This window comes from Phenylobacterium conjunctum, from assembly GCF_042679085.1.
GTDB lineage: Bacteria > Pseudomonadota > Alphaproteobacteria > Caulobacterales > Caulobacteraceae > Phenylobacterium > Phenylobacterium conjunctum.
The window spans coordinates 1-108,714 of record NZ_JBHTLQ010000008.1; the positions used below are offsets into that span (position 1 = coordinate 1).

Below are 108,714 nucleotides of genomic sequence, written 5' to 3' on the forward strand. Positions count from 1 at the left end.
GGCCCAGCAGAGCCAGAAGGGCGCCCAGGGCGAAGCCGCCCAGGGTCTGGCCCATGTCGAGCATCACCGCCCCACGCACCTCGCCGGCGGCGCGGCGGCGCTCCTGGGCCAGCTTGACGAAGGATCGGGGCGCGACGGCCAACAGGCCCTCCAGCACCGCGTGGCGCAGGTCGGCCGACATCGGCCAAAGCCAGGCCACGGCGGCCGCGTGCGGCAGGGCCAGCAGCAACAGGCCCCAGGCGCGATAGATGGCGGCGCTGTGGTCGCCCTGGTCGCCACGCTCGGCGGCGCCGGCCCAGAAGCGGGCCATGGCCGCCTCGTTCCAGACGAAGACGGCGGTGTGCACGAGGCTCATCACCGAGAAGCCGATGGCGTAGGCCCCGAACTGGGCCGGCGTCAGCAGCCGGGTGAAGGTGACGATGGTGAGCAGGCCCACCACCCCTTGCACCAGGTTGGCGGGGAGGTAGCCGACGACGCCGCGCCAGAACATCGGGCGGCCTCTAGCGCACGTTCTCGCTGTCCCCGAGGAGACAGGGGATGGTCATGATGATGATGTAGAGGTCGAGCCAGAAGGACTGGCGCTCGATGTACTCCACGTCCAGAGCTACGCGGCGGCGCACGAGCTCTGGCGTGTCCACCGGCCCGCGCGAGCCATGGATGGCGGCCCAGCCGGTCATGCCGGGCTTCATGCGATGGCGATGGGCGTATTCGTGCACCAGGCGGGCGCTCTCCACCTCGCCGGTCATCAGGCCGACCGGGTGCGGGCGCGGACCGACCAGGGACATCTCGCCGCGCAGGACGTTGAAGATCTGCGGCAGCTCGTCCAGCGAGGTCTTGCGGATGAAGCGGCCGATCCGGGTGACGCGGTCATCATCGGCCGCCACCTGGCGCACGCCGCCGGTCTGGGGCGGGGCGGCGCGCATGGAGCGGAACTTCCAGACGACGATCTCTTCGTTGTTGAAGCCGTGGCGGCGCTGGCGGAACAGGGCCGGGCCGGGGCTGTCCAGGCGGATCAGCACGGCGATGATGGCCATGACCGGGGCGGCGACCAGCAGGGCGATGGAGCCGATCGCCAGGTCCTGCAGGCGCTTGACCAGGGCGCGGCCGGCGTCGGTGGGCGGGCCAGAGACCCGGGCCAGGGGCACGTTGGCGATGCGGCTGATGGCGGCGGCTTCCTGGTCCGGCGCTTCGCCGTCCAGGAGCAGGGTGATCTCGTTGGGCAGGACGCGCAGGCGCTCGACCAGCTGGCTGACCCGGCGCTGGGCCTTGGCCGGGACGGTGATCACCACCCGGTCCACATAGGGCATGACTTTATGGTTCATCAGGGCTTCGGTGCCGCCCAGGACGGGGACGCCGCACAGGGCCTTGGGCGCACGGCCCGCCCGGTCGTCGAAGACGCCCAGGATATTGACGTCGCGGCTGCGCAGGCTGGCGGCGATCAGCCGTTCGGCCGCGCCGGTCGCGCCCACCACCACGACGTTGGGGGTCAGGCGGCCATTGGCCCGCCAGCGGCGGACGCTAAGCGACCAGACCGCGTGCAGGACATATAGGCCGACAAAGGCGGCGAGGCCGCCGGTGGCCAGGATGTTCAGGATCGGTGCGGTGGGCGCGACCAGGGCCAGGAGGAGGCCAGCGCCGGCCAGGCCGACGCCCGCGGCGAGCGTCAGGCGGGCCAGCTGGAAGGCCAGGCCCTGGCGCGGGCCGAACTGGTAGGCCTTGGACTGGGACAGGGCCAGCAGCACTGGCAGGGTCAGGATCAGGGCCTCGGTCAGGCTGGCGCCGCCGAGCGCCATGGCCACGGCGCCGGCGCAGGCCAGTATCACCGCGTCGCCGGCCTGGAACATCCAGGCGATCAGATGGCCGGGCAGGCGGGCGCGGGTGGGCACCAGGTTGGCCGGGCGCAACGGCCCGCGGCGATCCTGCTGGGCGGGCTGTTCGGCGGGCGGCAGAGACTCAAGTGGAACCTCGGACGGGCGCGCGACGGCCTCGAGCGTCGGCGGATCGACGTCATTGGCGGGCTTCTGCTGGGCGAGTGCGGGCATGAAACGTCTTACGGTCCAAGGGTTTGGAGCCGTCATTTTGCCGCAGGGGTCTGATCGTCAGGTTAACGGTCGCAGAGCCGATTGCCACAGGCCTCCGAAACGGCTATCCGTCCCCGCCCTGAGGTGACGTGGCCGAGTGGCTGAAGGCAACGGTTTGCTAAATCGTCATACGTGAAAGCGTATCGAGGGTTCGAATCCCTCCGTCACCGCCAGGGTTCTCCTGACATTCCAATGAAACGCCGGCCGCCGCCTAGGCGAGGCCAAGCGTGTCGATCTCCCCCATTTCCTCGGCCGAGTAGGGGCCGTCGGCCTCGGCCTTGAGGCCCATGGCCAGTTCGGCGCGGTTCTTCACGCCCAGCACCAGGGTGTCGTAGTTGGGCAGGGACAGGGCGTAGCGGTGGGCGACATAGGCCGGGTCCGCACCCCAGCGCTGGCACAGGGCGCGGAACGGTGCGGCGCGCTCATAGTCCAGCCGGTCGGGATTGTTCGCGGAAAGCTCGCGGTCGACGGCGGCCGTCAGGGCGCCGGCCTGCACAGCGCGGATGCCCATGACGCCGAGGCCCGCGGCCTTGGCGGCGGCGGCCACCTCGCGCGGGCGGGCAGGCTCGGCGTAGCGCTTCAGGGCGCCGGGGCTGTCCATCAGGTTGGCGATCACCTGCACCACCGCCGGCTTGGTCTCATGGGCGATGGCGTCCAGCACCGCGCTCGGCACCCCGATGCCGGTGATCCCCCAGTGGGCGATCTTGCCCTTGGCCTGCAGGGCCTGCATGGCCGGGATCACCTCGGCGGCATAGGTCGTCCAGTCGGTGGAGAACTGCGCTTTGGCGCTGTCGCCAAAGGCGTAGGTGAAGCCGTCACGGTGGATATTGGAGTGCAGGAAGAACAGGTCGATGCGCTCCAGCCGCATGGCCGCAAGGCTCGCGTCCACCGAGGCCTCCAGCGCCGCCGCTGCGGCGCCGGGCGCGGGCGTGCCCAGCTGGTGCTTGGTGGTGAACTTCACGCCCTGGGGCGGGCGGCCGGCGAAGGCCTCGCCGACGAAGCGCTCGGCGTTGCGGTACATGGGGGCGCAGTCGATCACTGTGATCCCGGCGTCCACTGCGGCATGGACGGTGGCGCGGGCTTCCTCCGCCGTGGTCTCACCCCAGATCTGGCCGATCCCGCCGCCCAGGCACAGGCGGCTGACGTCGCCGAGCTTCCCAAGTGTGGCCGTGCGCATGCGTGTGTCTCCCCGTTGGAACGAGGCTAGCATGGTTCCGGTGTCTGCCGAGGGGGGAGGTCCGGCTCGCGGGGCGGCTTTCTGCCCCCGCGAGCCTGAGGCGGTGAACCTCTGCGCCGGCTGGGCGCGAGACCGGTGTCATAGGCGCTGAGATCGTGGCGTTGGAATGGCCGTTTCACCCGGATCGGGCGCGGGCGGCGGCCCGGCGGCTCAATCCGGGTGGGGCAGGGTTAGCGATGGGTCTATCCGGCGGGGTGAGGCGGGCTGTTGAACAGTTTCGCCAGCAGGGCCTGCAACTCGCCCAGTTCATCCGGCGAGAGCGCCTGGAACATGCCGCCCACGGCCGCGTAGTCGTCCGGATCCCGGCTGGCCCAGAAGGCCGCGCAGGTGGGGCTCTGTGCCAGGCGCTGGATGCGTCGGTCGGCCGGATCACGGCGGGTTTCCAGGAGACCTTTGCGCTCGAGGGCCGCGGCGAGCTGCTTGATGTTCTGGTAGCTTGTCTGCAGGGCGGCGGCGGCCTCGCTGAGGGACGGGGCCCCGCCCGGCCCGATGGTGGTCAGAAGGGCGGCCTGCTGGGTGGTGACGCCCGCGTCCTCCAGGGCGCGGTCCATCGCGGCCCGCTGCCGCCGCGCCAGGGCCTGGATCAGCCGAAAACATACGGCGGCGCTCAGGTGCGGGCCGGCCCGCCCCTCCATCCCGGCGTCGAACCCGAGCCTTGCATTGACGTCCTCTGACATAAAGAGAATATATTATGTAACTCGCGCGCGCTCAAGGACCCCGCATGATCTGCCTTCTGCCCCACGCGGCCTATCTGTCCGAGACCTCGCGGATGATCGCCATCTACAAGGCGCTGGCGGCGCGGGGCGCCTCCGTGGTGATGGCCACGCACGGCGGGCTGTTCGAAGGCCTTATCGCCAGCGAGGGCATTCCCTATGAGCGCCTGTCGCCGACCATGGACGAGGCGCGCTGCCGGCGGTTCATCGCCGAGAACGTCGGGGTGGGGGCCAACCTGGACGGTCCTTATAGCGAAGCCGAGCTGGAGGCGCTTTCGGCTTCACAGGCCGATTTCTTCCGCAGACGGGGCGTGCGCGCGGTGGTCACGGGGTTCGAGATCTCGGCCCTCCTGTCGGCGCGCCTTGCGGGCGTCCCGCTGATCACCGAGCACGCTGGAGCCTTTGTCGCGCCGGTCTTCGAGCGGCGTCTGGCGCCGGCGCCCTCGATCCCGCCGCCGCCTTTGCGGCGGTTGCCCGCGCCGCTGATCCGGCTGTTGATGAACACCGGTGCGCATCGCCGGGACCTGTGGGCGCGGGCCCTGGACCGCACGGCCCGGCGGCTGGGGGTGGAGGGCGTGCCGTCCCTGCCGGCCCTGTTGATGGGAGACCTGACCCTGGTCACCGAGACACCGGAGGTGCTGGGCATCCCGCAGGGCGAGCTGCACGCCTGGCGGCCCCGCCACCCGCGCGCCTACCGCCAGACTCCAACCCTTCGCTATGTCGGGCCGATGTTCGCCGAGCTTGACCTGCCGGTTCCGGCGCGGGTGGAGGCCTTCCTGGCGGCCCCGGGCCCCGTGGCCTATGTGGCCCTGACCTCAACACCGGCGGAGACGGTGCGGCGGGCGGCCCTGCGGGTGGCGGAGGCGGGCGTCCGGGTGCTGGTCGCGGGCTCTGGAACTGCGCTGCCGGGGCTGGAGCGGGACGGGGTGATGGTGGAAGGCGTGCTGCCCAGTCACAAGATCATGCCGCGGGTCGCCTTCGCCGTGACCGCGGGCGGGCAGGGGAGCGTCCAGTGCGCGATGGCGGCCGGGACGCCGCTGATCGCCGCGCCCTTGCATTGGGAGCAGGACTTCAATGTCGACCGGGTCGCCCGGCTGGGGGCCGCCCTGATGGTCCCCATGCGCGAGGCCGGCGGACCCGTGATGACCCGCGCGGCCCGCAAAGTGCTGCGGCGTCCGACCTACCGGCGCGCGGCCGGCCGCATCGCCGCCCTCTACCGCGACGGGAACGGCCCGGCCAACGCCGCCCAGGCCATCCTCGACTACCTTGCCTAGCCCGCAGGCCTCAGCCTCGGGTAGGGCATCTTCTCGCCCATGAGGTTGGTGCTCTTACAGGACGGATCGGCGTCCAGGCTCCCCTCGGCGATGTCGGGATCGAGGTTCCGGTCCATGGTCTGGTGGTTCTGCCAGTCGCAGTAGGTCGGGTACTTGATGGCGTTCATCGGGTAGACCAGACCATAGTGGGCGTCCTGGTCCTTCTTGATCGCGCCGCCGACCGTCTCCCAATCGATTTCGGCGATGAGGCCGACGCGCAGGGTCTGGATGATGAGCTCGCCGCGCTGGCTCTTGTAGTAGTCCAGAGCCCCTCGGATCGCGTCCTCGCGGGTGGCCGCGCCAGAATAGTAGTAGGCGTGGGAGCGCAGCTGGCTCTTCGTCGGCTGGGTGCCGACGGCGACCGCGAACCAGCCGAAGCCCAACTCAAGCGGCGGGCTGCCGCAGCCGGCGTTCTCTTCCGTCATGCACTGAAGCCAGACGCCGTACCAGGGATAGACGTCCCGGCCGATGCTGATGGCTTCGGCCTTGGACTGGGCGATGACCCAGCGCTCGTCGCCGATGAAGGCTTCGGGGCTGAAGGTGTAGAGCTGGGCCGGCTTGAGATCCTCGTAGCCCTTGGGCGGCGCGAGCCTCGCGCTTGAGCTATTCCTGGCTGCCGAGGGCGCTGCGGGCGGTGTCGGACGCAAGGGGGTGGGCGCAGCAGGCGTTGCGGCCGCCGTCACTGCGGGGCGGGCAGGCGGCGGCGCCAGGAGGTGGCCATAGTCGGCCATGAGCTTGTCCGCGCGCCCCCGCGCGGCCACCGCGATGGGGTGGTCCGGCGCATAGACCTGGGCCGCGAGCTCCGCCATGTGCTTGGCCCGTCTCAGATAGGCCGCATCGATATCGGCGGCCGCCGCGCCCGCGTCCTGGGCGATCAGGGTGGAGAGCTCCAGGTTGAGCCGCTCCTGATCAGGCTCGGCGCCCGGCTTCTGGCGGGACACCTCCAGGGCCCGTCCCCGCGCATCGCGCGCCAGCTCCGGCTTGTTCAGGGCGCTCAGATAGTCGCCCTTGTACTTCCAAAGCCAGCCCAGGAGGACATCATCCGCCGGGACCTGACCCTGAAGCTTCGGGATCCAGGTGTTGACGAGGGCGAGCCCGCGTTCGGCGGCGTCGGGAGGCTGAGGAGCTGCAGAGTAGATCCCGGCCAGCGCCTTGAGGGCGCGCCTGGTCAGGGAGAAGGCTGCGCCCTTGTCCTTGTCGTAGCACGCCAGGGCGGCGTCATCCCACGCGACCGCGCGGCGCCAAGCCTGGCGTTTTTCCGCGAGATTCCCGAGCGCGGCCAAGGACGCGCAGGTGGTGTCCCAGCTTTTCTGTCCGTTCAGCTCGTAGATCATCAGAGCGCGGGCGAAGTTGAGCTCCGCGGCGTCCAGGTCGCCCATGGCGGCATAGGTGCTGGCGGCTATGCGGTACTGGTCGCCGGCCAGACCCGCGACGGGCCCAAGCGTGTCCACAACGGCTTTGAGCCCGCGCTGATGTTCGGCGAGGGCTTCCGGGCGTTTGCCTGAGTCCCGCAGGCGACGGATTTCGGCCACCGAAGCGACATTCGCGGCGATCTGCGCGGCCGTGGGCGTGGTCAACGGTGCGGTGGCGGCGGGTGCGACAGGCAGGTCGGGATGGGCGAGCCTCACCTTCGCAAGGCGCTCTTGCGCCGCCTTGACCTCGTCGGAACTCTCGCCCTCGACGCCCAGGACGAACAGCAGGTGAAGCGTCGCAAAGGTCATGTAGTCGGCGTCGATGGGCTCGCCGGCCTCGGGAGCGAGGTAGTCTTCCAAGATCTCAATGGCCACCGTGAGCTGCTCGGGGCGGGCTTCCTTGCTCGCCAGGATCAAAGCCTCGCGCCGGACGGTCCACGCGCTGTCCTGGTCGTTCTGGGCGTTCAGGACCAGGACCTTTGACCGCATCAGAGAGAGGATTTCCCAGCCGTCGGCCGGGAAGAGCTTCTGAAACCTCGGCATCCAGTAGTTTATGATCTCGCCGGCCTCGAGGCGGTCCGTCGGGTCGCCTGAGGCCAGATGCACCTTGATGGCGGCGCGCAGGAGCCGGGGTAATTCGAGGTTCGCCTGGTCCGGCGCCCCATCGACGCAGGTCAGCGCCGCCCTGTAGACGGCCGGGCCTGTGGTCTTGTTGTCCGCCGCCTCATAGAGGTCCAGCCGGTCGAGGCAGGCCTGGGCGGCGGACTCGCCTTCGCCGGACCCGGCTCCCTCCTGGGCGAGGGCTACAGGCGCGGCGGCGCAGAGCGCCAGAGCCGCCAGCAGCGCCGGCAGAAGTTTCATACGCGTCCCCCCGAAGCACCCTGCCTCCGGCCGAGCATGAGCACGACCTGCGCGAGGGGCAAGGGCTCGCAAGCCCGGGCGGCGCCTAATCCTCCAGGGTGACCAGGTCTCGATAGGCGCGCCAGCTGGCCAGGCCCAGCCAGGGGAAGACCAGGATGAAGGCTGTGAAGCCGGTGGTGGCGCTGATCAGCAGCAGGGCGACCAGCAGGATGGCCCACAGGAGCAGGGGCGCGGTGTTGCGGTCCAGGGCGCGGAAGCTGGCGGCGGCGGCGCTGAAGACGTTGACGCGGGTGTCGAGCAGCATCGGCGCCGAGACCACCACCAGGGCGTAGGTGAGCAGGGCGAAGACCCCGCCGATGATCGTGCCGACCAGCAACATGGTGTGGCCGCCCTTGGTGTTCAGGGCGAAGGCGATGAAGTCGGCGGTGGTGTGCTGCAGGGAGAAGGTGTTGAGGCCGTAGACGATCTGCGCGACCCGGCCCCACAGGAGGTAGATCAGCAACAGGGCGAGGCCGAGATAGAAGGTGTCCTGGCGCACGGCCTGGCGCACCAGGACCATGTCCCGTAGACGCGGCCGCTCGCCGGCCTCGATCCGGCGGCCCGCCTCGTAGAGCCCCATGGCCAGCATCGGGGCCACGAAGACGAAGCCCAGGGTCAGGGTCAGCACCCAGAAGGCGGCGTTGAAGATGTAGAGGGCGTAGCAGATCCACGTGCTGAAGGCCGCCAGGGCCAGGCCATAGACCAGGCAGGGACCCGGCGCGCGCCAGAGATCAACCCATCCCTGGCCCAGCCAGCGGAAGGGGGCGGACAGGCCGACGCCGTTGATGTGGATGCGGCCGGCGCCGCCGGCGGCGCTCTGCGGCTGGTCCATTGGTCTTCCCCCTGGGCGTGGCGTCTTGTGCGTGCGCCTGAGCCCCGAGGTTCGGGGGCGGGGCGGCGCGCCTGCATTGACCTAGATCAAGGGTGCGCTTGCGCAAGGGGGCGAACCCCTGTTCATCCTTGGCCAAACACGCCGGGAGGAAACATGGACCTGCTGTATTCGGGCGCGACGCGGACCTGGGTCCATCCGGAGACGGTGTCCATCGGCCGGCTGCCGGCGCGCGCGACCCTGTTCCCGTTTCCGGATGCGCAGGCCGCAATGGCGGTGCGACGCGAGGCCTCGCCCTTCTACCTGTCCCTGAACGGCGACTGGCGGTTCCGGATGGTCGACCGGCCCGAAGCGATCCCGGCCGATTTCGCCGAGCCCGGCCTGGACGAAGGCGCGTGGGGATCGATCCCCGTGCCCGCCAACTGGACCCTGCACGGCCATGACCGGCCGCACTACACCAACATCCAGATGCCGTTCCCGGACGCGCCGCCCAATGTGCCGGACGAGAACCCGACCGGGCTCTATCGCACCCGCGTGACGATCCCCACCGACTGGGACGGGCGGCGGATCGTGCTGCAGGTGGGCGGGGCCGAGAGCGTGCTCTACGCCTGGGTCAATGGCCAGCCGGTGGGGATGGGCAAGGACAGCCGCCTGCCGCAGGACTTCGACATCACCCCTTATGTGTCCGCTGGCCAGGAGGCGGTGATCGCCCTGGCGGTGGTGAAGTGGTCGGACGCCACCTTCGTCGAGGATCAGGACCAGTGGTGGATGGGCGGCCTGCACCGGGAGGTCTGCCTCTATTCCACGGCGCCCACCCACATCGCCGACGTCTTCGCCCTGGCCTCCCTGAAGGACGACTTCGCGACCGGGACCCTGAAGACCACCGTCAGCCTGGGCTTCCCGGGCGAGCCGCAGAACGGCTGGGAGGCCGAGGTCCAGCTGTTCGACGCCGCCGGCCAGCCGGTGCTGGCCCAGCCCCTGGCCGCGCCGGTGAAGGCCTCGCCGGTCGGCTACAATCCCTATCGCGGGCCGCTGGGCGTTGTGGCGCTGGAGGCGGAGATCCCCGGCGTCGCGCCCTGGTCGTCGGAGACGCCGGACCTCTACACCCTGGTCGTCACCCTGAAGTCGCCGGAGGGCGCGGTGGTGGAGGCGACCGGCTGCCGCGTGGGCTTCCGGCGGGTGGAGCTGGGCGACCGCGAACTGCTGATCAACGGCAAGCCGGTGATGATCAAGGGCATGAACCGGCATGAGCACCACCCGGTGCGCGGCAAGGTCGTCACCCGCGAAGACATGCTGGCCGACATCGCCTTGATGAAGCAATTCAACGTCAATGCGGTGAGAACCTCACACTATCCCAACGCGCCGGACTGGTACGACCTGTGCGACGAGCACGGCCTCTACCTGGTTGATGAGACCAATCTTGAGACCCACGCCTTCCTGCACACCATCTGCCGGGACCCGCGCTATGCGGCCCAGTTCGTGGAACGCGGCCTGCGCATGGTCGAGCGGGACAAGAACCACCCCAGCGTCATCATCTGGTCTCTGGGCAATGAGAGCGGCTATGGGCCCAATCATGACGCCATGGCCGGCTGGATCCGGCACTTCGACCCGTCGCGGCCGCTGCACTATGAGGGCGCGATCTGGGGCTGGGACTTCGAGGGCGACCAGACCCGGCTGATCCGGGGCACGGTCTCGGCGCCTGAGAACCGGATGCGGGGCATGCGGGCCAGCGACCTGATCTGTCCCATGTATCCGGAGATCGACGCCCTGGTGCGCTGGGCGCAGGCCAACGACCCCACGGATCGGCGGCCGATGATCCTGTGCGAGTACTCGCACGCCATGGGCAATTCCAACGGCAGCCTGGGGGACTATTGGGACGCCTTCGAGGGCCATCACGGCCTGCAGGGCGGCTTCATCTGGGAATGGTGCGACCACGGCCTGGCCCAGGTGGATGACCAAGGCCGCACCTGGTTCGCCTATGGCGGCGACTTCGGCGATACGCCCAACGACCTGAACTTCTGTTGCGACGGCATTGTCAGCGCCGACCGCATCCCGCATCCGGGCCTTTGGGAGTTCAAGAAGCTGGCGCAGCCGGTGGCGGTGCGTTGGGCGGGCGAGGGCAGGGTGGAGATCCGCAACAAGCGTGACTTCACGAGCCTGGCGGACCTGGCCGGCGCCTGGGTGCTGGAGGTGGACGGACAGCCCGTGGCCAGCGGGACGCTGCCCGCCCTGGATATCGCGCCTGGCGGGGTGGCGGTGTTCGACCTGGATCTGGGGGCAAGGACCCTGGAGCCCGGCCAGGCGGCCTTTGTCCGCGTCCAGTTCTCCCGGATCACGGCGTCGGCGACCTGTCCGGCCGGGCACGAGGTCGCCTGGGAGCAACTGCCGCTGGACCTGCCGGTGCAGGCGACGGCGGCGCCAGCGGTGCGGTCGGGGGCGGCCCTCACCGTGTCGGATCAGGCCGGCCGGGTCACGGTCACGGGCCAGGGCTTTGAGGTCGAGTTCGATCGGGCGGCGGGGCGACTGTCGCGGCTGAGCGTGGGCAATCACACCATCCTCACCGCTGGGCCGCGCCTGCAGGTCTGGCGCGGGGCCACCGACAATGACGGCATCAAGGGCTGGAGCGGCCAGGAGGCCAAGCCCCTGGGGCGCTGGCTGGCGGCGGGGCTCAACGACCTGGCCTTCGGCGACCCCGGCCTGGAGGTGGCCGAGGAGGACGGCGGGGTGGTGGTCCGCCTGCGCCAGGCCGCGGCCTGCGCGGCGGTGTCCGAGGCTGTGATCCACACCCACGACTATCACATCCACCCCGATGGCCGGATCGTGGTGTCGAACGCCTTCCATGTGCATGAGGCGCTGGACGACCTGCCGCGCCTGGGCGTGACCATGACCCTGCCTGATGGGTTCGAGGCTCTGGAGTGGTTCGGCAAGGGGCCGCTGGAAAACTATGTCGACCGCGATCGCGCCGCCTGGATCGGCCGGTTCAGCGGCACGGTGAGCGGCCAGTATGTCGACTACGTCCTGCCGCAGGAGCACGGCAACAAGACCGGCCTGCGCTGGATGGAGCTGGCCTCGCGGGAGGCGACGGTGCGCTTCACCATCGATGGCGCCTGCGAGGGCTCCGCCAGCCGGTTCGCGGCCGAGGACCTGTTCGCCGCCCGCCACACCACCGACCTCGTTCCCCGTCGCGAGGTGCTGGTCAATCTGGACGTCCGCCAGCGTGGCCTGGGCACGGCTAGCTGCGGGCCGGACACGCTGCCGCGCTACCGGATCGGCGGGGGCGACCACGCGCTAGGCTTCACCATCAGCGTGGAGCCGCGCTGAGACTTACTTCCTGACGCACATCCAGCGGGCGCGGTGGAAGTTCTCCACATTGTCCACGAAGCCGGTGATGCGCGGGGAGACCAGGTTGCGGCTGACCAGGTAGTAGAGCGGGATCATGGCTTCGTCGTTCAGCATCAGCTGTTCGGCCTCGGCCAGGATCTCGCCGCGCCGGACCGGATCGGGCTCGCGGTCGGCGGCGTCGAGCAGGGCGTCGTAGCTCGGGTTGCGATAGTCGCCATAGTTCTGAGCGCCCGTGTCCGAGCGCATCAGGCCCAGGAAGGTCGTCGGATCGTTGAAGTCGGCGTACCAGCTCATCACCCCCAACTCGAAGTCGCGGTTGCGATAGGCCGCAAAGGCGATCTGGCCCTCGTTCTGAACCAGCTTGGCCTTGACCCCGATGCTCGCCCAGTCGGCCTGGATCGCCTGGGAGATCAGCACGGTGTCGGGGGAGTTGGAGATCTTGAGCTCGATCTCCAGCGGGTTCTCAGGGCCGTAGCCGGCCTGGGCCAGCAGGCGCTTGGCCTCGGCCTGGCGCTGGGCCAGGGGCTCCTTGGCCCAGTAGAGCTGGGCGCCGCCCTGGGGATAGTTGGCGACGCCGGGGGGCACGAAGGCGTAGGCCGGGGCCTGGCCGGCGCGCAGGAGCTTGCTGGTCAGGAACTCGCGGTCCACGCCCATGGACAGGGCGCGGCGCACCCGGACATCGCGGAAGGCGGCGACGTCGCGGGTGTTGAAGGAGAAATAGGCCGTGGCCAGGATCGTATGGGTGCGCGGCACGCCCGGCATGGTGGCCCGCAGCCGGGCGATGCGGTTGGACTGGAATGAGGTGTTGAGGTCGAGCTCGCCGCGCTTGACCCGCCGTTCGGCCATCACCGCATCCGGCGTCGGATAGTAGTTGATCCGGTCGATGCAGACGTTCTTGGCGTCGAAGAAGCGCGGGTTCTTCTGGACCTGGATGTAGTCGCCCAGCCGCCAGGTGACGAGGGAGTAGGGGCCGTTGCCGACGAAGCGCCCCGGCTGGACCCAGTCGTCACCCCACTTTTCCACCACGTGCCGGGGCACGGGGAAGAAGCTCTGGTGCTTGGCGATCTCGGGCAGGTAGGGCGCCGGGTGCTCGAGCTTGAGCACCAGGGTCTGAGGATCGGGCGCGCTGACGCCCAGGCTCTCAGGCGGGGCCTTGCCCTCGTTCACCGCCTGGCCGTTCTGAAGGATGTAGAGCAGGTAGGCGTAGATCGAGGCGGTCTTGGGATCGAGGATCCGGCGATAGGCGTAGACGAAGTCGTCGGAGGTGACCGGAACCCCGTCGGACCAGTCCGCCTTGCGCAGGTGAAAGGTCCAGGTCAGGCCATCGGGGCTCGTCTCCCAATGCGTGGCCATGGCGGGGGCCGGACTGGCGTCCGGCGCGTCGGTGGTCAGGCCGACGATCAGGTCGGCGATGATTGTCGCCTCGTCGATCAGGTTGGACTTCTGGGGATCTAGGGTCGCGGCCTCGGTGTTGTTGCCGTACTCGACGCAGACCTGGCCGTTGGGGCAGGGCGCGCGGGTGACCTTGGGCTGGCAGGCGCCCAACAGGCCCGCCAGCGCGAGCAGGGCCAGGACACGGGCGGAACGGGATACGCGAACCAAGAGCGGCCTCCGACGGAGCAGGTCCAAGACCTCGCATTCCTTCGCCGGGATGGCCAGGGGGCGTCGCGCTTCAGCCGTACAGACGCTTCAAAGCGCCCCCCGGCCGGGCCGGGAGGCGCCTGCGAGCCAGCAGCCGAGACGGGTCTAGCGCTCGCGCGTCGGGGCGGTGGGGTTGCGGCCGCCGCCGCGGGACGACTCACCGCCCTTGCGGCCGGCGGTGGCGGCGAGGTCGCGGTCCTTGGCGAAGCTGCGCTTTTCACCGGGCACGCTGGCGCCGCCCTTGCGCGCGATCTCGCGGCGGCGCTCGGGGTTCATCGCCGCAAACCCACGTCGAGACTTTGGTTTGGCGTTGGGGTCGAGATCCATCGGCTACTCCTGAAGTCGGTTGCTCAGGTCCAAACCCCTCAGACGCCGGAGGGTTGCCGAAAAATCGTACAAGCCTCGCCGTGCTCGTCAGAAGCGAGCCCTCGGGGCTGGAAAAGCCAGTGGTGAGGCTTGTTTCGGGAAACGATGTTCGCTCAGAGCGGCAGGCGGACCCGCGCCAGGAGGCCGCCCTCGGAGCGGGTGGTCAGCTGCACGTCGCCGCCATGGCTGCGCGCCACCGACCGCACCACGGCCAGGCCCAGGCCAATGCCTCCGGTCTGGCGGCTGCGGGAGGGTTCGCGGCGATAGAAGGGTTCGAACACCCGCTCACGCTCGTCCTCGGGGATGCCGGGACCGTGGTCGACGATCTCCACCACCGCGAAGCCGTCCGCCTCATAGACCCGGGCGCGGGCCTGGTCGCCGAACTTCACCGCGTTTTCCAGCAGGTTGGCGAACAGCCGGCGCAGGGACACAGGGTCGCCATGCAGCACCACCTTGGCGCCCAGCTCGGCCTGGGCGTCCGCCCCGGTCTCGGCCAGCTCGTCGCAGAGGCTCTCGATCAGCGAGGACAGCTCCAGCCGGGTGCGCTCGCCGACCTGGGTGGCGTCACGGACGAAGGTCAGGGCCGCGGAGATCATCTCCTCCATCTGGTCCAGGTCGCTGGCCATCTTGGCGCGCAGGTCGTCAGGGGCGTTCTCGATGCGGAATCGCAGGCGGGTCAGGGGCGTACGCAGGTCGTGGGCGATGGCCCCGACCATGGCCGTACGGTCCTCGACATAGCGGCGCAGGCGCTCCTGCATCTCGTTGAAGGCGCGGGCGGCCACGTCGATCTCGGTGGTGCCCTTCAGGTCCAGGGGCAGGGGGGCGGCGCGGGGATCGCGGCCCAGGCGGTCGGCGGCCTCGGCGAACTGCTGCAGGGGCCGGGAGATGCGCCGGGCGTAGACATAGGCGGCCGGCGCCATGGCCAGGGTGGACAAGACGAACCACAGCACCATGCGCTGCTGCCAGGGCTCCAGGCCGAAGCCTTCGGGCCGCACGATCTTCCAGCCGCCGTCGGCCTGGCGCACGCCGAGCGAGAAGGGCGCGACCAGGAAGTGCTCCTCGCCGCCCTCGCGGGCCATGCGGTCGCGCAGGATGCGGAACACCCGGCGGTCGGAGAACGGGCTGCGGTCGCCGCCGATCACGATGGCGTCCGGCGAGACGCCCAGGTCCTTGGCGAGTTCGGCGCGGATCACGCCGCTCATGCGGCCGTCCGGGGCGGCGGGCGGCGGCTCCCGCGACATCCGGACCACCAGGGGCCGGCGTTCAGTAAAGGTCGGCGGGGCGCCGCGCAGGGCCTGGACCAGTTCGCCCAGGCGGTAGAAGTCCGGGATCGGCGGGGGCAGGGCGAAGATCAGGATGACGCTGATCAGCTGGGCCGCGGCCAGGCTGGCGCCGACCAGCATCAGCAGGCGGCCGAACAGCGAATTGGTCGCCTTGAAGCGGCGCGCCAGTCTCACGCGCGCCGGACCTTGGCGGTGAACATATAGCCCTCGTTGCGGACGGTGCGGATCAGGTCCTGGCCCACCGCGCCGTCGTCGAGCTTGCGGCGCAGGCGCGAGATCTGGACGTCGATCGCCCGGTCGAAGGCGTCGGAGGCCGGACCGCGGGCGTAGTCCAGCAGCTGGTCGCGGGTCAGCACCCGTTGCGGCCGCTCCACGAAGGCGCGCAACAGGGAGAACTCGCCGGAGGACAGGTTCACCACCACGCCGTCAGGAGAGCGCAATTCGCGCCGCATCAGGTCCAGCCGCCAGCCGGCGAACTCGCAGCCGGCCCCGCCGCCACTGGTCACGCCACGCAGTTCGGCCCGGCGCAGAACGGCCCGAACGCGGGCCAGCAGTTCGCGCGGATTGCAGGGCTTTGGCAGGTAGTCGTCGGCGCCCAGCTCCAGCCCGACAATGCGATCGGTGTCCTCGCCCATGGCCGACAGCATGATGATCGGCGGGCCCTCAGGACCGGCCAGGCGGCGGCAGATGGCCAGGCCGTCCTCGCCCGGCAGCATGACGTCCAGCACCACCAGGTCCACAGGCCCGCGCGACAGGGCGACGTCCATCTCGCGGGAATCGCCGGCGGTCTCGACCTGGTAGCCGTGCTTGCCCAGGAAGTCGGAGACGACGTCGCGGATGCCCGGATCGTCGTCGACCATCAGGATGCGCGGGGCGGGAGCGTTGGGATCGGCCACAGTTTCCATCCCCGGCATCTTAGGGGCGCGCGTGTCACGCGGATTTCACGCCTGAAAAGCTTCGTCGCCGGACGATCAGGCGTCCGACAGGGCGTCGTCCGACACGAAGGGATTGGTCTGCCGCTCGCGCCCGAAGGTCGACATCGGGCCGTGGCCGGGGACGAAAGCGACGTCATCGCCGAGCGGCCAGAGCTTGTCAGTGATCGAAGAGATCAGGTCGCGATAGTTGCCCTTCGGGAAGTCGGTGCGGCCGATGGAGCCCTGGAACAGCACGTCGCCCACCTGAGCGAAGCGGGCCTCGGGATGGTAGAAGATCACATGGCCGGGCGTGTGGCCGGGGCAATGGATGACCTGGAACCGGGTCTCGCCCAGGGTGACCTCGTCGCCGTCCTCGAGCCAGCGGTCGGGGGTGAAATGCTTGGCTTCGGGCATGCCCCAGCGGGCGCCGGAGGTCTCCATCTCGTCGATCCAGAAGGCGTCGTCCTTGTGCGGGCCTTCGACCACCGCGCCGGTGGCGGCCTTCAGCGCCGCCGTGCCGCCGGCATGGTCCAGGTGGCCGTGGGTGATCCAGATCTTCTCCAGGGTCAGGCCGTGCTGGGCCAGGGCCGCCATCAGGCGATCGACCTCGCCGCCGGGATCGATGATGGCGGCCTTCTTGGTCTTGTCGCACCAGACGATGGTGCAGTTCTGGGCCAGCGGGGTCACCGGCGCGATCAGGGCTTTGATGGGCGGGCTCTCAGACATGGCCCTAACATCGGGCCTCTTGGCCCATAAGAAAAGGCCCGGGATGAACCCGGGCCTTTCCAGTTTCGTCAGTGCGAGCCCGGAGGCGGCGCGCCCGGCATGGGCGGAACCGATTCCGGCGGCGCGTCAGGCGACAGCTCCGGCACTTCCACGACACCCTTGGCGATGTGGCTGTGGCGGAAGCCGTAGAGGAAATAGACCACCAGGCCGATCGCGGCCCAGACCACGAACATGATCTGGGTTTCCTTGGGCAGGCTGAAGAACAGATAGATGCAGCCGATGGCCGCCAGCGGGGCGACGATCGCCACGGCCGGGGTCTTGAACGGACGGCGGCGGTTCGGGTCGGTCCGGCGCAGCACCAGCACGGTGATCGCCACCATGGCGAAGGCGAACAAGGTGCCCGAGTTCGAGATGTCGGCCAGCAGACCCACCGGGAAGAAGGCGGCGAACAGGGCCACGAACACGCCGGTGATCAGGGTCACCACGTGCGGGGTCTTGAACTTGGGGTGGACCTTGGACAGCACGGGCGGCAGCAGGCCGTCACGGCTCATCACAAAGAAGATGCGGGTCTGGCCGTACATCATCATCAGGATGACCGAGGGCAGGGCCAGACCGGCGGCGAGGCCGATCAGGTTGCCGACCTGCGGCCAGCCGATGGAGCGCAGGGTCCAGGCCAGGGCCTCCTTGGAGCAGACCACCTTGGCGTCGCCGAGTTGGGCGCAGGCGGCCGACAGCTCCGGGCTGCCGGGGCGCAGGGCGGCGCCATCAGCGCCGAGCACCGGCTGGGCGCCCACGGTGCCGATCACGCCGGAGGCCACCAGGATGTAGAAGATGGTGCAGATGCCCAGCGAGCCGATCAGGCCGATGGGCATGTTGCGCTGGGGATTGCGGGTCTCTTCCGCTGCGGTGGAGACCGCATCGAAGCCCACATAGGCGAAGAAGATCGACGCCGCCGCCGCCGAGATCCCGCCGAAGCCGAGCGGGGCGAAGGGGGTGAAGTTCTCCATCTTCATCACCGGCACGGCCAGGAAGATGAAAACCGACAGGGCCGTGACCTTGATGGCCACCAGGATCGCGTTGACGGTCGCCGATTCCGTGGTGCCGAGCACCAGCAGCAGGGTGACCAGGGTGGCGATGAGGGCCGCCGGCAGGTTGACCAGGCCGCCGTCCATCGGCCCGCGCACAAGGGCGTTGGGGATGTCGATGTGCAGGGCGTTTTCGATCAGGCCGACAACATAGCCGGACCAGCCTACGGACACCGCGCCCGCGGCGACGGCGTATTCGAGGATCAGGGCCCAGCCGACCATCCAGGCCAGCATCTCGCCCATGACGGCGTAGCTGTAGGTGTAGGCCGAGCCGGACACCGGCACCATGGCCGCCATCTCGGCGTAGCAGAGGGCCGCCACGGCGCAGACAAAGCCGGCGATGATGAAGGCCGCGATCATGCCGGGGCCGGCCTTTTGGGCGGCTTCGGCGGTGAGGACGAAGATGCCGGTCCCGATGATGGCCCCGATGCCCAGCATGGTCAGCTGGAACGGGCCTAGGGATCGGTGCAGAGATTTCTTTTCGGCCGTCGCGATGATCGCGTCCAGCGGCTTAACGCGCCACATAGTCCCTCCTGGCGGGCGGTGTTCAGACACCACCTGAATTGAATTGGCAGGACCCTGGCGCGGTTAACCGCCGCCGGTCAAGCCGCAACCCTTGGCGGGGGTGCTGCGCGAGGCTAGACCCCGCAAATGCTTCCGGTCGAGGAAATCGTGCCCGCCTTGCAGGCGCAGTTGGCGGAATCCACCGCCGCGGTGCTGGTGGCGCCGCCCGGCGCCGGCAAGACGACCGTGGTTCCCTTGCGCCTGCTGGACCAGCCCTGGCTGGCCGGCGGCAAGATCATCATGCTCGAACCGCGGCGGCTGGCCGCCCGCGCCGCCGCCGAGCGCATGGCCCGCACCCTGGGCGAGAAGGTGGGCCAGACGGTCGGATACCGGGTGCGGATGCAGTCCAAGGTCTCAGGCGCCACGCGAATCGAGGTGGTCACCGAGGGCGTCTTCGCCCGGATGATCTTGGCCGATCCGACCCTGGACGGCGTCGGCTGCGTGATCTTCGACGAGTTCCACGAGCGCAGCCTGGACGCCGACCTTGGGCTGGCGCTGGCCCGCGACGCCCAAGGTGTGCTGCGCGACGACCTGCGCCTGCTGGTCATGTCGGCGACCCTGGACGGGGCGGCGGTGGCCCGGCTGCTGGACGCCGAGGTGTTGGAGAGCCAGGGCCGCACCTTCCCGGTCGAGACCCGCCATCTGGGCCGCGACGAGCGCCTGCGCCTGGAGGACCGGGTGGTGCGCGCTGTGGAGAAGGCCTTGGCCGAGGAGACCGGCAGCCTGCTGGTCTTCCTGCCGGGGCAGGGTGAGATCCGCCGCACCGCCGATCTGCTGGCCGAGCGCATCCGTCGGCCGGGCGTCGAGATCGCCCCGCTCTATGGCGCGCTTGATCCTGCCGAGCAGGACCGGGCGATCTCCCCGGCGCCCCAGGGTGTCCGCAAGGTGGTGCTCGCCACCTCCATCGCCGAGACCAGCCTGACCATCGAGGGCGTGCGGGTGGTGATCGATTGCGGTCTGGCGCGCGTGCCCCGCTTTGATCCGGCCAGCGGCCTGACAAGGCTCGCCACCGTCCGCGTCAGCCGCGCCGCCGCCGACCAGCGCCGGGGGCGGGCGGGCCGCACCGAGCCCGGCGTCTGCTACCGCCTGTGGGACGAGCCGGAGACCCGCGCCCTGCCGGCCTTCGCAGATCCGGAGATTCTCGACGCCGAACTGTCAGGGCTGGCCCTGGACCTGGCGCGATGGGGGGCGAAGGACGCGGGCGACCTGGCCTTCCTCGATCCGCCGCCCGCGGCGGCCTATGCTGAGGCCCGCGCCCTGCTGCGCCGGCTGGAGGCCGTGGATGACGCAGGCGTGTTGACCGAGCACGGCCGGGCCCTGTCAGAGTTCCCGCTCGCGCCCCGCCTGGCCCACATGGTGATCAAGGCCGCCGAGACCGGTCAGGCTGCGCGCGCCGCGCGGATCGCGGCCCTGGTCACCGAACGCAATCTGGGCGGCCGCGACGCCGACCTGCGCCATCGGCTTGAGGGCCTGGAGCGGGACCGCTCGCCCCGCGCCCGTGACGCCAAGGCGCTGGCCGACCGCTGGGCGGGGCTGGCGGGCAAAGCGGGGAAGGGTGAGCCCCTCGATGACGGCCTACTGCTGGCCTTCGCCTATCCGGAGCGTATCGCCAAGGCGCGCGGCGGGCAGGGGGAGTTCCAGCTGGCCAGCGGTCGAGGCGCCTTCGTCGAGGCGACCGATGCGCTCGCCCGCGAACCCTGGCTGGCCGTAGCCGAACTGGGGGGGGGCGACCGCCGGGACCGGATCTTGCTGGCCGCGCCGGTGGATGTGGAGGATGTCGCCTGCGCCTTCGCCGACCAGCTGGAGACCGAGGACCGGCTGGAGGAGAGCGGCGGCGGTCGGCTGCGGGCCAAGCGGCTGGTGCGCCTGGGTCGACTGACCCTGCGCGAGGTGATCGACGAGAACCCCGACCCGGCCCTGGTGGCCGCAGCCTTGGCCGACCGGGTTCGGCGCGATGGCCTGTCCGCGCTCAAGCTGGGAGAGGCCGTGGAGAGCCTGCGCGCCCGCGTCGCCTTCCTGCGGGCTCAGGGCGAGGACTGGCCGGACCTGTCGGACGCCGGCCTGATCGCGCGCCTGGACGACTGGCTGACGCCGCTGCTGACCGGCGTGCGGTCGCTTGGCGCCCTCAAGCCGGACCAGCTGGACGGCGCGATCCGCACCCTGATCCCGTGGGACCGCCAGCGCGCCCTGGACTCCGCCGCACCCGCACGCTGGACCGCGCCCACCGGCAACAGCTTTTCCATCGACTACGCCGCCGAGGCAGGACCCCGCGTGGACGTGCGGGTGCAGGAGGTGTTCGGCCTGAAGGTCCATCCCACCGTGGGCGGTGTGCCCCTGACCCTGTCCCTGCTGTCGCCGGGCCATCGGCCGGTGCAGACGACGAAGGATCTGCCGGGCTTCTGGGCGGGCTCCTGGAAGGACGTCCGCTCCGACATGCGGGGGCGGTATCCGAAGCATGTGTGGCCGGAAGACCCGGCCAATGCGGCCGCGACGGCGCGGGCGAAGCCGCGGGGGACGTGAGCGGACAGCGGCGCAGCAGGGCCGCGCCAACCGTGTCATCTCGCATGGAGCGGCGAAGCCAAGGAAGTGCGGGACCCATAGACACCGATCAATCCGGAGCACCCCGCGCGTATGGGTCCCGGACAAGCCGCTTCCGCGGCTTTCCGGGATGACGCGCCATGGGGTTGCGGACAGGTCTAAGCCGTCGCCGCGTAGATCATGATCCCCGTGGCCACCGACAGGTTCAGGCTGTCCGCCCGCCCGCGCATGGGGATCTTCACGTTGACGTCGCACAGGGCGGCGAGGTCGGGGGTGAGGCCCTGTTGTTCGTTGCCCATCAGCACCAGGTTCGGCTTGCGGTAGGGCGCGCTGAGGTGGTCGCTGGTGGCGGTGAGCAGGGTGCCGACCACAGAGCCCGGCCAGGATTTGCGCCAGGCGGCGAACTCGGCCTCGTCGGCCTTGATGATCGGCACGGCGAAGATCGAGCCCATGGTCGCCCGCACGGCCTCGACCGAATAGGGATCGCAGCATTCGCCCACCAGGATCACCCCGCCGCAGCCGGCGGCGTCGGCGGTGCGCACGATGGTGCCCAGGTTGCCGGGGTCGCGCACCCGATGCAGCCCGACCCAGCAGGTGGCCGACTTCGGATCGACCTTGGCCAGGGGCTGGAACACCTGGCGGAACACGCCGACCACGGCCTGCGGGTTATCGCGGCGGGAAACCTTGGCCAGGATGTCCTGGGTGACCTCGATCACCTCGCCCTTGGCCTTGAGGGTGGCGGCGATGGCCTGGCGCAGCAGGGGATGGCCGTCGGCCTCCTTGCCGTACATCAGGATCGTGGGCGCCTGGCCCAGCTCCACCGCTTCGGTGACGATCTTCAGGCCCTCGGCCACGAACAGGCCGGTCTCCTCGCGCTCCTTGCGCTGGTGCAGGGCGCGGACCGCCTTGACCGTCGGATTGGTCAGGGAGGTGACGACCCGGCCGCTCATCGCGCCCACCGGGCGTAGAAGCTCATGCCGATCTCGCGGTCGCCGCCGTCCTGCACCAGGGCCAGTTCGCCCCACTCGATGCGGCCGCCGCGCTTGGCCAACTTCTCGGACAGGAGACCCGCCAGGGCCGCGCCGGAGATCCGTTCCGCATAGGCGTTGAGCAGCAGGAAGGAGGCGTCGTCGGACAACAGCTCGGCGCACAGGCCGGCGAGCTCCGGCAGGTTTTCGAACAGCTTCCAGACTTCGCCGTCCGGCCCACGCCCATACTTCGGCGGATCGAGAATGATGCCGTCATAGCGCGAGCCCCGGCGGACCTCACGCTGGACGTAGCGCCGGGCGTCCTCGCAGATCCAGCGGATCGGGCGGTCCTCCAGGCCGGACAGGGCGGCGTTCTCGCGGGCCCAGCCGATGGCCTTCTTGGAGGCGTCCACATGGGTGACGGCCGCGCCGGCGGCGGCGCAGACCAGGCTGGCGACGCCGGTGTAGCCGAACAGGTTCAGCACCTTGGGCTGGCCGCCGATCCCGCGGACGCGCTCGTCCAGCCAGGCCCAGTTGGCGGCCTGTTCCGGAAAGAAGGCCAGGTGGCGGAAGGCGGTGAAGCGGGCGTTGAACTTCACCTGGCCCCAGGCCATGGGCCAGGTCTCGCGGGGCTTGCCCTTGAACCGCCAGCGGCCGGCGTCTTCCTCGTCGGTGGGATCGAACACCGCGTCGGCCTTGTCCCAGCGCGCGGCGTCGAGCCTTGGGCTCCACAGGCATTGGGGTTCGGGCCGGACGACGGAATAGGGGCCGTAGCGTTCCAGCTTGCGACCGCCGCCGCTGTCGATCAGGGCGTAGTCCTTCCAGCCGGTGGTGCGCATGACACCGGGCGTATCGGCGACGGCGGGAGGCTTGGCGGTCATGGCCCCGCCTTAGCCGGTTCGGGCGTCGGACGTCCAGGGGCAGGGGATTCGTGTGCGGGGTCTCGCCGCGCCGTGCGACGCCTTGCAGAACTCGCGCGACCGGCGAGTTTCACCCTGCCGCACCCGGTTCGTTGAGCGGCGTTCGCCACCGAATTGTCGCAATTTGGGTTCGCGGGCTTGCCAGCTTGCCTGTTTTGGTCTCCGCTCGAAGAACAAAAACAAGATGTTCGCATTGGGAAGGATCCCCGTGACCACGGCAGTGACCACGCGGCGCTCGGCAAGGAAGCCCAAGGGCGACGGCCACCTGCGCCGCGCCGAGATTCTGGAAGCCGCAGAGCGCATCTTCGTGGCCGAGGGCTATGAGGGCGCGACGATCCGCAAGATCGCCGACGAGGTGGGGGTGTCCTCCACCGCGCTCTACATGCACTTCCCCGACAAGGCGTGCATCCTGCTCGAGATCTGCGAGCGCACCATCACCCAGCTTCTGGAACGCAACACCGAGCTCGCCTCGCGTCCGGTGGACGCTGTGACGCGGGTGAAGCAGATGCTGGAAAGCTACATGCACTGGGGGCTGGAACACCCCAACGCCTATCAGCTGGTGTTTTCCGGCGCCAACCCGATCTCCGACGTCTGGGCCGAGAGCACGGCCGAGCTCAGCATGCGCTGCTATGAGATCTTCTCCGGCGTGGTCCGCGAGATCGCCGCCGAGGGCCGCCTGCGCACCGGCACCGCCGATTCCGCCGCCCAGGCCCTTTGGGGCGCCTGCCATGGCGTGGTCGCCCTGCTGATCCTGCGCCCGACCTTCGAATGGGCGCCGCAGGAGGAGCTGATCCGCGTCACCCTCGACGGCTTGCTGCACGGCCTAGTGGCGGATTGACGCCGAGCCGCGTTGCGGCTCCACCTGGGATATGAATCTGGGCCAAGTCGACCTTGCTCTGCGCGCGGTGGCCGCGAGTACGATCCTGCTGTTGGGCTGGCTCCTGCTGCAGCGACGGCGAGACCTCGGCCTGCCCGGCGTGCTCTTTCCGCCTTTGGCCTTGTGTGTCGCGAGTTTCGTCGTCGGCAACACGCCCCTTACCGAACTGCGCCCGACAGGTCTTGCCGGGAGCATAGCTCACGCCCTCAGCGGGCTTACGGTCGTCTTCCTGTGGTGGTTCTGCCTCTCGTGCTTCGACCGCCGTTTCCGATTGCGGGGTCCCGTGCTGGCCGTGGGCCTCTTGTGGGCCATGGTCGCCGCGCTTGACCGCGGACTGCTGGGCGCGGGCTTTGCGGAGCTCGGACTATCACGGGGGCTGGTGGTCTTGGGCTTCGGCATCGTGGCCCACCTCGTCTGGCGTCTCCTGAGTGAGCGGGCCGACGACCTGATCCAGCGCCGCCACGACGCCCGGATCATGGTGGCGATCCTGCTGGGCGGGATGCTGTTCGTCGACTTGTCCGCCGACGCCCTGTTCGGGTTCGCGTGGCGTCCCATGGCCTTCGCCATGGCGCAGAACGCGATGATGCTTGGCTTCGGGCTCTGGCTTGCCGGGACCCTGCTGGACGTCAGGTCCGACCTGCTCACCTTTGGCGCGGGGGAGCGCGCGCGGTCGTCCGTCCCTGCGCCGACGCAGGGCGTCCCGCGCGATGACGCGCCGTATCGCCGCCTGCTGGCCCTGATGGAAATGGATCGGGTGTTCCTGGACCCCGATCTGACCTTCGCCGCCTTCGTGGCGCGCATGGGGGCGCCGGAGCGCGCCGTCCGAACCCTGATCAACCACGACCTTGGCCATGATCACTTCCGCACCTTCCTGAACCACTATCGCGTGGCGGAGGCTCGGCGGCGTCTGGCCGATCCGAACTGCGACGACAAGCTCGTCGCGGTGGCGATGGACAGCGGCTTCGCCTCGCTCGCCAGCTTCAACCGCGCCTTCCGGCAGATCGAGGGCTGTGCGCCCAGCGCCTACCGGGCGGCGGCCCGTCAGAACGGGGCGGCTGGGCGATAGCCGGGTTTTGAGGAGCGAAGTCCCGCGTTTTGACGAGACCTTGAGTCCCTCCAGGCGGTAGCGGGCCTCAATCCCCTGGGCGGAGGCGTAGAGATGAACGGGTTGCTGAGTTTGGGAGGCGTTCTGGCGCTCCTCCTGGTCGCGGGGGTGATCCTCGGGCTGCTGGACCGCAAGGGGTTCTCCCTGCGCTGGTTGTTGATTGCGGCGCTGCTGGTCGCGATCAATGATCTGCTGCTTACCCGAGCCTACGGCCTGGCCCCGGACCTCATCGGCGGCGACTGGAACTGGCAGGGCAAGCTGTTCGCCCTTGCGGCGACCCTCGCTGTGGCCGCGAGCCCTGCCTTCGGTTGGTCCGCAACGGGCCTCACGCTTGCGCAGCGGCCAGGGAGCCTGAAGGCCGCTCTTCCTGTCGTCCTGATCTATTGCGCCTTCTTCGCCGCCCTTGCTCTGGCTTTCCCGTCGCAGGCCGCGACGCCGGAGGAGGTCGCCTTCCAGCTCACATTGCCGGGTCTCGAAGAGGAGCCCTTCTATCGCGGACTTCTGCTGCTGGCGCTGGATCGGGCCTTCGCCGGCCGCCGACGGTTCCTGGGCGTGGAGTGGGGCTGGGGCGCGGTCCTGTCATGTCTGCTGTTCGGGCTCGCCCACGCCTTCGGCTTCCACAAGGGCGGCTTCTCGTTCGATCCGCTCACCATGGCCCTGACCGCTGGCCCGGCCTTCATCGCCGTCTGGCTGAGGCTGCGGACCGGCAGCCTGCTGCTGCCGGTCCTGCTGCACAACTTCGGCAACGCAATCTCGTTGGTCGCCTAGGGGCCTAGGGGTTCGGGATCGGCGCCATGCCGCCCGCCACCGGCGCGGCCGAGGCTGTGCTGGTCGGCGCCGCATAGGCGTAGCCGCCGCGCTTCAGGTCGCTGGACAGGGTGATCTGGGCCGTCCCGCTGTTCAGCCGGGCCCGATAGACCTGCATGCCTTCCAGCACCCGCATGACGTAGTTGCGGGTCTCGCTGAACGGGATGCACTCGATGAAGTCGAGGGGATCGGTGGTTCCGCCGCGCGGGTCGCCGCAGAAGCTGGTCCACTGGGCCGGGCGGCCCGGACCGGCGTTGTAGCCGGCGACGGCCATGACGTAGGAGCCCGAGAAGGTCCCGACCAGGTCGCCCAGATAGGTCGAGCCCAGGCGCATGTTGTACTCCGGGTCGTCCAGCAGGTTGGCTGAGTAGCTGACGCCCACCTTGCGGGCCACGTGGGCCGCCGTCGCCGGCATCAGCTGCATCATGCCGCGTGCGCCGACGCCGGAGCGCACCAGCGGATCGAAGCCGCTTTCCTGGCGGGTGATGCCCAGCACCAGGGCCGGCTCAGGCGCGTTGAAGGCCTCGGGCGGGTTGCGCACCGGATAGCCGCGCTGGGGCAGGACAAAGCCGCGTTGGGCGGCGGCGCGGACCACCTTCATCGAGGTGTCGGTGTCGCCATAACCGCGGACCATGTCCACCAGTAGGGCCTCTTCCTCTGCGGTCGGCAGGACGTCGTCGAGCGCCAGGACGAAGACCCGGAACAGGTCGCGATTACCGGCCTGCATCAGGGTGCGGGCGGCCTGGACCGTGTCGCGGGCCTCGAATCGCGCCCGGTCGGCCTGGGTAATCTGGGGGTCGGCGCCCATAACCAGGCGCGCCCCCACCTTCTCGCCGGCCAGCTGGCCATAGAAGGTCGTGTAGTACTTTGCCGCCGCGCCATAGAAGGCCTGGGATCGGGCCTGGTCGCCCTGGGCCTCCGCCGCACGGCCGCGCCAGTAGAGCGCTCGCCCTCGGGTGATGGGCGAGGAGCCGATGCGGTCCAGGTTGGCGAAGTGGACATCGGCCTTCGCCGGGTCCTTCAGGCGGGTCAGCGCGATCCAGCCGGCGTAGAACTCCGCCTCGGCGGCGTCGCCGCCGCTGGTCAGGCCGGTATTGGCCGCGGCCTGATAGGCGCCGGCGGAATCGCCGTTGCGCAGGGCGCCGAGGGTGAGCTTGTAGCGCTCGTCCCAGATGCGGTCGGCCATCTCCTGGAACGGGATGTCGGTGGGGAACTGGGGCGTCAGGGCGAGCGCCAGGCTGTCCATGCCACGCTTGCGGTAGAAGATCGCCTTCTCGAAGGCCAGGCCCGGGCTCTGGGCGACGCTGGCCGGCAGGTTGTTGGCCAGGCCCATCGCATTGCCGGCGTTGGAGCGCAGGGCCATGCGGGCCTGGGCCAGCTGCTGCTGGTCCGCGGGCAGCAGGGGAATCATGTCGCGGGCGGCCGGGCCCTGGCCGCCGAACAGGATCACGTCGGCGCGGCGGACATGATCGTCCTGGGTCAGCACATCGCCGAACCGGGCCAGCATGGAGCGCTGAGGATCGGCTTCGAAGACTCGATTGCGCCAGAAGTGGCGGATCAGCTTGGCGGCGGCCTCGGTCTGGCCGGTGGCGCGATAGGCCGAGGCCAGGGCCATGGCCCCTTCGGCGGTCAGGGGTTCGGCCCCGGCGAACCAGGCGATGATCTGCTGCGGCGTCTGGCCGGAGGTCTCCAGCAGCTTCTCAGCCGCGGTCTGCCGGCGCACGGCGCGGGGCCAGCCGTTCAGGTCTCTGCGGGCCTGGTCCAGTTCGAAGAAGCTCAGCTGGTCGGAATTGGCGTCGACCATGGCCCAGGTGACCAGCTTGCGGGCGATGGGGTCGCCCAGGCTGGCGATGGCCGAGCGGGCGTTGGCGACATCGCCGCGGCGGGCGGCCTCCAGGCCGCTCTTCATCAGGCCCACGTCCAGGTCGGACAGGCTGGCGGCGTTGGCCGTGGCCGTGGCCGGGGTCTGGACCAGGTCCGCGGGGCGATAGGTCACGTCCTGGCGTTGGTCCTGCGCCTCGGCGACGCCGCAAGCCAGGGCCGCGACGGAGGCGGCCAGGATCGCCTTGCTGAACTTTGACGCCAACGGAACTCTCCGCACTGAATCGAAAACCGGAACCAGATCGGTTGCGGCGAGGGGCCGCGCCGCCATATTGTCCGCCCAAATCTCGAAGCCGCAACACCGCGGCGCGCTTTCACGGCTTTTTGCGACCATGTCCGATCCTTTGTTCCGGGGCGTCATGCCGGCTCTCGTCACTCCGTTTCGCGACGGAGCCGTGGACGAGAAAGCCTTTGTGGCCCTGACCGAGCGCCAGATCGCCGGGGGGGTTCACGGGCTGGTGCCGGTGGGTACGACCGGCGAAACCGCCACCCTCAGCCACGACGAGCACCGTCGGGTGGTGGAGCTGTGCGTGCAGACCGCCGCCGGCCGCGTGCCGGTGATCGCCGGCGCCGGCTCCAATTCCACCGAGGAAGCCATTGAGCTGGTGCGCCACGCCAAGGCCATCGGCGCTGACGCCGCCCTGGTGGTGACGCCCTATTACAATCGTCCCAGCCAGGAGGGCCTGTACGCCCACTATGCGGCGATCAACGAGGCGGTCGAGTTGCCGGTGCTGGTCTACAACGTGCCGGGCCGGACCAGCGTGGACATCTCGGATGCGACCCTGGCCCGCCTGTCGGTGCTGCCGAACATCGTCGGGATCAAGGACGCCACCGGCGACCTGACCCGCGCCACCATCCAGCGCCTGACCTGCGGCAGCGACTGGGTGATGCTGTCGGGGGATGACCCCACGGCCCTGGGCTACATGGCTCATGGCGGCCATGGCTGCATTTCGGTGAGCTCCAACGTCGCGCCGGACCTGGTCTCGGCCTTCTACAACGCCGCCCTCGGCGGCGACTGGAAGACGGCTCTGTACTGGCAGGACCGCCTGGTGCGTCTGCACAAGGGCCTGTTCGCCGACGCCTCGCCGTCGCCGACCAAGTTCGCCCTGGCTCATCTGGGCCTGTGCCTGGAGGACGCCCGGCTGCCGATCACCCCGTGCTCGGAAGAGGCTCGCGCCATCGTGCTGGACGCCATGCGGGAGGCCGGCGTCATCAACTGACGCCAGAATCCATGAGCAAGCTGATCGCCGAGAACCGTCGGGCGCGGTACGACTATTTCCTCGAGGAGACCTTCGAGGCCGGCCTGGTGCTGACCGGCACCGAGGTGAAGTCGCTGCGCAACGGCCGGGCCAATATCGCGGAGTCCTACGCCTCGGTGGAGGGCCGCGACGTGGTCCTGATCAACGCGGATATCCCGCCCTACACCCAGGCCAACCGCTTCAACCACGAGCCCCGGCGGCACCGGAAGCTGCTGCTGCACCGCAAGCAGCTGGACAAGCTGATCGGCGCCGTCCAACGCGAGGGCCGCACCCTCGTGCCCACCAAGCTCTATTGGAACGACAAGGGCCTGGCCAAGCTGGAGATCGCGCTCGCCAAGGGTAAGAAGGCCCACGACAAGCGCGAAGCCACCGCTGAGCGCGACTGGCAGAGGGACAAGGCCCGCCTGATGCGGGAGCGGGGATGACAAGGATCGAGGCGATCGAGCGCGCGACGCTCGCCGCCGTCGCCCCGCGCGAAGTCCTGGAGATCGAGGGCTGGCTGGTGGGGCTGGATCCGGGGACCATCCGTCGGGCGGCCAGCGCCGTGCCGCTGGCCCACGACCTGCCCCGCGATCCGGCGGTCATTGACGCCATCGAGGCGGCCTATGCCGAGCGGGGCCTGAAGCCGGCCTTCCGCATCGCCGACGCAGACGGGCTGGCCGGGGTTCGCGCCGAGCTGGAACGCCGCGGCTATGGCTTTGAGCAGCCCACCCTGGTCAAGACCGCCGCCGTGGCTGATGTGCGGCGTGTCACCGACCGGCCGCTCGCCGAGGTGACGGCTGAGCCTGACGAGGCCTGGGCGGCGGTGTTTCTGGGCCAGGGGTTCGACCCCGTCGACGGCGCCTATCGGGTCCAGGCGCTGAGCCGCTCGCCCGGCGCGGCCTTTGGGCGGGTGCGGGAGGATGGCGTGACCTTTGCGGTAGGCGCCGGGGCCTATGGCCACGGCTGGGCCAGCTTCCACGGCATGCGCACCGACGCCGCTCGGCGAGGGCAGGGGGGGGCGGGTCGCGTCCTGGCCGCCCTGGCCGGCGAGGCGACAAGGCGGGGAATCGATCGCGCCTTTCTGCAGGTCGAGGAGAAGAACACGACCGCGCGGTCGCTCTATCGCCGGGCGGGGTTCTCGACGGCGTGGCGGTATTTTTATTGGAGCAAGTGATCCCGGGCGGGGTCAGCCCTCGATCACCGCCCGGGCGCGGCGGAAGATGTCCTCGAACATCGCCGCGGTCAGCCGGCCGGTGTTCGTGTTCAGCCGGGAGCAGTGGTAGCTGTTGATGATCCGGTAGGGGCCGGCGTCGAACTCGGCGCCGTGGCCGGAGATCCCGGCCGAGGCCTTCAACCCGATCGCCTTCAGCACATTGCGGCGGGCCACGTCGCCCAGGGTCACGATGACCTTCAGGTTCGGCAGGGCCTCAAGCCGCGCGGTCAGGAACGGCCGGCAGGCGTTCTCTTCGCTGGTCTCCGGCTTGTTGCCGGGCGGGGCGCAGCGGACGGCGTTGGAGATCATGCAGTCGACCAGGGTCAGGCCGTCATCGGGGCGCGCCTCGTACGTGCCGCGGGCGAAGCCGGTCTTCAGCAGGGTCTCATAGAGCATCCAGCCAGCGTGATCGCCCGTGAACGGCCGGCCCGTGCGGTTCGCGCCGGTGCGGCCAGGGGCCAGGCCCGCCACCAGCAGGCGCGCGCCCTCATCCCCGAACGAGGGGGCCGGGCCGTTGAACCAGTCGGGATTGGCGGCGCGGTTCTCCGCCCGGTAGGCGACCAGGCGCGGGCAGAGCGGGCAGTCGCGGGGCGGCTCAGCCTGAGCGGTCACGCGTCCAGATCCGCCTCGCGGTCGAGCCCGGTGCGGCTTTCCTGGATGAACCGCGGCAGGCGCGAGGGCCGGCCGATGATGTCGGCCAGGTCGGCCAGGTCGATGAAGTTGTCGGCCTGGCGGCGCAGGTCGTCCGAGGCCATGGGCGGCTGAGACTTCACGGTGGAGACCACGGTCACGCGGGCGCCCTTGCGCTGCACCGCCTCGACCAGGACGCGGAAGTCGCCGTCGCCGGAGAACAGCAGCAGGTGGTCGGCGTGCTGGGCCATTTCCAGCATGTCGACGGCGATCTCGACATCCATGTCGCCGCGCCAGCGCTTGCGCCCTTGCGCGTCGGTGTATTCCCGCGCCGGCTTGGTCACCAGACGGAAGCCGTTGTAGTCGAGCCAGTCGACCAGCGGGCGGATCGGCGAATATTCCTGATCCTCGACCAGGGCGGTGTAGTAGTAGGCCCGCACGAGCACGCCGCGCTTGCGGAACTCCTCCAGGAGCTTGCGGTAGTCGATGTCGAAGCCCAGGCCCTTGGCTGCGGAGTAGAGGTTCGCCCCGTCAATGAAGAGCGCCAGCCGGTCGGTCGGATAAAAAGTCATTGGAAACGGAAATCCATAAAGGGGGCGGAAGGCGGTCCGCGGCGGACGGTCTGGTCGTCATCGCGCTGGGCGGAAATCTTCCCGGCGATTTCGGTTCGTCCGAAGCTTTGCTCGAAGCTGCGCTCGCTCGTTTCGCCCAGGCGGGATTGCCTGTCGTGTCCCGGTCGTCCTGGTGGCGGTCCGCCGCCTGGCCGGAGCCGGACGAAAACGAATATCGCAACGGGGTTGCGCTTGTCGAGGCTCGCCTGCCGCCCTCCGACACGCTGCGAACGCTTTTGGCGCTTGAGGCGGAGTTCGGTCGGGCGCGCGCTCAAAAGAACGCCGCCCGGACCCTGGACCTCGACCTGATCGCCTATGGGCGGATCCTGATGGAGACCCCGAATCTGGTCTTGCCCCATCCGCGCGCCCATGAGCGGCTGTTCGTCATGGGGCCATTGGCGGAGATCGCGCCGGAGTGGCGGCATCCAAGACTGGGGACAACCGCCGCCGTGCTGGCGGGCGCCGCTACGGTTGGCCTGGACGCCCGGCCCATTTCCTGATCGAAGGACTCGATCCGGCGCGGCACTTGGGGCAGCCTGGAGGACCGGTTGACGGCGCGGGCGCAGCGCTATAGCCGGGCCGACTGTTCCTTACACGGGGCTTTGTCCTTGGCCTATCGGCTGGTCATCTTCGATTTCGACGGCACCCTGGCCGACAGCGGCGATTGGTTCATCAGCATGACCAATGGCGTCGCCGACCGCTTCAAGTTCCGCAGAATCACCGACGAAGAAGTCGACATGCTGCGCGGCCGCTCGAGCCGCGAGGTCGTCGAATATATGGGCGTGGCCAAGTGGAAGATGCCGCTGATCGCCATCCACGCCCGCAAGCTGGTGGCCCAGCACGCGTCGAACATTCCGTTGTTCCCCGGCGTGCCGGAGCTGTTGCATGGCCTGCGCCAGTCCGGGGTGACCATCGCCCTGGTCAGCTCGAACTCCGAGGCGAACATCCGCAAGATCCTGGGGCCTGAGTTGTCGGCCCTGGTGACCTATTTCAACTGCGGGGCCTCGATGTTCGGCAAGACGCCGAAGTTCCGCGCGGTGCTGCGCAAGGCCCGCGTGGCGCCCAAAGACGTCATCTCCATTGGCGACGAGACCCGCGACATCGAGGCCGCGGCCAAGGCCGGCGTCTCTTCAGGGGCCGTGACCTGGGGCTATGCCCGGCCAGAGATCCTGGCGGCGCACAATCCGACCGTGCTGTTCATGGGCATGGACGAGATCCTGCCCACCGTCGTCGGCTAGGTTCCGGACTGAATGAAGTCCGGCTAGTTGGGTTCCCTTCTCCCCTTGCGGGAGAAGGTGTCGGGCGACAGCCCGACGGATGAGGGGTCGCGCTCCCCTGTCCGCAATTGTCGATAAGGGCTTTCTCGGAGAGGTCTGAGAGACCCCTCATCCGACCCTGCTCCGCAGGGCCACCTTCTCCCACAAGTGGAGAAGGGCGCGTCACCCGGATCTCGGAACGATCGATCGACTCCAGACCCTAGCCCAGCAGGTCGACCCGGGCGATCGGGGTGACCCGTCCCTCCGAAAAGTCCAGCAGGTCCAGCCGGTTCAGCCAGCCGGCGACGCCGACGCGCCCCAGGCTGCGGACCAGGTCTTCGGCCTCATCGTGGTGGTCAAAGGCGGCGACGGTGACGTGCGGGATGAAGGGAATGTCCAGGCGCAGGGCGGCGGACAAGGGGCCGTCGTACAGCTGGTCGTGCAAGGCCTCGATCTCGGCCCGGCCGGTGTCGGGAACCATGAAGACATGGCTGGTCCGGTCCTCGGCGTCGCGGATGGCCAGATAGGCGGCGAGCCGACAGCGGATGCGCACCTGGGTGGCCGCCACAGCCTCGAAATGCGCTCGAACCGCCTCCGGATCCTGCGGCGTGAAGGGAAAGACCAGGGTGACGTGGGCCGGGATGATCGCCTGGTTCGGATCATGCCGCTTTCGCAGGGTTTCGATCCGCGCCAGGTCCATGGGGGCGGCCTCGAAGGGGGCGACGATCAGCCAGCTCATGCGGGGTTTCCTTGCCAAAGCGGCGGGGGAGGGCTTCCTGCGACGCCTGGGCGCGAGGGCGCAAGCCTTTGCGGCGTTGCACAAATGGTCCGGACCCTCTATTTTGCCGGGTTCTACCGCCCTTCCGAGGATTTCATGGCTCGCGTCACCGTCGAAGACTGCATCGAAAAGGTCCCCAACCGCTTCAGCCTCGTGCTGCTGGCGGCGCATCGCGCGCGCGCGATCTCGGCGGGCTCCCAGATCATGGTCGACCGCGACAATGACAAGAACCCCGTCGTCTCCCTGCGCGAAATCGCTGACGACGTGGTGGACGCCGAGGAACTGCGCGAGAGCCTGATCGGCACCCTGCAACGCGTCGACGAGCGTTCGGAAGCCGAGGAAGAGGCCGAAACCCTCGCCCTGCTGGCCGATCCGGGCCACATGCAGATGAGCGAACTGGAACTGGTGCGCGCGCTGCAAAGCGACCGCGACGGTGGGCAGGAGGAGCGGTACTGAGCCCCGAAGGCGCAGACCCTCTGACCCTGGCGGCGGCGCCTGAACCGCCCGCCGCCCCACTCGACGCGCCCCCAGCCGAATCGCTTTCGGCGACCGGCGCTGCGGCCAAGCGGCCGCGCATGCTTCGGCAGTACGAGCTGATCGACAAGGTCAGCTCCTACGACCCCACCGCCGACGAGGCGATCCTCAACCGGGCCTATGTCTACGCCATGCGCATGCATGGATCGCAGAAGCGCGCGTCCGGCGACCCCTATTTCGCCCACCCCATCGAAGTGGCGGGCATCCTTACCGACTACCGGCTCGACACCTCCACCATCGTCACGGCCCTGCTGCACGACGTGATCGAGGATTGCCCGGTCACGCCGGAGGATATCACCGAGCTGTTCGGTCCCGAGATCGCCGAGATGGTCGAGGGCGTCACCAAGCTGACCAAGCTTGAGCTGAACAGCGAGTACACCAAGCAGGCCGAGAACCTGCGCAAGTTCATCCTGGCCATCTCCAAGGACGTGCGCGTCCTGATGGTCAAGCTGGCCGACCGTCTGCACAACATGCGGACGCTGCAGTACATCAAGAACCCCGCCAAGCGGGAGCGGATCGCCCGTGAGACCCTGGACATCTATGCGCCTCTGGCGCGGTCCATCGGCTGTCACCGGATCTGTTCCGAGCTTGAGGAACTGGCCTTCGAGCACCTGAACCCCGTCGCCCGCGACGCCATCGGCCGCCGGTTGGAGGCGCTGCGCAACGAGCAGGGCGGGGCGGTCGCGGTGGTCTCCGGGGAAATCGCCGCCAAGCTGGAAGCTCAAGGCATCTCGGCCCGCGTGTTCGGCCGCGAGAAGAACCCCTATTCGATCTGGCGAAAGCTGCAGCGCAAGTCGATCGGCTTCTCCCAGCTGTCCGACATCTACGCCTTCCGGGTGATCGTGGAGTCCGAGGACGAGTGCTATCGCGCGCTCGGCGTTATCCACCGCGCCTGGTCCAGCGTGCCGGAGCGGTTCAAGGACTACATCTCGACGCCCAAGCGGAACAATTACCGCTCGCTGCACACCACGGTGGTCGGCCCCCGCGGCATGCGCATCGAGATGCAGATCCGCACCGAGGCCATGGACCGCGTGGCCGAGGAGGGCGTGGCCGCCCACTGGCGCTACAAGGACAAGTCCTACGGCTTTGACGCCGAGGCCCAGGCGGCCGAAGGCGGGCGCGATCCGCTGGTCAATCTGCGCCACCTGGTCCAGGTGCTGGAGCATGGCGGTGACGTTGAGGAGCTGGTCGAGCACGCCAAGCTCGAGATGTATCTCGACCAGGTGTTCGTCTTCACGCCCAAGGGCAAGCTGGTCAGCCTGCCGCGCGGCGCCATGCCCCTGGATTTCGCCTATGCGGTCCACACCGACGTGGGCGACACCTGTATTGGCGTGAAGATCAACGGCGAGTTGAAGCCCCTGCGGACGCAGATGCACAACGGCGACGTGGTCGAGGTGATCCGTGGGCCCAAGCCTGTGGCGCCGCAGGACTGGCGCACCCTGACCGTCACCGGCCGGGCGCGGGCGGCCATCCGCCGCCACATCCGCATCGCCGAGAAGGAAGAGTTCACCCGGCTGGGGCGCGCCACGGTCGAGCAGACCTTCGAGCGCGCCGGCAAGTCACGGGCGGACGTGTCGCTGAAGCCGGCGCTGGAGCGGTTCGCTGTCGCCAGCGAGGAAGAGCTGCACCACCTGGTCGGCCGCGGCAAGATCACGCCAGGTCAGATCCTGGACATCATCTTCCCCGGCCTGAACGCCAGCGAGCGCGCGGCCGCCATGGCCACACGCCGGATCGAGGGGGGCAAGTCCGCCCGCCTGTTCGTCAAGGGCGGCGGGCTGACGCCTGGGGTGTCGCTGCACTTCGGCGCCTGCTGCACCCCGGTGCCGGGGGACCGTATCGTCGGCATCGTTGACCCCGAGGGGACCGGGCTGACCGTCCACGCCATCGACTGCGCCAAGCTGGCCGAGTTCGAGGACCGCGAGGAGCTGTGGCGTGACCTGCAATGGACGCCGGAGGCCGAGCGCAACACGGTCACCCAGTCGCGCCTGACCGCCACCATCCGCAATGCGCCCGGGGTTCTGGGCCAGGCCTGCACGGTGATCGGTGACGCGGGCGGCAACATCGTCAACCTGCGCATGCACCGCCGTCAGGCCGACTTCTTCGACGTCGACTTCGACATCGAGGTCAAGGACGCTCGTCACCTGACCAACATCGCCGCCGCCCTGCGCGCCAACCCGTCCATCGAGACGGTGGAGCGTGCGAAGGGCTAGGGTCCGGCCTAGACCAGGATCACCGGCGCGAAGCCGCCGCCGGGGGTTCGGAAGTTGGTCGTCTGGCCCTGATAGACCCGCGCGGCGGTCAGCAGGATTTCGCCCGCATAGGCGTAGAGCCGCACATCGACCTTGCGAGGGGTGGGTGCGCCGTCCACCTGGACCTGTCGCTCGCTGGGCGGGGCTAGGGCCTGGGCGATGTAGCCGCCCTGGAGGATCTCGGCGAAGACGCCGCGGGTCAGCTTGTCGCCGCGATAGACCGCCTTGCCGCCGTAGCCGCCGGTGGGCTTGAAGAACAGGGCCTTGCGCCGCGCCCACAGATCATCGGCCGTCTCAGGCGTCACCGCCAGGGTTGAGGGCACGTGGGACAGGGCGGCGCGGCGACCTGCATCCATGCCCCAGGCCGCCATCCGCTCAGGGTCGGACAGCTCGATCAGGTTGCGCTTGTCGGCATAGAGGGCGTGGTGGTGCGGGCTGGGCGTCACGACCGCAGCGCCAGCTGAGTAGGCCGCCGCCAGGGCCGCATGCCGCGGCTCGATGAGGGCGAAGTCCGTGAGGCGGTTATAGACGAGGTCGATAGCCTGGCCGCGCCAGGACAGGCGGCCGTCGGCGAAGGCCAAGTCGGCGGCGTCGACAATGATCGCCGTCGCGCCCTGGCGCTCGAACAGCCGCTGGGCGATCAGGAACTCCGGGTAGAGGAACTGCCCCTGCGGCGCGTCATCGACAATGGCGATGACGCCGGGGGCGCCGTGGCGGCCCTGCAGGCGCCACTCGGCCAGGATCATCCGCCAGACGGCTGCCTCGAAGGCGGCGAACGGGGCCTGGTCGATGGCCTCGGCCACCTCCGGGCAACAGGCCAGTTGGGCCGGTCCCAGCAGGGCGTTCAGGAAGGCGCCGCCGGCATTGGTGTTCACCTCGATCAGCCGCGGCCCGTCGGGGGACAGGTGGAAGTCATAGCCCATGAAGGCGCCGCGCGGGCCATGATCCAGTCGGGCGATCTGCGGCGCCCGGCCCAGGGCGGCGTCGCGCCAGGCGGGGAGGCCGGCGGCGGCCTCGATGGCGTGAACCGTCTCGACCATGGCCTGATGGTCCGCGCGGGCGACGAAGACCGGGCCGCTGGAGAACAGGTGCTCACGGCCGATCCGCAGGTCGGCGCCGCCCTCGCAGATCTGACCCCACAGCGCGGCTTCGTCGACCTCGATGCAGAAGCAGCTCTCGTTGAGCTGCTGATCGATGCGCTGGAAGCTCATGGGTTCCGCACCACTTCGCCGTCTTCCTTGAGGAACTCGGCCGGGACCCGGTCCAGCAGGGCGAAGACCTGTTCGGAGGGACGACACAGGGCGGCGCCCTTGGGCGTGACGACGATGGGGCGGTTCACCAGGATCGGATGCTCGACCATGGCGGCCAGGATGGCGTCGTCAGTGGCGTCCGGCGCGGTCAGGCCAAGCTCGGCGGCGGGGGTTCCCTTGTCGCGCATCGCCGTACGGGGCGTCAGGCCGGCCCGGGCGAACAGGTCGCGCAGCTGGGGCTCGGTCCAGCCGGCGGAGAGGTACTCCACAACCTGCGGCGCGTAGCCGGCGGCCTCGATCATCGCCAGGGTGTTGCGCGAGGTGCCACAGGCCGGGTTGTGGAAGATGGTGACGGGGAAGTCGGTCATCTGCTGCTCCTAGGAGGACGCGCGCCGGGCCACCGCGGGGGCGGCCTCGTACCAGGGGCGGGACCGGTTCACGATGGCGACCACCGACAGCATGACCGGCACCTCGATCAGCACCCCGACCACAGTGGCCAGGGCCGCGCCGGAGGTCAGGCCGAACAGGCTGATGGCGGCCGCAACGGCAAGTTCGAAGAAGTTGCTGGCCCCGATCAGGGCCGAGGGACCGGCCACGCAGTGGGCCTCGCCCGTCGCCCGGTTCAGCAGGTAGGCGAGGCCGGCGTTCAGGTAGACCTGGATCAGGATTGGCACGGCCAGCAGGGCGATAATCAGGGGCTGGGCGAGGATCTGGCGGCCCTGGAACCCGAACAGCAGGACCAGGGTCGCCAGCAGGGCGGCCATGGAGACCGGACCGATCCGGGCCAGGGCGGATTGAAGCGCGGCCTCGCCGCCGCGGGCCAGGATCAGGCCACGGGCGATCTGGGCGATGGCGACCGGCGCGAGGATGTAGAGCGCCACCGACAGGGTCAGGGTCTCCCAGGGCACGGTGATCGCTGACAGGCCCAGGAGGAGGGCGACGATCGGGGCGAAGGCCACCAGCATGATCGCGTCATTGACCGCCACCTGGCTGAGCGTGAAGTGCGGCTCGCCGCGCACCAGGTTGCTCCAGACGAAGACCATGGCGGTGCAGGGGGCGGCGGCCAGCAGGATCAGGCCGGCGATATAGCTGTCGACCTGACCGCCCGGCAGCCAGGGCCGGAACAGTCCGCCAATGAACAGAGCGCCCAAGAGGGCCATGGAGAAGGGCTTGATCGCCCAGTTGACGAACAGGGTGACGCCGATGCCGCGCCAGTGCCGGCCGACCTGGCCGAGGGCGCGGAAGTCGATCTTCATCAGCATCGGAATGATCATCAGCCAGACCAGGCCGGCGACCGGCAGGTTCACCTTGGCGATCTCCAGGGCCCCGATCGTGGCGAAGGCGGGCGCAAAGACCTGGCCGAGCGCGATGCCGGCGATGATGCACAGGGTGACCCAGAGGGTCAGGTAGCGTTCGAAGATGTTCATGACGGCCTCAGCAGGCGCAGGCGCGGGCGGCGACCGCCTCGGCCAAGGGCGCGCAGATTTCCGGCGCGCCGCCGCAGCAGTCCTCCATCAGGAAGCCCAGCAGGTCGCGCATGGCCTCGTAGTTGGCGGTGTAGATGATCGAGCGGCCATCGCGCCGCGAGGCCACAAGGCCGGCGTTGCTCAGGACGTTGAGATTGGCCGACAGGGTGTTGGGCAGGCTTTCCAGCCGCCGGGCGATTTCGCCGGCCGGCAGGCCCTCGGGGCCAGCCTGGACCAGCAGGCGAAAGATCGACAGCCGTCCTTCAAGGGCGAGGGCGGCGAGGCTTGCGACGGCGGTCTTGATTTCCATATTTCCAGGATCGCGGAAATATGGAGTCGTTGCAAGCGGTTCGTCAGGCCGGGACGGTCACCGGGGCCGGGTCGATGGTCACCCGGCGCATGTGGCGGCGCTGGCCCGGATAGTCGTTGAGGGCGAAGTGCCAGACCGATCGGTTGTCCCACATGGCCACCGACCCCGGCTGCCAGGCGAAGCGGGTGGTGAAGGCCTCATACCTCGAGTGCTCGAACAGGTAGTCGAGCAAGGGCTTTGAATCCTTTCGGCTCCAGCCCTCAAACTTCATCGTGAAGGCGGGGTTCACATAGAGCGCCTTGCGGCCGGTCTCCGGGTGAACCAGCACCACCGGGTGGACGTATTCGCCCACCGCGCCTTCGGCCTCGCTCACCGCCATCGACGAGCGCTTCTGGGCCGAGTGGCCGCTTGCAGAGTATTCGCGGCTTGCGGTGTGCACCGCCCGCAGGCCGTCCAAGGTGGCCTTCAGGCCCGGAGACAGGGCGTCGTAGGCGGCGGCCTGGCTGGCGAACAGGGTGTCGCCGCCCCACTCGGGCAGCTCGACCGCATAGAGGATCGAGGCGATGGCGGGCCGTTCCAGGAAGCTCATGTCCGAGTGCCAGCCGCCGCCGAAGTTCACCTTGTCGTGCGGCTCCTTGATGATCTCCATCACCTCAGGATGCTCGGCCATCCCCTTGACATAAGGATGGATATTCAGCGGCCCGAACCGGCGGCCGAAGGCCAGCTGCTGCTCCGGCGTCAGGGCCTGGTCGCGGAAGAAGATCACCTGATGCTCGACGAAGGCGCGTCGGATCTCGGCCAGGGTCTCGTCGCTCAGGGGTTCGGCCAGGTTGACGCCGGTGATCTCGGCGCCCAGGGCGCCGGCGGTGCGGCGGATGCGCAGGGATTTCGGGGCCATGGACGGTTCTCCTATTTGTCGGGCGCAGAGTTCGCCCGATCTCGCGGGGGTTCAAGCCAGATTCCTTGGGCGCATCTGATAGGCCGGCTCACTTGCGGGCGGCGCCTGGGGGGCGCAAAAGGCCGTCCTCACGGAGGAACGCCCGATGACCGCGCACAGCCTGACCTGGCGACACGCCCTGCTGGCCCTGGCGGTGGTGGCCATCTGGGGCACCAATTTCGTGGTCATCAAGGTGGCGCTCGCCCACCTGCCGCCGCTGACCTTCGCGGCCCTACGCTTCACCTTCGCCTTCCTGCCGGCGGCCTTCTTCCTGAAGCGCCCGCCCGTGCCGTGGCGAAACCTGGCCGCCTACGGGATCCTCATCGGGCTTGGGCAGTTCGGCGTGCTCTACATCGCCATCAACGGCTTCATCTCGCCGGGCCTGGCCTCCCTGGTGGTGCAGACCCAGGTGTTCTTCACCATCGGCCTGTCCATGTGGCTGTCGGGCGAGCGCGTGCGCCTGTTCCAGATCGCCGCCCTGGGCCTGGCCACCGTCGGCCTGGGCGTGATCCTGATCCACACCGACGCGACCACCACGCCTATCGGCCTGGCCATGGTGCTGTTCGCCGCCATGTCCTGGTCGCTGGGCAACCTCGTGCAGCGCGCCTCGCCGGGGGTTAGCTCGCTGAGCTATGTCGTCTGGGCCAGCCTGTTTTCGATCCCGCCCCTCGTGCTGTTGTCCTTCGCCATCGAAGGCTGGCCGGCTATGCGCGACGGGATCGCCCGCGCGGACCTGATGACCTGGACCGCCGTGCTCTGGCAGTCGGCGGGCAACACCCTGTTCGGCTATGTGGCCTGGGGCTTCCTGCTGGCCCGCTATCCGGCCGCGACCGTGACCCCCTGGGCCCTGTTGGTGCCGGTGTTCGGCATGGGGGCCTCAGCCTTGCTGCTGGCCGAGCCCCTGCCGGTCTGGAAGATCGCCGCCGCGGTGCTGGTGATCGGGGGCCTCGCCATCAACATCCTCGGGCCGATGATCTGGAAGCCGAAGGCGGTGATCGCGGCTCAGTAGGGCGGGCTCTATCCAGCCAGCCGCCGCCAGCTATTCCGGAACCTTCGAGATGTCGTCGAAGTAGGTCACCTTGTAGGTCGTCCAGGTGTCCCGGGGTTTGTAGAACTCGAACTTGAAGAACAGGGGCAGGGTGTCGGTCTTGGCTATGAACCGCGCCGAGGTGAAGCTGGGCGCGCTCTGCTTGACGGACATGAGCTCCCAGCCCGTGATCGGTCCCGTGAACCCTAGGACGGACTTCGTCTGGGTGTTCAGCACCTGCATGTCCTGGACCTTCTGGGTGGCCATCAGGGTGCCTTGGAACAGCAGGTCATAGGCGCCGGGGACATCGTTCCTTTTCAGGAGCGCGAAGAAGCTGTCGGTCTTGGTCTTGAGGTCGGGCGGCAGATCGTCGGCGTGCGCGGCGGACGCCATGCTCATGAAGGCCAAGGCGACGACGAAGTTGACGACACTGCGCATGATGATCCCCCTGATGCCTGAACTCCATTCATAGGGGAGCGCTTGGCGCCTCGCAATGTGAAGCTGTGTCTGCTGCAGTCGACTCGGATGACAGCCCCGCCGCCTTTCGGTAATCCGCAAAGCAGCAGGAGAAACCGCCCATGAACACCGAACAGGTCCTCGAAGAATTCCGCGCCTCGGGCGCCCTGCGCGAGGGGCACTTCGTGCTCTCCAGCGGCCTGCATTCCGGCACCTTCCTGCAGAAGAACCTGGTCTTCCAGTACCCCGAGCGCACCGAGCGCCTGTGCAAGGCGCTGGCCGCCAAGATCAAGGAGGCCGTGGGCGAGGTCGACCTGTGCATCTCCCCGGCCGTGGGCGGGATCATCCCCGGCTACGAGACCGCCCGGCACCTGGGCGTGCCCTCGATGTACGTCGAGCGCGAGGGCGGGTCGTTCAAGCTGCGCCGGGCCTTCTCGATCCCGCCGGGCGCGCGGATCGCCATGGTCGAGGACATCGTCTCCACCGGCCTGTCGTCGCGCGAGTGCGTGGACGCCATCAAGGCGGCCGGCGGCAATGTGGTGGTCGCGGCCTGCATCGTCGACCGCTCCGGCGGCCGCGCCGATCCGGGCGCGCCGTTCGTGGCCCTGGCCCGGCTGGACGTGCCGGCCTATCCCGCCGACCAGCTTCCCCCTGAACTCGCCGCGATCCCCGTAGAGGACCCCGGCAGCCGGAGACTGCACGGATGAGCCTGCTGCGGCTGGGGGTGAACATCGACCACGTGGCGACCATCCGGAACGCCCGCGGCGCCGACTATCCGAGCCCGGTGCGGGCGGCGGAGCTGGCCATGGCCGCCGGCTGTGACGGCATCACCGCCCACCTGCGTGAGGACCGGCGGCACATCTCCGACGCCGACATCGAGGCCCTGGCCGACATCACCCGCAAGCGCGGCATTCCGCTGAACTTCGAGATGGCCGTCACCGCCGAGATGGAGGCCATCGCGCTCAAGCACCTGCCGCACGCCGCCTGCCTGGTGCCGGAACGCCGGGAAGAGGTGACCACCGAGGGCGGGCTGGACATGGTGGACGGCTTCAACCGCATCGCGCCGGTCGTGCAACGCCTGGCCGGCGAGGGCGTCCGCGTCTCCTGCTTCATCGACGCCGATCCCGTCCAGGCCGCCGCCGCCAAGCGTGCGGGCGCCCAGGTTGTCGAGTTCCATACCGGCGCCTATTGCGACGCCGTGCGCGAACGTTCGCCCGAGGCGCCGGCCCTGCTGGAGCGTCTGAAGGCCGCGGCCTTCGAGGCCGAACGGCTGGGGCTGGAGGTCCATGCGGGCCACGGCATCGACTACGAGACAGTGAAGCCCATCGCCGCCATTCCGCAGGTCGCCGAGCTGAACATCGGCCACTTCCTGATCGGCGAGGCGATCTTCGTCGGCCTGGCCGAGGCGATCCGCCGGATGCGCCTGTTGATGGACGAAGCCCGCGCCGGGCTGGCGGCATGATCGTCGGGATCGGCTCGGACCTGTCCGACATCCGCCGGGTGCAGAACACCCTGGAGCGGTTCGGTGAGCGTTTTACCAACCGCTGCTTCACCGAGATCGAACGCGCCCGGTCCGAACGTAAGCCTGACCGCGCCGCCTCCTACGCCAAGCGCTTCGCCGCCAAGGAGGCCTGCGCCAAGGCGCTCGGCACCGGCATCAAGCGCGGGGTGTTCTGGCGCGACATGGGCGTGGTCAACATGCGCTCGGGCCAGCCGACCATGGCCCTGACCGGCGGCGCGGCCGAGCGGTTGAGCCAGATCATTCCGCCGGGCCACAAGGCGGTGATCCATGTGTCCCTGACCGACGACCACCCCTACGCCCAGGCCTTCGTCATCATCGAAGCTGTGCCCGAGACCGGCCTGATCCAGGCCTGAGACCCTTGCCATGATCGCCAGCCTCGCGCCGTTCGCCCTCGGCCTCGCCTTGTTGGGCGGTGCGAGCCCGCCACCGGCCCTGGTCGCCACGGTGCGCGAGGAGACCAAGGATGACGTCGATGCGCCCCGCGACGCCGCCAAGCTGTTCCACAGGGCCGACATCAACGGCGATGGCCTGCCGGACTGGCGGGTGGACTACAGCGAGCGCATGGCCTGGTGCGGCACGGGCGGCTGTCGCCAGCAGCTCTACCTGGCCCGGCCCGACGGAACCTACGCCCTGGTATTCGACGCCCAGGCGCGCAGTGAGTTCCGGATGCGGAAGACCCGCGAGGGCCGCCGCCTGGATCTCGAGGTGCACGGCAGCGTCTGCGGTGAGGCCGGGGTGGAGGAGTGCCTGCGCTCGTTCCTCTGGACCGAGGCCGACGGCCGCTATGTGGAGATCCCCAACCGCAAGGGTGATGGTCGGCTGGAAGGCCTGATGCCGTTGGTGGCCCTGGACCCTGCGACCTATCCCAAGAGCGTCGCGGCGGCTGTGGCCCAGGCCTCCCAGGTCTGCGAGGCCAAGGGCGGACGGCTGAGCGACACGGAGTACGCAGTGGAGCGGACCCCCGACCTGGACGGCGATGGCCGCTCCGACTGGCTGGTGGACGCCTCGCTGATGACCTGCGTGGACGCCAAGGACGAGGAGAACGGCGCCCTCGAAATGGACGCGGGCCTGACCCTGCTGGCCGGGCCAGGCGCGACCCAGGCCCTGTTCCTGCCGATCTACGCCTATGTCTTCGACGTCGCCTCTAGGCCGGCGACCTTCATCGCCGTCGATATCGGTGACGACTGCGGCGGCTATGAGCAGCCGGCCTGTCCGCAGACGCCCTACCGGTGGGACGCCGCCAAGGCGGTGCTCGCTCCGGCGCCGGCCGCCCGGGGCCAGCGCTCGGAGTAGGCCGCTATTTCAGGTGGGCCGCGTACCAGCCGATATAGCGGTCGTAGCGGTCCTTCAGGAAGCTCGGGCGGCGGATGCGATGATACTGGCCCGGATAGATCACCAGCTCCGTCTCGACGCCCAGGCTGCGCAGGGCCTGGTACATCTGTTCGGAGTTCAGGACCGGCACGTTGAAGTCCGCCGCTCCGCCCAGGAACAGGGTCGGCGTCTTGATCCGGTCGGCGTGGAAGAAGGGCTCGGACACCTTCATCCAGACCTCGGGCTTCTCCCAGGGGCGGCCCAGTTCGACCTCGTAGTCGCGGATGTACTGGTCGGTGCCGTAGCCGGCGAAGACGTTTGAGATGCTGGCGCCGCTGGTCGCCGCCTTGAAGCGGGTGTCACTGGCGATGACGAAATTGGTCAGGATGCCGCCATAGCTCCAGCCACCGACCCCCAGTCGGTTCGGATCGGTGATCCCCTGGGCGGTCGCATAGTCCACCGCCGCCAGGACGTCCTCGGTCGCCGGGTGGCCCCAGTTGGCATAGATGGCCATGCCGAAGGCCTCGCCCCGGCCGTTGCTGCCGCGCGGATTGGCCGCCACCACCACATAGCCCTGGGCGGCAAGCATCTGCCACTCCTGGGACCAGCCGAGTTCAAACTGCGACTGCGGCCCGCCATGGATGCGCAGGATGGTGGGATAGGCCTTGCCGGCGACATAGCCCGGCGGCTTGACCAGGAAGCCGTGGATCTCGGTCCCGTCCTTGCTCTTGAACTTGATCTCCTCGGTGGCGCCGAGGGCCACCTCGCTCAGCCAGTCGTTGTGATGGGTGAGGGGACGGGCCTTGGTCTTCTCGATGGCGTAGAGCTCGCCTGGATGGGTCGGGTTGCTGGCCAGGGCGACGATCCGTCCACGGCCGTCGCTGTCGTAGTCGGCCAGGGCCTGGCGACCGGACAAGAGGTCCTTGGGCGCACCGCCGGCGGCCGGGATTTCGACCAGGCGCTGGATCTGGTCATCCTCCATCCGCACCACCAGCCGCTTGCCGTCCGCGGTCCAGGTGGGCTGGGAGACATTGCGGTCGAGGCCCTTGGTCAGCAGCCGGGGGGAGCCGCCCGCCGCGGGGACCACGGCCAGGGCGTTGACCCCATAGCCGATCTTGCGGACCTCGCCGCCCTGCAGGTAGGCCACCTGCTTCCCGTCGGGGCTCCAGGCCGGATAGCTGTCGAACTCCGGGCCGTTGTCGTCGCCGGCATAGGTGGTCAGGGCGCGCATCGCCCCGCCGGCCTTGGCCTCAGCGACATAGACGTCCCAGTTGTAGTCCCGGTCGGGGTCCGCCGAGCGCTTGCTGACGAAGGCGATGGACTTGCCGTCCGGGGACCAGGAGGGCAGCAGTTCCTCGAAGTCGCCGCTCGTCACCCGCACCGGCTTCCGGTCCGCCAGGCTCATGAGATAGAGGCGGGACTTGCCCTCGCGCAGATAGCCCTGGACGTCCTGCTTGAACTGGAAGCGATTGATGACGATGGGAAGCGGACGCTTGGGATCCGGCGGATCGGTGTCGTCGGCCGCCGGCTTCGGCGGCTCGGGCGGCGCGTCGCTGAGCACCAGGGCGATGGACTTGCCGTCCGGCGACCAGGCGTAGTCCTCCACCGACTGCTTGCCGGAGGTGATCTTGAACGCCTCGCCGCCCTGGCGGTCCAGCAGCCACAGGTGGTCCGCCTCGTCATCGTCCCGGCGGCCGGAGATGAAGGCCAGGTAGCGGCCATCCGGGCTCCAGCGCGGGGTGTTCTCGCTCTCCTTGGGGCCGTGGGTCAGCTGCAGGCTGGTCTTGCCGTCCAGGGAGGTCATCCAGATGTGGGTGAAGCCCTTGTCCGCAGCGCGGTTCAGGGCGCTGACCGAATAGGCGACCCACTTGCCGTCCGGCGACAGGGCCGGGGCGCCGACCGTGCGTTCCTTGAAGATGTCGTCGGTGGTCAGGCGGCGCGGCTCCGCACCCTGGGCGGCGCTCGCCAGAACCCCGGTCATAACAACCGCCAACAGAATTCCGCGCATATCATTCCCCCAACCCAAAGCAGGGCCTGATCTAGCCGGGAGCTCAGCCGGCGGGCAATCCATCGGCTGTGGGTAATCCGCCCCTTGCCAGGCCAGCCCCCGCGCCGTCCAATCGGCTGAACATGTTCAGCGAGGGCGCGATGCGGATTCGGACCAAGGTTTTGGCGGTGGCGGCCCTGTCGGCCCTGATGGCGACGAGCGCGGCCGCGGGGACGCCGCGCGACGCGGTGCGGGCCTGGCGCAAGGCGCACGAGAAGGAAATCGTCGCCGACTTCTCGGCCCTATTGTCCCTGCCCAATGTCGCAACCACCCTGTCGGACGTCGAGAAGAACGCCGACTACATCTCCGGCCTGCTCCAGAAGCGCGGCTTCAAGACCCAGCTGCTGCGGGCCCAACCCGGCACGCCGCCCTCGGTGCTCGGGGAGCTGAAGACGCCGGGCGCCAAGCGGACGGTGGTGTTCTACGCCCATTATGACGGACAGCCCGTCGGCCAGCAGGGTTGGCTGACCAGCCCCTTCCAGCCGACCATGCGCACGGCGCTGCCGGACGCCAAGACCGTCGACTGGCAGGGCGCGGCGGGGCCGCTCGATCCGGACTGGCGGCTCTATGCGCGCTCGGCCGGGGACGACAAGGGTTCGATCCAGGTCATGCTCTCGGCCCTCGACGCGCTGAAGGCCGCCGGGATCAAGCCGTCGGTGAACATCAAGGTGCTCTATGAGGGCGAGGAGGAGCAGGGCTCGGCCCACTTCGCCGAGCTGGTGGGCAAGAACCTGGCCCTGCTGAAGGGCGACCTGCTGATCATGGGCGACGGGCCCATGCACCAGTCCGGCAAGCAGCAGATCAATTTCGGCAACCGCGGCATCACCAGCTTCGAGGCCACTGTCTATGGCCCGCTGAAGCCCCTGCACGACGGCCACTACGGCTCCTGGGCGCCCAGCCCGACCGTGATGCTGGCCAGCCTGATCATGAGCCTGCGGGATGAGACTGGTCACATCCTGATCCCCGGCTTCTATGACGACGTGACGCCGGTGTCGGAGGCCGACAAGGCCGCGCTCGCCGCCCTGCCGGATGTGGAGAGCGACCTGAAGAAGGCCCTGGGCCTCGGGCGCAATATCGGCGGTCCGCGCCTGGCCGATGGCTATCTTCAGCCGACCCTGAACGTGCGGGCGATCCACGCCGGCGACACCGGACCCCAGGCCGCCAACGCCATCGCCACCGAGGGCCGCCTGTCGGTCGACTTCCGCCTGGCGCCTGGCGAGACCCCGGCCAAGGTCAAGGAACTGACCGAAGCTTACCTGACGGCCCAGGGCTGGTTCATCGTCCGCGACACCCCGGACCTGGCCACCCGTCTGGCGCATCCGAAGATCCTGCGGCTGGACTGGGAGGAGGGCGGCTCCATCGCCACCAAGACGCCGATGGACGGCCCCGCCGCTGACGCCGTCGCCGCCTCCATCGGGCGGACGGTGGGCTATCCGGTGCTCAAGCTGCCGATCGTCGGCGCGAGCTCGGGCATGGCCGATATCGTGAACCAGCTGAAGGTCCCGATGGTCGGCGTCAGCATCGCCAACTACGACGACAACCAGCACGCCATGAACGAGAACCTGCGGCTGGGAAACCTGTGGGACGGCATCGAGGTCTATGCCGGTCTGGTCTCGGACCTGAAGTGGTGAGCTAGCGCAGGAAGGCCGCCAGCCGCTCCAGGCCGGCGGCGTTCTTCTCGAGCCGGGCGGCGAAGCACCATCGCAGCCAACCCTCGCCCTCGTCGCCGAAGGCCGAGCCGGGGGCGAGGCCAAGGCCCGCCTCGGCGACCAGCCGCTTGGCCAGGTCCAGGGAATTGTCGCAGCCGTCCAGCCGGAAGAAGGCGTAGAGCCCGCCGTCCGGCTCAGGGGCGTCGACGCCCGGCAGGCCGCGAAGCGCGCCCAGCACCTGGTCACGGGCGCGGGCGAGGTCGGCGCGCAACTCGGCGATGGCGTTCTCGCCCCGGGTCAGGGCGGCCAGGGCGCCTTCCTGGACGAAATCCGGGGCGCAGGAGGTGTTGTATTCGAGCAGGACGCCCAGGGCCTCCTGCAGCGGCGCTGGCGCAACGATCCAGCCCAGCCGCCAGCCGGTCATGCGCCAGGCCTTGGAGAAGCTGTTGGTGCTGATCACGCGATCCTGCGGATCGGCCAGGGGCAGGAAGGACGGGGCCGAGGCGGCGGGGCCGAACACCAGCCGCTCATAGACGTCGTCGGCGATGATCCAGATCCCCAGCCGGCGGCAGTAGTCGAGGATCACTTGCCGATCCTCCGCCGCCAGGGTCCAGCCGGTGGGATTGTTTGGGGAGTTCAGGAACAGGGCCTTCACGTCCGGCGTCAGGGCGGCGAGCAGCCGGTCGAGGTCCAGGCTCCAGCGGCCGTTGCGGGATTCCAGCGAGACCGGCGTCACCTGGGCGCTCAGCACGCGCGGGATCTCGGCGACATTCGGCCAGACCGGGGTGACGACACAGACCCGGTCGCCGGGCTCCAGGATCGCCTGGGCCGCCACCATCAGGGCGCTGACCCCGGAGCTGGTGATCGCCAGCCGCTCGACGCCGACCGGCGTCCTGTGCAGCCGGCCGAGATAGGCCGACAGCGCTTCGCGCAGGTCCAGCCGGCCCTGGTTGTGGGTGTAGTAGGTCCGGCCCGCGCTCAGGGCCTGGGCCGCCGCCTCGCGGATGAAGCCCGGGGTCGGCTGGTCGCTCTCACCGAACCAGAAGGCCAGGATGTCCTCGCGGCCCAGCCCCGCATTGGCCACCTCCCGGATCTGGGAACGACGCAGGGCCTGGACGGCGGGGCGGGGCAGGGGCGGGAAGGACATGACGCTGTCTTAGCCGTCCCGCAGAACCCCGTCATGGTCGGGCTTGGATCGGAGGTGTCATCCCGCATGGAGCGGCGCAGCCGCGCAAGTGCGGGACCCAGACGCGCAGGGGTTTGCCTTATAGGTCAGCGTTTCTGGGGCCCGGTCATTCGCTGGCGCTAAAACCGGGATGACACCGAGGGGCCGATGGCTCGCGCCTAGTGATCCAACCCCAGCACCCGCGCCGCGTTGCCGCCCAGCCACTTCGCCCGCACCGAGTCGGTCAGGGGCAGGGCGTCGGTCTCGGCCACCAGCTGGTGCAGCGGCACCATCAGGGTGCCCCAGCCGCTGGCGAAGATGATCCGGTCCTGCAGGGTGCGGGCGCCGTAATAGATCAGGGCCTCATAACCCGCGCCGGGCGCCAGCAGCTGCTTCACGCGCTTGCAGGCGAAGTCGATGAAGATGTTCTGGTGACGTGAGGCGATGGCGCAGGTTTCCGCCACCCAGGGCCAGCCGGTGAGGGCCGCGACGATCTTCAGGGTCGGGAACTCGACCGCGATCTCGTCCAGGTACTTGGGGTGCGCATAGTCGTAGGGCCGGTCGGTGAGCAGGTGCAGGCCGACCGTGATCCGCACCGGAATGCCTAGCTCTACGCACTTGGCCAGGAAGGGGCGATAGGCCGGGTCATTGATGTAGCGGTTCTCGCGATAGCAGGAGATCTCGAATCCGCGACAGCCCCATTCGCGCACGCCGCGCTCCAGGGCCGCGACGCCGCCTTCGCCCTCGTCGCCCCAGATGCGGAACCAGGGGATCAGGCGGTCGGGATGTTCCGCGGCGAACTTGGCCACGTCCTCGTTGCTGGCCCGGCGGCCGGCGTTGCCGATGCAGGCGTACTGGACGCCCGCGGTGTCCAGCATGTCGATCACCGCCTGGTGGCTCATGGCGCGGGTCATGTCGACTTCGCAAAGCTTGAGCGCCAGCCAGGTCAGGCCGTGCTCGGCCTTGGCGGCGTTGAACTCGTCCAGGCTCATGCCGATCTGGGCGGCCCAGCCGGGCGCCATTTGCTGGGCGTAGCCTTCCTTGTCGAAGCCGCGCCCCGACTTGATCAGCCGCACCGTGTCCTCGACGGCCTCGCGGGTGGGGGTGTCGCACTCGAAATCAATGATCAGGGGCGCAGGCATGGCAAAGTCCTTGGATGAAAAGGGTCGATGGCGCGAAGGCCTAATGGCGTCACGCTAGCCTGCGCCGGGCGGACGCGCCACCACTGCGCCCGCGCCTCGCCCACTCGCGCCTGCGTAGAGTCTCCGGGCGTGGCGCTTGCCGTTCGGGTATGCAGCGTCTAGCAAAAGCCAATCGGTCCGGCCTCGCGGCCGGCGTTTCGGGATTCGGGAATGACCGACGACGTGCAGAGCGCCAAGGAGGCCGACGAGCCCGGCGCGATCAATGAGCTGGTGGAGATCGTCAAGACGGTCGCCTACGCCCTGCTCATCGCCCTGGTCCTGCGCGTGCTGTTCTTCCAGCCCTTCACGATCCCGTCGGCCTCGATGGAGCCGACGCTTCTGGAAGGCGACTACATCATCGTCTCCAAGTACTCGTACGGCTATTCCCGCAACTCGATCCCGTTCAGCCCGCCGCTGTTCGAGGGCCGCCTGTTCGACAAGACGCCGGAGCGCGGCGACATCATCGTCTTCAAGCTGCCCCGCGACGGCCACACCGACTACATCAAGCGCCTGATTGGCCTGCCCGGCGACCGTATCCAGGTCACCGGCGGCGTGCTGTCGATCAATGGCAAGGCCGTGCCGCGCAAGCCGATGACGCCAGTGATGATCGACAGCGGCTGGGGCTTCACCCGCAGCGTCCAGCGGTTCCAGGAGACCTTCCCGAACGGCAAGACCTTCACCACCTACGACTTCGGGCCCGACGGCGACGTCGACAACACCGGGGTCTATGTGGTGCCGGAGGGGCACTATTTCTTCATGGGCGACAACCGCGACAACTCCCTCGACAGCCGGCTGCCCAGCGAGATCGGCGTGGGATACGTCCCGGCCGAAAACCTGGTCGGCAAAGCCCAGATCATCATGCTGTCCTGGAACAAGGGCGCGTCGCTGTTCAAGCCCTGGACCTGGTTCCTTGACGCCCGGCCCGGCCGCTTCTTCCACAGCCTGAAATGAACCGACGCGACGCCGCGGTCGCCGAGCTGCAGGGCCGCATCGGCTACAGCTTCGCTGATCGCGAACTGCTGGAACGCGCCCTGACCCATTCCAGCGTCGGCAACGGCGCCACCAAGGTGCGCCACAATGAGCGGCTGGAGTTCCTGGGCGATCGGGTCCTCAACCTGATCGTCGCCGAGCACCTGGCGCAGCTGCAGCCCGAGGCCCGCGAAGGCGTGCTCTCCAAGCTGATGAACCAGCTGGTGAACTACCAGGCCTGCGCCGAGGTGGCTCGGGCCATCGGCCTGCCGGACGCCCTGCGGGTGGACGCCAGCGCCACCAAGGTGGGCGCGCGCGACAATGACCGGGTGCTGGGCGACGCCTGCGAGGCCCTGATCGCGGCCCTCTATATCGACGCTGGCCTGGAGGCGGCGCGGGGCTTCGTGCTGATGGCCTGGACCAAGGCCTTCTCCGAGCTGGATACGCCCCGGCTGAAGGATTCCAAGACATTGCTGCAGGAATGGGCTATGGCCCGCGGCCTGCCGGTTCCGCGCTACGAGGTCGTGGCGACCTCCGGCCCGGCCCACGCGCCCCGCTTCACCATCGAGGTCCAGCTCCAGGGCTATCCGCCCGAGCGGGCCGAGGGCGGGTCCAAGCGCGAGGCCGAGAAGGCCGCCGCCGAGCTGATGCTGAGGAAGAGAGACACCGCCCTATGACTGTGGAACCCACCCGCGCCGGATTTTGCGCCATTATCGGCGCCCCCAATGCGGGCAAGTCCACCCTGACCAACCGTCTGGTGGGGGCCAAGGTCTCCATCGTGACCCAGAAGGTCCAGACCACCCGCTTCCCCGTGCGCGGCGTCGCCATGTCCGGGACCGCCCAGATCGTGCTGGTCGACACCCCTGGGATCTTCGCGCCGCGCCGGCGGCTAGACCGGGCCATGGTGCGCGCCGCCTGGGGCGGGACCGAGGACGCCGACATCATCGTCCACCTGGTGGACGCCGCCGCCGAGATCGCTGTCGAGCAGGGCGACGCCAAGGCCGCCGACAAGCGGGCGCGGGTCGACGTGGACTCCATCGTCGAGGGCCTGAAAGCCTCGGGCAAGACCGCCGTCCTGGCGCTCAACAAGATCGACGGGCTGAAGCGCGAGAACCTGCTCGCGATCACCCAAAGGCTTTTCGATACAGGCGTCTATTCCGACGTCTTCATGGTCTCCGCCGCGACCGGCGCGGGCGTCGATGACCTGTTGGCCCGCATCGTCCAGGCCCTGCCGGAAGGCCCCTGGTTCTATCCTGAGGACCAGACCGCCGACCTGCCGGCCCGCCTGCTGGCCGCCGAGATCACCCGCGAGAAGCTCTATCTACGCGTCCACGAGGAGCTGCCTTACGCGGCCGCTGTCGAGACCACCGCCTTTGAAGAGCGCAAGGACGGCTCGGCCCGGATCGAACAGACCATCTATGTGGAGCGCGAGAGCCAGCGCCCGATCATCCTGGGCAAGAACGGCCAGACCCTGAAGTGGATTGGCCAGAAGTCGCGCGAGGAGCTCACCGAACTGCTCGGCCGCACCGTGCACCTGTTCCTGACGGTCAAGGTCGACGAGACCTGGGCCGACAAGCGCGAGTTCTACGGCGACATCGGCCTGGACTTCGACGTCTAGCCCCATGATGGAGTTCGAGGACGACGCCTTTGTCCTCGCCGCCCGGGCGCATGGCGAGACCGGGGCCATTGTCGAGTTCCTCACCGCCCGGCACGGCCGCTACGCCGCCCATGTGGCGGGCGGGGCGTCGCGGCGGATCAAGCCCTTCCTGCAGCCCGGCGCGCGGGTGATCCTGAACTATCGCGCCCGCGTCTCCGACCAACTCGGCGCGGCCCAGCTGGAGCCGGTGGGCGAGGGGCCCTCCGCGCTGTTCGATGACCGCCTGGCGCTGGCCGGGTTGGCCGCCGCCGCGGCCGTCGCGGCCGGGGCCCTGCCGGAGCGCGAGCCGCATCCCGGCGCGTTCCTCGCCTTCGAGGCGCTGACCGACGCCCTGGTCCTGCCCGATATCTGGCCGGCGGTGTTCGTGCGGTTCGAGGCGGGCCTGTTGCAGGACCTGGGCTTTGGCCTGGACCTGTCCAAGTGCGCCGCCACCGGTTCGGTCGACGACCTGATCTATGTGAGCCCACGCACCGGACGCGCGGTCAGCCGCCAGGCGGGGGAGCCCTACAAGGACCGCCTGCTGATCCTGCCGCCCTTTATGCTGTCGGCCCAGACCGGTCTGGCGGCGGGGGACATCGCCGCGGGGCTCGCGCTTACCGGCCATTTCCTGGAGGCCTTCATCTTCGGCCCTCTGAACCGGCCCCTGCCGCCAGCCAGGCTCTGGCTGGTCGATCGCCTGTCCGAGGCCCAGCGACTGTAGGTCTCAAGGCGGGGGGCTTGAAACGGAGGCCTGCCTGCCGCTATGGAGAAGGCGCATCAAGAGTTGGGCCTAGCCCAACGCCAACCTGCTTCCCGAGCAAGGTGGCGCTCTCATCGAGAGGATGTGGCCGTGGCGGCAAACAAACGGGTCTTCCCAAGTCTCCGCCCCGTGTCTCTGGTTCGCATCTAGGGGGCTTCCGTGCCGATCAAGATTCCCGACGCTCTTCCCGCCCGCGCCCGACTGGAAGCCGAGGGCCTGGTGATCATGCGCGAGACGGACGCCGCGCGGCAGGACATCCGGCCGCTGCGGATCGCCTTGCTCAACCTGATGCCGGACAAGCCGAAGACCGAGACCCAGTTCGCGCGCCTGCTGGGCGCGACGCCGCTGCAGGTGGAGTTGTCTCTGGTCCGCCTGGCTAGCCACACCTCGCGCAACACCTCGGCCGAGCACCTGGACGCCTTCTACCGCACCTGGGACGAGGTGAAGGACCAGCGCTTCGACGGCTTCATCATCACCGGCGCGCCGGTGGAGACCCTGCCCTTCGAGCAGGTGGGCTATTGGGACGAGCTGCGCCGGATCTTCGACTGGACCGAGCAGCATGTGCACAGCTGCTTCAATGTCTGCTGGGGCGCCCAGGCGGCGCTGCAGCACTTCCATGGCGTGAAGAAGCACGTGCTGACCAAGAAGCTGTTCGGCGTCTTCCCGCACACCCTGACCGCGCCCGGTTCGCCCTATCTGCGCGGCCTGTCCGACGAGATCGATGTGCCGGTGTCGCGCTGGAGCGAGGTCCGCCGCGAGGACCTGCCGGCTGGCTCGGGCCTGAACGTGCTGATGGAGTCCGACGAGGCGGGCCTGTGCCTGATCGAGGACAGTCGCCGCCGTGGCCTGGCCATGTTCAACCACCTGGAATACGACGTCGGCACCCTGGGCGAGGAGTTCGAGCGCGACGTAGCCAAGGATCCCGCCACGCCGCCGCCGGCCTACTACTTCGATCCCGCGACGGGGCAGCCCAAGAACCGCTGGCGCAGCCACGGCCACCTGCTGTTCGGCAACTGGATCAACCAGATCTACCAGACCACGCCCTTCGACCTGGCGGCGATCGGGCGCGAGGCGGTCGGTTAGCCGCGCCCCCTCGGGGGTGCGTTCCGCCGCGTCTGCCTCTAGAACAGTCGGTCAACTCCTCCCGATTGATTCGACATGTCCAAGCACGTTCCACCGCCGTCCGATGGCGACGGCGACCGCATCATCGATGAGCCGCTGTCCGAGGCCCTGTCCCGGCGCTATCTGGCCTATGCGCTCTCGGTCATCACCGACCGCGCCCTGCCGGATGTCCGCGACGGCCTGAAGCCGGTGCAGCGGCGCGTGCTCTACGCCATGCGCGAGATGCGCCTGAACCCCGACTCCGCGGCGCGCAAGTGCGCCAAGGTGGTGGGCGAGGTGATGGGCGGCTATCACCCGCACGGCGACCAGTCGATCTATGACACCCTGGTCCGCATGGCCCAGGACTTCTCCCAGCGCTACATGCTGGTCGATGGCCAGGGCAACTTCGGCAATATCGACGGCGATAACGCCGCGGCCATGCGCTACACCGAGGCCAAGCTCACCGAGGCCGCGACCCTGCTGCTGGACGGCATCGACGAGAACGCCGTCGACTTCAAGCCGACCTATGACGGCCAGGACGAAGAGCCGGTGGTGCTGCCCACGGGCTTCCCGCACTTGCTGGCCAACGGCACCACGGGGATCGCCGTCGGCATGGCGACCTCGATCCCGCCGCACAACGCCGCCGAGCTGATCGACGCCTGCCTGCTGCTGCTGGACAACCGCCAGGCCACCACCGAAGACCTGATGGCCCACGTCCAGGGCCCGGACTTCCCCACCGGCGGCATCGTGGTCGAGCCCCGGACCTCGCTGCTGGAGACCTACGAGACCGGCCGCGGCGGCATCCGCCTGCGGGCGCGGTGGGACAAGGAAGACACCGGCCGCGGGACCTACCAGATCGTCGTCACCCAGATACCGTATCAGGTGAAGAAGGCCGACCTGGTCGAGCAGCTGGCCGGGCTGATCGAGAACAAGAAGGCCCCGCTGCTCGGCGACGTGCGCGACGAGAGCGCCGAGGACGTGCGCCTGGTGCTCGAGCCGAAAAACCGCAATGTCGAGCCTGAGGTGCTGATGGAGAGCCTGTTCAAGCTCTCCGACCTCGAGACCCGCTTCTCGGTGAACCTCAACGTCCTGGACGCCAAGGGCACGCCCGGCGTCATGGGCCTCAAGTCGATCCTGCTGGCCTTCCTGGATCACCGCCGCGAGGTGCTGATCCGCCGGGCCCGGTTCCGGCTGGATAAGATCGAAGCCCGTCTGCACATCCTGGACGGCTTGCTGATCGCCTATCTGAACCTGGATGAGGTGATCCGCATCGTCCGCTACGAGGACGAGCCCAAGGCCAAGCTGATCGAGACCTTCGGCCTGACCGAGATCCAGGCCGACGCCATCCTCAACACCCGCCTGCGCCAGCTGGCCCGGCTGGAGGAGATGGAGATCCGCCGCGAACACGCTGAACTGGCGGAAGAACGCGACGGCCTCCTGAAGCTGCTGGACTCCGAGAAGCAGCAGTGGCGGCTGGTGGGCGTGGGTCTGAAGGACGTCCGGGCGATCCTTGGTCCCGACACCGTCATCGGCAAGCGGCGCACCGGCTTCGCTGACGCCCCGCAGGTGGACGCTGAGGCCGCCATCGAGGCCATGATCGTGCGCGAGCCGATCACCGTCATCCTGTCCGAGCGTGGCTGGATCCGCGCCGCCAAGGGCAAGGTGGAGGATCCGTCCGAACTGAAGTTCAAGGAAGGCGACAAGCTCGGCTTCCTGGTCCCGGCCGAGACCACCGACAAGCTGCTGATCTTCGCCTCCGACGGCCGGTTCTTCACCATCGGCTGCGACAAGCTGCCGGGCGCCCGCGGGCATGGCGAGCCGCTGCGGCTGATGATCGACCTCGACGACAAGACCGCCATCATCGACATCTTCCCGTTCAAAGCGGGGCAGAAGCGCGTGATCGCCTCGAAGGAGGGCTACGGCTTCATCCTGCCTGAGGAGGAGTGCCTCTCCGCCCGCAAGGCCGGCAAGCAGGTGTTGAACGTCGGCGCCAAGGGCGCGGCCTTCGCCATGCCGGCCGCCGGCGACCACCTGGGCGTCATCGGCGACAACGGGAAGATCCTGATCTTCCCGCTGGCGGAGCTGCCGGAAATGCCGCGCGGCAAGGGCGTCAAGCTGCAGACCTACCGCGAGGGCGGGCTGCGCGACGCCATCGTCTTCAACGCCGAGGAGGGCGCGGCCTGGATCGATCCCGCTGGCCGCACCCGCGTCTGGCCGGAGTGGAAGGACTGGCTGGCCAAGCGCGCCGCCGCCGGCAAGCTGGCGCCCAAGGGCTTCCCGACCAGCAAGCGGTTCCGGCCGAAGGGCTGACCTTGCGTCGCCCCTGATCGGCGTCTACCTCGGACATACTGACAACTCGAAGAACGAGTCCGAGGGGGACGCCAGGATGCGTGGAATGCGGTTCGCCGCCGTGGCCTTTGGCGCGGCGGCCTTGGCCCTGGCTGGGCCGGTCATTGCGGTCGCCAAGGAGCCGGCGGCCAAGATCAGGACCGTGTCGCCGGAGAGCGTCGGGTTCGATTCCGCCCGCTTGAGCAAACTCGACGCCTACATGGCTGGCGCGGTGGACCGCAAGGTCGTCACCGGCATGACCACCCTGCTGGTTCGCCACGGCAAGGTTGTGGACTTCAAGACCTACGGCACGATGGACGGCCAGGCGCCGATGACGTCGGACGCCATCTTCCGCATCTATTCCATGTCCAAGCCGATCACCGGCGTGGCCATGATGATCCTCTTCGAAGAGGGCAAGTGGAAACTGGATGATCCGGTGACCAAGTTCATCCCGGAATTCAAGGACCTGAAGATCATGACCGGGGTCGACGCCGACGGCAAGCTGGTCACCGTGCCGGTGACCCGGCCGCCGACCATGCGCGAGATCATGAGCCACACCGCCGGCTTCGGCTATGGCCTGCAGACCCGCCATCCGGTGGACAAGCTGTTCCGCGAACGCGGCGTGCTGGGCTCGTCCAGCCTGCCGGAGATGATCGGCAAGATCGCCGACATCCCGCTGATGTTCCAGCCGGGGACCAATTGGTCCTATTCGGTCAGCGTCGATATCCAGGGCTATCTGGTCGAGAAGATCTCGGGCCAGAAGTTCGGCGATTTCCTGCAGTCGCGCATCTTCGGGCCGCTGCAGATGACGGACACCGGCTTCTACACAGGCGCTGACAAGGCCTCGCGCCTGGCCGCCCTCTACATGACCGACCCCAAGACGATGCAGATGGTCCCGGCGGTCGAGCTCTTCGGCAGCCCGCCGCCGGACTACACCAAGCCGCCGCGTCTGGAATCCGGCGGGGGCGGGCTCGTCTCCACCACCCGCGACTATGGCCGCTTCGCCCAGATGATCCTGAACAAGGGCGAGCTGGACGGGGTGCGCATCCTGGCGCCGGCCACGGTCGAGCTGATGGGCACGAACGTGATCCCGGACAAGGTGCTGGTCAGCTCCAACGGCACCAGCGCGGCGCGCTTTAACGAGGCCGTCGGCTTCGGCCTCGATTTCATGGTGGTCAATGATCCGCGCAAGGCCGGCTCGCTGGGCGGCGAGGGGGAGATGAGCTGGGGCGGGGCGGCCGGCACCTGGTTCTGGGTCGACCCGACCAACGACCTTTACTTCGTCGGCATGATCCAGCGCCTGGGCGGCACGGGCGACGAAGACCTGCGGGACAAGGCCCGCGTCTTCACCTACCAGGCCCTCGTGAAGCCCGAAAAGTGATCCCGCTCGCGGGCTGAACGCGCCCGCGAAATGTAACGCGCATTACCTTTCCCGATGGGGTTGCCGCGACGGCGCCCCATCGCTACCTCGGGCATACCAAGAACTCTAAAAATTCCGAGGGGGGAATATGCGTGCGATGCGTCTCGCCGCCGTGGCCATGGCCGCGGCGGGCCTGAGCCTTGCTGGACCAGCGATTGTTGAAGCCAAGACACCCGCGGCCGCGGTCAAGACCGTGGCGCCCGAGAGCGTGGGGTTTGATTCCGCGCGCTTGAAGAAGCTGGATGACTACATGGCCGGCGTCATCGCTCAGAAGCGGGTGGCCGGCATGACCACCCTGCTGGTGCGCCATGGCAAGGTGGTGGCGTTCAACACCTACGGCACGATGGACGGCCAGTCGCCCATGACCAAGGACGCCATCTTCCGCATCTATTCCATGAGCAAGCCGGTGACCGGCGTGGCCATGATGATCCTCTACGAGGAGGGCAAGTGGAAGCTGGACGACCCGGTGACCAAGTTCATCCCGGAGTTCCGCAATCTTAAGGTCATGACTGGCGTTGGTCCGGACGGAAAGCCCACCACGGTCCCGGTGACCCGGCCGCCGACCATGCGCGAGATCATGAGCCACACCGCCGGCTTCGGGTACGGGCTGCAGATCCGCGAGCCGGTGGACAAGATGTTCCGCGAGCGCGGCGTGCTCTGGTCGGCCGACCTGCCGGACATGATCGGCAAGGTCGCGGACATCCCGCTGAAGTTCCAACCGGGGACCGACTGGTCCTATTCCATCGCCGTCGATATCCAGGGCTACCTGGTGGAGAAGCTGTCGGGCCAGAAGCTCGGCGACTTCATGCAGTCGCGGATCTTCGGCCCGCTGAAGATGACCGACACCGGCTTCTATACCGGCGCTGACAAGGCCTCGCGCCTGGCCAAGCTCTACCAGACCGATATCCGCACCTGGCAGATGGTCCCGGCCACCGAACTGTTCGGCGGCGCGGTCCCCGACTACACGAAGAAGCCGACCCTGGAGTCCGGCGGCGGCGGCCTGGTCTCAACCACGGTCGACTATGGCCGCTTCGCCCAGATGCTGCTGAACAAGGGCGAACTGGATGGCGCGCGCATCCTGGCCCCGGCGACCGTCGAGCTTATGGGGACGAACGTGATCCCCAAGCCGGTGCTGGAGACCCTCAGCGCCAAGCAGGGGGGCAGCTTCAGCGACGCGGTTGGCTTCGGCATGGACGTCATGGTGGTCAACGACGCCCGTAAGGCCGGCTCGATCAGCGGCGACGGCGAGATGAGCTGGGGCGGGGCGGCCGGCACCTGGTTCTGGGTGGATCCGACCAACGATCTCTACTTCGTGGGCATGGTCCAGCGCCTGGGCGGCACCGGCGGTGAGGACCTGCAGATCATGTCGCGCCTCTTGACCTATCAGGCCCTGGTGAAGCCCGAAAACTAGGGGGTTCGCAGGCTGGGAGAGTCATCCCAAAGAGGGGCCCGACCTTGACATTCGGCGCCCCTCATGCGCCCTTCCGCGCCTTGATTTTTCCGAGCCTTAGCGACTCCCGATGCACGCCTACCGCACCCATACCTGCGGCGCCCTGCGCGCCGCCGACACCGGCCAGCCGGTCCGTCTGTCCGGCTGGATCCACCGCAAGCGCGACCATGGCGGCCTGGTCTTCATCGACCTGCGCGACCATTACGGCCTGACCCAGCTGGTTTTTGCGCCGGAAACGCCCGGCTTCAGCACGGTCGAGCGCCTGCGCGCCGAGAGCGTGATCCGCATCGACGGCGAGGTGGTCGCCCGCACGCCGGAGACCGTGAACCCCAACCTGCCCACCGGTGAGGTCGAGGTCCGCGTGAAGGCGGTCGAGGTGCTGTCGGAAGCCGCCGAGCTGCCGCTGCCGGTGTTCGGCGAGCCCGACTATCCGGAAGAGATCCGGCTGAAGCACCGCTATCTCGACCTGCGCCGCGAGACCCTGCACCGGAACATCGTGCTGCGGTCCAAGGTCATCCACTCGATCCGCAACCGCATGATCGACCAGGGGTTCCTGGAGTACCAGACGCCGATCCTGACGGCCTCGTCGCCGGAAGGCGCGCGCGACTTCCTGGTGCCCTCGCGCCTGCACCCGACCAAGTTCTATGCGCTGCCCCAGGCGCCCCAGCAGTTCAAGCAGCTGCTGATGGTCTCGGGCTTCGACCGCTACTTCCAGATCGCGCCCTGTTTCCGTGACGAGGACCTGCGCGCCGACCGCAGTCTCGAATTCTACCAGCTCGACGTCGAGATGAGCTTCGTGACGCAAGAGGACGTGTTCGCGGCTATCGAGCCTGTCATGCACGGCGTCTTCAACGAGTTCGGCGGCGGCAAGCGCGTCTCGCCCATCGATCAGCCGATGAGCTACCAGGACGACTTCGGCAAGACGATCGAGCACAAGGGCTTCGAGCGCCTGACCTATATGCAGTCGATGTCGCGCTACGGCACCGACAAGCCGGACCTGCGCAATCCGATCGTGATGCAGGACGTCTCGGACCACTTCCGCGGCGGCGGCTTCGGCCTGTTCGCCCGCATCCTGGAAGACGCCAAGAACGCCGTGTGGGGCGTGCCCGCGCCGGGCGCCGGCTCCAGAGCCTTCTGCGACCGCATGAACTCCTGGGCCCAGGGCGAAGGCCAGCCGGGTCTGGGCTACATCTTCTGGTCCGAGGACCAGGGCGGCTGGGGTGGCCCCATCGCCAAGAACCTCGGCCCCGAGAAGACCGACGCGGTCATGGGCCAGCTGGGCCTGGGCAAGGGCGACGCCGCCTTCTTCGTGGCGGGCGATCCCAAGGTGTTCGTCAAGTTCGCCGGCGCGGCCCGCACCAAGGTCGGGACCGACCTGAAGCTGGTGGACGAGGATCAGTTCCGGTTCTGCTGGATCGTCGACTTCCCGATGTTCGAGTGGAGCGAGGAAGAGAAGAAGGTCGACTTCTCTCACAACCCGTTCTCCATGCCCCAGGGCGGCCTGGACGCGCTCCTGAACCAGGATCCGCTGACCATCCGCGCCTTCCAGTACGACATCGTCTGCAACGGCTACGAGCTGTGCTCGGGCGCGATCCGGAACCACCTGCCGGAGGTGATGGTCAAGGCCTTCGAGATCGCGGGCTACGGCGCCAACGTCGTCGAGGAACAGTTCGGCGGCATGCTGAACGCCTTCCGCCACGGCGCGCCGCCCCACGGCGGCCTGGCGCCCGGCATCGACCGGATCGTCATGCTGCTGGCCGGCGAGACCGCCATCCGCGAAGTGATCGCCTTCCCGCTGAACCAGCAGGGCCAGGACCTGCTGATGAACGCGCCGTCGGAAGTGACCGAAAAGCAGCTCAAGGAGCTGCACATCCGCACCGCCCCGCCGATCAAGGTCTGATCGGCGGTCTGAGGCGAAGGAGGGGCTGGGCCTCTCCTCCAGACCGTCATGGCCGGGCTTGTCCCGGCCACCCATACGCGCCTCAGGTTCAGGCCTGGCCGCGGTGGCGCAGTCGCGTCCTAACCGCTGGCGCGGAGTTCATGGGTGGCCGGGACAAGCCCGGCCATGACGGTACGGGGTGAGCCTCACCGCATCGTGCAACAGCCCCGCAAGGAAATCTGCGAAACTGCAGCTCAGTAGCGCGGCGGGGCCGGGGCTGCGGGCGGCGCGGGCGGGGCAGGGGCCCTGGGCGGGCGTACGATGGTGATCCGGCCGCGGCAGGTCTTGGCCGTCAGGCCCGGCGGCAGGCGCGTCGAGGCGTCCGCGCAGGCGTTGTTCAGCTGGTCCTGCTCCAGGTTCCGCGCGCCCCTTAAGTCCACGCCATAGAGTTGGGCGTGGTTCAGGATCGTGTCGCGGAAGTCGGCGCCCGAAAACGTCCCGCTGGTCATCACGGCGGCGGTCAGGTCGGCGTCGCGGAAATCGGCCTGGGCGAAGTTGCCGCTGGTCATCACCGCGCCGCGCATCTGGGTGTCGCGGAAGCTGGCGTTGGACGCCCGAACCCGGACGAAGGTCGCCCCGGTCAGGATGGCGTCGTCAAAGCGCCCGCCGGTGATATTGGCGCCCTGGAAGTTCGCGCCCTCGGCGCGGGTGTCGCGCATGTCTACATTGGCCATGTGGGCCTGGCCGAACATGACGCCGGTCACCTGGGCGTCGCGGATGCGGGCGCTGGACAGGTTGGCGTTCTCGAAATTGGCCCCGACCATCTGGGATTCCGACAGGTCGGCCCGGGCCAGATCGGCCTGGCTGAAATTGGCGCCCAGGAACCGCGCCTCGCGCAGGTCAGAGCCCACCAGGGCCGCGCCTTCGAAGTTCGCGCCCTCGAAATGCGCGCCGGTCAGCTTGCGGCCGGACAGCTCGCACCCGGCGCAGGAGCCGCCGAACGAGACCATCCGCGCCACTTCCTTGTCGCCCATCAAGGTGACGGCGTTGGCGGCGGCGGGCAGCAGCGCGGTGAGCGCGGCCAGGGCCGCCAGGGGGCGGGCGATGCGGGGCAGAAGCTGGGGTAAGCGACGAACCATGAGCCTACCCTGTGCCCCGCACGGACCCTGAGGGCTACTTAAATCGCGGTAATTCTTGGCGTTTAGCACGCCGGGATTCGCAACCCACGGGGGAGCTGGGTGCTCGCGTCGCCGCACGCCTGGTTGAGTTGGGCCTGGGACAGGCCCACGGCCCGGTCCATCTCGGCGCCTGAGAAATTGGTCCCCTCCAGCCGGGCGCCGGCGAAATTCGCGCCCTCCAGATAGGTTCCGACCAGGCTCGCATGGGTCAGGTCGGCGCCGGCGAAACTGGCCGAGGAAAACACGGCCCCATAGGCGTTGACGTCGCGCAGATCGGTGCGGGCGAAGTTGGTGCGGTTCATCACCGACAGGGACAGGTCGGCCTGGCGCAGGCGGGCGCCGGCGAAGTTGCGGCCCTTGAGCTCCAGCCCGGCGAAGTCAGCCTGGAACAGGTTGCAGCCGGGGCAGCTCTGGCCACGGCGGGCAGAGGCGATCTGGCCGGCGTTCTGGGCGCTGGCCGCCGCGGGCACGGCCAGGGCGAGGATCAGGCTGGCGGTCAGAAGTCTCATTTCGGCGCGGGGCTCCCGGCGGGTAGGTCTCCTGGATAGGGCCAGCAAACTTAAGGCCAGGTGACCATGACCTGCTGCGCGGCCTCTGCTAGGCTTGGCCCATGGCTGTTCGACCACCCCAGAGCCTGTCCGGCGGTTACCGGTTCGAGACCGGCGACAGCATCCTGGACGCCGAGCTGGCCGGCGAAAAAGCCCACGCCCTGGGGCGCATGGGCCGCGCCGCCGAAGCCGCGCTGGCCCGCCTGAATGATCCCGAAGCTGTCGAGGCCGAAGGCCGCGAGGCCCTGCTGAAGGCCGCGGCCCAGGCGGTCTGGGCCTGGTTCATCCAGCGCGAGTCCTGCGGCCTGCGCGACCACAAGGCCATCATCCGAGATTTCGGAATTCCGCGCGCGGTGCTGGTGCGGCTGGGCGCGCGGTAGCTACCCCGCCCGATCCTCGTCCCTGGGCGTCGCGCGCGTGCCGCAGCTTTCGCAGATCAGGCTCGCGCCCTTGCGGACCACCGCCATGTCGCCACACGCGGCGCAGACGTCGGCCTCGGGCTTGCCGAAGCCAGAGCTGCGGTTGTTGGCGCTGGGCAGGAAGACCAGGTTGTCCGGCGTGTGCCCGCGCGAGAAGCCGCGCGAGATGAAGGCCGAGGCGGGTTGGGGTTCGTTGGCCTGGTCCTCGTCGGCCTTGCCCTTGCCCAGACCGTCAGCGTTCAATTCGCCGTCGGCGTTGGCCAGCTCCTGGCGGTCCAGATAGGAGATGCCGAGCTCACGGAAGATGTAGTCCAGGATCGAGGTCGCCGACTTCACCTGGTCGTTCCCGGTCACCGGCCCGGCCGGTTCGAAGCGGGTGAAGACGAAGGCGTCGACGAACTCCTCCAGCGGCACGCCGTATTGCAGGCCGATGGAGATGCCGATGGCGAAGTTGTTCATCAGGGAGCGGAAGGCGGCGCCTTCCTTGTGCATGTCGATGAAGATCTCGCCCAGTTCGCCGTCGTCGTACTCGCCGGTGTGCAGATAGACCTTGTGGCCGCCGACGGCCGCCTTCTGGATATAGCCCTTGCGGCGGTCGGGCAGTTTGCGGCGGGTGCGGTCGCGCTCGACGATGCGCTCGATGATCCGTTCCTGGGGCGGCGGCGGCGGGGCGGCGCGGGCCTCGACCACCTCCGGCTCCGGCGCGCGGACCGGGCGGGCCTCAGGCAGCTTGGGCAGGTCGAGCACCAGGCTGGCCGGCGGCTCCATGCGGCGGATGCGCAGGGCCTGGGCGCCGCTCTGGGCGGCCTCCAGCAGCAGGGCCCGGGCGTCGGCCGGCGTGGTGTCCCACTCCAGCTCCAGCTCGGCGACCGGCGGAAGGTCCAGCGCCTGGGCGAGCGCCGCCATCATCGCGAAGTAGGGGCCGGGCCCCAGGTCGTCGGCCGACAGGAAGACGGCGCGTTGGTCCGGCGACAGGAAGGGCGCGTCGGCCAGCTGACCACCGCCCAAGGCGTAGGTCTCGGCCGCGCCGATCTCGCGGGGCGAAAAGCCCATGCGGTCCAGCAGGTCGAGCCCGGGATCGGCGAAGTCCTCATCCGACAGGCCCAGGATGTCGCTCAGGAAGCCGGGATCGATGACCTGGGGCGAGAAGGCGTCGGCCAGCCGGGCGGCGAAGGGCAGGGCGGCCTCGACCTGGGCGATCTCGTGTTCGGTGAAGCCGCGCGCCTGGAGGGCGGTGTGATCGACGCCCGGCGCCTCGGCCAGGTCGTGACGGCCCAGCAGGAAGGCGCGGGCCTCGGCCGGGTCGAGACCGAGCGCCGCCAGGCCTTGAAGGCTGGCTTCGCTCAGCACACGGGTCAGCTCGCCGTCGGCGGTCTCGGCGACGGTGACCGCGCCCAGGCCCGGCGCGCCGCTCAGGAGTGCGCCGCCCAGTTTCAGGGTCAGGTCCGGATCGTCGAACACCGCCAGCCCGCCCTCGATGGCGCCGATGCTGGCCAGGGCCTCCTTGGCGGCGGCGAAGATCCGGCGGGCCGCGCGGCGGCCCTGCAGCGAATCATAGGCCAGACCCTGGGCCATCAGCCAGTCGGCCAGGCCGCCGAGGCCCAGTGCGATCGTCCCGCCCATGCCGGCCAGGGCGGTCCCGGCCAGGCGCACGGCGGCGGCGAACCCCTCCGCGTCGAAGGCCTCGCCCACGCCAAAGGCCATCAGGTCCACGGCGCCGCGGGTCGGGCGGCCCACGCCGGCCAGCTTGGCGCCGGCCTCGGCGTCGAAGGCGGCGATCACCGCCCCGGTTTCCCAGCAGGCGGCGGCGAGGGGATCGAGGGCGGCCTCCAGAGGCGCGCCCCGCGACATGGCGACCAGTTCCACCCCGCCAGCCTCGAAGCGGACCTGGGCGTCCCACAGGTGCTCGCCGGCCCGGGCCAGGGTCATGGCGTCCAGGATCATGGCGTCGCTGGCGCCGGCCTGGCGGGCGGCCTCGGCGGCGCGGGCCGCTTCGGCCAGCTCCGGACCGCGTTCCGGGGCCTGGGCGATGGCGGCCTCCAGGGCGGCGCGGTCGTCGGCCAGGCGCTTCAGGGCGAGGTCGGCGTCCTCGGCCATCTGGGTTTCGCGGCCCCGGTCGGCGTCGATGCGGGCCAGGTCGGCGGTCAGGCGTTCGACCTCGGCGGCCAGGGCCTCGCCCTCGCGCTCCAGCCGGTCCTTGTCGATGGCCAGCCGGTTCAGCACGGCGGCGGCGATGGTCTCGGCCTCGCGCAGGGGCTTGATCTGCTCGTCAGCCTCGGCGGCGCGGGTGGCGGCCACGGCCGCCTCGCGGGCGCTATCCTCCACCGCGCGGGCCGCGTCGTTCAATTCACCCCGCAGCCGCAGGGCGGCGTCGCGGGCCTCGGTCCAGCGCGAATGCAGCAGGGCCGCCTGAAGGGTGCGAATCTCGGCCGACAGCTTCTTGTAGCGCTCGGCCTGGCGGGCTTCCCGGCGCAGGCGGTTCAGCGCGGTGTCCAGCTCGCCGGTGACGTCATCGAGGCGGGTCAGGTTGGTCTCGGCGGCGCGCAGGCGCAGCTCGGCCTCATGCCGGCGGGAATGCAGGCCGGACACGCCGGCCGCCTCTTCCAGGATCATCCGCCGGTTCTGCGGCTTGGCGGCGATCAGCTCGGAGATCTGGCCCTGGCGCACCAGGGCCGGCGAATTCGAGCCGGTGGAGGCGTCGGCGAACAGGAGCTGGACGTCACGGGCCCGGACCTCGCGGCCGTTGATCCGATAGGTCGAACCTTCCCCCCGGTCGATCCGGCGGACCACCTCCAGGACCGGATGGTCATTGAAGGCGGCCGGGGCGGTGCGATCGGCGTTGTCGATGGTGAGCGTGACCTCGGCGTGATTGCGCGAGGCCCGGCCCGAGGAGCCGGCGAAGATCACGTCGTCCATTCCGCCGGCCCGCATGGCCTTGGCGGAATTGGCGCCCATCACCCAGCGCAGCGCTTCCAGCAGGTTCGACTTGCCACAACCGTTCGGCCCGACGATGCCCGTGACTCCGGGCTCGATGCGGAACTCGGTCGCATCGACGAAGGACTTGAACCCGGAAAGGCGCAGCCGCTGGAAGTGCACGTTGGGGGAGACCCCTCCTTACTTGCCGGCGGAGGCCGCGGCGACGGCGGCGTCGAGCTGCTCCAGGGTCACTTCACCCGAGGCCACTTCCTTGCCGTTGATGAAGAAGGTGGGCGTGCCCGAGATCTTCTGTTCCTTGGAGGCCTTCTCGACACGGTCGTTCAGGGCCTTCAGGGCGGCTTCGTCGGTGATGCAGGCGTTGAACTGGGCTTCGGTCATGCCCGACGACTGGGCGATGCGCAGCAGCGGGCCGCGGATGTCGCCGGTCTGGAACATCTCGGTCTGGGCCTTGAACACGGCGTCGAGCACCGAGAAGTACTTGTCCTTGCCGGCGCAGCGCGCGGTCAGGAAGCCGGCCGCGGCCAGTTCGGGCGGCGCGGTGATGAATTCCTTCAGGGTGTAGTGGACCTTGCCGGTGTCGATGTACTTGGCCTTGAACGCCGGGAAGACGTTGTTGTTGAAGGCCGCGCAGTGGCTGCAGCTGGCCGAGGCGTACTCCACCATCTCGATCTTGGCCTTGGGGTCGCCCATGGTCATGTCGTCTGTATTGGCCTTGGCCCCGCCCTTGGAGCAGCCGACGAGGGCGAGCGCGCCCAGCACGGCGACGGCGGCGAGAGAACGACGGCTGAAGTTCGACATGGAGCCCTCTGGGAAAGTCTGAACGAAAGATTAAAGCGCGATTCCCCTGCGGCGGGGGGAAAGTCAACGGGTGCGACGATCTCGCAGCACGCCGCGACCCAAGCTCAACAATGCGGCCTTCAAGGGGCCGTCCGGCTCGCTGGCCAGGCTGGCGACTAGGGCGGCTTCCTGGGCGGCGTCCAGGGGCGGGGCCTTGCGGCGGGGCTTGGGCGCGTCAGGGACCAGATTGCGCAAGGGGCCCTGGACGATCCGCAGCTTGTTCACCGCCCCGGCGCCCAGGAACAGGTTCACCCGGCTGACGATCTCGGTGGCCTGGTGCTGGATCAGGGCCGCGCCGGCGCCGGCCACGCGGATCTCCAGCGCGCCCGGGCCGCCGCCGCGCGGCTTGGTCAGCTTCACGGGCTCGGTGCGCCGGGCGATGTCCTCGCCGACGATCTCGCGCCAGCGGGCCTGCAGCGCGCCCGGCCCCTGGCCGAACCGCTCGTCCAGGGCCTTCAGGGTCTTGTTCAGCGCCCGCCCGGCCGGCGGCGCGGCGCGGTGCTGCGGCCGCGTGCGCTTGTGCGCCAGGATGGCGGCGGCTTCGGAGACGCTGGGCAGGGACCGGCGGGGCATGGCTCCTCATATAGCGTCATCCTCCGGCCGCGTCAGCGGACCGGGGGATCCGAGCGGCGTCGCGATTCGGCTTGGGTCCCCGGATCGTCCTTGCGGACGCCCGGAGGATGACGACATTGGGGAAGATGACCCCTGACACCCTCCGCGCGCACCTGCTTGCCTGGTACGACGCCCAGGCCCGCGACCTGGCCTGGCGGGCGGGGCCGAAGGCCGGCTGGCGGCAGGACCCCTACAAGGTCTGGCTGTCCGAGGTGATGCTGCAGCAGACCACCGTGCCGCACGCCACGCCCTATTTCCTGAAGTTCACCGCCCGCTGGCCCACGGTCTCGGATCTGGCCGCCGCGCCGGACGAGGAGGTGATGGCCGCCTGGGCGGGGCTTGGCTACTACGCCCGGGCCCGCAACCTGCTGAAGTGCGCCCGCGCCGTGGCGCAGGATCATGACGGAGTGTTCCCGGACACCGAGGAGGGCCTGCGCGCCCTGCCGGGGCTGGGCCCCTATACGGCCGCTGCGGTGGCCGCCATCGCCTTCGACCGTCCCGCCAATGTCGTCGACGGCAATGTGGAGCGGGTGATGTCGCGGCTCTACGCCGTTGAGGCGCCCCTGCCGGACTCCAAGCCAGAGCTGAAGGCCCTGGCCGCGGACCTGGTGCGGGACGACCGCCCCGGCGACTGGGCCCAGGCGCTGATGGACTTAGGCGCGACGGTCTGCCGGCCGAAGTCGCCGCTTTGCGAACGCTGTCCGGTGTCTGAGGCCTGTGCGGGCCTGGCGACCGGCGCGCCGGAGACCTATCCGCGCAAGACCAAGAAGGCCGAGCGGCCCCGGCGCTATGGGGTGGCCTATCTGCTGACCCGTGGCGACCAGATCGCCCTGGTCCGTCGGCCGCCCAAGGGGTTGCTGGGCGGGATGCTGGCCCTGCCCACCAGCGACTGGCGGGACCGTCCCTGGGGCGCGGCGGAGGCTGTGGCCGCGGCGCCGGCGGTCCTCGACTGGCGCAGCGCCGGGGAGATCGAGCACGTCTTCACGCACTTCTCCCTGACGCTGACCGTGCTTCGGGCCGAGGGCGCCGCCGACGAGGTGATCTGGTCGCCGAGGCGGGACCTGGACGGCCTACCCTCGGTGTTCCTTAAGGCGGCCAAGGCCGGCCTGACCAGCCTGCTCTAGTCCGCCGTGACCGGCTTCGGCTGGGGGCGTGGGAAGACGAAGGCCATGGTGGTCAGGGCGGTGAGCGACAGCAGCAGGGCCGCGCCAGGGATGGCCGGAACGCCGAAGGTCGCCAGGGCCGCCCCGCCGGCCGCCGAGCCCAGGGCCTGGCCCAGCGAGATCACCGAGCCGTTGAGGGCCAACGCCACCGGCGCGCCATCCGTGGCCTGGATCAGGCTCGCCTGGATCACCGGGGTGATGGAGAACAGGGCCACCGCCGCCAACAGGATGGCGAAGGCCACCAGCCCCATGCTGGGCCAGCCGCTGGGCAGGGCGTGGTGGGTGGCGGCGAAGTGCACGGCCATGGCGGTCGCCTGGATGATGAAGCCCTGCAGGATCCAGCCGCGGCCAAGGCCCCGGTCGGCGGCGCGGGCGCCCAGGGACAGCCCGATCAGGGAGCCGAAGCCGATCATCGACTGGAAGGCGCTGACACCCGCCCCGGTGACGCCCGCGCCCACCCGCACGATGGGGGCGATGTAGAGGTTCAGCGTCATGTTGGCGGCGAAGGTCAGGAAGGTGGTCAGATAGAAGGGCCAGATGCCCTTCAGGTCCAGGCTGCCGGCCGGACGCGGCGGCGGGGCCGGGACCGAGGGCAGGAAGAAGATCACCGCGATCAGCGGGATCGCCGACAACAGGGCGGCGAACAGGAAGGTGGCCCGCCATCCGAAGGCCGCGCCGATGATGCTGCCCAGCGGAATCCCCACCACGAAGGCCAGGGTCATGCCGCCCGCGACCATGGCCACGGCCGAGCCCCGGCGCTCCGGCGGCGCGAGGGTGGCGGCGGCGACGCTGGCCGCCGGGCCGGACATGGCGCCGGCCAGCCCCGCCAGGGCGCGCAGCACCAGGAGCACGCCGAAATTGGGGGTCAGGGCGCAGGCGATGTGCAGGATGAGGCCGGTGGAGAGGCCCGCGATCACCATGATCTTGCGATCGACCTGCCCGAACCTCCAGGCCGCCAGCGGGCCGAGAAGGGCCGAGGTCAGGACGAAGGCGGTCTGAAGCTGGCCGGCCACAGCTGTGGTCACGCCCAGGTCGGCGGCCATCTGCTCCAGCATGCCGGCGAAGATGAAGGCGCCTGATCCGAAGGCGAAGGTGACCAGGGTCAGGACGTAGATGCGCGGGTTCATGAGCCCAAGCCTAGCCGTCCCGGCCGCCATCGCCAGATAATTTAGTCACGGACCGTGCCAGTATTTCTGGCAGCCAGGCGTCGCCAGGGTGTCAGCACCTCATAGATCGGCGCGCTGGTCGGCCCGTCCCGCGTGACCTCGATCAGCTGGCGGCGATCCCTCAGGTGGCGGACGGCGTTCTGGATCGAGGACTTCGACAGACCGGTCTCCGCGGCCAGGGTCGACAGGCTGGCGGCGTGTCGGCGCAGGCCGCCCTCCGTCCGCGCCCAGAGCCACAGATAGAGCAGATAGGCGGACGGGGCGTGGTCATGCCCCACCAGGTCGCGCATCAGCACGTCGAGGACGTAGGCGTCGATCCGGACGGTCTCTGTCATAGCGGTTGCTATAGTTTTTATCGGACGCCTTGTCTTGCGGCACGCGGATTGGCTGCATGGGGTCAGACCAAGGAGCGCCCATGATCACCCACCTCAAGTTCGCCACAGTGCCGTCGAGCGACCAGGATCGGGCGCTCGCGTTCTGGACGGAGAAGATCGGCTTCCGGGTGATCACGGACCAGCCCCTGGGCGACCAGCGCTGGATCGAGTTGGCGATCCACAACAGTCAGACCGGCCTGGTGCTGTTCACCCAGCCGGGCCATGAGGACCGGATCGGCGGGCGGTTCAACGGCTCTCTCGCCTGCGACGACGTGGAAGCGACCTATCGGCAGCTCTCGGCGCGCGGGGTGGAATTCGTTGGTCCCCCGGACAAGCAGCCCTGGGGGACCTTCGCGATCTTCAAGGACCCGGACGGCAACGAGTTCGTGCTCGGGTCCCGCTAGGGCCTCAGGCCGCCATCTGGCTGCGGACCTTGGCGCGCAGCACGTCGATGGGGGCCAGGCCCTTGTCGGACTTGAAGTGCCAGTAGGTCCAGCCGTTGCAGGCCGGGGCCGACTGGACCATGGCGCCGACCTTGTGGATCGAGCCGGCCATCTCGCCGATCACCAGGCTGCCGTCAGCGCGCACGCGGGCCGCGCGCTCGCCCTTGGGGCAATAGAGGGTGTCGCCCGGACGCAGCAGGCCGGCCTCGACGATCTGGCCGAAGGGCACGCGCGGCTCGGCGCGCTTGGAGCCCATGACGTCCAGGTCTTCCGGCGAGATCGGCACGACCTTGGCGATCCGCTCCTTGGCGAGCTTGGCGTAGCCCGGATCGCGCTCCAGACCGATATAGCGACGGCCCAGGCGGCGGGCGGCGGCGCCCGTGGTCCCGGTGCCGAAGAAGGGATCGAGGATGATGTCGCCCGGCTTGGTGGAAGCCAGGATCACCCGGTGCAGCAGGGCCTCGGGCTTCTGGGTCGGATGCGCCTTGGCGCCCGTCTCGTCCTTCAGGCGCTCTTCACCGGTGCAGAGCGGCAGCGTCCAGTCCGAGCGCATCTGCAGCTCGTCATTGGCCATCTTCATGGCGTCGTAGTTGAAGGTGTAGCGGCGCGCGCCACGGCTCTTGGAGGCCCAGATCAGGGTCTCGTGAGCATTGGTGAACCGGGTGCCCTTGAAGTTCGGCATCGGGTTGGACTTGCGCCAGATGATGTCGTTCAGGACCCAGAAGCCGGCGTCCTGCAGGGCGGTGCCGACCCGGAAGATGTTGTGATAGCTGCCGATCACCCAGATCGCGCCGTCGTCCTTCAGGACGCGGCGGCACTCGGCCAGCCAGGCGCGGGTGAACTTGTCATAGGCCTCGAAGCTCTCGAACTGATCCCACTCGTCATCGACCGCGTCGACCTTGGAGTTGTCGGGACGCAGCAGGTCGCCGCCGAGCTGCAGATTGTACGGCGGGTCCGCGAAGACCAGGTCGACCGACCGGTCTGGCAGCTTGCGCAGCGACTCGATGCAGTCGCCCAGAATGATGGTGTCGGGGGTAACGCCCATGTCCGCCTCACGAAGACCAGACCGGAATCCTGAATCTTCGTGGTGAAGCAGTGGTGAGCAAACGTGGTTAATCCGGGAAAGGATTCATTCTTTCCATGCGACCGATGCGCCGTGGGGGTGAACCTCGGCCAGGATCCGGGTCTCGCCGCCGGGCCAGAGGGTCAGGCGGACCTCCATGATGGTCAGGTTCTCGGGCGACGGCTCCATGCGCAGCCAGGCGAAGGGGGCCTGCGCCGTGGCGCGGGCGCCCAGGGCCTGGAGGGTGCGGGTCAGGGCCGCCTGGCTCTCCGGCGGCATGTATTGCCAGAAGACTGAGTGATAGGCGCAGGTCACCGCGCCGACCCGCGGCGCGGCCCGGGCGGAGGTCCAGGCGACGGCGTCGGCGGTCTCCACCTCGACCTTCAGCTCCAAGGCTAACCCAATGGCGGCGCGGATGCGGGCGAGCCTTTCGATCTGGTCCGGCCAGACATAGGCGAGCAGGCGGCGGCGCTCGGCCGGATCGCTGAGGGCGATAGGCCGGCGGTCGCAGGCGGCGCGTTCGATGACCTGAACCTGGGCGTCGACCGGCGGCGCGGGGCCTGTCCAGTCGGTGTCGAGCCGCACGCTCGCCGCCGCATCGCCCCACTGCGCCTCGCCGAAGTCATAGTGGAAGCGATCCCAGTTCAGGTTCAGTCCGGCGCTGGCCGCGATCTCGAAGGCGCGGATCGGCAAACCGGTCTCGCGGGCGATGGTGAGAAAGCCCGGCGCCAGGCAGATGGCGCGCCGGACCTCGTTGGTCTGGGGCTCGTGGCCCAGGAAGTCCGCCAGCCGGTCGCGATGCTCCACCATCGCCGCCCGCGCCGCGGTCCAGGCGGCGACGGGATCGCCGGCCCGCCCGGCGCTCGGATAGGCCGCCGCCAGGGCGGGCGCGGCGCCCTCCAGCACCAGATCGTGCAGGCCGCCCACCAGGCGCAGGGCGACGGCGTCGTCGAAGGCCTTCTTCAGGTCTGACGTGGACCAGGGCGCCAGCAGGTCGGCGACCGGCCCGCCGGCCTCGAGATCGTGAGCCGCTGCCGTGAGCAGGGCGCTGTTGAACGGCGAGCCGAGCTTCTCGCAGGCCTTGGCCTGGAGATGCAGATTGCGGACGAGGTCGGGATTGGCGGTCATGGGGCCAAAACGCGCCCAGCCCCCAGCCGGGTCAATCTTGATTCAGCAGATCAATTTGCGCCGCGCCGCCCTCCAGCGCCGCGCGGATCGGCGCCCAGCCCTGGCGGTGGATAGGGCAGGGGCCGAGGGTGCGCAGGGCCTCCACATGGATCGGGGCGTGATAGCCCTTGTGGCCGGCGAAGCCGTAGCCAGGATAGAGGCTGTCGGCCTCGACCATCAGCCGGTCCCGCGCCGTCTTGGCTAGGATGGAGGCCGCGGCGATCGAGGCGCTGATGGTGTCGCCCTTGACCACCGTGCGGATCGGACACGGCAGGTCGAAGCGGTAGTTGCCGTCCACCAGGGCGAAGGCGGCGGGGATGGCCAGGGCCTCCACCGCTCGGCGCATGGCCAGGCCCGTGGCCCGCAGGATGTTGAGCTCGGCGATCTCCTCGACGCTGCCGAAGGCGACGCCCCAGGCGATGGCGACCTCCTTGATCTCGATTTCCAGGACGTTGCGGGCCTTGGCGCTGAGCTTCTTGGAATCGTTCAGGCCAACGGGGATACGCGCCGGATCCAGGATCACCGCCGCAGCTGAGACCGGTCCGGCCCATGGGCCACGCCCGGCCTCGTCCACCCCGCAGACCGGGCCGGGATGTTCCAGCTCCAGCTCGTAGTGCGGCATCAGGCGCTCATCCGCCGGATCGGCTCATGCCGATGGCAGGTGACCAGGTGGTCGTTCACGAAGCCGGTGGCCTGCATGAAGGCGTAGACGATCACCGGGCCCACGAACTTGAAGCCCTTGGCCTTCAGACCCTTGGACATGGCCTCGGCCACATTGGTCTGGGCCGGGACCTGGGAGATCTCGGTCCAGCGGTTCTGGATCACCCGGCCGTTGGTGTAGCTCCACAGGAACTGGCTGAAGTCCTCGCCCTTATCGCGCATGTCGCAATAGATTCGGGCGCTCTGGATGGCGGCGTCGATCTTGGCGTTGGAGCGGACGATGCCGGCGTCGGCCATCAGCCTGGCGCGGTCGGTCTCGTCGAAGCGGGCGACCTTCTCCGGATCGAAGTCGGCGAAGGCGGCGCGGAAGGCGTCGCGCTTGCGCAGGATGGTGATCCAGGCCAGGCCCGCCTGGAACCCGTCGAGCACCAGCTTCTCCCACAGGGCGCGGGAATCGTATTCCGGCACGCCCCATTCCGTGTCGTGATAGGCCTCATAGAGGGCGTCGCCCTGCATGCCGCGCCAGGCGCATCGAGTCGGCTCTGTGCTCATGGGCCTGTTGTCGCGCGAGGCGGGGGCGCTGGGCAAGACGGGAGGAGAACAAATGGGGTTCGAGGGCTTCGCGCTCAGCCGTGTCGATGTGGGCGAGGCGACGCTTAGGGTGCGCCATGGGGGCTCCGGCCCGCCGCTCCTGTTGCTGCACGGCTATCCTGAGACCCACATGATGTGGGGCAAGATCGCCGGCGATCTGGCGCGCGACTTCACGGTCATCGCCCCGGACCTGCGCGGCTATGGCGAGAGCACCGGGCCGGCGGCCACCAAGGACCACGAGACCTATTCCAAGCGCGCCATGGCCCGCGACGCTGTCGCCCTGATGCGCCATTTCGGCCATGAGCGGTTCATGCTGGCGGCCCACGACCGCGGCGGCCGGGTGGGTTATCGCCTGGCGCTGGATCATCCGGGCGTGCTGCAGAAGCTGTCGATCCTGGACATCATTCCCACGGCGGATGTCTGGAAGCGTGCGAACAAGGCCTTTGCGCTGGGCTACTGGCACTGGTCGTTCCTGGCCCAGCCGGCGCCGTTCCCAGAGACCGCCATCGCCGGCAACGCCGAATGGTTCCTGTTCGAGGGCATGATGCGCGGCCAGACCCCGCCCTTCGCCGACGACGCCTTTGAGGACTACAAGGCCGCCGCCCGCCGGCCCTCGGTGATCCACGCCATGTGCGAGGATTATCGCGCCGGCGCCTCCTATGACGTCGCCGCCGATGAGGCCGACCGGGGCAAGAAGAAGATCGACTGCCCGGTCCAGATCCTTTGGGGCGGCAAGGGCGCGCTCGGCGCCTGGTACGACGTCCTGGGCCTGTGGCGGGAGTGGGCCGATGACGTCACCGGCCAGGCCATCGACTGCGGCCACTTCATCCCGGAGGAGAAGCCGGTGGAAACCCTGGCGGCCTTGAGAGCCTTCTTCCTGGGATAGGTCGCCCTTGTCCGGACATGATTTCCGTGTCCAGCAGGCGCGAATTGAGCTGAACTGAGATCATGACCGAGCCCCGGCCCCCAAAGAAGAGCGAGAGCCTCGAGATCCGGATCCCCTATCCGACCAAGCAGGCGTTCATGGAGCGCTGCCGGGAGGAGGGGGTTTCGGCCAGTGAGGTGCTGCGCGGCCTGATCGAGACTCGCCTCCAGCCGGCGCCGCGTCGGCGGTTGAAGTGGGCGGCGGCGGCCCTGATCGGCCTGGCCCTGGGCGCGGTGGCCGCGCCCTCCCTCGCCCTGGCCTCCAAGGGGCTAGGCGGCGAGGCTGAAGCCCGCCGCACCTTCCAACGCCTGGACGCCGACCGTGATGGGGCGCTGAGCTATTCGGAGTACCGGGCGGGCAGATAACTCCCCTCCTCCCCTTGTGGGAGAAGGTGGCCTGGCGGAGCCAGGTCGGATGAGGGATTTCTAAGAGTCAGATGCCGAAGCAGGCGACGGACAGGGTGATCGACCCCTCATCCGTCGTCCTTCGGACGCCACCTTCTCCCACAAGGGGAGAAGGACACCCTCAACACATCAGTGGATCCCCTTGAAGGTCCGGCCCCAGTTCAGGTTCAGCCAGGTCCAGGGCTTGAAGAACGACGCGCCTTCCTTCCAGGAGATCAACACGACGCGCGCCTTGCCGACGATGTTCTCGGCCGGGACATAGCCGACGCCGATCTCTTCGGGCCAACGGCTGTCGAGGGAGTTGTCGCGGTTGTCGCCCATCATGAAGTAGTGGCCTTCGGGCACGACATAGGTGTCGGTGTCGTCGCCGTCGTGGTCGGTGGCGCGGTCATAGGTGATGTAGCGCGAGCCGTCGGGCTTGGTCTCGGCCACCTGCATGACGGTCACGTCCGGCGAGTCCAGGTCCTGGGTCAGGCCCAGCGCCTGGCGCGGGATGGCCTTGTCATTGACGAAGACGTTGCCGCCCTGGACCCTGATGCGGTCGCCGGGCAGGCCGATCACCCGCTTGATATAGGTGATGGCGATGTTGCGAGGCAGCTGGAACACCACCACGTCGCCGCGCTGCGGCCCCTTGCCCCCGATGCGGCCCTTGAACAGCGGCGGGTTGAACGGGAAAGAGCAGCGGCTGTAGCCATAGTCCCACTTGGAGACGACGATGTAGTCGCCGGTCTTGACGATCGGCTCCATCGACGACGACGGGATCGTAAAGGGCTGGAACAGCAGCACGCGCAGCACGAGCGCGATGGCCAGGGCGTAGCCCACCGTACGGGCGATCTCGATGATCTCTTCGGTGGCGTTCTGCGGAGCGGGCGTCTCGGTCATGATCTCGCTGTGATCTGCGGACCGTCTGGATGCAACAACAACCTTGTCCGGACAGCCGTCAGAGGCCCGTCCAGACAGGGGTCTCGACCCGGATCGGGCGGCCGTCGGCGGTGAGTTGGCCCTCCATGCGGTCCAGGCGGATGAAGGCGATGGCGCGGCCGTCCGCGCCCGACAGCACCTCGCCGGCCCGCAGGTCGCCGTTCAGGATCTCAGTCCCCGGCGCGGGCGCGGGGCCGTCGAAGGCGATGGGCAGCATGCGGGTCTTGATCGTTCCGCGCCGCTTCATGCGCGAGGTGGTCTCCTGGCCGACGAAGCAGCCCTTCTTGAAGTCGATCCCGTTCAAGAGGTCGAAATTCGCCTCGATAGGATAGGTCTTGTCACTGCCCCAGTCGGCCGGGCCGGGCACGCCCAGGCGCAGCTTCTGGGTCTCGCGCTGGGCTTCATCGGCGAGCACCGCGCCGGGCGGGATTTCGGCGCCATAGCCGCGCCAGCCCAGGTCGGCCAGGCGCGGGTCCGCCGTCCAGAAGCCCTCGGCGGGCCTAGCCGGGACCTCGTCGCCGAACAGGATCGAAACCGGCGTCTCATCCGCCTCGATTTTCACCTTGGCCCGCAGGCGATAGATCATCAGCCGTTGCATGAGAGCGGGGCGATGCTCGGCTTCCACGTCCAGCCAGGCGCCGGCCTCGCCGCGGTCCACCACGAAAAGGTCGTAGAGCAGGCGTCCTTGCGGGGTCAGCAGGGCGCCGAACCTGGCCTCGCCGGGGGCCAGGGTCTCGACGTCCTGGGTGATCAGGCCCTGCAGGAAGCTGCGCCAGTCCTCGCCGGACAGGGCGATCAGGGCGCGGGATTTCAAGGGGGCGTAGATCGCGGACATGCTGACGCAGGTAAGGGGAGAGTCGGTGGAGCGCCAGCCCCCAGCCCGCTATAAGGGGCCGATGACCCGCGGGACCTTCCCGATTCTGTTCATCACCGCCACGCGGATCGGCGACGCCGTGCTGTCGTCAGGCCTGATCAAGCGCCTGGCGGACGAGATCCCGAGCGCGCGCTTCACGATCGTGGCCGGCCCCGCCGCCGCGCCCCTGTTCCTGGACGTTCCCGCCCTCGACGAGATCATCGTCTTTGAGAAGTCCAAGGATGGCGGCCACTGGTTCCGCCTGTGGCGCCAGGTGCGCCGGACTTCCTGGGGCCTGGTGGTCGACCTGCGCGGCTCGGCCATCACTCAGTTTCTGAAGAAGAAGCGCCGGGCGGTCTATCGCCGCCAGCCGGGGGAGCCGGTGCACAAGGTGATCGAGGCCGCTCGCGTGCTGCGCATCGAGGACGAGCCAGCCGGTCCATACCTCTATACCTCGGCCGAGACCGAGATGGCGGCCGCAGACCTGACGGCCGGCGAGGGGCCGATCCTGGCGCTCGCGCCCAACGCCAACTGGGTGGGCAAGACCTGGCCGGTGGAACGCTTCGCCCAGGCCGCAATCCAGCTTCTGGGCGAGGGCGGTCCTTTGCAGGGCGCGCGGCTGATGGTGCTGGGCGGTCCGGACGATGCGACCGCGGCCCAGGCCCTGCGCCATGTGGTGCCGAAGGACCGCTATATCGACCTGGTGGGCAAGGTGGACCTGCTCACCTCCTATGCCTGTCTGAAGCACGCGACCCTGTTCATCGGCAACGATTCCGGCCTGATGCACCTGGCGGCGGCGGCGGGCGCGCCGACCGTGGGCCTGTTCGGGCCGTCGGACGACCGGCTCTATGGGCCGTGGGGGGCGAAGACCAAGGTGGTGCGGGGACCGCGAACCTTCGAGCAAATCCTTGCGGTCGACCCTGGTTTCCAGCAAGCGGTCTGCCACATGATGGATCTGCCGGTCGACACGGTGGTCGCGGCGGCGAGGGACCTTTTGGCCGATGTCTGAGACCTATGACCTGATCGTTCGCGGCGGCGAGGTGGTGAACCACGCCGGGCGCGGCTTCGCCGACGTGGGCGTGCGCTGCGGCAAGATCGCCGCCATCGGCGACCTGTCTCAGGCCTCCGCCGACGAGGTGTTCGACGCCAAGGGCCTGACCGTCCTGCCCGGCGTCATCGACAGCCAGGTCCACTTCCGCGAGCCGGGCCTGGAGTGGAAGGAAGACCTGGAGACCGGCAGCCGCGGGGCGGTGCTGGGCGGGGTCGTGGCCGTGTTCGAGATGCCGAACACCGAGCCGACCACCACGGACCCGGACACCCTGGCCGACAAGCTCAGCCGCGGCCGTCACCGCATGCACTGCGACCACGCCTTCTATGTGGGCGGCACGCATGAGAACGCGGCCTTCCTGGGCGAGCTGGAGCGCCTGCCCGGCTGCTGCGGGATCAAGGTGTTCATGGGCGCCTCCACCGGTTCGCTGCTGGTGCAGGATGACGAGGGCGTCGAGCAGGTGCTGCGCCACGTCCAGCGCCGCGCGGCGTTCCACTCCGAGGACGAGTACCGTCTGGCCGAGCGCCGGGCCCTGGCCCGCACCGGCGACTGGACAAGCCACGAGGAAGTCCGCGACGCCCAGTCGGCGATCCAGTCCACCGAGCGGCTGGTGCGGATCGCCAAGGGCCTGGGCAAGCGCATCCACGTCCTGCACGTGACCACCGAGCAGGAGGTCGCCTTCCTGGCCCGTCACAAGGACGTGGCCAGCGTCGAGTTCACGCCCCAGCACCTGACCCTGACCGCGCCGGAGGCCTATGAGCGGCTGAAGGGCTTTGCCCAGATGAACCCGCCGATCCGGGGCAAGGCGCACCAGGACGCCCTGTGGCGCGGCATCGCGCTGGGCGTCGCCGACGTGCTGGGCTCGGACCACGCGCCGCACACCCGCGAGGAAAAGGCCCGGCCCTATCCGGCCTCGCCCTCGGGCATGCCGGGGGTGCAGACCCTGGTGCCGCTGATGCTGACCCACGTGGCCGAGGGACGCCTGACCCTGGAGCGCTTCGTCGACATGACCAGCCACGGGGTGAACCGGGTGTTCGGCCTGGCGGACAAGGGCCGGATGGCTGTCGGGTATGATGCTGACCTGACGGTGGTGGACCTGAAGGCGCGGCGCACCATCACCCACGAGTCCATGGCCACCCGCGCTGGCTGGACCCCCTTCGACGGCTTCGAGGCCAAGGGCTGGCCCATGGCCACCATCATCCGCGGCAAGGTCGTCATGCGCGACGACGAGATCGTCCTGCCCAGCCAAGGTGAGGCGGTCCGCTTCCAGGAAACCCTGTCGAGCTGATTTTTGCGCGAGGGCTGTCGACTCGTCGATCGGTCCTGCGTCTATCCTCGGGCGCGAGCGACGCGTCGGAGGGAAATTCCATGCAGTACATGCTCCTGATCTACGAGGACGAGGCCGCCTTCGCCGAGCCGTCCACCATGCAGACCGCGGTGGCGGCGCACATGCGCCTGGCGGCGGAGATGCGTGAAAAGGGTGTCTGGCTGGCCGGCGCCGGGCTTTGTCCCACTGAAACCGCGACGACCGTCCGCCGCAACGGTGACGCGCGAACCGTTCACGATGGCCCCTTCCCGGAGACCCGCGAGCATCTGGGCGGCTTCTACATGATCGAGGTCTCCGACCTGGACGCGGCCCTGGACTGGGCGCGGCGGGTGCCGGTCACCGACGGCGGCGGGATCGAGGTCCGCCCGCTGATCGACGAGTAGGGTGGACGCCATCCTGGACCGTGCGGTGCGCGAGGCGGGCGACCGCCTGCGCGCCGCCCTGGCGGCCAGGTTCCGGGACTTTGACCTGGCCGAGGAGGCCCTGGCGCTGGCCTGCCAGGCGGCGGTGGAGACCTGGGGCCGGGACGGGGCGCCGCGGGACCCGGCCGCCTGGCTCTATGCGGCGGCCCGGCGCCGGGGACTGGACCTCATTCGCCGCGCGCGGACCCGCAACGCCTATCGGCCCGATCCGCCGGAGCCTGTCGCCACGCCGGAAGAGGTGGTGATCGCGGCCTTCGAACCTATTCCCGACGAGCGGCTGCGGTTGATCTTCGCCTGCTGCCATCCGGCCCTGGCGGTGGAGGCGCGGATCGCCTTGACGCTCAAGGTGATCTGCGGTCTGTCCACGGAGCGGCTGGCCCGCGCCTTTCTGGTGTCGGAGACCGCCATGCTGCAGCGGATCACCCGGGCCAAGGCCAAGATCCGCGACGCTCGCATTCCCTTCGAGGTTCCAGGGCCTGAGGCCTGGGGCGAGCGGCTGGAGGCCGTGCTGGCGGCGCTCGAGATCGCCTACGCCCAGGCCTATGAGGACGCGGCCGGCGCCAGCGACGCCGCGGGCCTCGCCGAGGAGACGCTTCGCCTGTCCGGGGTGCTCGTCACGCTATTGCCGGACGAGCCCGAGGTGCTGGGGCTCGCCGCCCTGATCCGGCTGGCCGAGGCGCGCCGGCCTGCGCGGCTGGACGCTGACGGCGTCATGATCCCCCTGACGGAGCAGGACCCGGCGCTCTGGCGGGCGGACAAGATCGCCGAAGCCGCCCAGGTCCTGAATGCCGCCGCATCCCTGGGTCGAACGGGACCCTATCAGCTGCTGGCGGCGATCCATGGGGCGCACGCGACGCGCCGCGAGACGGGCGTGACGCCCTGGGCGGATATCGCGGCGCTCTATGAGGCCCTGATGATGCTGCGCCCCTCGCCGGTGGTCGCACTGAACCAGGCCGTGGCCCTGGGCGAAGCGCAGGGCGCGGCGGTCGGGCTTCAGGCCCTGGAGCGTCTGGAAGGCTTGGAAGGGTTTGCGCCCTGGCACGCGGCGCGGGGCCATCTGTTGGCCGAACTGGGCCGGGCGCCCGAGGCGGTGGCGGCCCTTGCGGCGGCGCTTGAGCTGATCGAGACGCCCGCCGAGCGCAGGTTCCTGGAGCGCCGGCGCGCGGCGCTCCAGGCCTGAAGGCTTACTTCTTTTCGAAGGGGGCGCTGATGGTCAGGTCGACGTCGTCGCCGATCAGCGGGACATAGGTCTTCACGCCGTAGTCCGAACGCTTCAGGGCGCCCTTGGCGTCGAAGCCGATGGTGAAGGCCTTGGACAGCGGGTTCACGCCCGAGGCCTTGAAGCTGACGTCCAGGGTCACCGGCTTGGTCACGCCGTGGAAGGTCAGGTCGCCGGTCACCTTGGCGGTGTTGGGCGAGGTCTGGGCCACCGAGGTCGACTTGAAGGTGATGGTCGGGAACTTCTCGGCGTCGAACCAGGCGGCGCTCTTCAGTTCGCCGTCGAGCTTGGCGTTGGTGGTGGTGACGCTGGCGACCGGGATGGAGACGTCGAGCTTGGCGGCGGCGACGTTCTTGGGGTCGATGGTCAGGCTGCCGGTGGCGCCGGAGAAGTCGCCGTACCAGGTCGAGAAGCCCATGTGCGAGACCGAGAACACCACGCGGGCGTGGCTGGTCTCCAGCGCATAGGTCCCGGCCTGGACCGAGGTCGGGTCGGCGGACGCCTGGGCCAGGGCCGGGCCCGCGACGAACAGGGAAGCGGCGGCGAAGGCGGCCGGGGCGAAGTACTTGGTCATGTTGCGTCCTCTTTGGATGTGACCGGGGTGAGGGGGCTCACCCGAACTGGAAAGCGGAAAGGGCCTTGCCCATCAGGTGATCGGCATAGGTGCGGCGGCCGGCGTCGGCCCCCGCCGCGCCGGCGGCGACCATCAGCGGCAGGAGGTGTTCCTCCCTGGGGTGGGCGGCGCGGGCGCCGGGGGCCTCAGCCCAGCGCGAGAGCTGGGCGTCTCGCACTTGGGGATCGGACGCGGTCGCCGCCAGGGTCAGCCACGCGTCGAAGGCCTCGGAGGCCTCGTCATCGCGGCCGCCGAACAGGGTGCGTAGGTTGTGGAAGCTCATCCCCGAGCCGATGATCAGCACGCCTTCGTCCCGCAGGGGCTCCAAAGCCTTGCCGATGGCCAGGTGCTGGGCGGGGTCGAGGTCCTGCTGCAGGGACAGCTGCAGGATCGGAATGTCGGCCTCGGGGAAGGCCAGCATCAGGGGCACGAAGACCCCGTGGTCATAGCCACGGTCATCGTCGAGGTCGCTGTCGAAGCCCGCCGCCTTCAAGAGGGCCTGAACCCTCGGCGCCAGCTCCGGCGCGCCCGGCGCCGGATAGGTCAGCCGGTAGGTGTGCTCGGGGAAGCCGTAATAGTCGTACAGCATGCCTGGCCGGGCCATGACGTTCAGGGTCGGCCGGGGCGTCTCCCAGTGGGCCGAGATCACCAGCAGGGCTTTGGGCCGGACGCCGACATCGTCGGTGAGGCCGCGCAGATAGGCCGCCATCTTGTCCCACAGCTGCGGGTGCTGGGGCGGCGGGGCCATGAAGAAGCAGGGGCCGCCGCCGTGCGGAATGTAGAGGGTGGGCAGACGTTCGCTCATGCCCGGAGAGATAGGGCTCGCCAATCATCAATGAAACTGGGATAAATTAGATCATCTCCATCAAAGGAAATGATGATTTGGAGGCGCTCAACCTCGTCCAGCTCGAGACCTTCGTGGCGGTCGCTGAGGCCGGCAGTTTCTCGGCCGCCGCCCGGACGCTTGGCCGCGCTCAATCGGCGGTGAGCTATCAGATCCAGGGGCTGGAGGCCCAGGCCGGGGTGGAGCTGTTCGACCGCACGGCCTATCGCCCCGTGCTGAGTGAGGCGGGCCGCGCCCTGCTCGCACGAGCCCGCCGGATCCTGGAGGACGTGGAAGGCTTCCGCTCCGAGGCGCGCGGCATGGCCGGCGGGCTGGAGCCGGAATTGTCGCTGGTGATCGAGGCGATGTTCCCGATGAACCGGCTGCTGGGCGCTTTGACTGATTTCCAGGCCGCATTCCCGACCGTGCGCACTCGCGTGCGGGTCGAGACCCTGGGCGCCGCCGCCGAGGTGCTGCTGGACGACGGCGCCGACCTGGGTCTGATCATCACCTTCGCCGACCGCCAGGAGGAGCTCGACACGATGGAGCTGACCGAGGTGGAGTTGGTCGCGGTGGCGGCGCCGGCTCATCCCCTGGCCCGCGAGGCCGCGCCCCTGACCGAGGACCAGATGCGCGAGCACCTGCAGCTGGTGCTCAGCGACCGCTCGAGCCTGACCCGCGGCCAGGACCGCGGGGTGATCGGCCTGCGCACCTGGCGGCTGGCGGATCTGGGGGCCAAGCACGCCATGCTGCTGGCGGGCCTGGGCTGGGGCAGCATGCCCCGCCATATGGTGCTGGATGACCTGGCCGAGGGCCGGCTGGTGGAGTTGAAGCCCGTGCGCTGGGGCGGCATGACCGCCATGCCGCGGCTGCCCGTCGCCCTGGCCCGGCGCAAGACCCATACGCTGGGTCCGGCCGGCCGCTGGCTGCAGGCCCGGCTGCTTGAGGACTGCCCCGGCCAGACGGTCTCGGGCAAAGTCTCCTTGGCTTCGTCCGCATCGGGCGGCTAAGCCTTCGTCCATGGACGCTGATCTTCGCCCCGCCGCCACCGCCGACTGGATGTCCGCTCCGTTCCGTGACGCGCGCTATGCGCCGCGCCGTCTGGATGTCGAGCGTCGCGCCGACGGCGTGATGATCCTGACCAATACGACCCCGGTCACCGGGGCCTTCGCCACCGTCGCCGAGCCCATGCTCCATTGGGCCAAGGCCGCGCCCAGCCGTATCTGGCTGGCCGAGCGGTCCGGCGAAGGCTGGCGGGAACTGGCCTATGCCGAGGCGCAGGAACAGGTGGCGGCCCTGGCCGGCGGCCTGCGGGGCCTGGGCGTGGTGGGCGAGCGGCCCCTGCTGATCCTGGCCCGTAACGGCGTCGACCATGCGCTGATCAAGTACGCGGCCATGAGCCAGGGCATGCCCGTCGCGCCGGTCTCGCCGCAGTATGGCCTGCCGGGCGCCAACCTGGCCCGGCTGCAGCACGCCTGCGAAGCCCTGAACCCGGCCGCCGTCTATACCGAGGACGCCGCGTTGTTCGGCGAGGCGCTGGCCGCGCCCTTCCTGGCCGGCCTGCCGGTGATCGCCTCCAAGGCCGCGCGGCCCGGCGACATCGATTTCGCCGACCTGCTGCGGGCCGCGCCCGCCGCGGCCACGGCCCAGCCGGACGACCACGCCAAGTACTTGCTGACCTCGGGCTCCACCGGGCGGCCCAAGGCGGTGATCTGCCGTCACCGCAACATGGCGGTGAACGCGGCCCAGGTGGCCTCCTGCTTCGATGATCCGGAGCCGCCGGTGATCGTCAACGCCGCGCCCTGGAGCCACAGCCTGGGCGCCAACGCCATCCTGCACATGTCCACCCACCGGGGCGGCACGGTCTATATCGACGCCGGCCAGCCGGTGGCGGGGCGCTTTGGCGAGACCGTGCGGAACCTCAAGGAGGTCTCGCCGACCTATCACAACATGGTCCCGGCCGGCTGGATGCTGTTCGCCGGCGAGCTGGAGCGTGACCCGGACCTCGCGCGGACCTTCTTCGCCCGGGTGCGCGCCCTGCAGTACGGCGGCGCGGCGCTCAGCCAGGAGTTCTGCGACCGGATCCAGGCCGTGGCGGTGCGTACGGTGGGCGAGAAGATCAGCTTTGGCTCCGGCTATGGCGCCACCGAGACCGGGCCGACCGCGGCCAATGTCCACTGGCACAACACCCAGATGGGCCTGATGGGCCTGCCCCTGCCGGGCACCTCGGTGAAGCTGGCGCCGGAGGGCGACAAGCTGGAGTTCCGGGTCAAGGGGCCTCAGGTCACCTCGGGCTATCTGGGCCTGCCCGAACTGTCGGCGGCGAGCTTTGACGAGGACGGCTTCTACCGGCTGGGCGACGCGGCCCGGTTCATCGACCGCCAGGACCCCAGCCAAGGCCTGGCCTTCGACGGCCGGCTATCGGAGAACTTCAAGCTGGCCAGCGGCACCTTTGTTACCGTCGGTGAGCTGCGCATCCGGGCCGTGGGCGCCGTGGGCGACGCGGTCACCGACGCGGTGGTCTGCGGCGAGGGGCGCGAGAACGTCGGCCTGCTGTTCTATCCGAAGCCTGGGATGACGCCCGAGGCCGCTGCGAGCGCCGTGCGGGCCGGGATCGAACAGCTGAACGCCACCGCCAAGGGCTCCGGCGGGCGGGTGGCCCGGGCGCTGGTGCTGGACAGCGCGCCGGACGCCAACGCCGGCGAGATCACTGACAAGGGCTATATCGCACAGGCGCTCGCCCGCACCCTGCGCGCCGAGGCGGTGGAGCGGTTGTTCGCCGAGCCGGCCCCGGCCAGGGTGCTGGTTTTTTAAGACGGATCAAGGACGCCGCCCGCCCGTCCGTGGCAGACGGCCTACAACACACAAGACTGTTCCCCGGGAGAGGACCGCACATGAACGGCGCTGACGCCCTGATCGAAACCCTCGTCGCCAACGGCGTCACCGCCTGTTTCGCCAATCCCGGCACCAGCGAGATGCAGTTCGTGAGCGCCCTGGACCGCCAGCCGAAGATGCGGCCGGTCCTGTGCCTGTTCGAGGGCGTGGCCACCGGCGCCGCCGACGGCTATGGCCGCATGGCCGATGCGCCGGCCTGCACCCTGCTGCACCTGGGGCCGGGCTACGGCAACGGCCTGGCCAACCTGCACAACGCCCGGCGCGCCTATACCCCGATCATCAATGTGGTCGGCGATCACGCCACCTATCACCGCCAGTACGACGCCCCGCTGAACTCCGACATCCCGACCATCGTCTCGCCGAACTCGGTGTGGGTGAAGTCGGCGGATCGCCCTGAGGATGTCGCGGCCATCGCCGCCGAGGCGATCACCGCCAGCTATGGCCCGCCCGGCGGCCCGGTCAGCCTGATCCTGCCGGCTGACGCGGCCTGGGGCGAGACCAAGGTCGAAACCGTGGCCGCCCATCGTCCGGACCGGGCGGCGCCCGCGGGTGACGTGGTCGACGCCGTCGCCAAGGCGATCAAGGCGGCCAAGAAGGTCGTCGTCCTGCTAGGCGGCCAGGGCTGTCTCGCGCCCTCGCTGGAACAGGCCTCGCGCCTGCAGGCCGCGGGCGTGCGGGTGATGGTCGACACCTTCGTCGCTCGCCAGCCGCGCGGCGCCGGCGTCTTCGCGCCGGACCGCATGCAGTACTTCGGCGAGGCGGCCCTGGCCGATCTCGCGGGCGTGGACCTGATGGTCTATGTCGGCACCACCATGCCGGTGGCCTTCTTCGCCTACCCGGACCGGCCCTCGGTGCTGGTCCCGGAAGGCTGCGAGACCCTGACCCTGGCGGATCGCAAGACCGACACCGTCGCCGCGCTGGCGGCCCTGGCCGAGGCGCTCGGCGCGCCGGCGTCCGGTCCGGTGCAACCGCTGAAGCGCCCCGACGCCGCGCCGAGCGGCGGGCTCACGCCCCAGGCCTGCGGTGTCTCCATCGCCCGGCACCTGCCGGAGGGCGCGATCCTCTGCGACGACTCGGTCACCTCTGGCGGCGGCGTCGCGGTGCCCTGCATGACCACGGTCCCGCATGAGGTCCTGGCCCTGACCGGCGGCGCCATCGGCATCGGCCTGCCCCTGGCCATCGGCGCGGCGGTGGCCAAGCCCGACCGCAAGGTGGTGGCCCTGTCCGGCGACGGCTCGGGCATGTACACGGTCCAGGCTCTGTGGACGATGGCGCGCGAGAACCTCGACGTAACCACGGTGGTGTTCGCCAACCACTCCTATCGCATCCTGAACATCGAGATGGGCCGGACCGGCGCCGGCAACGCCGGCCCCTCGGCCAGCAAGCTGCTGGACCTGGGCGATCCGCGGATCGACTGGGTCTCGATGGCCAAGGCCATGGGGGTCTCGGCCGTGCGCTGCGAGACCGCCGAACAGTTCGAGGCCGCCTTCGCCGACGCCATGGCCCAGCCCGGCCCGAAGTTCATCGAAGCCGCGATCTAAGCCCTCCCCCACTGAATAGGGGAGGACAAAGAAAAGGGCCCGCGGAGCGATCCGCGGGCCCTTCGTCTTTCGACAGCTTGCGTCGGCTTAGACGTTGCCGGGCAGCTTGCAGTCCTTGGTGAAGGCGCAGCCCACGACGCCGATCGCGTTGAGCGGTTCGGTCGTGTACTCGAGGACATAGCCCTTCAGGCCGTCAGAGCAGGCGACTTCCACATAGGTGGTGCCCTTGGCGGTCTTGCCGACCACGCGGTTGGCCGAGACGGTGCAGCTGTCCTTGCCGAGCTTCTTCAGGTCCGCCGTGAAGGCGCCCATGGAGTCGGCCGGCTTGGTGAAGCTGCAGCGATAGCCGGCCAGGATGGCGCGGCCGCAGTCATAGACCACCGACTTGTCGTTCGGGCCGGCGAAGACGCCGACGGCGCCGTCAGCGCGGTTGGAGCAGGCCATCTCAACCACGTCCTTGCCCGCCGGAGACGGGAACGGGGCGTACTTGGAGACCTGGCAGTCAAAGCCGGCGGCCTTGGACAGCTTGGTGTACAGGCCGGCCTGGGCGGTTTCGGCTTCACGGGCGTCGGTCAGGGTGCAGCCGCCGAGCAGCGACTGGGCCTTTTCGCAAGGATAGGTCTGGGAGACCTGCGCCTTGTCGACCTTGAAGATGTAGCCCTTGCCGTCGGTGCAAGCGGCTTCGTAGTAGCCCGAGCCGCTGGAAGACATGCCGACGAAGCGGCGATCCTTGACGGAGCAGCCGACATTGGCCGAGGCGACATAGGCGTCGATGACGGCCAGGCGCGAGGCCTTGTCCTTCAGCGTGCACTTGATGTTGCTCTCGGACGAATCGTACAGCAGGCAGTCGGTCGCGGTGGCCGAGCCGGTCACCACGGCCGGGGCGCTGGTTTGCAGCACGTAGCCGACGCCGCCTTGGCAGGCGACTTCCAGGTAGGTGTTGGTGGCGCTCTGGCCGATGCCGCGGGCGGCTTCCGGCGTGCAGGTCACGCCGGCCTTGGCCAGCAGCGGGGCGAGATCGGCCTTGGGATCGGCGTTGCCCGGCAGCATGCAGGGCAGGGCCGACGGCTTGCCGTCCGGCTGGGGCGTGTTGGCTTCGACGCAGGTGAACGCGCCGGGCTTGGCGCCGGACGGCGCCTGCAGGATGAAGCCGACACCTTGGTCGCAGTCGATTTCATAGAAGCTGGTCGAGGTCTTCGCCTTCTTGTCCTCGGACTTGCCGACGAAGCGGGCGTCCGTGACCTGGCAGCTGATGCCGGCGGCCTGGGCGATCGCCGGAGCCTCGGCCATGCCCTGCTTGCGGGCCGCCTCAGTGACATCGGGGCCCTTCTTGGGGGCCGAGTTCACGATGGCCGGGGTCAGCGCCGCGATGACCAGCGCGGCCGCCAGCCCGATTCCAATGGGCCTCATGGTGGAAAACTCTCCTGGATGGTTCCTTCGCGCGGACATAAGCGCCCGCATGCCCTATGGGTCAAGTTCGCCGTGAACGAGGGCTGAACTGAGGCGCGAAACACGGACTGCGGGTTGGCTTCCGCAGGGCTAGGTGGCGAACATTGTTCGGTTTCCGGGCGAAAGACCCGGCGGGAGGGAGAAGAACATGCGCGACGGGTTCGAAGAGGCCGCCCAGGAGCCGGGACGCACGCGGCTGCGCTACCCCTTCGAGCAGGGTCCGGGCTCCGGCGAAGCGCTGGAGGTCGCCCCGGGTGTGAAGTGGCTGCGGATGCCGCTCGGCGGGTCGCTGGCCTACATCAATGTCTGGGCCATCGACGACGGCGACGGGATCGCCATAGTCGACACCGGCATGGGCGGCTCGGCCACCCAGCAGGCCTGGCGCAAGGCTTTCGCCGGTCCCCTGGCGGGCAAGACCGTGACCCGCGTCTTTGTCACCCACATGCACCCCGACCACATCGGCATGGCCGGCTGGCTGACCCGCAAGTTCCAGTGCCGGCTATGGATCACCCGCCTGGAGTTCCTGATGTGCCGCAGTCTGGCCGCGGACACCGGCCGCGAGGCGCCGCAGGACGCCCTCGACTTCTACAAGTCCGCCGGCTGGAACGACGACCAGCTGGAGGACTACCGCGCCCGGTTCGGCGGTTTCGGTAAGGGGCTGCACGCCCTGCCGGACAGCTTCCACCGGCTGGAGGATGGCGACCGGATCCGGATCGGCGACCACGACTGGGAGATCGTGGTGGGCTCGGGCCATTCGCCGGAGCATGGCTGCCTCTATTGCCCGGATCTGAAAGTCATGATCTCCGGCGACCAGGTGCTGCCGAAGATCTCGTCCAATGTCTCGGTGTTCCCGACCGAGCCGGCGGGCGATCCGCTGACCGACTGGCTGACCTCTCTGGCTCACATCAAGACCCGCGTGCCGGACGACGTGCTGGTGCTGCCGGCGCACAATGACCCCTTCCATGGCCTGCACGCCCGCATCGATCACCTGATCGGCGGGCACGAGCGGGGCCTTGCCCGGCTTCAGAAGCTGATCGCCGAGCCCAAGCGGGCGGTGGACGTGTTTGGCGTCCTGTTCCGCCGCAAGATCGACCAGTACGTGCTGGGCATGGCCACGGGCGAGAGCCTGGCGCACCTCAACTGTCTGCTGAGCCGCGGGCTGGCGATGCGGACCACCGATGAGAACGGCGTCGACTGGTACCAGGCGAGGGCTTAAGCTTACGGCGTAAGTTCCAAGGGAGGACGCCGTGACCGACTACATCAAGACCGAGATCTCCAACGGCGTGCTCACGCTGACCATGGACCGGCCGGAGAAGAAGAACGCCATCACCCGGGCCATGTACCAGGCCATGGCCGACGGCATCCTGGCGGCCGACGCCAATCCCGAAGTGCGCTGCGTCCTGATCCAGGGCGAGGGCGACATGTTCACCGCCGGCAACGACCTGGCCGACTTCGCCGCGGTCAATGCGGGCGACGCCGCCGCGGCGGACGCCCGGCGCGAGGGCAACCCGCTGCTGGCGGCCCTGGCCATCGCCAAGACCCCGCTGGTGGCGGCGGTGAACGGCCGCGCCGTGGGCGTCGGCACCACCATGCTGCTGCATTGCGACCTGGTCTATGTGGCCGAGGACGCGCTGCTGACCACGCCCTTCGTCAACCTGGCCCTGGTGCCGGAGGCCGCCTCGTCGATCACCCTGCCGAGCCGTATCGGCCACGCCCGCGCCTTTGCGATGTTCGTGCTGGGCGAGGCCGTCGACGCCCAGAAGGCGGTGGCCTGGGGCATCGCCAACGAAGTGGTGCCGAAGGACCAGCTGCGCGCCCGCGCCCGCGCCGCCGCCGAGGCGGTCGCCAAGCGCCCGCCGGCCGCCGTGGCTATCACCAAGGCCCTGATGCGGGATCCGGAAGGGATCGCCGCCCGCATGGCCGAGGAGGGCGTCCACTTCGGCGCCCAGCTGAAATCCGCCGAGGCCCGCGAGGCCTTCGCCGCCTTCAACGAGAAGCGCGCGCCTGACTTTTCCAAGGTGAAGTGAAGATGGTCCTGATCAGCTCGCCCTACGGGGCTTTCACTGACGCCAAGGACGTGGTCGCCGATATCGACCTCGGCGGCCGCACCGCCATCGTCACCGGCGCCGCCACGGGCATCGGGATCGAGACCGCCCGGGCGCTCGCCCTGGCCGGCGCCGATGTCATGCTGGCCGTGCGCAACCTGGAAGCCGGCGAGGCCGCCGCCGCCGATATCAACGCCTCCATCGGCGACGACCGGGTGATCGTCGGCAAGCTGGACCTGTCGGACCTGGCTTCGGTGGCGGCCTTCGTCACCGCCTGGGGCGACCAGCCGCTGAACATCCTGGTCAACAACGCCGGGGTCATGGCCTGTCCGCTGGCCTACACCACCGACGGGCTGGAGATGCAGGTCGGCACCAACCACTTCGGCCACTTCCTGCTGGGCGTGGGCCTGGCGCGGGCGCTGATGAACGGCGAGGAGGAAGGGCGCACGGCCCGCGTCGTCTCCCTGTCCTCCATCGGCCACCGCCGGTCCGGCGTGAACTTTGACGACATCCACTACCGCGAGCGCGCCTACGACAAGTGGGAAGCCTACGGCCAGGCCAAGACCGCCAACGCGCTGTTCGCCGTCGGCTTCCACCGCCGGTTCGCCGACCTGGGCGTGACGGCCAATGCGGTGATGCCCGGCGGGATCATGACCCCTCTGCAGCGCCACCTGCCGCAGGAAGAGATGGTCGCCATGGGCTGGATGGACGCCGACGGCAATGTCCGCGCCGGCTTCAAGACCCCCAGCCAGGGCGCCTCGACCAGCGTCTGGGCTGCGGTCGGTCCCGAGCTGGAAGGTGTCGGCGGGCTCTATCTGGAGAACTGCGGCCAGGCCCCGCCCTTCGACAAGGCCAATCCCATGGTCGGCGTCATGCCCCACGCCCTCGATCCCGAAGCCGCTGACCGCCTGTGGGCGGTGTCCGAGGAGACAGTGGGGGTCTAGGCGCTTAGTTGCTCCCCCTCTGGGGGAGCTGCGCAAAATGCGGTGGGACCCAATCTGCGCCGTCATGGCCGGGCTTGTCCCGGCCACCCATGAACTCCGTGGCGGCGGATAGGGTGAGGCGGACCCACCATACCCTGATCTGAACTTCACGCGCGTATGGGTGGCCGGGACGAGCCCGGCCATGACGATCTGGAGGGGAGGCGTTTCGCAACGGTCCCCAGCGGAAAGGAACTAGGCTTTCCTCTTCTTCCCCTTCGCCTGCGCGCGCAGGGCGGCGTCCTGGCCCTTGGCGGCCCATTCCGCCAGCACCGAGGGGTCTTCCAGGGCGTCGAGGGGGACGGACCAGTAGCTCATCGGCTTGTCGCCGCCGAAGGGCATGAAGGGCTCGCAACCGGCGGCCTCGAAGTCGGCGCGGCTCTCGGCGTCGACCTTCATGTAGAGGGCGTCCTCAGCGATCAGGGCGAAGAACAGGCCGTGGCGGCGCAGGCCGACCCCGCCGAACATCTTCTGGTGGGTCACCCCGCCCAGGGGCTCCATCAGCTCCAGCACCATGTCCAGGAAGTCCGGCGAGACAGCCATTGTTGCGCTCCCGTGCAGCGACCCCGACAATAGCCGCATGACCGTGACCGTACGACCCGCCGTCCCCGCCGACGCCCCGCTTATCCACCAGTTCATCCTGGACCTGGCGGAGTACGAAAAGCTCGCCCACGAGGTCGAGGCGACGCAGGCCGACGTGGCCGGCCACCTGTTCGGGGCAAGCCCGCGCCTGTTCTGCGACATCGCCGAGGCGGACGGGACACCAGTGGGCTTCGCCGTCTGGTTCTACAACTACTCCACCTTCCGCGGCCGACACGGGATCTATCTGGAAGACCTGTTCGTGCGGCCGGAAGCCCGCAGCCTGGGCGCCGGCAAGGCCCTGCTTCGGCGCCTCGCCCAGCGGTGCCGCGAGGAAGGCCTGGCGCGGCTGGAATGGTCGGTGCTGAACTGGAATGCGCCGGCTATCGCCTTCTATGACAGCCTGGGCGCGGGCGCGCAGACCGAATGGACTGTCCGGCGGCTGACCGACGCCCCCCTGGAGGCCCTGGCCACATCATGAGCGCGCCGCCCAAGACGGTCCTGACCGCCAGCCCGCAGGAAGAGGCCGCGATCCGCGAGGCGGTCCGCACCGTCGATCCACTTACGCTGGGCGAGGGCCGGGTGATCGCGGGGGCGCAGCATGCGCCGGGGCTGACGAGGCTGTTGGAAGACCCGGCGGTGTCAGGGCCGATCTATGACCTGCCCCGGCCGATCACCGAGGCGAACGTCGCCATCTGGATCGCCGAATGCGCCCGGCAGCAGGCGGCTGGGGAGGGGGTGCTGATCCTCAGCCTCGATCCGCAGGGCGAGGTCGCGGGCTATTCCAAGTTCAGCGTTTGGCCTGACCGGTCTTCGGCCGAGATCGCCGGGGCGACGCGTGCGGACCTGCAGGGCCGCGGCCAGGGCGGCCCTGGCGCGGCGCGGTCCTTCGGCTGGATGTTCGAGGTGCTGGGCGTCCGACTGATCGGCCTGACCGCGGCGCTGGACAATGTCCGCTCCGCCAAGGTGATCGAGGCGGCGGGGTTCGTCTCGATGGGCGAGCGCGAGGTGGTGCGGCCGGATGGCACGGTGCGGCGGTCGTTGTACTGGGAGATGACCCGCGAGGCGTGGGAGCTGCGGCATCGGCTTTAGTTTTGCGTCCCCAGAAGGGGAGGAACTTTAGACCGAGATGTCGATGATCGCCGGGGCGGCGGCCTTGCCGTCCTGGGCGCCCTGGCGGGCCTTGGTTTCGAATTCGGAACGCATGGCTTCCTGGATGCGCCGGGTGATTTCTTCCTGGATCGAAGCTTCCGCGCTCTGGCGGTCAGTGGCGTTCATGCCGGACAGGCTGTCCTCGGTGAGGCCCCGCTCGGACATGATCTGGGCGCGGATCTTCTCCTTCAGCTTCTCCCACTTCTGCTCCTGGGCCCAGGCGTAGATCCCCTTCTTCTTCACCTCGTCCAGCATCTGCTGCTGGGCGGCCTTACGCGCCTCTGCGGCGGCCTTGGCCTTGTCGGCGGGCGACTGGCTGGTGGTGGGGGAGAGGTTGGCGCCGAGGCCCAGGGATGAGCTGGCCTGGGCGGCGGGCGCGAAGCCGGAAATCGACATGGACATGGGCAAGCTCCGAACAGCTTAACCCTAACAAGCAAGTTCGGGGCCACTGACCGGAGCCAGAGAGAGGAGCGTTCCCTCTCCCCGCACGCAGGGAGAGGGAGCTGTGCGATCAGGACTTCGCCGGCGCCGGCGCGGGGGCCGGGCGCTGCACGTCGAAGAACTTCGGGGCCATCTTCGGGATCGCTTCCGACAGGATGGTGTCGACGGTCCAGCCCTCTTCCTTGGTCACGGTCTCGATGGCCCGCGGCTGGGAGTAGAGGATGATGTTCTCGCCCGAGGCGCCGAAGATCTGGCCGGAGACGTTGGCCGCCGCCGGGGAGACCATGGCCACGGAGAAGCGGGCCGGTTGGTCGGCGCGGATCTTCTCGGCCATCACCGCGCGGCGCGCGGCCTGGGCTTCGTCCTTGATCGGCACCGACTGGGTCATCCGGGTCCAGGCCACCGGGGCCAGGCAGTTGGAGCGGATATTGTTGCGGGCGCCTTCCATGGCGATGATCCGCGACAGACCGGCGATGCCCATCTTGGCCGCGCCGTAGTTGGCCTGGCCGATGTTGCCCAGAAGGCCCGAGGTCGAGGTGAAGAACATGTAGGCGCCGTCGTTCTGTTCGCGGAACAGCTCGATGGTGGCCCGGGCGACGTTGAACGAGCCGCGCATGTGCACGTCGATCACGCGATCCCAGTCGTCTTCGCTCATCTTGTGGAACATGACGTCACGCAGGATGCCGGCCGGGTTGATGACCGCATGCAGGCCGCCGAAGGTGTCCATGGCCTGTTCGACCATGCCCTGGACGGCCTTGTAGTTGGTGACGCTGTCGGAGTTCGAGACCGCCTCGCCGCCGGCGGCGCGGATTTCCTGGACGACCTTCTCGGCCGGGCCCTGGGAGCCCTCGTCTTCGCCCTTGAGGCCGCCGCCCAGGTCGTTGACCACGACCTTCGCGCCTTCGGCCGCTGCGATCAGCGCGCAATCGCGCCCGATCCCGTTCCCGCCGCCCGTAACCAGGACGACCTTACCCGTCAAAGCACCCATCAAATCATCTCCCTAAAAAAATCGAATTATGCCGCCGGATTTATTCGAGCCGGTCGGCGGTGCGCAAGGCTGGGAACAGTCTGGCCCACACTCCGGTGACGATCAACGCGCCGACACCGCCGAACACCGCGGCGCCGACGGGCCCCAGGAACCGGGCCACGACGCCGCTCTCGAACTCGCCGAGCTCGTTGGAGGCGCCGATGAACAGGGATGACACGGCGGCCACCCGGCCGCGCATCTGGTCCGGCGTAACGATCTGGACCAGGGTCTGGCGCACGAAAACGCTGAGCATGTCGGCGCCGCCCAGAACAGCCAGGGCCGCCACCGATAGGGGCAGCCACTTGGACAAGCCGAAGACAATGGTCGCCAGGCCGAACACCGCGACGCCGGCGAACATGAACAGGCCGGCGTGGCGGCGGATCGGATAGCCGGCCAGGATGGTGGCCACGATGGTCGCGCCGATAGCCGGCCCGGCGCGCAGGATACCGAAGCCCTCTGGTCCCGCATGCAGGACGTCGCGCGCGAAGACCGGCAGCAGGGCGGTGGCCCCGCCCAGCAGGACCGCGAAGAGGTCGAGCGAAATGGCGCCGAACACGATCTTGTTGGTCCAGACGTAGCTGAGGCCCTCCTTCATCAGGTCCCAGCGGGACCCGGGCTGGACCTGGGGACGGACATTGGTGCGGATGCTCAGGATGCAGAGCGCGGCGACCACATAGAGGACGACGGTCACGCTGTAGGACAGGCCCACCGAGTGCGAGACCAGGATCCCGCCCATAGCCGGCCCGATGATGGATGCGCCCTGCCAGGCCAGCGAGTTCCAGGCGATGGCGCGCGGCAGCAGGGACTTGGGCACCAGCATCGGCCCCATGGCGGTCGAGGCCGGCCCCATGAAGGCCCGGCTGGTCCCGAAGGCGGCCGACAGCACCAGCAGCAGCGGGATCGAGGCGAAATCGAAGATGGCCGCGCAGGCCAGGATCACCGCCGTTGTGATCTCACCCAGGTAGCAGAGGACGAGGACGACCTTGCGATTGTGCCGGTCGGCGGTCTCTCCCGCCGGCAGGGCGAGCAGGAAGACCGGGATGAAGGCCGCCAGGCCGATCATGCCCACATAGAAGGCCGACTGGGCGACGCTCATGGTCTCGCGGGCCACGGCGTACATCTGCCACCCCAGGGCCACGCTCTGGATCTGGACGCCAAGGGTTGAGGAGACCCGCGAGGTCCAGAAGGTCATGAAGTCCCGCCGCTTCAGAAGCGCGGAGACTGTGGAGGGCGGATCGGGCTCGGGCGCGGCGTCGGTCATGGGGCGCGCAACTTGGCCCGCGCCTGCCGCGGGGGCAATGGCGTTGGGGCGTTTTCACATGACGCGCCGTCCGACCCCACCTATGCGGGGTAGGGCAGGGAGACGCGCGTGACCGGGTATGTGATCGGAGTTCTGGTGGAGCTGTCGGGGGAGCCGGCGCCCGTGCGGTGTTATTTCGCACTGGGGATCGAGGACCGCGCCAAGGCCGAGTGGACGGCGGTGGATGCGGCCCAGGACGTCGGCCGCATCGCCTCCAGTCCCTACAAGGGCCAGGAGCCGGTGGAGATGCTCGCGGAGCTGACCGCGGCGCGGATGAAAACCCTGGGTCTGAAGCCTGGCGAGGTGCGGGCGCTGGGGGTGAACTGGCCCCGGCGCTGGATGACCGGTTGACGCCGTGATTGACGCCGTGGCCCCCCGGCCCTATGGCGAAACCGGACTTTCTCTGCCGGGTTTCACGTCAATGCGACGACTGCGACGAACCGGGCGCGCCTGCCGCGCCGCCTGATCCTCCGCCCCGCCACCCGCTCGTGGTGACGGGATCGTCGCAGTTTCCCGCCAGAGTATCCCCCGCATGATCGCTTCCCAGACCGCCGCCCAGGCGCCGAAGATCGTTTCCGAACAGCCCGAAGACGACGCGGCCATCGAGGCGCTGCTGGATCACGCTTTTGGTCCCGGCCGCTTCGCCAAGTCGTCTGAGCGGGTGCGCGAGGTCGCCGAGTTCCGGCCCGACCTGTCCTTCTGCGCCTGGGACGGCGAGCGGCTGGTGGGCTCGGTGCGGATGTGGAAGGCGCATGTGGGCGGCGTCGCCCTGATCTTCCTCGGCCCCCTGGCGGTCGAGGCCGACCAGCGCAAGCATGGGACCGGCGGATTGCTGGTCGAGCGCGCCTGCCAGGCCTGCGAGGCGGCGGGCTTGCCCATCGTCCTGCTCGTGGGCGATCCACCCTATTTCCAGCGCTTCGGCTTCTCCGCCGATATGACGGCGGCGGTGCGCATGCCGGGGCCGGTGGATCAGCGCCGGATCCTGGCGCGCGGTGCTGCGCAGGCGCTGGCGGGGTTGGTCGAGGCCTAGTCCCTTAGGACAGGTTGAGGTCGGGGCGGACGCGCCCTAACTTGGGGCCATGGCGGACACCGACACCAAGACCGGCCTCGATGGCGTGATCGCCGCGGCCAAGACGCAGGCTCCCGGGCGGGGCCTGCCGCCTGTGCACCTGTGGAATCCCGCCCACTGCGGCGACATCGACATCTTTATCCGCAAGGACGGGGTCTGGTTCCACGAGGGGACCCCGATCGGTCGCGAGGCGTTGGTGCGCCTCTTCTCCACCGTGCTGCGCAAGGATCCGGACGGCTTCCACCTGGTCACCCCGGTGGAGAAGATGAAGATCCGGGTCGAGGACGCCCCCTTTGTCGCCACCCGCGTTGACCGCGAGGGCGCGGCGCTGAAGTTCCTGACCAATGTCGGCGACGAGGTCGAAGCCGGGCCCGAGACCGGCATCCGGGTCGAGATGGACGCTGACAGCGGCGAGCCGCGGCCCTATCTGCACGTCCGCCGGGGCCTCGAGGCCCTGATCACCCGACCGGTCTTCTATGAGCTGGTGGAAATGGCTGAAGAGCGCCAGGGGCCTGAGGGGCCGGAGCTGGGGATCGAGTCCAACGGCGCCTGGTTCCCGCTGGGGCCGCCCGGCCTGCACGTCCTGTGAGCCCGGCGCGGAGCGCGCCGTCGGCCGACCTGCGCGACTGGATCATCGGCCATCTCGACCCCTTGGAAGCCCGCGAGCCGGTGGTGGGCGCCTCGGACTTCGACCTGTCGCCTGCTTGGCGACCGCCCGCGCCCCAGACCCTGACGCCGGCCGCGGTGCTGGTCGGCCTGATCGAGCGGGAGCACGGCTATTCGGTGCTGCTGACCAAGCGGGTGGACACCTTGCGCAAGCATGCCGGCCAGGTGGCCTTTCCCGGCGGCCGGCTTGATCCGGGCGAGACGCCCTGGGTCGCCGCCCTGCGCGAGGCCCAGGAGGAGGTCGGGCTGGAGCCGGACTATGTGACCCTGGGCGGCCTGTCCTCGCCCTACCAGACCGGCACCGGCTACCTGATCACCCCGGTGGTGGGCTTCATCCGCGAGGGCTTCGACCTGAGGCCCAATCCGGACGAGGTGGCGGACATCTTTGAGACACCGTTCGGCTTCCTGATGGACCCTTCCAATCACGAGGAGCATGAGCGCCAAGGCCCCGACGGCGAGACACGCCGCTTCTATGCGATGACCCACGAGAACCGCTTCATCTGGGGCGCGACCGCGGGCATGCTCAGGGCCCTCTACGGCCGACTGTACGGCGCAGCGGTGGCTTAATCGCCGCGCGCAAGAAAGAGCAGGACCCTTTGACTTCGAGTATCGGCCAGCGTTCCTGGATGAGCACGCCGCAGGCGACTGTGGTGTTGAACGCCCTGGAGGCCAGGGGCGGGGCGGGCTGCGCCCGCTTCGTCGGCGGTTGCGTGCGCAACGCCCTGCTGAACCGCAAGATCGACGACATCGACATCGCCACCCAGCTGACCCCCGATGAGGTGACGGAGGCCTTGCAGGCCGCGGGCGTCAAGGCCGTGCCCACCGGGGTCGAGCACGGCACCATCACGGCGGTGGCCGACGGCATGCCCTTCGAGGTCACCACCCTGCGCCGGGACGTCTCCACCGATGGGCGCCGGGCGGTGGTCGCCTTCACCACCGACTGGGCCGAGGACGCCCAGCGCCGGGATTTCACCCTGAACGCCGTCTATGCCGACCGGGAAGGCACGCTGTTCGACCCCACCGGCCGCGGCGTGGCCGACGGCCTGGCCGGCCGGATCGTGTTCGTGGGCGATCCCATGACCCGGATCCGCGAGGATTATCTGCGCATCCTGCGCTTTTTCCGGTTCCAGGCCTGGTACGGCAAGGGCGAGGCTGACGCCAAGGCGCTGGACGCCTGCAAGGCCCTGCGGGACACCCTGTCCGGTCGCCCGGCCGAGCGCACCGCCAAGGAGCTCCTGAAGCTCTTGGCCGCAGACGAGCCGCGTCCGGCCATGGCCCTGATGGCGTCCACCGGGGTGCTGGCCAAGGTCGTGCCCTTCTGCCCCGGCCTCGAGGCGCTCAACGGCCTGGTGGAGATCGAGACCTCCCAGCTGTTCGAGAACGATCCGGTGCTGCGTCTAGCGGCCCTGATCCCCGACGACCAGATCAGCGCCGCGCAGGCTGCCGAGCGTCTGCGCCTGTCCAACGAGGTGCGCGACAGGCTGGTCGCCGCCATGGGCAAGACGCCGCGCATCACCAGCTGGATGAGCCCGCGTGAAAGCCGCCGGGCCGTCTACGAGATCGGCGCGCGGGCCTTCACCGACCGGGTGAAACTGGCCTGGGCCAGGTCCCAGCGCACGGCGGCCACCCACCAGTGGCGCGGCCTCCTGGCCCTTGGCGAAAGCTGGACCCCGCCGGCCCTGCCGCTGAGCGGCGAGGACGTGATCAACGCCGGCGTCCCCCGGGGGCCGATGGTCGGGGAGGTGATGCGCGAGGTCGAGGCCTGGTGGATCGACCACGATTTCATCGACGACAAGCTGTCGGTGATCGAGAAGCTCAAGGCTGTGGCCCAGGGGATGGTCTATTGAGGCTCGCCATCCTGGAGACCGGCCAGCCGCCGGCCGAGGTGATTGAACGGTTCGGCGACTACCCGTCGATGTTCCGGACCCTGTTCGGCCGCGAGGCCTATGCCTACCAGACCTTCGATGTCGCCGCGGGCCAGTATCCCGAGCAGATCGCTGACTTCCCGGCCTATGTGATCACCGGCTCCTCGGCCGGGGTCTATGATCCGTTGCCCTGGATCGCGCCGCTGATGGACTTCCTGCGCCAGGCCAAGGGCCAGGCGGCGATGGTCGGGGTCTGCTTCGGCCACCAGGTGATGGCGGAGGCCTTTGGCGGCAAGGTGATCAAGTCGCCCAAGGGCTGGGGCGTCGGCCTGCACAGCTATGATGTCCGCGAGGGCCGGCCCTGGATGGACGCCGCGCCCCGCATTGCGGTACCCGCCTCGCACCAGGACCAGGTGGTGGACCTGCCGCCCGGCGCGCGAGTGGTGGCCTCCAGCGACTTCACGCCCTTCGGCATGCTGGCCTATGACGAGGCCAAAGCCGTCTCGATCCAGCTGCACCCGGAGTTCCAGCCGGACTACGCCAAGGCCCTGATCGAGACCCGGCGCGGGACCCGCTACACCGACGAACAGGCGGACGCCGCCATCGCCACCTATGACGCCCCGGACGACCGGGCGCGACTGGGCGCCTGGATCCAGGACTTCCTCAAGCGGACCGCTGGCTAGAGGTCGATGACCATCCAGACCGTCCCCGGCCAGGGCGGATCGACGGGGAAGCGGCGGAAGCCGTAGCGGTCGTAGAAGCGCAAGGCCCGGTGGTTGCCGGTGTTGCAGCCCAGGTGGACACCGCGCGCCCCGCGCTCACGGATCAGCTCCAGCCAGGTGGTCACCAGCCGTTCGCCCATCCCCTGGCCCTGCAGCCTGGGCAGGAGGTTGATGTGCAGGTGCGCGGGGTAGGCGGCGACCAGGGGCGCGGGCGTGGCGACCGGGCGATGGATGCGGGCGGCGCGGCCCTGGTCAGGGGTGCGCTCAAGCCCCGGCACGCCCTTGGGGTCTGGATAAACTTCGCGCAGGGCCGGCCACCAGTCGCGTTCCTGGCGGGCTTCAAAGGCTGCGGTGTCCAGGGTCCCGATCATGTAGCCGGCGACGCCCTCGCCATCCTCGACCACCATGGCGAGGTCCGGTTGCAGGGCGGCGTAGGGCGCGGCGTAGATGTCGCCGATGATCCTGGGGTCGGCGTAGAGGTGGGTGGCGTCGCCGCCGCTGGCACCGGTCTTCAGGCAGATCTCGTAGAGCGCTGTAAGATCGCCCGGCGCGTAAGGGCGGATCTGCGCCATCAGGCGGCCCGCTGCAGGTCGCGCAGGGGGGCGTAGCTGATCAGGATGACGCCGAGCTTAGCGGCCAGCACCCTCAAGCCGGGATCGAGGGCGCAGGCCAGGTCATCCACCCGGATATCGGCGTGCTTGGGATCGCAGTCGCGAAGTTCGGGGCCGTCCTCGCTGGGGTGGATATAGACCTCGGTGACGCCGGGCCGCAGGTTGCGCAGGATCTTCTCCAGGGCCGGGATGGCCGGGCGGCCCCAGGTGGTCGTCATGTGGTCGGGGAAGACGCGGCCGGCCTCGGCGGCGCGGGCGCGGCCGGGGAAGCCGATCTGGGCCTCGGCGGGTTGGCCCCAGACCCGAAGCGGCAGGTCGTAGTCGCAGGCCAGCTTGAGGTAGAGGTCGAAATAGCGCGGCTCGACCTGCATGGTCCCCATGTGGGCGTCCAGGTGGGTGACGTCGACGCCCCAGGCCAGGGCCTGGTCGACCTGGGCCCGGCATTCGGCCTCGACCTCTGCCAGGTCGGCCTTGGCCCACACCGCCTCGGCCGTGAGCGGCATGAAGCCCTCATCGTCGTGGAGGCTGGAGCCGCCGGTCAGGGCCCGCCAGCGCAGGCCTGGGTATTCGCAGGTGAGGGTCAGGTGGACGCCGATCCCGCCCTCAGGCGCGCGGCGCACGCCGTCCAGGGCCCAGGGGCAGGGGACCATCAGGGTGGTGCTGGTGGCGATCCCGTCTGCCATGGCCGCGCGGATCGCCCGATTGGCGGCGCTGGTGGCCCCCAGGTCGTCGCAGTTGATGATCAGCAGCCGGGCGTCGGCCGCATGGCCCAGGCGTTCGGCGAGCGTTGCGGCCATGGCGTGTCCTCCCTTTGCGAGGAAGGAAGCACGCCTTCGCAGCCTAGGTCCAGGCGACCATGGGCGGCATGGAGGACAGGATGGTCTCGATATTGCCGCCGGCCTTCAGCCCGAACATGGTCCCGCGGTCGTAGAGCAGGTTGAACTCCACATAGCGGCCGCGGCGGACCAGCTGTTCCTGGCGGTCGGCCTCGGTCCAGGGCTCGTTCATGCGGTGGCGGACGATCTTCGGATAGACGTCTAGGAAGGCCTCGCCCACGGCGCGGGTGAAGGCGAAGTCCTTCTCGAAGTCGCCGGTGTTGTGCCGGTCGTAGAAGATGCCGCCGATGCCGCGCGGCTCCTTGCGGTGGGGCAGGTAGAAGTACTCATCGCACCAGGCCTTGTACTTGCCGTGCCATTCCGGATCGAAGGGATCGCAGGCGGCTTTCATCGCCGCATGGAACAGGACCGCGTCCTCGGCCTCCTGGCTGCGCTGGCGGTCCAGCATCGGCGTCAGGTCAGCGCCGCCGCCGAACCAGCTGACCGCCGTCGACAGGAACCGGGTGTTCATGTGCACGGTCGGCACCCGCGGCGAGACCGGGTGGATGATCAGGCTGATGCTGGCCGAGACGTAGGACGGATCGACATCCGCGCCCGGCATCTGGGCCGCCATCTCCGGGGAGAACCGCGCGGTGGCCGCCGAGGTGTGCACGCCGGCCTTCTCGAACAGCCGGCCCTTGAAGTGGCCGCCGATCCCGCCGCCGGTTCCGGTCTCGCGGGTCCAGGGCCGCAGGTCGAACTTGCCGGCCTCGCCGATATAGAGTTCCGGCGGGGCCTCGTCCTCCAGCCGCTCCAGCTCGGCGACGATGCGGGTCTGCAGGTCCTCGAACCAGGCCTTGGCCCGGACGCGGCGCTCTTCGATCTCAGGCGTGATGTTGCTCATGGGACGAGGGGCTTAGGCATTTGGCCAGTCTGGCGCAACGCCTCGGACACCGCGATGGCGGCCGAGACGGTCACGTTCAGGGAGCGGCGGCCGGGCATCAGCGGGATGAAGACCCGCTCATCGCAGGCGTCGTGCACATCGTCGGGCACGCCAGCGCTCTCGCGGCCGAACAGAAGGGCGTCGTCAGGGCGGAAGGCGAAATCGCCGAAGGGCTGGGCGCCTTTTGTGGTGAAAAGCACGATCCGTCCGGGGGCTTCACGGCGGAAATCCGCCCATCCAGGGTGGCGTTTCACCTCCGCAGGTTCCCCATAATCCATGGCCGCGCGGCGGATTCCCTTGTCCGACAGGGGGAAGCCGCAGGGCTCGATCACATGCACCGGGACCCCCAGGCAGGCCCCGAGACGAAGGGCCGCGCCAAGGTTTTGCGGAATGTCCGGTTGAAAAAGCGCCATGAGCATTCTAAGCGATCCAGCCACGGGATTTGACGGGGCAAGGGTCGAATCACGGGGGGCCTGAGACGCGTGCGTCTCCAAGCCCGTTCCGGAACTCGATCCCGCCCCGGTATCGAATTCCGTCAGGGCCTTTACCAGAGCTTCTGGGCGGGTCGAAGACGGGCGTTGGGTCACATTCATGGCCCCGCCCCAACCGAAGGGTAGCTTTAAGGTGGCCGACACCGTCGTGGGCGCAAATCCCGATCCTCATGCCGCGGGCGAAGACCCGAACCGGCGCGACTTCATTCACATCGCCGCCGCGGTCGCCGCGGTGGGCGCGGCTGGCGGACTCGCCTGGCCGTTCATCGATCAGATGAACCCGGCCGGCGACACCCTGGCGCTCGCCTCGGTGGAATTCGACCTGACGAAGGTCGAGCTCGGCCAGCAGGTGACGATCAAATGGCGGGGCAAGCCGCTGTTCATCCGGCGGCGGACCGGCAAGGAGATCGCCGCGGCGATCGCCGACGACAAGGCCGCCCTGCGTGACCCGCAGACCGATGAAGAGCGTCACAAGCCCGGCAAGGCCGAGTGGCTGATCCTCGTGGGCACCTGCACCCACCTGGGCTGCGTGCCGACCTTCGGCGGCGGCGACTTCGGCGGCTGGTTCTGCCCCTGCCACGGTTCGCACTACGACACCTCCGGCCGGATCCGTAAGGGGCCCGCGCCGAAGAACCTGGCCGTGCCGGAATACACCTTCCTGTCTGACACCAAGGTCAAGGTGGGCTGAGGATCATGAGCGGACATTCGAATTACGAGCCGAAGACCGGCTTCGAGCGCTGGCTCGACGTGCGCCTTCCCGTCGTGCGCCTGGCGTACGACAGCATGGTGGACTTCCCCACCCCGAAGAACCTGAACTACTGGTGGACCTTCGGCGGCATCCTGGCCGTCTGCCTGGTGATCCAGATCGTCACCGGCGTCGTGCTGGCCATGCACTACGTGCCGCACGTCGACTACGCCTTCAATTCCGTCGAGCGCATCATGCGCGACGTGAACTACGGTTGGCTGGTGCGCTACATGCACGCCAACGGCGCCTCGATGTTCTTCATCGCCGTCTACGCCCACATCTTCCGCGGCCTCTACTACGGCTCCTACAAGGCGCCCCGCGAAGTGCTGTGGATCCTGGGCTGCGTGATCTACCTCCTGATGATGGCCACCGCCTTCATGGGCTACGTTCTGCCCTGGGGTCAGATGTCCTTCCACGGCGCGGTCGTGATCACCAACCTGTTCGGCGCCATCCCCGTGGTCGGCCCGTCGATCACCACCTGGCTGTGGGGCGGCTTCGCGGTCGATAACCCGACCCTGAACCGGTTCTTCTCGCTGCACTACCTGCTGCCGTTCATGATCGCCGGCGTCGTGGTCCTGCACATCTGGGCGCTGCACGTCCCGGGCAACAACAACCCGGCCGGCGTGGAAGTGAAGTCCAAGGCCGACACGGTGCCCTTCCACCCGTACTACACGGTGAAGGACGGCTTCGCGATCGCCCTGTTCATGGTGATGTTCGCCTGCTTCGTGTTCTTCAACCCGAACGCCCTGGGCGACGCGGTGAACTACGTGAAGGGCAACCCGCTGGTGACCCCGGCTCACATCGTGCCCGAATGGTACTTCCTGCCGTTCTACGCGATCCTGCGGGCCATTCCGGACAAGCTCGGCGGCGTGATCGCCATGTTCGGCGCCATCGCCATGCTGTTCGCCCTGCCGTGGCTCGACACCTCCAAGGTGAAGTCCATGCGCTACCGTCCGGCGGCCAAGCTGTACTTCCTGATCTTCGTGGTGGCCTGCTTCGTGCTTGGCATCTGCGGCGGCCAGCTGCCCGACAACCAAGTCATCCCGGGCCTGTCCACCTTCACGCTGATCGACGCCGACCTGAACTCCATGGTCTGGCTGAGCCGCGTGGCCACCCTGTACTACTTCGCCTACTTCCTGATCGTCATGCCGGTCCTGGGCCTCACCGAGACCCCGCTGCCGCAGCCTGAATCGATCTCGGAGCCGGTGCTGTCCCATCCTGCCAACGCGCCGGCCGGCGCCGCGGCTTCGCCTGAAAAGAGGGGTTGAGCTCACATGCTGCGCAAAACTATCGCGCTCGCGGCGCTGGGGCTCGCTGTCTTCGCCACCCCGGCGCTGGCGGCCAGCAGCCACCCCCTCGAGCCCAAGGAAATGACCTGGGGCTTTGAAGGCCCGTTCGGCAAGTTCGATCAGGCCCAGCTGCAACGGGGCTACAAGATCTATCGGGAGGTCTGCTCGGCCTGCCACTCGATGGAGCTGATGAGCTTCCGCAACCTGGGTCAGAAGGGCGGACCGTTCTACGACCCGAAGTATCCGAACCCGAACGATAATCCCTACGTGAAGGCCATCGCGAAGGATTATCAGATCAACGACATCGACTCCGAGACGGGGGACGTGATCCAGCGTCCCGGCACCTCGGCGGACCGGTTCCCGAACCCGTTCCCGAACGAGCCGGCCGCCCGCGCCTCGAACGGGGGCGCTCTGCCGCCGGACCTGTCGAACATGGCGAAGGCCCGCGATGGCGGTCCGCGCTACATCTACTCGCTGCTGACGGGCTTTGTTGAGCCGCCGGAAGGCCTGACCGTTCCGAACGGCCAGCACTACAACCCGTACATGGCCGGTGACGTGAGCGCCTACTACAAGGGCAAGCATCACGTGCCGCCGGGCGGCTTCCTGGCCATGGCCCCGCCGCTGGCGACGGACAAGGTCTCCTTCGACGACGGCACGAAGTCGACCGTCGAACAGCAGGCCAAGGACGTCACCGCCTTCCTGACCTGGGCTTCCGAGCCCAAGATGGAAGAGCGCAAGGCCTTCGGGATCGCGGCGATCATCTACCTGCTGATCCTGTCGGGCATCCTGTACGTCAGCTACAAGCGCATCTGGCGGAACGTCTCCCACTAAGGGGCGGTCCATCCGGACGGAGCCAGGGCCTCGGCGAAAGCCGGGGCCCTTTTTCGTGGCTCAAACTCAGGGATCAGGCGTGCGGCCGAAGGGTGATGCGACGCCGCGGATAGTCGATCCGCAGGTCCCAGCCCGCGAGCAGGGGCGGCCCAACCGACCCCAGCGCGCCCTCCGGTAATTCCGCCAGCCCGACCGGCAGGTGCTCCCACAGCCGCCCCGACAGGGAGAAGCCCCGCAGCCAGGCGCGCCAGATCCCGTAGGGCAGGAGTTCGGCGGGCTTCTCCGCGCCAGGCGCCTGGGCCAGGGCTGATGACAGCCGCAAGCCCGTGTCGGCGCCTGTCGAGACCAGGACGGCGCCGCCCGTGGCCCTCGGCCCGTCCGCCGCGGCGCCGGGCAGGCTGGGCAGGGCGCCGGACAGGCTGAAGCGATAGACCGCGCCGCCCCTCAAGCTCGGCGCACGGCCTGGCCGCGACAGGCGCACCCGGCAGGGGGCGAAGCGGACATCGACCACATAGTCGCCGAGCACATCGGCCCCGATGACCCCCGCCACCGGGGTCGGAAAGCTCCAGACGCGGGCGTCGAGGTCGACGACGGCAAGATCCACAGCCCTGCGGGTCATGCCCGCGAGCCGCACCTCGCCCCGCAGCGCCTCCGCCGCGATGCCGTCGGTCTGGGCTCGGGTCTCGTGCACCAGGGTCCGGGGCGCGGCGGTGTCGAGAATGTAGTCTCCGGCCGCCCCGGCCACGACGGCGGGCACAACCACCACCCCCTGGTCGAGGACACAAGCGACCTCGCCGGCATGCGCCCGGGGCGCGACGGCGAGGGCCAGGAGGGGAAGGAGGCGCTTCACGGCGCTGAGCGTAGCGGGCGCGGGAAGGGGTGAGAAGCACGAGGCCTTGCCACCGCCCATAACTCCCTCTCCCCATGACTGGGGAGAGGGCTGGGGTGAGGGGGGATCCCCAGCGCCAGGTCCCCTCACCCCGACCCTCTCCCCGCATGCGGGGAGAGGGGGGGTAAGCTAAGCTAAGCTTCGCTGCGGCCGCCGCCGTTGCGGGCGAAGACCTGCAGGGTCCGCAGGCGCGCAAGGCGGGCGCTGTCGGGGTGGTAGTCGGCGCGGCGGTCCGAGGCGAAGCCGTGGCCGGCCTCGTAGAGGTGGAGCGGTACCTCCGGATGGCCCGCGCGGATCTCCTCGACCCGCTCGAGCGGGATGGAGGCGTCGGTCTTGCCGAAGTGCAGGATGATCGGGACCTTGGGTGTCTCGTCCTTCAGCTCGGTGATCCGGCGGCCGTAATAGGCGCTGGCGGCCGACAGGCCCTGGCAGCGGCAGGCCGCCAGCCAGGTCGCCGCCCCGCCCCAGCAATAGCCCACGGCGAAGACCGGTGGGCTCAGGGCGTCGATCGCCGCCTGCAGGTCGCCGGCCACCTGGTCCCAGGGGGAGCTTTGAGAGAACTGCACCCCGCGGGCCACCGCCTCCTGGGTATAGCCCTCGGCGGTGAAGCCCTTCTCCAGCCGGTCGTAGAAGCTGGGGGCGATCACCTCGTAGCCGTCCTCGGCGAAGCCGTCGCAGAGTTCGCGGATATGCTCGGTCACCCCGAAGATCTCCTGGATCAGCACCAGGCCGCCCCGGCGGGCGTCGTCAGGCTTCACATGCCAGGCCGACAGCTCAA

At 69.1% G+C, this 108,714-nt stretch carries 106 protein-coding genes, 1 tRNA gene, 1 pseudogene and 1 riboswitch (1 of these 109 only partly in view); of the genes and pseudogenes, 55 read left to right on the top strand and 53 right to left on the bottom strand.

Features of this window, described 5'->3' with window-relative positions; all coding sequences use genetic code 11:
* Positions 1-490, bottom strand: a pseudogene (locus tag ACFQ27_RS05070) (lipopolysaccharide biosynthesis protein); the annotation flags it as partial.
* Positions 491-500: 10 nt separating this feature from the next.
* Positions 501-2,042 carry an exopolysaccharide biosynthesis polyprenyl glycosylphosphotransferase gene (locus ACFQ27_RS05075; protein WP_377352842.1) on the bottom strand — a complete coding sequence of 514 codons (1,542 nt, stop codon included), beginning with the start codon at positions 2,040-2,042 and terminating at the stop codon, positions 501-503.
* Positions 2,043-2,164: 122 nt separating this feature from the next.
* Between ACFQ27_RS05075 and ACFQ27_RS05080 the strand changes: the two genes are divergently transcribed.
* Positions 2,165-2,254: transfer RNA gene (locus tag ACFQ27_RS05080), tRNA-Ser, on the top strand.
* Between the two features lie 38 nt (positions 2,255-2,292).
* On the opposite strand, the gene ACFQ27_RS05085 is transcribed toward ACFQ27_RS05080, so the two are convergent.
* On the bottom strand, positions 2,293-3,258 hold the full coding sequence (locus tag ACFQ27_RS05085; RefSeq protein ID WP_377352843.1) for an aldo/keto reductase: 966 nt from the start codon (positions 3,256-3,258) through the stop codon (positions 2,293-2,295).
* A gap of 242 nt (positions 3,259-3,500) precedes the next feature.
* Positions 3,501-3,995, bottom strand: a complete 495-nt coding sequence (locus tag ACFQ27_RS05090; protein ID WP_377352845.1) for a MarR family winged helix-turn-helix transcriptional regulator — start codon at positions 3,993-3,995, stop codon at positions 3,501-3,503.
* 44 nt (positions 3,996-4,039) lie between these two features.
* On the opposite strand from ACFQ27_RS05090, the gene ACFQ27_RS05095 reads away from it, so the two are divergent.
* Positions 4,040-5,305 carry a glycosyltransferase gene (locus ACFQ27_RS05095; protein WP_377352846.1) on the top strand — a complete coding sequence of 422 codons (1,266 nt, stop codon included), beginning with the start codon at positions 4,040-4,042 and terminating at the stop codon, positions 5,303-5,305.
* Here ACFQ27_RS05095 and ACFQ27_RS05100 read toward each other — a convergent pair.
* The gene (locus ACFQ27_RS05100) at positions 5,302-7,617 is read right to left on the bottom strand and encodes a hypothetical protein (protein ID WP_377352847.1); all 2,316 of its coding nucleotides are present in this window, start codon (positions 7,615-7,617) and stop codon (positions 5,302-5,304) included. The genes ACFQ27_RS05095 and ACFQ27_RS05100 overlap by 4 nt on opposite strands.
* Positions 7,618-7,702: 85 nt before the next feature.
* Positions 7,703-8,488, bottom strand: a complete 786-nt coding sequence (locus ACFQ27_RS05105) for a DUF2189 domain-containing protein (protein WP_377352848.1) — start codon at positions 8,486-8,488, stop codon at positions 7,703-7,705.
* A gap of 153 nt (positions 8,489-8,641) precedes the next feature.
* Here ACFQ27_RS05105 and ACFQ27_RS05110 point away from each other — a divergent pair, with 153 nt between their 5' ends.
* Positions 8,642-11,806, top strand: a complete 3,165-nt coding sequence (locus ACFQ27_RS05110) for a glycoside hydrolase family 2 TIM barrel-domain containing protein (RefSeq protein ID WP_377352849.1) — start codon at positions 8,642-8,644, stop codon at positions 11,804-11,806.
* 3 nt (positions 11,807-11,809) lie between these two features.
* On the opposite strand, the gene ACFQ27_RS05115 is transcribed toward ACFQ27_RS05110, so the two are convergent.
* The 6 genes from ACFQ27_RS05115 to ACFQ27_RS05140 all read right to left on the bottom strand — a co-directional run bounded on the left by ACFQ27_RS05115 (position 11,810) and on the right by ACFQ27_RS05140 (position 18,367).
* Positions 11,810-13,429, bottom strand: a complete 1,620-nt coding sequence (locus ACFQ27_RS05115; RefSeq protein ID WP_377352850.1) for a peptide ABC transporter substrate-binding protein — start codon at positions 13,427-13,429, stop codon at positions 11,810-11,812.
* Positions 13,430-13,573: 144 nt separating this feature from the next.
* Positions 13,574-13,795: a con-10 family general stress protein gene (locus ACFQ27_RS05120; RefSeq protein WP_374347826.1), complete on the bottom strand. Its 222-nt coding sequence runs from the start codon at positions 13,793-13,795 to the stop codon at positions 13,574-13,576.
* Positions 13,796-13,947: 152 nt separating this feature from the next.
* Positions 13,948-15,291 (bottom strand): ATP-binding protein, encoded by a 1,344-nt coding sequence (locus tag ACFQ27_RS05125; RefSeq protein WP_377352851.1) that lies wholly within the window; start codon positions 15,289-15,291, stop codon positions 13,948-13,950.
* Positions 15,288-16,031, bottom strand: coding sequence for a response regulator (locus tag ACFQ27_RS05130; RefSeq protein WP_374347822.1), 744 nt, complete (start codon positions 16,029-16,031; stop codon positions 15,288-15,290). The genes ACFQ27_RS05125 and ACFQ27_RS05130 overlap by 4 nt, the downstream gene beginning before the upstream one ends.
* 57 nt (positions 16,032-16,088) lie before the next feature.
* A complete protein-coding gene (locus ACFQ27_RS05135) occupies positions 16,089-16,757 on the bottom strand; it encodes an MBL fold metallo-hydrolase (RefSeq protein ID WP_377352852.1) in 669 nt (222 codons plus the stop codon).
* 68 nt (positions 16,758-16,825) lie between these two features.
* The gene (locus ACFQ27_RS05140) at positions 16,826-18,367 is read right to left on the bottom strand and encodes an amino acid permease (protein ID WP_374347818.1); all 1,542 of its coding nucleotides are present in this window, start codon (positions 18,365-18,367) and stop codon (positions 16,826-16,828) included.
* A gap of 126 nt (positions 18,368-18,493) precedes the next feature.
* Between ACFQ27_RS05140 and hrpB the strand changes: the two genes are divergently transcribed.
* Positions 18,494-20,926, top strand: a complete 2,433-nt coding sequence (hrpB, locus tag ACFQ27_RS05145; RefSeq protein WP_377352853.1) for an ATP-dependent helicase HrpB — start codon at positions 18,494-18,496, stop codon at positions 20,924-20,926.
* 176 nt (positions 20,927-21,102) lie between these two features.
* Here hrpB and ACFQ27_RS05150 read toward each other — a convergent pair whose 3' ends face one another.
* Both ACFQ27_RS05150 and ACFQ27_RS05155 read right to left on the bottom strand, forming a co-directional pair.
* Positions 21,103-21,894, bottom strand: a complete 792-nt coding sequence (locus tag ACFQ27_RS05150) for a TrmH family RNA methyltransferase (protein ID WP_377352854.1) — start codon at positions 21,892-21,894, stop codon at positions 21,103-21,105.
* Positions 21,891-22,793 carry a class I SAM-dependent methyltransferase gene (locus tag ACFQ27_RS05155; RefSeq protein WP_377352855.1) on the bottom strand — a complete coding sequence of 301 codons (903 nt, stop codon included), beginning with the start codon at positions 22,791-22,793 and terminating at the stop codon, positions 21,891-21,893. Before ACFQ27_RS05155 ends, ACFQ27_RS05150 begins: the two co-directional genes overlap by 4 nt.
* Before the next feature lie 247 nt (positions 22,794-23,040).
* Between ACFQ27_RS05155 and ACFQ27_RS05160 the strand changes: the two genes are divergently transcribed.
* The 3 genes from ACFQ27_RS05160 (at position 23,041) to ACFQ27_RS05170 (ending at position 25,582) form a co-directional block, all read left to right on the top strand.
* Positions 23,041-23,670, top strand: a complete 630-nt coding sequence (locus tag ACFQ27_RS05160; RefSeq protein ID WP_374347810.1) for a TetR/AcrR family transcriptional regulator — start codon at positions 23,041-23,043, stop codon at positions 23,668-23,670.
* Positions 23,671-23,701: 31 nt separating this feature from the next.
* Complete coding sequence (locus ACFQ27_RS05165) at positions 23,702-24,775, top strand: helix-turn-helix domain-containing protein (protein ID WP_377352856.1); 1,074 nt, start codon at positions 23,702-23,704, stop codon at positions 24,773-24,775.
* Positions 24,776-24,868: 93 nt separating this feature from the next.
* A complete protein-coding gene (locus ACFQ27_RS05170) occupies positions 24,869-25,582 on the top strand; it encodes a CPBP family intramembrane glutamic endopeptidase, BDIM_20840 family (protein WP_377352857.1) in 714 nt (237 codons plus the stop codon).
* Positions 25,583-25,586: 4 nt separating this feature from the next.
* Here ACFQ27_RS05170 and ACFQ27_RS05175 read toward each other — a convergent pair whose 3' ends face one another.
* A complete protein-coding gene (locus tag ACFQ27_RS05175; protein ID WP_377352859.1) occupies positions 25,587-27,707 on the bottom strand; it encodes a lytic transglycosylase domain-containing protein in 2,121 nt (706 codons plus the stop codon).
* 127 nt (positions 27,708-27,834) lie between these two features.
* Here ACFQ27_RS05175 and dapA point away from each other — a divergent pair, with 127 nt between their 5' ends.
* The 3 genes from dapA to ACFQ27_RS05190 are packed head-to-tail and all read left to right on the top strand — an operon-like array spanning position 27,835 to position 29,917.
* Positions 27,835-28,722 carry a 4-hydroxy-tetrahydrodipicolinate synthase gene (dapA, locus tag ACFQ27_RS05180; protein ID WP_374347802.1) on the top strand — a complete coding sequence of 296 codons (888 nt, stop codon included), beginning with the start codon at positions 27,835-27,837 and terminating at the stop codon, positions 28,720-28,722.
* Positions 28,723-28,733: 11 nt separating this feature from the next.
* Positions 28,734-29,186, top strand: coding sequence for an SsrA-binding protein SmpB (gene smpB, locus ACFQ27_RS05185; RefSeq protein ID WP_374347801.1), 453 nt, complete (start codon positions 28,734-28,736; stop codon positions 29,184-29,186).
* Positions 29,183-29,917, top strand: coding sequence for a GNAT family N-acetyltransferase (locus ACFQ27_RS05190; protein WP_377352860.1), 735 nt, complete (start codon positions 29,183-29,185; stop codon positions 29,915-29,917). Before smpB ends, ACFQ27_RS05190 begins: the two co-directional genes overlap by 4 nt.
* A gap of 12 nt (positions 29,918-29,929) precedes the next feature.
* Here ACFQ27_RS05190 and ACFQ27_RS05195 read toward each other — a convergent pair whose 3' ends face one another.
* A complete protein-coding gene (locus tag ACFQ27_RS05195) occupies positions 29,930-30,568 on the bottom strand; it encodes a uracil-DNA glycosylase (RefSeq protein WP_374347798.1) in 639 nt (212 codons plus the stop codon).
* Positions 30,565-31,158 carry a LabA-like NYN domain-containing protein gene (locus ACFQ27_RS05200; protein WP_374347796.1) on the bottom strand — a complete coding sequence of 198 codons (594 nt, stop codon included), beginning with the start codon at positions 31,156-31,158 and terminating at the stop codon, positions 30,565-30,567. The genes ACFQ27_RS05195 and ACFQ27_RS05200 overlap by 4 nt, the downstream gene beginning before the upstream one ends.
* On the opposite strand from ACFQ27_RS05200, the gene folK reads away from it, so the two are divergent.
* The gene (gene folK / locus ACFQ27_RS05205) at positions 31,158-31,697 is read left to right on the top strand and encodes a 2-amino-4-hydroxy-6-hydroxymethyldihydropteridine diphosphokinase (protein WP_377352861.1); all 540 of its coding nucleotides are present in this window, start codon (positions 31,158-31,160) and stop codon (positions 31,695-31,697) included. The genes ACFQ27_RS05200 and folK overlap by 1 nt on opposite strands.
* 108 nt (positions 31,698-31,805) lie before the next feature.
* On the top strand, positions 31,806-32,435 hold the full coding sequence (locus ACFQ27_RS05210) for an HAD hydrolase-like protein (protein ID WP_377352862.1): 630 nt from the start codon (positions 31,806-31,808) through the stop codon (positions 32,433-32,435).
* Between the two features lie 238 nt (positions 32,436-32,673).
* On the opposite strand, the gene ACFQ27_RS05215 is transcribed toward ACFQ27_RS05210, so the two are convergent.
* The gene (locus ACFQ27_RS05215) at positions 32,674-33,192 is read right to left on the bottom strand and encodes a 2'-5' RNA ligase family protein (RefSeq protein ID WP_377352863.1); all 519 of its coding nucleotides are present in this window, start codon (positions 33,190-33,192) and stop codon (positions 32,674-32,676) included.
* Positions 33,193-33,327: 135 nt separating this feature from the next.
* Between ACFQ27_RS05215 and rpoZ the strand changes: the two genes are divergently transcribed.
* Both rpoZ and ACFQ27_RS05225 read left to right on the top strand, forming a co-directional pair.
* On the top strand, positions 33,328-33,687 hold the full coding sequence (gene rpoZ, locus ACFQ27_RS05220; RefSeq protein ID WP_374347887.1) for a DNA-directed RNA polymerase subunit omega: 360 nt from the start codon (positions 33,328-33,330) through the stop codon (positions 33,685-33,687).
* Between the two features lie 119 nt (positions 33,688-33,806).
* On the top strand, positions 33,807-35,975 hold the full coding sequence (locus ACFQ27_RS05225) for a RelA/SpoT family protein (protein ID WP_374347789.1): 2,169 nt from the start codon (positions 33,807-33,809) through the stop codon (positions 35,973-35,975).
* A gap of 8 nt (positions 35,976-35,983) precedes the next feature.
* Here the strand turns inward: ACFQ27_RS05225 and ACFQ27_RS05230 are convergent, their stop codons facing one another.
* From ACFQ27_RS05230 to ACFQ27_RS05250, 5 genes are read right to left on the bottom strand one after another with little or no spacing between them, the layout of a single operon-like run.
* Positions 35,984-37,225, bottom strand: a complete 1,242-nt coding sequence (locus ACFQ27_RS05230) for a hypothetical protein (RefSeq protein ID WP_377352864.1) — start codon at positions 37,223-37,225, stop codon at positions 35,984-35,986.
* Entirely contained in the window at positions 37,222-37,632 is a 411-nt protein-coding gene (arsC, locus tag ACFQ27_RS05235) for an arsenate reductase (glutaredoxin) (protein WP_377352865.1), read from the bottom strand. Before arsC ends, ACFQ27_RS05230 begins: the two co-directional genes overlap by 4 nt.
* Before the next feature lie 9 nt (positions 37,633-37,641).
* Complete coding sequence (gene arsB, locus ACFQ27_RS05240) at positions 37,642-38,691, bottom strand: ACR3 family arsenite efflux transporter (protein ID WP_377352866.1); 1,050 nt, start codon at positions 38,689-38,691, stop codon at positions 37,642-37,644.
* Positions 38,692-38,698: 7 nt separating this feature from the next.
* A complete protein-coding gene (locus ACFQ27_RS05245) occupies positions 38,699-39,040 on the bottom strand; it encodes an ArsR/SmtB family transcription factor (RefSeq protein ID WP_377352867.1) in 342 nt (113 codons plus the stop codon).
* A 43-nt stretch (positions 39,041-39,083) separates the two neighbouring features.
* Positions 39,084-39,938, bottom strand: a complete 855-nt coding sequence (locus ACFQ27_RS05250; RefSeq protein ID WP_377352868.1) for a TauD/TfdA dioxygenase family protein — start codon at positions 39,936-39,938, stop codon at positions 39,084-39,086.
* Positions 39,939-40,083: 145 nt separating this feature from the next.
* Between ACFQ27_RS05250 and ACFQ27_RS05255 the strand changes: the two genes are divergently transcribed.
* On the top strand, positions 40,084-40,986 hold the full coding sequence (locus tag ACFQ27_RS05255; protein ID WP_374347778.1) for an EamA family transporter: 903 nt from the start codon (positions 40,084-40,086) through the stop codon (positions 40,984-40,986).
* 30 nt (positions 40,987-41,016) lie between these two features.
* Here the strand turns inward: ACFQ27_RS05255 and ACFQ27_RS05260 are convergent, their stop codons facing one another.
* Positions 41,017-41,442: a hypothetical protein gene (locus ACFQ27_RS05260; protein WP_377352869.1), complete on the bottom strand. Its 426-nt coding sequence runs from the start codon at positions 41,440-41,442 to the stop codon at positions 41,017-41,019.
* A 140-nt stretch (positions 41,443-41,582) separates the two neighbouring features.
* Between ACFQ27_RS05260 and pyrE the strand changes: the two genes are divergently transcribed.
* Genes pyrE through ACFQ27_RS05280 form a run of 4 tightly spaced genes read left to right on the top strand, consistent with a single transcriptional unit; the run spans position 41,583 to position 44,275 of the window.
* The gene (gene pyrE, locus ACFQ27_RS05265) at positions 41,583-42,167 is read left to right on the top strand and encodes an orotate phosphoribosyltransferase (protein ID WP_377352870.1); all 585 of its coding nucleotides are present in this window, start codon (positions 41,583-41,585) and stop codon (positions 42,165-42,167) included.
* On the top strand, positions 42,164-42,922 hold the full coding sequence (locus ACFQ27_RS05270; protein WP_377352871.1) for a pyridoxine 5'-phosphate synthase: 759 nt from the start codon (positions 42,164-42,166) through the stop codon (positions 42,920-42,922). Before pyrE ends, ACFQ27_RS05270 begins: the two co-directional genes overlap by 4 nt.
* Complete coding sequence (gene acpS / locus ACFQ27_RS05275; RefSeq protein WP_374347771.1) at positions 42,919-43,335, top strand: holo-ACP synthase; 417 nt, start codon at positions 42,919-42,921, stop codon at positions 43,333-43,335. The genes ACFQ27_RS05270 and acpS overlap by 4 nt, the downstream gene beginning before the upstream one ends.
* 10 nt (positions 43,336-43,345) lie before the next feature.
* A complete protein-coding gene (locus ACFQ27_RS05280; RefSeq protein WP_377352872.1) occupies positions 43,346-44,275 on the top strand; it encodes a hypothetical protein in 930 nt (309 codons plus the stop codon).
* A gap of 4 nt (positions 44,276-44,279) precedes the next feature.
* On the opposite strand, the gene ACFQ27_RS05285 is transcribed toward ACFQ27_RS05280, so the two are convergent.
* Positions 44,280-46,274 (bottom strand): S9 family peptidase, encoded by a 1,995-nt coding sequence (locus ACFQ27_RS05285; protein WP_377352873.1) that lies wholly within the window; start codon positions 46,272-46,274, stop codon positions 44,280-44,282.
* Between the two features lie 167 nt (positions 46,275-46,441).
* On the opposite strand from ACFQ27_RS05285, the gene ACFQ27_RS05290 reads away from it, so the two are divergent.
* Positions 46,442-47,971 carry a M20/M25/M40 family metallo-hydrolase gene (locus tag ACFQ27_RS05290; RefSeq protein WP_374347765.1) on the top strand — a complete coding sequence of 510 codons (1,530 nt, stop codon included), beginning with the start codon at positions 46,442-46,444 and terminating at the stop codon, positions 47,969-47,971.
* A 1-nt stretch (position 47,972) separates the two neighbouring features.
* Here ACFQ27_RS05290 and ACFQ27_RS05295 read toward each other — a convergent pair whose 3' ends face one another.
* Together ACFQ27_RS05295 and ACFQ27_RS05300 are read right to left on the bottom strand one after the other, a co-directional pair.
* Positions 47,973-49,136, bottom strand: coding sequence for a pyridoxal phosphate-dependent aminotransferase (locus tag ACFQ27_RS05295; RefSeq protein ID WP_377352875.1), 1,164 nt, complete (start codon positions 49,134-49,136; stop codon positions 47,973-47,975).
* A 197-nt stretch (positions 49,137-49,333) separates the two neighbouring features.
* The gene (locus ACFQ27_RS05300; RefSeq protein WP_374347762.1) at positions 49,334-50,296 is read right to left on the bottom strand and encodes an amidohydrolase family protein; all 963 of its coding nucleotides are present in this window, start codon (positions 50,294-50,296) and stop codon (positions 49,334-49,336) included.
* A 210-nt stretch (positions 50,297-50,506) separates the two neighbouring features.
* Here ACFQ27_RS05300 and lepB (ACFQ27_RS05305) point away from each other — a divergent pair, with 210 nt between their 5' ends.
* The 9 genes from lepB (ACFQ27_RS05305) (at position 50,507) to aspS (ending at position 61,899) form a co-directional block, all read left to right on the top strand.
* Positions 50,507-51,286: a signal peptidase I gene (lepB, locus tag ACFQ27_RS05305; protein WP_374347760.1), complete on the top strand. Its 780-nt coding sequence runs from the start codon at positions 50,507-50,509 to the stop codon at positions 51,284-51,286.
* Positions 51,283-51,981 (top strand): ribonuclease III, encoded by a 699-nt coding sequence (gene rnc, locus ACFQ27_RS05310; protein ID WP_377352877.1) that lies wholly within the window; start codon positions 51,283-51,285, stop codon positions 51,979-51,981. The genes lepB (ACFQ27_RS05305) and rnc overlap by 4 nt, the downstream gene beginning before the upstream one ends.
* Positions 51,978-52,922: a GTPase Era gene (gene era, locus ACFQ27_RS05315; RefSeq protein WP_374347756.1), complete on the top strand. Its 945-nt coding sequence runs from the start codon at positions 51,978-51,980 to the stop codon at positions 52,920-52,922. The genes rnc and era overlap by 4 nt, the downstream gene beginning before the upstream one ends.
* A gap of 7 nt (positions 52,923-52,929) precedes the next feature.
* Positions 52,930-53,661, top strand: a complete 732-nt coding sequence (gene recO, locus ACFQ27_RS05320) for a DNA repair protein RecO (protein WP_377352917.1) — start codon at positions 52,930-52,932, stop codon at positions 53,659-53,661.
* A gap of 48 nt (positions 53,662-53,709) precedes the next feature.
* A riboswitch (SAM-I-IV-variant riboswitch) is annotated at positions 53,710-53,814 on the top strand.
* 45 nt (positions 53,815-53,859) lie between these two features.
* Complete coding sequence (locus ACFQ27_RS05325; protein WP_374347754.1) at positions 53,860-54,783, top strand: homoserine O-succinyltransferase; 924 nt, start codon at positions 53,860-53,862, stop codon at positions 54,781-54,783.
* 75 nt (positions 54,784-54,858) lie between these two features.
* Positions 54,859-57,111, top strand: a complete 2,253-nt coding sequence (gene parC, locus ACFQ27_RS05330; RefSeq protein ID WP_377352878.1) for a DNA topoisomerase IV subunit A — start codon at positions 54,859-54,861, stop codon at positions 57,109-57,111.
* An 85-nt stretch (positions 57,112-57,196) separates the two neighbouring features.
* Entirely contained in the window at positions 57,197-58,510 is a 1,314-nt protein-coding gene (locus ACFQ27_RS05335; RefSeq protein ID WP_377352880.1) for a serine hydrolase domain-containing protein, read from the top strand.
* A gap of 127 nt (positions 58,511-58,637) precedes the next feature.
* Positions 58,638-59,960: a serine hydrolase domain-containing protein gene (locus tag ACFQ27_RS05340; protein WP_377352881.1), complete on the top strand. Its 1,323-nt coding sequence runs from the start codon at positions 58,638-58,640 to the stop codon at positions 59,958-59,960.
* A 109-nt stretch (positions 59,961-60,069) separates the two neighbouring features.
* The gene (gene aspS, locus ACFQ27_RS05345; protein WP_374348244.1) at positions 60,070-61,899 is read left to right on the top strand and encodes an aspartate--tRNA ligase; all 1,830 of its coding nucleotides are present in this window, start codon (positions 60,070-60,072) and stop codon (positions 61,897-61,899) included.
* Between the two features lie 233 nt (positions 61,900-62,132).
* Here the strand turns inward: aspS and ACFQ27_RS05350 are convergent, their stop codons facing one another.
* Together ACFQ27_RS05350 and ACFQ27_RS05355 are read right to left on the bottom strand one after the other, a co-directional pair.
* Positions 62,133-63,017, bottom strand: a complete 885-nt coding sequence (locus tag ACFQ27_RS05350; RefSeq protein ID WP_374348242.1) for a pentapeptide repeat-containing protein — start codon at positions 63,015-63,017, stop codon at positions 62,133-62,135.
* Between the two features lie 62 nt (positions 63,018-63,079).
* A complete protein-coding gene (locus tag ACFQ27_RS05355) occupies positions 63,080-63,565 on the bottom strand; it encodes a pentapeptide repeat-containing protein (protein WP_377352883.1) in 486 nt (161 codons plus the stop codon).
* Positions 63,566-63,666: 101 nt separating this feature from the next.
* Here ACFQ27_RS05355 and ACFQ27_RS05360 point away from each other — a divergent pair, with 101 nt between their 5' ends.
* On the top strand, positions 63,667-63,984 hold the full coding sequence (locus ACFQ27_RS05360) for a DUF6665 family protein (RefSeq protein WP_374348236.1): 318 nt from the start codon (positions 63,667-63,669) through the stop codon (positions 63,982-63,984).
* Here ACFQ27_RS05360 and ACFQ27_RS20870 read toward each other — a convergent pair whose 3' ends face one another.
* From ACFQ27_RS20870 to ACFQ27_RS05375, 3 genes are all read right to left on the bottom strand, one after another.
* The gene (locus ACFQ27_RS20870; protein WP_449305000.1) at positions 63,985-67,119 is read right to left on the bottom strand and encodes an AAA family ATPase; all 3,135 of its coding nucleotides are present in this window, start codon (positions 67,117-67,119) and stop codon (positions 63,985-63,987) included.
* 18 nt (positions 67,120-67,137) lie between these two features.
* The gene (locus ACFQ27_RS05370; protein ID WP_374342683.1) at positions 67,138-67,758 is read right to left on the bottom strand and encodes a thioredoxin domain-containing protein; all 621 of its coding nucleotides are present in this window, start codon (positions 67,756-67,758) and stop codon (positions 67,138-67,140) included.
* A gap of 63 nt (positions 67,759-67,821) precedes the next feature.
* Positions 67,822-68,370, bottom strand: coding sequence for a DUF721 domain-containing protein (locus tag ACFQ27_RS05375; RefSeq protein ID WP_377352885.1), 549 nt, complete (start codon positions 68,368-68,370; stop codon positions 67,822-67,824).
* A gap of 125 nt (positions 68,371-68,495) precedes the next feature.
* Here ACFQ27_RS05375 and mutY point away from each other — a divergent pair, with 125 nt between their 5' ends.
* Positions 68,496-69,533, top strand: a complete 1,038-nt coding sequence (gene mutY / locus ACFQ27_RS05380; RefSeq protein ID WP_377352886.1) for an A/G-specific adenine glycosylase — start codon at positions 68,496-68,498, stop codon at positions 69,531-69,533.
* On the opposite strand, the gene ACFQ27_RS05385 is transcribed toward mutY, so the two are convergent.
* Both ACFQ27_RS05385 and ACFQ27_RS05390 read right to left on the bottom strand, forming a co-directional pair.
* Entirely contained in the window at positions 69,530-70,699 is a 1,170-nt protein-coding gene (locus ACFQ27_RS05385; protein WP_377352887.1) for an MFS transporter, read from the bottom strand. The genes mutY and ACFQ27_RS05385 overlap by 4 nt on opposite strands.
* A 41-nt stretch (positions 70,700-70,740) precedes the next feature.
* Positions 70,741-71,073, bottom strand: coding sequence for a helix-turn-helix domain-containing protein (locus ACFQ27_RS05390; RefSeq protein WP_377352889.1), 333 nt, complete (start codon positions 71,071-71,073; stop codon positions 70,741-70,743).
* Between the two features lie 80 nt (positions 71,074-71,153).
* Here ACFQ27_RS05390 and ACFQ27_RS05395 point away from each other — a divergent pair, with 80 nt between their 5' ends.
* Entirely contained in the window at positions 71,154-71,516 is a 363-nt protein-coding gene (locus ACFQ27_RS05395) for a VOC family protein (RefSeq protein WP_377352890.1), read from the top strand.
* 4 nt (positions 71,517-71,520) lie between these two features.
* Here ACFQ27_RS05395 and ACFQ27_RS05400 read toward each other — a convergent pair whose 3' ends face one another.
* The 4 genes from ACFQ27_RS05400 to ACFQ27_RS05415 all read right to left on the bottom strand — a co-directional run bounded on the left by ACFQ27_RS05400 (position 71,521) and on the right by ACFQ27_RS05415 (position 74,997).
* The gene (locus ACFQ27_RS05400) at positions 71,521-72,600 is read right to left on the bottom strand and encodes a site-specific DNA-methyltransferase (RefSeq protein WP_374342675.1); all 1,080 of its coding nucleotides are present in this window, start codon (positions 72,598-72,600) and stop codon (positions 71,521-71,523) included.
* Positions 72,601-72,684: 84 nt separating this feature from the next.
* A complete protein-coding gene (locus ACFQ27_RS05405) occupies positions 72,685-73,746 on the bottom strand; it encodes a DUF2332 domain-containing protein (RefSeq protein ID WP_377352891.1) in 1,062 nt (353 codons plus the stop codon).
* A gap of 31 nt (positions 73,747-73,777) precedes the next feature.
* Positions 73,778-74,407 (bottom strand): ribonuclease HII, encoded by a 630-nt coding sequence (locus ACFQ27_RS05410; RefSeq protein ID WP_377352892.1) that lies wholly within the window; start codon positions 74,405-74,407, stop codon positions 73,778-73,780.
* Positions 74,407-74,997, bottom strand: a complete 591-nt coding sequence (locus ACFQ27_RS05415; protein ID WP_374342669.1) for a DNA-3-methyladenine glycosylase I — start codon at positions 74,995-74,997, stop codon at positions 74,407-74,409. Before ACFQ27_RS05415 ends, ACFQ27_RS05410 begins: the two co-directional genes overlap by 1 nt.
* A 52-nt stretch (positions 74,998-75,049) precedes the next feature.
* Between ACFQ27_RS05415 and ACFQ27_RS05420 the strand changes: the two genes are divergently transcribed.
* Positions 75,050-75,922, top strand: coding sequence for an alpha/beta fold hydrolase (locus ACFQ27_RS05420; protein WP_377352893.1), 873 nt, complete (start codon positions 75,050-75,052; stop codon positions 75,920-75,922).
* 62 nt (positions 75,923-75,984) lie between these two features.
* Positions 75,985-76,326, top strand: a complete 342-nt coding sequence (locus ACFQ27_RS05425) for a hypothetical protein (protein ID WP_374342665.1) — start codon at positions 75,985-75,987, stop codon at positions 76,324-76,326.
* A gap of 168 nt (positions 76,327-76,494) precedes the next feature.
* Here the strand turns inward: ACFQ27_RS05425 and lepB (ACFQ27_RS05430) are convergent, their stop codons facing one another.
* Entirely contained in the window at positions 76,495-77,247 is a 753-nt protein-coding gene (lepB, locus tag ACFQ27_RS05430) for a signal peptidase I (protein ID WP_374342663.1), read from the bottom strand.
* Positions 77,248-77,305: 58 nt separating this feature from the next.
* Positions 77,306-78,121: a CAF17-like 4Fe-4S cluster assembly/insertion protein YgfZ gene (gene ygfZ / locus ACFQ27_RS05435; protein ID WP_377352894.1), complete on the bottom strand. Its 816-nt coding sequence runs from the start codon at positions 78,119-78,121 to the stop codon at positions 77,306-77,308.
* Here ygfZ and ACFQ27_RS05440 point away from each other — a divergent pair.
* The 4 genes from ACFQ27_RS05440 to ACFQ27_RS05455 all read left to right on the top strand — a co-directional run bounded on the left by ACFQ27_RS05440 (position 78,120) and on the right by ACFQ27_RS05455 (position 82,116).
* Entirely contained in the window at positions 78,120-79,148 is a 1,029-nt protein-coding gene (locus ACFQ27_RS05440) for a glycosyltransferase family 9 protein (RefSeq protein WP_374342659.1), read from the top strand. The genes ygfZ and ACFQ27_RS05440 overlap by 2 nt on opposite strands.
* Positions 79,141-80,475: a dihydroorotase gene (locus tag ACFQ27_RS05445; RefSeq protein ID WP_374342657.1), complete on the top strand. Its 1,335-nt coding sequence runs from the start codon at positions 79,141-79,143 to the stop codon at positions 80,473-80,475. The genes ACFQ27_RS05440 and ACFQ27_RS05445 overlap by 8 nt, the downstream gene beginning before the upstream one ends.
* Before the next feature lie 80 nt (positions 80,476-80,555).
* Positions 80,556-80,897, top strand: coding sequence for a YciI family protein (locus ACFQ27_RS05450; RefSeq protein WP_374342655.1), 342 nt, complete (start codon positions 80,556-80,558; stop codon positions 80,895-80,897).
* 1 nt (position 80,898) lies between these two features.
* The gene (locus tag ACFQ27_RS05455) at positions 80,899-82,116 is read left to right on the top strand and encodes an RNA polymerase sigma factor (RefSeq protein WP_377352895.1); all 1,218 of its coding nucleotides are present in this window, start codon (positions 80,899-80,901) and stop codon (positions 82,114-82,116) included.
* Between the two features lie 4 nt (positions 82,117-82,120).
* Here the strand turns inward: ACFQ27_RS05455 and ACFQ27_RS05460 are convergent, their stop codons facing one another.
* Positions 82,121-82,729, bottom strand: a complete 609-nt coding sequence (locus ACFQ27_RS05460; RefSeq protein WP_377352897.1) for a YceI family protein — start codon at positions 82,727-82,729, stop codon at positions 82,121-82,123.
* A 37-nt stretch (positions 82,730-82,766) separates the two neighbouring features.
* Positions 82,767-83,573, bottom strand: coding sequence for a DODA-type extradiol aromatic ring-opening family dioxygenase (locus tag ACFQ27_RS05465; RefSeq protein ID WP_377352899.1), 807 nt, complete (start codon positions 83,571-83,573; stop codon positions 82,767-82,769).
* Between the two features lie 77 nt (positions 83,574-83,650).
* Here ACFQ27_RS05465 and ACFQ27_RS05470 point away from each other — a divergent pair, with 77 nt between their 5' ends.
* From ACFQ27_RS05470 to ACFQ27_RS05480, 3 genes are all read left to right on the top strand, one after another.
* Positions 83,651-84,601: a LysR family transcriptional regulator gene (locus ACFQ27_RS05470; RefSeq protein ID WP_377352901.1), complete on the top strand. Its 951-nt coding sequence runs from the start codon at positions 83,651-83,653 to the stop codon at positions 84,599-84,601.
* Between the two features lie 10 nt (positions 84,602-84,611).
* The gene (locus ACFQ27_RS05475) at positions 84,612-86,405 is read left to right on the top strand and encodes a feruloyl-CoA synthase (protein WP_377352902.1); all 1,794 of its coding nucleotides are present in this window, start codon (positions 84,612-84,614) and stop codon (positions 86,403-86,405) included.
* An 80-nt stretch (positions 86,406-86,485) separates the two neighbouring features.
* Positions 86,486-88,027 (top strand): acetolactate synthase large subunit, encoded by a 1,542-nt coding sequence (locus ACFQ27_RS05480; RefSeq protein WP_374342643.1) that lies wholly within the window; start codon positions 86,486-86,488, stop codon positions 88,025-88,027.
* A gap of 87 nt (positions 88,028-88,114) precedes the next feature.
* Here ACFQ27_RS05480 and ACFQ27_RS05485 read toward each other — a convergent pair whose 3' ends face one another.
* Entirely contained in the window at positions 88,115-89,437 is a 1,323-nt protein-coding gene (locus ACFQ27_RS05485) for a hypothetical protein (RefSeq protein ID WP_374342641.1), read from the bottom strand.
* Positions 89,438-89,624: 187 nt separating this feature from the next.
* Here ACFQ27_RS05485 and ACFQ27_RS05490 point away from each other — a divergent pair, with 187 nt between their 5' ends.
* Genes ACFQ27_RS05490 through ACFQ27_RS05500 form a run of 3 tightly spaced genes read left to right on the top strand, consistent with a single transcriptional unit; the run spans position 89,625 to position 92,465 of the window.
* Positions 89,625-90,692, top strand: coding sequence for an MBL fold metallo-hydrolase (locus ACFQ27_RS05490; RefSeq protein WP_374342639.1), 1,068 nt, complete (start codon positions 89,625-89,627; stop codon positions 90,690-90,692).
* A 31-nt stretch (positions 90,693-90,723) separates the two neighbouring features.
* Positions 90,724-91,503, top strand: a complete 780-nt coding sequence (locus ACFQ27_RS05495) for an enoyl-CoA hydratase-related protein (RefSeq protein WP_374342637.1) — start codon at positions 90,724-90,726, stop codon at positions 91,501-91,503.
* A gap of 2 nt (positions 91,504-91,505) precedes the next feature.
* Positions 91,506-92,465 carry an oxidoreductase gene (locus ACFQ27_RS05500; RefSeq protein WP_377352903.1) on the top strand — a complete coding sequence of 320 codons (960 nt, stop codon included), beginning with the start codon at positions 91,506-91,508 and terminating at the stop codon, positions 92,463-92,465.
* Between the two features lie 231 nt (positions 92,466-92,696).
* Here ACFQ27_RS05500 and ACFQ27_RS05505 read toward each other — a convergent pair whose 3' ends face one another.
* Entirely contained in the window at positions 92,697-93,044 is a 348-nt protein-coding gene (locus ACFQ27_RS05505; protein ID WP_374342633.1) for a TfoX/Sxy family protein, read from the bottom strand.
* A gap of 37 nt (positions 93,045-93,081) precedes the next feature.
* Between ACFQ27_RS05505 and ACFQ27_RS05510 the strand changes: the two genes are divergently transcribed.
* Complete coding sequence (locus tag ACFQ27_RS05510) at positions 93,082-93,561, top strand: GNAT family N-acetyltransferase (RefSeq protein ID WP_377352904.1); 480 nt, start codon at positions 93,082-93,084, stop codon at positions 93,559-93,561.
* Positions 93,558-94,172, top strand: a complete 615-nt coding sequence (locus ACFQ27_RS05515) for a GNAT family N-acetyltransferase (RefSeq protein WP_374342629.1) — start codon at positions 93,558-93,560, stop codon at positions 94,170-94,172. The genes ACFQ27_RS05510 and ACFQ27_RS05515 overlap by 4 nt, the downstream gene beginning before the upstream one ends.
* A 27-nt stretch (positions 94,173-94,199) precedes the next feature.
* Here the strand turns inward: ACFQ27_RS05515 and ACFQ27_RS05520 are convergent, their stop codons facing one another.
* From ACFQ27_RS05520 to ACFQ27_RS05530, 3 genes are all read right to left on the bottom strand, one after another.
* Entirely contained in the window at positions 94,200-94,634 is a 435-nt protein-coding gene (locus tag ACFQ27_RS05520; protein WP_374342627.1) for a hypothetical protein, read from the bottom strand.
* 109 nt (positions 94,635-94,743) lie between these two features.
* Positions 94,744-95,661 (bottom strand): SDR family NAD(P)-dependent oxidoreductase, encoded by a 918-nt coding sequence (locus ACFQ27_RS05525; RefSeq protein ID WP_374342625.1) that lies wholly within the window; start codon positions 95,659-95,661, stop codon positions 94,744-94,746.
* A gap of 40 nt (positions 95,662-95,701) precedes the next feature.
* A complete protein-coding gene (locus tag ACFQ27_RS05530; protein ID WP_377352905.1) occupies positions 95,702-96,961 on the bottom strand; it encodes an MFS transporter in 1,260 nt (419 codons plus the stop codon).
* A 108-nt stretch (positions 96,962-97,069) separates the two neighbouring features.
* Between ACFQ27_RS05530 and ACFQ27_RS05535 the strand changes: the two genes are divergently transcribed.
* The 6 genes from ACFQ27_RS05535 (at position 97,070) to ACFQ27_RS05560 (ending at position 101,283) form a co-directional block, all read left to right on the top strand.
* The gene (locus ACFQ27_RS05535; RefSeq protein WP_377352906.1) at positions 97,070-97,351 is read left to right on the top strand and encodes a hypothetical protein; all 282 of its coding nucleotides are present in this window, start codon (positions 97,070-97,072) and stop codon (positions 97,349-97,351) included.
* A 181-nt stretch (positions 97,352-97,532) separates the two neighbouring features.
* Positions 97,533-98,030: a GNAT family N-acetyltransferase gene (locus ACFQ27_RS05540; protein WP_377352907.1), complete on the top strand. Its 498-nt coding sequence runs from the start codon at positions 97,533-97,535 to the stop codon at positions 98,028-98,030.
* Between the two features lie 49 nt (positions 98,031-98,079).
* Positions 98,080-98,658 (top strand): DUF1285 domain-containing protein, encoded by a 579-nt coding sequence (locus tag ACFQ27_RS05545; protein ID WP_377352908.1) that lies wholly within the window; start codon positions 98,080-98,082, stop codon positions 98,656-98,658.
* On the top strand, positions 98,655-99,302 hold the full coding sequence (locus ACFQ27_RS05550; RefSeq protein WP_374342615.1) for a CoA pyrophosphatase: 648 nt from the start codon (positions 98,655-98,657) through the stop codon (positions 99,300-99,302). The genes ACFQ27_RS05545 and ACFQ27_RS05550 overlap by 4 nt, the downstream gene beginning before the upstream one ends.
* Before the next feature lie 59 nt (positions 99,303-99,361).
* Positions 99,362-100,582: a CCA tRNA nucleotidyltransferase gene (locus ACFQ27_RS05555; protein WP_374342613.1), complete on the top strand. Its 1,221-nt coding sequence runs from the start codon at positions 99,362-99,364 to the stop codon at positions 100,580-100,582.
* The gene (locus tag ACFQ27_RS05560; protein ID WP_377352909.1) at positions 100,579-101,283 is read left to right on the top strand and encodes a glutamine amidotransferase-related protein; all 705 of its coding nucleotides are present in this window, start codon (positions 100,579-100,581) and stop codon (positions 101,281-101,283) included. The genes ACFQ27_RS05555 and ACFQ27_RS05560 overlap by 4 nt, the downstream gene beginning before the upstream one ends.
* On the opposite strand, the gene ACFQ27_RS05565 is transcribed toward ACFQ27_RS05560, so the two are convergent.
* From ACFQ27_RS05565 to ACFQ27_RS05580, 4 genes are read right to left on the bottom strand one after another with little or no spacing between them, the layout of a single operon-like run.
* A complete protein-coding gene (locus ACFQ27_RS05565) occupies positions 101,280-101,894 on the bottom strand; it encodes a GNAT family N-acetyltransferase (RefSeq protein WP_377352910.1) in 615 nt (204 codons plus the stop codon). The two genes, ACFQ27_RS05560 and ACFQ27_RS05565, sit on opposite strands and share 4 nt — an antisense overlap.
* On the bottom strand, positions 101,894-102,730 hold the full coding sequence (locus ACFQ27_RS05570; protein WP_377352911.1) for a carbohydrate deacetylase: 837 nt from the start codon (positions 102,728-102,730) through the stop codon (positions 101,894-101,896). The genes ACFQ27_RS05565 and ACFQ27_RS05570 overlap by 1 nt, the downstream gene beginning before the upstream one ends.
* 43 nt (positions 102,731-102,773) lie before the next feature.
* Positions 102,774-103,652, bottom strand: a complete 879-nt coding sequence (hemF, locus tag ACFQ27_RS05575) for an oxygen-dependent coproporphyrinogen oxidase (RefSeq protein WP_377352912.1) — start codon at positions 103,650-103,652, stop codon at positions 102,774-102,776.
* Entirely contained in the window at positions 103,649-104,110 is a 462-nt protein-coding gene (locus tag ACFQ27_RS05580; RefSeq protein ID WP_377352913.1) for a tRNA (cytidine(34)-2'-O)-methyltransferase, read from the bottom strand. Before ACFQ27_RS05580 ends, hemF begins: the two co-directional genes overlap by 4 nt.
* A 205-nt stretch (positions 104,111-104,315) precedes the next feature.
* Between ACFQ27_RS05580 and petA the strand changes: the two genes are divergently transcribed.
* The 3 genes from petA to ACFQ27_RS05595 are packed head-to-tail and all read left to right on the top strand — an operon-like array spanning position 104,316 to position 107,047.
* Positions 104,316-104,870 (top strand): ubiquinol-cytochrome c reductase iron-sulfur subunit, encoded by a 555-nt coding sequence (gene petA / locus ACFQ27_RS05585; protein WP_374342601.1) that lies wholly within the window; start codon positions 104,316-104,318, stop codon positions 104,868-104,870.
* A 5-nt stretch (positions 104,871-104,875) separates the two neighbouring features.
* Positions 104,876-106,195 carry a cytochrome b gene (locus ACFQ27_RS05590; RefSeq protein ID WP_374342599.1) on the top strand — a complete coding sequence of 440 codons (1,320 nt, stop codon included), beginning with the start codon at positions 104,876-104,878 and terminating at the stop codon, positions 106,193-106,195.
* Between the two features lie 6 nt (positions 106,196-106,201).
* Positions 106,202-107,047: a cytochrome c1 gene (locus ACFQ27_RS05595; RefSeq protein ID WP_374342597.1), complete on the top strand. Its 846-nt coding sequence runs from the start codon at positions 106,202-106,204 to the stop codon at positions 107,045-107,047.
* A 73-nt stretch (positions 107,048-107,120) separates the two neighbouring features.
* Here ACFQ27_RS05595 and ACFQ27_RS05600 read toward each other — a convergent pair whose 3' ends face one another.
* Entirely contained in the window at positions 107,121-107,897 is a 777-nt protein-coding gene (locus ACFQ27_RS05600) for a hypothetical protein (protein WP_377352914.1), read from the bottom strand.
* Between the two features lie 173 nt (positions 107,898-108,070).
* Positions 108,071-108,714, bottom strand: partial view of a dienelactone hydrolase family protein gene (locus tag ACFQ27_RS05605; RefSeq protein ID WP_377352915.1) — the 3' portion only. 40 nt of this gene lie beyond the right edge of the window; only the last 644 of its 684 coding nucleotides appear in the window; its start codon lies off the right edge, out of view; the stop codon is at positions 108,071-108,073.

Excerpts from the sequence above, each read along its gene's own strand:
- ACFQ27_RS05155 (WP_377352855.1), bottom strand. The coding sequence starts at position 22,793 with ATGACCGCCAAGCCTCCCGCCGTCGCCGATACGCCCGGTGTCATGCGC.
- smpB (WP_374347801.1), top strand. The coding sequence starts at position 28,734 with ATGAGCAAGCTGATCGCCGAGAACCGTCGGGCGCGGTACGACTATTTC.
- ACFQ27_RS05520 (WP_374342627.1), bottom strand. The coding sequence starts at position 94,634 with ATGTCCATGTCGATTTCCGGCTTCGCGCCCGCCGCCCAGGCCAGCTCA.
- ACFQ27_RS05480 (WP_374342643.1), top strand. The coding sequence starts at position 86,486 with ATGAACGGCGCTGACGCCCTGATCGAAACCCTCGTCGCCAACGGCGTC.
- ACFQ27_RS05580 (WP_377352913.1), bottom strand. The coding sequence starts at position 104,110 with ATGCTCATGGCGCTTTTTCAACCGGACATTCCGCAAAACCTTGGCGCG.
- ACFQ27_RS05100 (WP_377352847.1), bottom strand. The coding sequence starts at position 7,617 with ATGAAACTTCTGCCGGCGCTGCTGGCGGCTCTGGCGCTCTGCGCCGCC.
- ACFQ27_RS05340 (WP_377352881.1), top strand. The coding sequence starts at position 58,638 with ATGCGTGCGATGCGTCTCGCCGCCGTGGCCATGGCCGCGGCGGGCCTG.
- ACFQ27_RS05500 (WP_377352903.1), top strand. The coding sequence starts at position 91,506 with ATGGTCCTGATCAGCTCGCCCTACGGGGCTTTCACTGACGCCAAGGAC.
- aspS (WP_374348244.1), top strand. The coding sequence starts at position 60,070 with ATGCACGCCTACCGCACCCATACCTGCGGCGCCCTGCGCGCCGCCGAC.
- ACFQ27_RS05425 (WP_374342665.1), top strand. The coding sequence starts at position 75,985 with ATGACCGAGCCCCGGCCCCCAAAGAAGAGCGAGAGCCTCGAGATCCGG.
- ACFQ27_RS05510 (WP_377352904.1), top strand. The coding sequence starts at position 93,082 with ATGACCGTGACCGTACGACCCGCCGTCCCCGCCGACGCCCCGCTTATC.
- ACFQ27_RS05230 (WP_377352864.1), bottom strand. The coding sequence starts at position 37,225 with ATGAGCTTCCAGCGCATCGATCAGCAGCTCAACGAGAGCTGCTTCTGC.
- ACFQ27_RS05475 (WP_377352902.1), top strand. The coding sequence starts at position 84,612 with ATGGACGCTGATCTTCGCCCCGCCGCCACCGCCGACTGGATGTCCGCT.
- ACFQ27_RS05400 (WP_374342675.1), bottom strand. The coding sequence starts at position 72,600 with ATGGGCGTTACCCCCGACACCATCATTCTGGGCGACTGCATCGAGTCG.
- pyrE (WP_377352870.1), top strand. The coding sequence starts at position 41,583 with ATGAACACCGAACAGGTCCTCGAAGAATTCCGCGCCTCGGGCGCCCTG.
- mutY (WP_377352886.1), top strand. The coding sequence starts at position 68,496 with ATGACCCCTGACACCCTCCGCGCGCACCTGCTTGCCTGGTACGACGCC.
- ACFQ27_RS05085 (WP_377352843.1), bottom strand. The coding sequence starts at position 3,258 with ATGCGCACGGCCACACTTGGGAAGCTCGGCGACGTCAGCCGCCTGTGC.
- arsC (WP_377352865.1), bottom strand. The coding sequence starts at position 37,632 with ATGACCGACTTCCCCGTCACCATCTTCCACAACCCGGCCTGTGGCACC.
- ACFQ27_RS05525 (WP_374342625.1), bottom strand. The coding sequence starts at position 95,661 with ATGGGTGCTTTGACGGGTAAGGTCGTCCTGGTTACGGGCGGCGGGAAC.
- ACFQ27_RS05200 (WP_374347796.1), bottom strand. The coding sequence starts at position 31,158 with ATGACTTTTTATCCGACCGACCGGCTGGCGCTCTTCATTGACGGGGCG.
- rnc (WP_377352877.1), top strand. The coding sequence starts at position 51,283 with ATGAACCGACGCGACGCCGCGGTCGCCGAGCTGCAGGGCCGCATCGGC.
- ACFQ27_RS05590 (WP_374342599.1), top strand. The coding sequence starts at position 104,876 with ATGAGCGGACATTCGAATTACGAGCCGAAGACCGGCTTCGAGCGCTGG.
- recO (WP_377352917.1), top strand. The coding sequence starts at position 52,930 with ATGGAGTTCGAGGACGACGCCTTTGTCCTCGCCGCCCGGGCGCATGGC.
- ACFQ27_RS05120 (WP_374347826.1), bottom strand. The coding sequence starts at position 13,795 with ATGGATCTCGACCCCAACGCCAAACCAAAGTCTCGACGTGGGTTTGCG.
- acpS (WP_374347771.1), top strand. The coding sequence starts at position 42,919 with ATGATCGTCGGGATCGGCTCGGACCTGTCCGACATCCGCCGGGTGCAG.
- ACFQ27_RS05335 (WP_377352880.1), top strand. The coding sequence starts at position 57,197 with ATGCGGTTCGCCGCCGTGGCCTTTGGCGCGGCGGCCTTGGCCCTGGCT.
- dapA (WP_374347802.1), top strand. The coding sequence starts at position 27,835 with ATGTCCGATCCTTTGTTCCGGGGCGTCATGCCGGCTCTCGTCACTCCG.
- ACFQ27_RS05255 (WP_374347778.1), top strand. The coding sequence starts at position 40,084 with ATGACCGCGCACAGCCTGACCTGGCGACACGCCCTGCTGGCCCTGGCG.
- ygfZ (WP_377352894.1), bottom strand. The coding sequence starts at position 78,121 with ATGTCCGCGATCTACGCCCCCTTGAAATCCCGCGCCCTGATCGCCCTG.
- ACFQ27_RS05245 (WP_377352867.1), bottom strand. The coding sequence starts at position 39,040 with ATGGAAATCAAGACCGCCGTCGCAAGCCTCGCCGCCCTCGCCCTTGAA.
- ACFQ27_RS05250 (WP_377352868.1), bottom strand. The coding sequence starts at position 39,938 with ATGGCCCCGAAATCCCTGCGCATCCGCCGCACCGCCGGCGCCCTGGGC.
- ACFQ27_RS05445 (WP_374342657.1), top strand. The coding sequence starts at position 79,141 with ATGTCTGAGACCTATGACCTGATCGTTCGCGGCGGCGAGGTGGTGAAC.
- ACFQ27_RS05545 (WP_377352908.1), top strand. The coding sequence starts at position 98,080 with ATGGCGGACACCGACACCAAGACCGGCCTCGATGGCGTGATCGCCGCG.
- ACFQ27_RS05530 (WP_377352905.1), bottom strand. The coding sequence starts at position 96,961 with ATGACCGACGCCGCGCCCGAGCCCGATCCGCCCTCCACAGTCTCCGCG.
- ACFQ27_RS05595 (WP_374342597.1), top strand. The coding sequence starts at position 106,202 with ATGCTGCGCAAAACTATCGCGCTCGCGGCGCTGGGGCTCGCTGTCTTC.
- parC (WP_377352878.1), top strand. The coding sequence starts at position 54,859 with ATGTCCAAGCACGTTCCACCGCCGTCCGATGGCGACGGCGACCGCATC.
- ACFQ27_RS05095 (WP_377352846.1), top strand. The coding sequence starts at position 4,040 with ATGATCTGCCTTCTGCCCCACGCGGCCTATCTGTCCGAGACCTCGCGG.
- rpoZ (WP_374347887.1), top strand. The coding sequence starts at position 33,328 with ATGGCTCGCGTCACCGTCGAAGACTGCATCGAAAAGGTCCCCAACCGC.
- ACFQ27_RS05390 (WP_377352889.1), bottom strand. The coding sequence starts at position 71,073 with ATGACAGAGACCGTCCGGATCGACGCCTACGTCCTCGACGTGCTGATG.
- ACFQ27_RS05150 (WP_377352854.1), bottom strand. The coding sequence starts at position 21,894 with ATGAGCGGCCGGGTCGTCACCTCCCTGACCAATCCGACGGTCAAGGCG.
- ACFQ27_RS05370 (WP_374342683.1), bottom strand. The coding sequence starts at position 67,758 with ATGTCGAACTTCAGCCGTCGTTCTCTCGCCGCCGTCGCCGTGCTGGGC.
- ACFQ27_RS05135 (WP_377352852.1), bottom strand. The coding sequence starts at position 16,757 with ATGTCTGAGAGCCCGCCCATCAAAGCCCTGATCGCGCCGGTGACCCCG.
- ACFQ27_RS05485 (WP_374342641.1), bottom strand. The coding sequence starts at position 89,437 with ATGAGGCCCATTGGAATCGGGCTGGCGGCCGCGCTGGTCATCGCGGCG.
- ACFQ27_RS05270 (WP_377352871.1), top strand. The coding sequence starts at position 42,164 with ATGAGCCTGCTGCGGCTGGGGGTGAACATCGACCACGTGGCGACCATC.
- ACFQ27_RS05190 (WP_377352860.1), top strand. The coding sequence starts at position 29,183 with ATGACAAGGATCGAGGCGATCGAGCGCGCGACGCTCGCCGCCGTCGCC.
- ACFQ27_RS05260 (WP_377352869.1), bottom strand. The coding sequence starts at position 41,442 with ATGCGCAGTGTCGTCAACTTCGTCGTCGCCTTGGCCTTCATGAGCATG.
- ACFQ27_RS05410 (WP_377352892.1), bottom strand. The coding sequence starts at position 74,407 with ATGCCGCACTACGAGCTGGAGCTGGAACATCCCGGCCCGGTCTGCGGG.
- ACFQ27_RS05090 (WP_377352845.1), bottom strand. The coding sequence starts at position 3,995 with ATGTCAGAGGACGTCAATGCAAGGCTCGGGTTCGACGCCGGGATGGAG.
- era (WP_374347756.1), top strand. The coding sequence starts at position 51,978 with ATGACTGTGGAACCCACCCGCGCCGGATTTTGCGCCATTATCGGCGCC.
- ACFQ27_RS05165 (WP_377352856.1), top strand. The coding sequence starts at position 23,702 with ATGAATCTGGGCCAAGTCGACCTTGCTCTGCGCGCGGTGGCCGCGAGT.
- arsB (WP_377352866.1), bottom strand. The coding sequence starts at position 38,691 with ATGAACATCTTCGAACGCTACCTGACCCTCTGGGTCACCCTGTGCATC.
- ACFQ27_RS05300 (WP_374347762.1), bottom strand. The coding sequence starts at position 50,296 with ATGCCTGCGCCCCTGATCATTGATTTCGAGTGCGACACCCCCACCCGC.
- ACFQ27_RS05280 (WP_377352872.1), top strand. The coding sequence starts at position 43,346 with ATGATCGCCAGCCTCGCGCCGTTCGCCCTCGGCCTCGCCTTGTTGGGC.
- ACFQ27_RS05465 (WP_377352899.1), bottom strand. The coding sequence starts at position 83,573 with ATGAGCGAACGTCTGCCCACCCTCTACATTCCGCACGGCGGCGGCCCC.
- ACFQ27_RS05295 (WP_377352875.1), bottom strand. The coding sequence starts at position 49,136 with ATGTCCTTCCCGCCCCTGCCCCGCCCCGCCGTCCAGGCCCTGCGTCGT.
- ACFQ27_RS05395 (WP_377352890.1), top strand. The coding sequence starts at position 71,154 with ATGATCACCCACCTCAAGTTCGCCACAGTGCCGTCGAGCGACCAGGAT.
- ACFQ27_RS05215 (WP_377352863.1), bottom strand. The coding sequence starts at position 33,192 with ATGAGCTGGCTGATCGTCGCCCCCTTCGAGGCCGCCCCCATGGACCTG.
- ACFQ27_RS05490 (WP_374342639.1), top strand. The coding sequence starts at position 89,625 with ATGCGCGACGGGTTCGAAGAGGCCGCCCAGGAGCCGGGACGCACGCGG.
- ACFQ27_RS05415 (WP_374342669.1), bottom strand. The coding sequence starts at position 74,997 with ATGAGCACAGAGCCGACTCGATGCGCCTGGCGCGGCATGCAGGGCGAC.
- ACFQ27_RS05570 (WP_377352911.1), bottom strand. The coding sequence starts at position 102,730 with ATGGCCGCAACGCTCGCCGAACGCCTGGGCCATGCGGCCGACGCCCGG.
- ACFQ27_RS05075 (WP_377352842.1), bottom strand. The coding sequence starts at position 2,042 with ATGCCCGCACTCGCCCAGCAGAAGCCCGCCAATGACGTCGATCCGCCG.
- ACFQ27_RS05460 (WP_377352897.1), bottom strand. The coding sequence starts at position 82,729 with ATGACCAAGTACTTCGCCCCGGCCGCCTTCGCCGCCGCTTCCCTGTTC.
- ACFQ27_RS05140 (WP_374347818.1), bottom strand. The coding sequence starts at position 18,367 with ATGTGGCGCGTTAAGCCGCTGGACGCGATCATCGCGACGGCCGAAAAG.
- ACFQ27_RS05515 (WP_374342629.1), top strand. The coding sequence starts at position 93,558 with ATGAGCGCGCCGCCCAAGACGGTCCTGACCGCCAGCCCGCAGGAAGAG.
- ACFQ27_RS05130 (WP_374347822.1), bottom strand. The coding sequence starts at position 16,031 with ATGCCGGGGATGGAAACTGTGGCCGATCCCAACGCTCCCGCCCCGCGC.
- hrpB (WP_377352853.1), top strand. The coding sequence starts at position 18,494 with ATGCTTCCGGTCGAGGAAATCGTGCCCGCCTTGCAGGCGCAGTTGGCG.
- ACFQ27_RS05385 (WP_377352887.1), bottom strand. The coding sequence starts at position 70,699 with ATGAACCCGCGCATCTACGTCCTGACCCTGGTCACCTTCGCCTTCGGA.
- ACFQ27_RS05170 (WP_377352857.1), top strand. The coding sequence starts at position 24,869 with ATGAACGGGTTGCTGAGTTTGGGAGGCGTTCTGGCGCTCCTCCTGGTC.
- ACFQ27_RS05110 (WP_377352849.1), top strand. The coding sequence starts at position 8,642 with ATGGACCTGCTGTATTCGGGCGCGACGCGGACCTGGGTCCATCCGGAG.
- lepB (WP_374342663.1), bottom strand. The coding sequence starts at position 77,247 with ATGACCGAGACGCCCGCTCCGCAGAACGCCACCGAAGAGATCATCGAG.
- ACFQ27_RS05450 (WP_374342655.1), top strand. The coding sequence starts at position 80,556 with ATGCAGTACATGCTCCTGATCTACGAGGACGAGGCCGCCTTCGCCGAG.
- ACFQ27_RS05565 (WP_377352910.1), bottom strand. The coding sequence starts at position 101,894 with ATGGCGCAGATCCGCCCTTACGCGCCGGGCGATCTTACAGCGCTCTAC.
- ACFQ27_RS05405 (WP_377352891.1), bottom strand. The coding sequence starts at position 73,746 with ATGACCGCCAATCCCGACCTCGTCCGCAATCTGCATCTCCAGGCCAAG.
- ACFQ27_RS05555 (WP_374342613.1), top strand. The coding sequence starts at position 99,362 with ATGAGCACGCCGCAGGCGACTGTGGTGTTGAACGCCCTGGAGGCCAGG.
- ACFQ27_RS05290 (WP_374347765.1), top strand. The coding sequence starts at position 46,442 with ATGCGGATTCGGACCAAGGTTTTGGCGGTGGCGGCCCTGTCGGCCCTG.
- ACFQ27_RS05355 (WP_377352883.1), bottom strand. The coding sequence starts at position 63,565 with ATGAGACTTCTGACCGCCAGCCTGATCCTCGCCCTGGCCGTGCCCGCG.
- ACFQ27_RS05505 (WP_374342633.1), bottom strand. The coding sequence starts at position 93,044 with ATGGCTGTCTCGCCGGACTTCCTGGACATGGTGCTGGAGCTGATGGAG.
- ACFQ27_RS05105 (WP_377352848.1), bottom strand. The coding sequence starts at position 8,488 with ATGGACCAGCCGCAGAGCGCCGCCGGCGGCGCCGGCCGCATCCACATC.
- lepB (WP_374347760.1), top strand. The coding sequence starts at position 50,507 with ATGACCGACGACGTGCAGAGCGCCAAGGAGGCCGACGAGCCCGGCGCG.
- ACFQ27_RS05285 (WP_377352873.1), bottom strand. The coding sequence starts at position 46,274 with ATGACCGGGGTTCTGGCGAGCGCCGCCCAGGGTGCGGAGCCGCGCCGC.
- ACFQ27_RS05375 (WP_377352885.1), bottom strand. The coding sequence starts at position 68,370 with ATGCCCCGCCGGTCCCTGCCCAGCGTCTCCGAAGCCGCCGCCATCCTG.
- ACFQ27_RS05440 (WP_374342659.1), top strand. The coding sequence starts at position 78,120 with ATGCTGACGCAGGTAAGGGGAGAGTCGGTGGAGCGCCAGCCCCCAGCC.
- ACFQ27_RS05360 (WP_374348236.1), top strand. The coding sequence starts at position 63,667 with ATGGCTGTTCGACCACCCCAGAGCCTGTCCGGCGGTTACCGGTTCGAG.
- ACFQ27_RS05350 (WP_374348242.1), bottom strand. The coding sequence starts at position 63,017 with ATGGTTCGTCGCTTACCCCAGCTTCTGCCCCGCATCGCCCGCCCCCTG.
- ACFQ27_RS05540 (WP_377352907.1), top strand. The coding sequence starts at position 97,533 with ATGATCGCTTCCCAGACCGCCGCCCAGGCGCCGAAGATCGTTTCCGAA.
- ACFQ27_RS05225 (WP_374347789.1), top strand. The coding sequence starts at position 33,807 with ATGCTTCGGCAGTACGAGCTGATCGACAAGGTCAGCTCCTACGACCCC.
- ACFQ27_RS05420 (WP_377352893.1), top strand. The coding sequence starts at position 75,050 with ATGGGGTTCGAGGGCTTCGCGCTCAGCCGTGTCGATGTGGGCGAGGCG.
- hemF (WP_377352912.1), bottom strand. The coding sequence starts at position 103,652 with ATGAGCAACATCACGCCTGAGATCGAAGAGCGCCGCGTCCGGGCCAAG.